The following is an 89,677-nucleotide window of genomic DNA, read 5'->3' as shown; positions in this document are numbered from 1 at the left end:
CAAATGTATGAACTATTTTTTGTTTCTTATATAATTTCTGATATAAAATAACAGCTAAAAGCGGAACAGCCATCGTAAACCCTAAATAGTTACGACCATTTTCTATGTTCAGCAAGATAATATATACAAGCGATGTGAGACAATAAATACATAATGTAGAATGATAAACTATGTTTCTATTAATATTTTTCACCTACCTAAGTATATATAAGTTGTTAATCGAATATCCGATATTTTAATTATATATGAAATGAAAATAGACGGAATGAAAAATTCCATAAAACAACTTTGTATTAAATTAACCGTCTACTCCCATATTTAAAAATTGAACAAGTTGATCATTTAAATAACTTGTACTATAAGAAAAATCATGTTGATACCACTCAATAATGATGCCAATAATCGCATTCGCTTGGTAGGAACAATAAAGTGAATCGTTCACTCCTTCTTTAAGCAAAGCCTCTTTATCTTGAAGTAACAAATGCTTTATTTCCTCAAAAAATAAATAATAGTACATTAAAGGAACCTTTTTGGAAAAAACAATTCTGTAGAATGATTTATATTTTTCGATATGATGAAAAATCCGAATTGTAGAAGGATCTAATTTACTAGTTTTCAATACTGATACGTAGCGATAAGGTTCTTGATAAGAACGTGTCAAATCTGCTGTAATTTCTTTAAAATACTCCTCAAATAAATCTTCTACTTGTTTATAATGCAAGTAAAATGTACCACGATTTATTTTTGCCTTTCTGCAAATTTCCGAGATGGAGATGACTTCTAAAGTTTTTTCATTTAATAATTCTAACAATGCGTTATGTAACGCCTCTTTTGTTTTCACAATACGCATATCTGTACGCATCATTTTTTTCACCTCTTATTGAACACATTTCATACGATTTGTTAATTATTGAACATTTATCGTTTTTTTGCTCATTGTAAGCGTTCTTTTATATTATTATAATTTTTATTGAACAACTGTGCAATAAAAGACAAAGGGGGCCGTTTCAGATGAGATTAAAAGGTAAAGTAGCAATTGTCACTGGTGCTGCGTCAGGCATGGGGAAAGCAATTGCAGAAGGTTATGCAAAAGAAGGAGCAAAAGTCGTTGTATCAGACTTAAACTTAGAAGGGGCTCAACATGTAGTACAAGGAATTAAAGCTACAGGTGCAGAGGCCATTGCTGTTCAAACAAACGTTACCTCCGATGAAGATGTCCAACGTCTTTTCGATGAAACAAAACAAGCTTATGGGAAATTAGATATTCTTGTTAATAATGCAGGTATCATGGATGGAATGGAGCCTGTTGGTGAAGTTTCAGACGAACGCTGGGAGAAGGTTTTCTCTGTGAATACAGTATCTGTAATGAAAACAATGCGTATTGCAGTGAATCTATTCTTGGAACAAGGACACGGTACGATCGTCAATAATATTTCTGCAGGTGGATTATATGGTGCACGTGCTGGTGCCGCTTACACAGCATCTAAACATGCGGTCGTTGGCCTAACAAAAAACACTGCCTTTATGTATGCGAACAACAACATCCGTTGTAACGGTATCGCTCCTGGAGCAGTCATAACAAACATTGCTTCTACAATGACAAATGTGAGCGAATTTGGTGCGAGCCGCCAAGCATTAGGTATGGCAATTAATCCACGTGCTGGACAACCAGAAGAAGTTGCACAACTGGCTATCTTCTTAGGTTCAGACGAAGCTAGTTTCGTAAACGGACAAGTGATTTCTGTAGACGGCGGCTGGACTTCATATTAATTTTAATTCAAGTATATAAAAGTAAATAAATTTTGAAAAAGCAATGCTCCTGTCAACTTGGCAGGAGCATTTTTCGTATAAATAAGCATTTTCATAGATTGGATGACTTTACGCTATAGAGTAATGAATAGACATAAGGAATAGAGGTTTGTTATTAATTGAATGTAAATTATGTTTTGGGAATGTAAAATTTTCCATACCTAATTTTATGGCGTGTTTTTCTAAGTAGAATGAAAATACTAAATGTTTCCGTATATATGTAAACTCTAATTCAAACATCATTAGTTAATTTCCTTAATGTATCTCGATGAATTAGGTTCACTCAGTAATTGCATAGTAAAAAGAAAAGTCCATTCATGTCTAATAAAAACCATTAAAACGGTGGCAAATGGAGAAATATCTAATTCACTATTTTTTAAATGCGGAGGGAATATGAAGCTACTTTTAAAAGAAATAGCAGTGAACAGAAAAATATTCATTATGTTACTTATTGGATTTGTATTAACGATATTGCCGATACTAATAGCTATATCTACTCGTGATTATTATGATGAGAAATTTTATGAGCGTAAAAATGGTTACTTTAAATATTACTATTCTATTCATCTTACGAGTAAAGGGGAATTAAGTTTTAATGAAATTCAAGAGCTAGCACAGGCTAACTTTACAAACGCTAGTGTTATTACAAATGATATTAATAGTAAAATTCCAGATCTAGGTCATGTGACTATGATTGGTCTTATTAATAATAAGAGCTGGTCTCCGCCGTTAGTAAAAGGCTCTCGTATTAAACAGGATGAAGCAAATAGTGTAATTGTGGGAAAGAGTCTTTATAAAGATTCTGAAACAATACAACTATTTAGTAGAGAGTATACAGTTAAAGGAGTGAGTGGAACGAATACTGAATATGAATATAATAATAAAATTTTCGTACCACTAAATGACATGCCAGATGAGATAAAACGACGTATACAAAATGAACAAACATTTCAAATGATAATTAGATCTAACGAAAACCCTGAAAAAGAGATAGATACATTCGTTCAGCAAATTAAACAGAACAACAAAGAGATTAAAGTGGTAAATGAAAACGAGAATTACAAGAACGAAAAAAACTCAAGTCAAGCTATGACAGAGCAGTTAAGTATTCCGTATAGATTGCTCTTCATAGCTTTAATTAACTGTATTATTGTGAGTTATTTTTGGATTTATAAGAAGAGAAAGAGTATATCTTTAAGGAAAGCTTTGGGAGCAAGTAATTTGAATCTTTTTGTTTTTATATTTAGCCAATTATTTATATGTGCACTTGCTGCAGCGATCTGTGCAACATGTATTCAATGGATGTTAAGTGCACTGAGTAAAAGTATTATACATTCTATAGGTTTTCACATTAGTATAGACTTCTTTCATATTGTGATGAGTGTATGTATCGCTCTTTCTATTTCTTTCATCACCTCGGTAATTCCATTCATCCAAATCATTAACATTGAACCTGCTAAAGCCTTAAAGGAGTAAAAAATATGATGAGAATAAAAAGTGCTCTAATAGCCTTGAAAAACAGATTGCTAATCTCGATGTTTCTCCTTTTACAATTTACGTTTGGATTATCAACAATAACTGTTTCAGTCAATATTTTTTACAATTTATACTATCTCACCAATAACTCCAATTCAGTGTTAAATAAGGACATTACATATTTAATTACTTTTGATATGACAACGGATAGATTGAAAGAAGAACAATTTAATAAAGAGCATATAGAAGAGATTTACAATAAAATTCAACAAAATAAAGATGTAATTTCGTATGGTACATACGAAGAGAGAATAATCGAACTAGAATCAAGCAATAGACCATTGAAAGACAGCATGCTTACTGATTTGACAAATAAAACATATCATGAGGAACGTCCAACTATTAGGACAATCATAGTAGATGAAAATTACTATAAATTACTGAACTTACCTATAAAAACTGAAAAAGGATTCTCACATCAAGATTTTCAAAAAAACAGTGGAGAAAAAATGAATGTTTTAGTTGGTTCTTATTTTGAAAAGTACTTTCGCATAGGGGATGCAATCAATAATCAATATACAATTATTGGTTTTTTGCCGGAAAATAAATTCATTGTAAATAATAACGGAGCGAACACATACCTAAAGTTAGAAAAGGCAATGATAATGCCCATGCCGATTGATAGATATGAAAATTATGAATCGATGTTTTTAAGATTACATCAAGGTACGATTCTAACTTTACGAAAAGATGCAGATGTAAAAAAACTACAAGAAACGATTCAACTTAAAGGAAACGACGTTACGTTATACCTGAAAAATTTAGGTGAAGAAATAAATGAAGATGTTACTAGTAGTAGACATTCTGAAATAATTGGACTTATAGTAGGAAGTCTAATTATTTTATTTATAATGGCGGGAATTGTCGTAACAACAATCGTTTCCATAATCATGAGGAAGCGTGAATTTGGTATTAAGATGGTCCTTGGAGAGAGTAAGTATGGGATATTATTTCAAATTGTTTTAGAAAACATATGTATTGCGATAGCTGGCATGGTTATGTCCATGGTGTATTTTCTTTGGAGGTATGGGGCTCATCTACAATTTTCAAAGGACTTAAATGCGGCATCTGTACTAGACTTAAATTTAAACTTACCTATATTATTTTTAGTATTCCTATTCTTACTTCTTATCATCATTGTTTCAAATTTCATTGTCTTCTGGTTTATTAGGAAGCTTGAACCTAAAACATTAATAGGAGGGATGGAATAATGAGTTTAATTGAGCTAAAAGATATTAAAAAGGTGTATAGCAACAAGAATCACAAAACGTTCGCGTTAAACGGTATAAACTTAACGATAAACAAGGGCGAAATTATAGCGGTTATGGGTCGATCAGGTTCAGGAAAAAGTACACTATTAAATGTTATAGGGTTAATTGATATGCCAAATGAGGGGGAATACTCCTTAAATGGTAAAACATTAAGTGAAATAAGAAGGAATAAAGTTCATAAAACAAGAAATGAAATAATCGGGTTTATTTTTCAATACTTTGCGTTGTTAAAAGAACATACTGTACTGGATAATGTAGCACTACCGCTAACATATAGAAAGTTAAAGCAACGGGAAAGAGAAAATAAGGCGAAGTTCTATTTGGAAAAAGTAGGTTTAAAAGAACAAATGCATAAAAAACCCGATGAACTATCAGGTGGTCAGCAACAGCGGGTAGCTATCGCAAGAGCGTTAGTAGGCGAACCAGAATTAATTTTGGCCGATGAACCGACTGGAAATTTAGATAGGAAAACGGGAGAAGAAATTATGAATCTATTATTACAACTAAATGAAGAAGGAAGAACGATTATTATTGTAACGCATGATATTGAAGTAGCTAATCAGTGTAATAGAATTATTGAGTTAGTTGATGGGGAAGTTGTGCGGAGTTAAAGAATTAATGAACAGAATGAGAGTTAGCAATTCAGCTAAGATACATATAAAATACACTTACTTTTTATTTTAGAAACCATGACGATTAACTTTTTAAAATGGTTTCTTTTTAGTATATGGATTTGAAAGTGTAGTGAAAAAATAAATTATTCATCCGTAACTTTCCACAATAGAAAATCGTTAAACAAAAGAATAGATTTTTAATCACGAATGGGGGAAAACCATGAAAATTCTAATACTAGGCGGTACACGATTTTTAGGAAGAGCATTTGTAGATGAGGCTTTACAGAGAGGGCATGAAGTTACATTATTCAACCGTGGAACAAACAAAGAAATTTTTCCTAAAGTAGAGCAGTTAATCGGTGACAGAAATAACGATGTATCAAGTTTAAAAAATCGAAAATGGGATGTTGTCATAGACACGTGTGGATTTTCTCCACATCATATTAGGAATGTTGGAGAAGTACTTAAAGATAATATTGAACACTATATATTTATCTCAAGCATTTCCGTATATAAAGATTGGATCCCTCATCACATAAAAGAAGACTATATATTACAACCCGAACCGACGAGTGATCAGATAAAGGCTGTAGAGAATGGTGAAATATCGCCTTACGAGCATTATGGTGCGCTTAAAGTATTATGTGAAAAAGAGGCAGAGAAGTATTGGCCGGGGCGTGTTTTACACGTAAGAGCGGGACTTCTTTCGGGAGTGTTTGATTATACAGATCGGCTTCCATACTGGATTCAGCGCGTAGCAAAGGGCGGAAAAGTGTTAGTGCCAGGAAGAAAAGACCGTCCAGTACAGTTAGTTGATATAAAAGATGTTGCGAGCTTTGGACTAAAAATGGCAGAAAATAATAAAGTAGGTACATTTAATGTAACGGGTCCGAAAGATGAATTGACGATGGAAGAGTTATTAAATACGTGTAAAGAAGTTACGAATAGCGATGCTGAATTCATTTGGGTAGATGAATCATTTATGAAGGAACATAAAGTGCAGCCTTGGGCAGAGATGCCATTATGGCTTCCCGAAACTTTTGCATTAGAAGGTGAAACAGATCCGTGGAAAGGTGGATTCTCTATTAATATAGAGAGCGCAGTTAAAGAGGGTCTTATTTTTAGAAGATTAGAAGATACTGTTACAGACGTGCATGACTGGATGAAGAGTATGGACGAATGGGAATTAAAAGCAGGTATTTCAGTTGAAAGGGAGAAAGAATTGTTAGAAAAGTGGAATGGATAGTTTTTATAGATAATAGGGATGGAGAGAAATATGATAGATCAATTAAAAAAGGTTAGAAAAAGGACGATAATTTTAACGGTTATAATCCTCTTGCTAACTGTCATTCTCGTAAGAAATAGTACGTGGTATATCTCTCGTTCCTTTTCTTCTGAATTTTTTCAATTGCCGATGCCATTGGATAGTAAAGCAATTAAGGATTATGAGGTGGATGAGAAGAATTGGATTGAATTAGCAAATGGCGGTTATTGGGAAGTAGTAGCGAATCGAGTTATAGAAACGAAGCAATCGAAGGCAGAAGTAATCTCATTCTATCAAAAAATAGGAAAGTTAAAATATCCTAATTCTAACGTGGTCGGTGTAGAAATTCAGATATACTTTTTTGAGGATAGTGTGGAAATAGAAACTGATAAAGGAAATTATTACCGAGATAAAATGGGAGGAATTCGTTATGTAAGTGAATATGATATTAGAGCTATAAAGAAGGAAAAGCAACCTAGTGATCCAGAGACGATAACATATGTGATTCAAGTGCATACCCAATTTGATTATTGGTATAAACTTGATTGAACATGAGGGACTATAGGAAGGATAAAAGGTTATGTGGAAAAATATCATTCGAAGTATTTCTTTAGACTTAAGATTGAAAAATCCAGCTACGAAGGATGAACTTGCTGAAGTACAAAAATATTTGCACGTGGAGTTACCGAATGATTTATCACATTTATTACAGGAAACAAACGGTATAGAAGGTGAATATGGGGACTTTATTTGGGATGCTTCAAGAATTAAAACGGAAAATATGAATATGAGAAATACAGTTGTCTTCAAGGATTTGTACATGCCTTTTGACTGTTTATTATTTTTTGCTGATGGCGGAAATGGTGATTTGTTTGGCTATTCCATTTTGAATGGAATAGTGCAAAGAGATGATATATATGTATGGAATCATGAAAATGATAGTAGGACGTGGGTTGCTCCTTCCTTAAAAACTTTTATGGAGTGGTGGGGGAGTGGAAAGATAACAATTTAAACATAGTATCAAGAAAAAACGCCTTGTTAATAAAAAAACAAGGCGTTTTTCGTATATAAGTCTACCACTCAATCGGATCTTCTCCATACACTTCCCATAACTTAGGAAACATATTTTTCAATCCTTCTTCGTCATCTTCATCCCAGTCTAATTCGATGTCAATATTAGAGGCTCTTTCATTTGAAAGTACATGATAAAGTGTAAAGTATGTATCTTCTTCATTTCCAGTCTTTTCTTCATATACAGTTTGACCATAATATAGAGTAAGTTCTTCTAATTCTAGGATGTCATCTTCACTCATATTGTCTAACACAGGAATTAACAGTTCTGGATCTTCAATACACGCTTCATAAACTTCTTTTCCTTGGAACAATAACCATCCACGGAAGTAATCAAAACAATCATCCGAACAACCGCCTAAAATAATATAAGCTGCTGCCCATAAGCGAGATGTATAGGAATCTTTTAATATGCGATGCATATGTGTGTCAAAAGCTACAATTTCATGTACTGTACGTTTAGCAAGGTGAGAAGTAAGCCATTCTAGTTGTTCTTCTTGGTCTTCACCTTTCGTTTTTGTACGATCAAGTAGTTCCCAAAATTCTTCTTCTGTTATCGTTTTTTCTTTTATATAATCTTCCCCAGGGCACGGGTCTGTATATCCTTTTTTTCGTTTGGAAGCGATTAGTTTGTTAGCTTCTTTTATACATTCTTCTGCTGTTTCAAACTCTTTCGCTTTCACACTACCAGCTGTGCCAATTTTTCCGTAAAACACAACATAGTCTTTTTCTTTCACAACGATTTTCCAAAACTTATTAGATTTTTCAGTTTGCTGGATTAATAACGTTTCCATTCGTACCCCCATATTGCTTTTCTAGTGTGCAATGTGATTGTAACATATGTATATTTACTTGTAATGACAAATCAAGTGTATCGAGTTTTTGAAAAAATCAAAAATCATTGAACGGAATAGAAAAATTTAGTAATCTTATTTATACAGTACATACATAATAGTTTTGAAATAATTCGATATTTAATAGATAGGGGAAAATCGGGATGGATCTTACATTTAAAGTAGAGGAAACATGTTTTAATTACCGCGTCGGAGCAATTTGTAAACAGGATAATAAAATACTCATTCTGCAAGGTGACGGTGAAGATTTTTGGTATGTACCGGGTGGACGAGTGAAAATGTTAGAAAATAGTGAAGATGCGTTAAAACGAGAGCTTGCAGAAGAACTAGCTGTTCCAATTGAAGTAAAGAGGTTAATATGGTCAGTAGAAAATTTCTTTACACTTTCTGAGCGAAAGTTTCATGAAATTAGCTTTTACTATGAAGTAGAGCTGCATGAATTACCCGCGAATGGAGCCGACCACTATATTCTGAATGAAGAGGGTAGAACATATATGTTTAAGTGGGTGCCGGTAGAAGAGTTAGATGCATATAACTTACAGCCAGCGTTTATAAAAGAGAAAGTAAAGGACGTATCAGTTCATACAGAACATATCGTTTTACAAAAGTAAACATGTCCGGAGGGGGAAAACGGTGAAGGGGACTAAAAAAGAGATACATATAGATGATAAAGTAATTCGTTACACACATATCGAAAAAGGTTCTAATACAATTTGTTTTATGTTCTCAGGTTCAGGCTACAATTATGATAAACCGTTATTCTATTATGCAACGATGCTTATGCTTGAAAATAAAATAGATGTAGTACATATTCATTATTCCTACGATGGACAATTAATGGAAAAACCAATGGAAGAAATAACGAAAGTAATGATGGATGATATTAATCCTGTCATTATTGAAGTGCTAAAAAGTGGGCAATATAGCAATTCGATGTTTTTAGGAAAATCACTCGGAACAATCCCAATTGCGAATGATTCAATGAAGAGAGAAGAATACGTACAGTCAAAGATGATATTACTTACACCTTTACTGACGTTTGATGCGATTTTTGATTCCATCTTACATAGTCAACACGAAGGGCTATTAGTTATTGGAGACAAAGATCATCAATACAATGCAAATCAATTGGATCAATTAGAACAATCCAAGTTAAAGATTGAAATTGTCAAAAATGCAAACCATTCTTTAAATGTTGGGGAATTTGAAACAGAAAATTCGATTGAAGCTATAGCGAAAGTAATAGAGAGACTTAAAGAAGTTGTGAGGACAAACTAATTTAAGTTTTCAATACATGCAAAAAGAGGCGCGAATTGCACCTCTTTTTTAATTTAATAAGCCTTCAACACATGAAGTAAATAATCCTTCCGATTTAGCGGATTAAAGTCAACACGTTTTCGAGTAGGGAAGGGAGCCATCAGTTTTGTAAAACCACCTGGCTTTGTTATAAAGATACCTTCTCCTTCAGTAAATGAATGGAGCAGTCGTTTAAAATTCTCTGTTTTCGCAACAGGTAATGATCCTGTTAAATGGTAAGAGTCATTATAGAATATAGGCTCTGCAAAAGTTGCTGGAATGGCAGCTAGTTTATACATTGCGGTACTAATTGCGTGCTCTGGAACAGTTAATTCAAATTCGTTTAATGGTTCATATACACATGTTTCAGCTTGCTTTAAAGCAGCCATTAATACGAGCGGTGTTAAGTTTCTAAAGTCACTCGCTGTTGTAACAGGGCTTGCATAACCAGTATGTGTTAACGTGACGATAATATCAGTAACTTCCCATCCAAATAAACCTTGTTTTAACGTTTGAAATACTGTATCTTCAATCGCTTTATGAAATGCTAAAGGTAGTGATCCAAGTTCAACGCCTAAGTTATACGTAATACCAGAGTTAAGCACACCACGTTCCACTTTGAAGCCGATTGTTGCGTAAAAAGGATTCTCTTTTTCACTCATTACTTCAACGCTATTCCCTATGCCAATTGGTTTTTCAATACATACAACTCGCGTATTTGAAAAAGTAACTTGTAAATTGTATTTTTCATAAAGTGTTGTTTCGATAACTTCTTTTTGCACTTCACCGAAAAGGCGAATGTATAATTCATTATGAACATCGTCTTTCCACACTTTAATGAGTGGATCTTCTTCGCATAGCTCCATAAGTGCAGCGTATAAATCATGAATTTGCTCTTTAGGAACTGCCGCGATTGCTGCTTCCATTTGCGGTTTGGCAAAGTAAATGTCTTTAATATAATCTGTCCGTTCACCGATAATATCACCAATTTTAACATTCGTAAGTCCCCACACTTTGCAAAACTCTCCACTTTGAACAGTAGAAGCTTGAACTGCATTTCCATTATGAAATATGCGCATTTTTTTAATCTTTTCTTTATGTGACAGAGACTCACTGCGCTGAATATCAACATATTTTCTAACGTGTAAACAACCAGAAAAAACTCTTACATAAGCAATCTTTTCCCCAGAAGATTCGCGTTCAATTTTAAAAACAACACCGGATAATGTTTCATCTTGTGCCGATTTAGTAGTTGGAATTAAGGCTGAAATATTTTCAAGTAGTTCAGTTACACCTATACCTGTCATTGCTGAACCAAAAAAGATAGGAAACACATTTGCTTGCTGTATTTGCTTTTCGAGTTCTTTTCTTAATAGTGCGTCCGGTACTATTTCGTTATTTACATATGATGCAAGCAATGATTCCTTATATGGTGCTAATCGTTCAATACAATCGTCATATGACTTATATTCAATAATACGAGCTTCCTTTGTTCCTTCGTTCTCTACAGAGTAGAAGGGGAATGCATCCTTTGAAAGAATTGCTTTTATTTGTTTCACAACTTTTTCAGTATTTGCGCCACTACGGTCTATTTTATTTACAAATAAAACAGTCGGTATGTTTAGTTTCTGTAGTGTTCGCATTAAAATCTTCGTTTGTGCTTGCACACCTTCAACGGCAGATATAACTAAAATGGCACCGTCTAAAACGCGGAATGATCGTTCCACTTCAGCGATAAAATCAGCGTGTCCGGGTGTATCAATGACATTTACTTTTAAATCATCAATAAAGAAAGAAACGACAGATGCTTTAATCGTAATTCCGCGTTGTCTTTCTAATTCCATTGAGTCAGTTTGCGTATTGCCACTATCTACTCGGCCAACTTCTGTAATCACATTCGTTTCATAAAGAATACGCTCAGTCAAACTCGTCTTGCCAGCGTCTACGTGCGCGACAATCCCTATATTTATTGTTGTCATATATAAATATCCTCATTTCATTTTCCATTTTTATTTCCTCATTTCTATTTGTGTATTGCCGCATTACAATCACTCTCCAGTCATTTAAATTAGTACTATTATAATGCAATTAACATTTTTTGTAATGTGACAAAGCGCCTTAATTTGGAAAAATAAAGTGAAACTTTAATCAGTGGGAGTTTTTCAACCCACTGATTATTAGTTGAACCAATCGGGCTTTTACGGGCAGTGGAGCTCCCACCTAACTTCCTTGTTTTCGAAAATTTTGAGAGGGAAGCCTTACTGCCCGTTAAAGCGGGGTAAAAAGAAAACAAAATGCTTGCATTATAAATCGATATAGATTATATTAATTGACATATCAACTATTGATGCATCAAACATTTTTGGTTTGGATGTAAAGGAGGGGTAATTTGACAAGTTCATGCTCAAAAGAAGCAATAATTTTATATAAATTACACTTCCTCAATAAAGAAGTAAGTTCGAAGTTTGAAGGTTGTACGGGTATGAGTCAATCTAGACTAGAGCTTATACTTCAGTTATATGAAGTAGATGAAATTAGTCAAAAAGCACTTCAGCAAGAAGTGAATATTGATAATGCCGCGATTACGAGGCATTTAAAACAGCTGGAAGCAAATGGAATGATTACAAGACGTAAAAATCCAGATGATAACAGAATTACGTTAGTTTCTCTTACAGAAGAGGGGCGAAATAAAATTCAAGTGTATCAAGAGGAAAAAGAGCGTTTCGCTACTTCAGCATTTAAAGGATTAAGTGAAGAAGAGCGTGACAATCTTTTAACGATGTTAGACCGCATTCAAGAAAATATAAAAGAACTTTAAAAAAGGGAGAATACAACTATGACTAACTCAGTAAAAACAAATGATTTTAACGAAATTTTAACAGGACGTCGTTCAATTCGTAAGTACGATCCTTCAGTGAAAATTAGTAAAGAAGAGATGACTGAAATTCTTACAGAAGCAACACTTGCACCATCTTCTGTAAACATGCAACCATGGAGATTCTTAGTTATTGAAAGTGACGAAGCAAAAGCAACACTTGCGCCACTTGCGAAATTCAATCAATCTCAAGTAGAAACATCTTCAGCAATGATCGCTGTATTTGGTGACTTAAACAACTTTGATAACGCAGAAGAAATTTACGGTACAGCAGTAGAGCGCGGTTTAATGCCAGCTGAAGTAAAAGAAGATCAAATGCAAAAACTTTCAGGTTACTTCTCAATGGTTACACCAGAAGTAATGAAAGATACAGTTTTAATTGATGGTGGTCTTGTAGCAATGCAATTTATGCTAGCAGCTCGTGCTCACGGTTATGACACTTGCCCAATTGGTGGATTTGAAAAAGACCAAATCGCAGAAGCATTCGGATTAGATAAAGAACGCCACGTACCAGTTATGTTAATTTCAATCGGAAAAGCTGCTGACAGTGGTTATCCATCAGTACGTCTTCCAATTGAAAAAGTTGCTGAGTGGAAGTAATTTTATACAAATAGAAATAAGTGAGATATGAGAGGGGAAACACCATGATTATTATTCACGCAATATTTCAAGTGAATCCAGAAAAACAACAATCATTTTTAGAACAAATTCAGCCACTCATCCATGGTTCAAGAGAAGAAAGTGGAAATGTATCTTATGACTTATATAAAGATACAGAAAAAGAAAATGTTTATACGATGGTAGAAGTATGGAAAGATGAAGAAGCAGTTGCGAGTCATAATACGAGTGAACACTTCACATCTTTCGTTAGTAAAGCAGCACAATTTTTAACTGCTCCGCTTGATATAAAAGCTTATAATGGAACGTTAGTAAAATAATATGGTGAAAAAGATGATTTTAGCAAAAAGCTGAGGTCATTTTTTTTGTATAAGTAGAATCTAATTTCGGTACAGTTATGTTGAAATAGAAGTTTTGCTCTTATCTTCAATGACAGTGGTGAATTGAATGTTAAATTCGAACATTCAGTTTATTAGGATATTTTTCCATGGTATAATTTTCTAGAAAATAAAAGGTAGAGGGGAGTAAGTGATGGGAGAATTTCAAAGTAATTTGCATACGGCAACGCAACTTGCAACGAAAATGAGAAATGCTTCAGATAGAATGCAAAGTGCTACTAGTCGCACTATAAATAAGACAACGCGTACTACACTATCTGTGAACTTCAAAGCACAAGAAGCAAATCAGCAAAATTTACACATTACGAAACAATTTTGCGCTGCTTTTCAACAGACGATTGATAATATCCATTCCGTAGTAAATGAATTTGAGAAAATGGATAACGGACTTCAAAAGACTTTTCAATAATGTAACAGCCTACGTAAAGGGGAAAAGGTAGGGAGAAAAGATGAGTCAAGAAATTGAAACGAGAATCAGTCAATGTAATCAAAAATTACGAATTATATTTGAAGAACAAAATGAAAACCGAATTGAGCTGCAAAATCAAGAACGAGCTGAGGCTAGTTTTTATGAATGGAAAAATCGAAGCAATCGTTTATTTAACCGAATACTAGAAACTTGGCATGGTGACAAAGAAGTATTTCACCTTTTTACGAATATGCGGCAAGAGATCGGACAGTATGAAAGAAAACTTACATTCGAATTAGAAAACGAAAAAGAGACGTTGCTTAAAGAAAAACGGCATCTCAGTGAGAAAGAAAACGACCTTTCCTATGAACAGCGGCAACTACAAAGGGAGGTCAATACATGAGTTTAAACATGTATTTGGGAGAAGTACAAAGTCAAACTCAAAGTATGAACGCTATATGTAATGCTACGATTCAAAGTATGGAACAAGCTATTCAATCTATTGATGCCTTTGCGGTAGATACAGTATTACAAGGACAAACATACAGTAGTGCAAAAGCCTACCTTGTCCAAACATTTCGGCCATTAGCGCAAGGAATCATATGCTTATGTGAAGAATTAATTCGCCAAAATGAAGCATTCCCAAACGAGTTCCAAGCGAAAGTTGCTTCGACAGATGTGATCGAACAAGAAATAAGAGAACAAATACGGGGAATTAATCAATCGATTACAAGTATAGAAGCAATAGAAGTACTTGCACCAATGCCTGGAGTAGAAGCAATTGTTGCGGTCTTAGTTGCAATGAGAAAAAAACTTGAAGAAAAACTAGAGCGTTTATATGAATTCAATCATACGTCCAGCAACAACTACAGCACCGCCCTCCAATTAGCCGCTAGCATCACAGCCGGACTCGCTGAAGTGCAAAGCGGGAAAGGATTTAGTCCTGTGAGTGGTACGTTTAGTACACAAGGGTTGAATATGGATTGGGTGAGTTCTATTCAGGGGATTATAGAAGAAACAGCCCGAAAAACCGATCAGTCAATTAAGGATATAGAAACAAACAATATAATTGAGGAGAAATCTCCGGTTAGAAATGCTTGGGACGATACGGCAGACAGTATAGTTGGCATGTTTGAAATAGTGAAAAAGATGTGGGAAGCGACTCAAAGAGGATCTGGGAAAGCTATTGGAGATGAAATCGAGTCCGCAGTAGCTTTAAGTAATATGGATATAGGAACTTTTATTAATGTAACCTATGCACTTTTCCATTTGGATGAGACTGCAAAAAATATGTGGCATGCATTTTCAAATAAAATAAAACGAGATATGATAGATGGAGATGCAGAGAGTCGTACAGAATTGACTACTTATGGATTAACGCAAATAGCTACCACATTATTGGGCGATAAGGCACTAAATAAAATCGGTCATATCGCAAAAGGAGCAAAATCATCAAGTGGAATAACTACAATTGCTAATGCAGTAAAACTAGCAAAAGAATTGAAGCCTAAGCTTGAAATGTTACAATCCTTTAAGAGAGATGCTTCCTATGCATTCTCTAGTGTTGGTGGAACTATCGTAACCAAAATACCTCAAGGCGAATTGATAGAAGCTTATTATAAGTTTGCGAAGTCTAAAGGTTATTTTCAAGATGCAAGTGGAAGATGGCATCGATCTGATGGGGAATACGCCTGGAAAAGGCTCCAAAACGGGTAGAGAAGTAATAGAAAGAATGGAAAATGAAATTCCACCAAAAATCCGTACAACACGTGATGGTGAAATAGAATTTATGGCAAGTGATAATAAATGGTATCCTATAGATCAAGCAGATATGGCTCATTTAACTGATGCAGTTTCATGGTGGAACAGTACAGGTAGATATTATGGAGAGAAGTCCCCAGAGGTTAGAGAATGGATGTTAGACTCCAATAATTATGTATTAGATCATTATAGTTTAAATCGATCCGCAGGTGCAAAGTTAAATGAAACCTACTTGCCACCAAATAAATAATTATTGGGAGGAATTTATATTGGAACTCAACGATCAAGCGTATGACCAAATTGTGAAATTATGTAACGAGGGAAATGCTTTTGTTGAAAAAGGAAAAGATGATAAAGCAATAGAGAGCTATATGGCTGCACTGGATTTGGTTCCGTTACCGAAGAACAATTGGGAAACAAGTACATGGATTTATACAGCATTAGGAGATACTTATTTTTTAAATTGTGAGTATGAGAAAGCAAAAAGCAATTTTTATAATGCATTAAACTGTCCGGATGGTATTTCAAATCCATTTATTTTACTGAGACTTGGAGAGAGTTTATTCGAGTGTGAGGAGTTTGATAAAGCTAAGGAGTATCTGTTAAGAGCTTACATTTTAGAAGGCTATAAACTCTTTTTTTAATGAGGATGATAAGTATTTTGAATTGATTAAGGATATGATTTGAGGAGGATAAATATGGCTATTTTACAATCACCTATAAAAGAAGAATTCGAAAGTCTTTTGGAAAAAAGCAATGAACAATTTAATAATGGTTACTATAATGATTCTATTGTGTTATTAGAAGAGGCATGGGATATAATACCTAATCCTAAAGGTATTTATTGTGAAGAGAGTTACCATTTAGTTAAGGATATTATCTCCACTTGTTTTATGGTAAATGATTTAAAAAAAGCAAAGGAGTGGGCAGATAAAATATTTTTAACTGGATTTGCACGTATAGATTCCGGTGATAAGGAATTTATTGCAGGAAAAGTTGCTTTTGAATTAGGTGATTTAGAAACCGCAAAAGAATTTTTTAGCATTGCCAATAAAAAATCAGAAGGTAGATGTTTTGGGAATCCGAAGAATACTAAGTATCTTAAATTTTTAAAAAGTTAAAGGTTTAGCTGAGTAAAAGGAATTTGAAGATAGATTTAGTGAATTGCAAGCAGATATGATATCCATATGTATGGAATCTGTGGAGGATAGAGCCGATAAAGTATATGTTGATACTTCAAGGGAAGACGGTGTAATATCTAGCAGTTTCTTTTATTTGATTAACAATAAGTATTTAGAGTCTCATAAGGTGAAATGATGCGTTGGAGGGTGGGGAGAAAAGATATGATGTGTCTACCTAAAGAGGGTTTATAGTATTAAATATTTATCAGAGTGGAAGCTTCAAAGTTGAATACAAGTATGATTTAGTATACACAAATGATGATATAAAAACGGCTGATGATTTTGCTGATGAGTGGTTTGAGGAAGTGAAAAATAATAAACTTTAAAAAATTTTATAGTAATAGATATATTTAAATTGAATTAATAACTCATGAAAGTTTTAGCATCCATTTGTAGAATAGCATTTGCATACAGGAGTGACAAAGTATTGCTGTAATTAATTTAAAACGTATTATGAAGTGTACAGGAAAATAATAGACTGTCAGAAAGTACGTACTTCATGATGGTTGGACCATCATAGGGTACAATGTGCAATGATAGAATAGAAAAAGAAGTATGAGCTTAGGCGAGATGACATTTTACATGGCGATGAATATAAAACGCATGGAATGGGCATGAAACTAACGAAATCGTACAAACTCGTAAGTTTTAACGTAGTAGTTGTCATGATATATAAAAGGTGCCATACTGTTACTACAAAACTTACAAATTTATGCTACTTAAAAACATATGAACTTAAAGCACTTGATTGTCAATTAAAAGCAACAAGTGCTTTTTTGCGTTTTGGGATAGAAATGAGTAGATACATTATAATTTTATAAGTGTGCTAAGTATTAAATTTTTATAGATTGTAGGAGGTAGTTTAATAAGGTTTAACATGGATTGTTTTTTTATTGTGAGGGTTTAAGATTACAACATAGGGTACAAGGGAGAAGTAAAGAACCTAGATAACGTTCCGCGAATTGATAGAAGCTTATTATAAGTTTGTGAAGTCTAAAGATGGTGGTAAGGGTAAGACTACAGAACCATACGATGTAGTACCGTATAGGCCAAGCAATTCACCACTAGAAAATCATCATGGCGTTATGGATGTTTGGGCTAAACATAATGTCCCCGATTATGTTAGTAGAGGGGCGAATACTCCAACTATAGCCTTAACTCAAGAGCAACACAATGCTACTAAAGCTGTTTATAGACAATGGCTCTTTGATAAAACAGGGAAAAAGGTTGGAGGTAAAGTAGATTGGAAATCTGTTTCACCAAAGGAAATACAAGAATTGACGGAAAAAATGTTTGATGTTGCGAATGTACCACGTTTAGCTAGACAAGAGTATTATAGGGCTTTTAATCAATATAATTTTAGGGAGTAATTCAGATGGGAAATATTAATCAGTTGATTAAAAAAGTAAAATCATTACCTAATTGTCGAGTTCAGGAGCCTACAGAATTACCGATAATTGATAAGAATAAGCATATGCTACCAGGTGATTTAAAAGAATTTTATAGTCTTTGTGGTGGTCTAACTTTATTTGAAAATGAGGAATACCCTATTCATATTGTTACCCCAGAGGAGTTTATTTTGGCTAATCCCGTAATTGTAGGAGAGTTATGTGAAGAAGATATTTCATCAACTTGGTATATTATATGCAATGATGGCAAGGATGAATATCTAACAATAGATCTTAGTGAAGAAAGACTAGGTAAATGTTATGATAGTTTCTTTGATCGGCATGGAATAGTTGGGGAGTCGCAAATTATTGCAACTTCATTCACTGACTTACTTGAAAAACTTATTAAGAATAATGGACAATATTGGTATTGGCTAAAGAGTGAATTTGAATCACTTGGAGATGCTTATGATGATCAAGAGTGAAAAAGAGAATCTTTAAGTGGGATAGGAAAGTGACAGGGCGTTTGAAAATACGTATTCTATGATGGTTGAACCATTATGGAGTACTATGTGCAATTATAGAATAGAAAAAGAAGTACGAGTTTAGGTGAGATGACATTTTACATGGCGGTGAATATAATCACATTGAACGGGCATGAAACTAACGAACTCCTAAGTTTTAACATAGTAGTTGGCACGATATATAAAAGGTATCATACTGTTACTACAAAACATACAAATTTTAGAGTCGTATGACAAGATTGTTAGTTCTGAAGTTTCGCTGAAAGTGTTAGCTAATTCTATTACTAAGATGATTCCTCACGCTAAGGAATGGTTAAAGATACTTCACAAAAGAATATTAAATCATGAACCATCGAGGAATATTTATAAAAAAATCATCCCCACATTAAACAATGATATTCAGAAATATGTTGTTTCTCAATTAACCAGTATCAAAGAAAGAAACCCAAGTCGTTTCGAAGAAAGTGTAAATTCAATATTAGATTTTTTAAAGTAAGTTAAAAACCTTGACTGGCTAAATGCCTTTCAAGGTTTTTTAGTAAACTAAAAGGTTTTACTTTTTGAAAATTTCACATGTAAATCAAAAACTTACAGAATAATAGTTATCTATTAAATGAAACCACAATTCATAAGTGTTGATTTCTTTTTCTACCATTTTAAAACAAATATTATATTACTCCTGAGATGAACGCAAATAGCTACCGCATTTTTGGGCGATAAGGGACTAAATAAAATCGGTCATGTCGCAAAAGGAGCAAAAGCATCAAGTGGAATAAGTACAATTGCTAATGCAGCAAAACTAGCAAAAGAATTGAAGCCAACGCTTGAAATGTTACAATCTTTTAAGAGAGATGCTTCATATGCTTTCTCTAGTGTTGGTGGAACAATCATAACCAAAATACCTCAAGGCGAATTGATAGAAGCTTTTTATAAGTTTGCGAAGTCTAAAGATGGTGGTAAGGGTAAACCCAGCAGTAACAAAAATACAAATGTAGATGATTTTGATGCAAAAATAGCTACAAATAAGCAAAAAGGTAATTATGGTGAAATAAAATCTAGTGACAATTTATTGAATAATCAAAGTTTAAAAGATGCTGGATTTGATTTGAAACTAGTCGGCAAAAGTACACCATCAAGCATAAATGATAAAATAGTAAAAGGGATTGATGGATTATACGAAAATGCAAATCCAAATCCAAATTCAAATATTAAATATGTTATTGATGAAGCGAAGTTTGGTAGTTCAAAATTAGGGAAAACTAAAGATGGACCACAAATGTCAAATGATTGGTTGAACGGTTCTGAAACTGGAAAAAGTAGAATATTGAAAGCTGTTGATGGAGATGAAGTATTAGCTGAAAAGATTGCGAATGCATTGGAAGATAGTGAAGTTGAAAGAGTATTATCAAAAGTCGATAGTAGTGGAAACGTAAAAACATATAGGTTAGATGAAGAAGGAAACAACATTGGAGAATGGCCATAATTTAGAAGCTAGGAGGAATTAAATAGAATGAGAGATCAATTGTGCATAGAAGAAAAATGTAAAAAAGGAATAGAACTCCATAAAAAGTTTATTGAAGATAATAGAGAGGAGATTAGAAGTTTAGAAGAAGATGAAAAGAATGGTATACAAAGAAAGCCTAAAGATAATATAAGTATTATAGAAGGAAGATATTTAAGGAATTTTATACATGAGATGAACGACATTAGAGCAATGTATTCTTTAGGAGAAGACATTAGCACAATGGAAGTATATTTTTATAATGCAATGGATGATTTAGAGCATACAGGGACTAGCAAAGTGGGTTATATATATATGCTTTGGATAATTTCTTTAGGAATTTTGTTAGAAACGGATAAAAAAAATATAGAAAGATTAAAAAAGATAGTTGATAAAAAAAATGTGAATGATGCAGTAATCGATTTCCTCTTATGCGCTAGTGATATCGGATACACAAAAATGACGAATGTTTATTTTAAAGAAAATCCATATGCAAAAACGAGAGAAATTATAGAACTTGCACAAACAGATAAAAAAGAAGCGTCTAAAAGATTGCAAACGTATATGGAGAAAGAATGGTTTAAAGGTCATTATGATTATGAATGGAAAAATGCACATAAAGAACCTGGATATGTAGGGTATTGGAGCTTTGAAACGGCAGCGCTTGCGAAAATTTTGGAACTTGATGATACAAGTTTAAAAGATAATAATCACTATCCGTATGATTTGGCGCATTATAAGAATTCAATGAAATTCAAACACATATCTCTAAGTAAATATAACTATGAGGATGAGACGGAAGAGATAGATGAAATAGTAGAAGGAATTGAAAATAATCCTGCATTGGAAAACATTATTCCGCCAAAATGGCATTCATTGGTCAATGAATTAATACATGATTATAAGAATATGGACGATGGTAGTTTTTATGAAAAATACAAAAAAACGATAGGAATAGGCCAAGTGTGGTTTTTACCACAAGAGTATGAAGAAGAAAATGAGCAAAAAAATCTATTAGGAAGTTTAATTGTGTTTGCCCTTACGGTAAGAGATTATATATTACAATTGGATTATAAAGAGGATTTAGAGGACTACATTGATAATCTTAAAAATTTCTGGAATGTTTCAGAAACAAAGTTAGTTCAATTTATTTTAGAGAATGATCAAAATTATTATGCATGGGTACCGGAAGGAGTAAATATCCCAAATATGTATGAAGTAAAGATAGAGAGTGTCGATGTAGAGGAAGTTCTATAACGAGCAAATTAAAACATTGTGCATCATGAGTAACGCTGAAAAACTAAATTATAAGGAATTTAATGAATAAAGAGATTGAAAATAGTGGTAGTTTGGAGAAGCCAACTGCCACTATTTTTCTGTTTACGAATGGTTCTGTAAATTAAGGAGCGTGTTTAATGAATTCAATCATTCGTCCAGCAACAACTACAGCACCGCCCTCCAATTAGCCGCTAGCATCACAGCCGGACTCGCTGAAGTGCAAAGCGGGAAAGGATTTAGTCCTGTGAGTGGTACGTTTAGTACACAAGGGTTGAATATGGATTGGGTGAGTTCTATTCAGGGGATTATAGAAGAAACAGCCCGAAAAAACGGCCAGTCAATTAGGGATATAGAAACAAATAACATAATTGAGGAGAAATCTCCGGTTAGAAATGCTTGGGACGATGCGGCAGACAGTATAGTTGGCATGTTTGAAACAGTGAAAAAGATGTGGGAAGCTGTTCAAAGAGGCTCTGGGAAAGCTATTGGAGATGAAATCGAGTCCGCAGTAGCTTTAAGTAATATGGATATAGGAACTTTTATTAATGTAACCTATGCACTTTTCCATTTGGATGAAACTGCAAAAAATATGTGGCATGCATTTTCAAATAAAATAAAACGAGATATGATAGATGGAGATGCAGAAAGTCGTACAGAATTGACTACCTATGGATTAACACAAATAGCTACGACATTATTGGGCGATAAGGCACTAAATAAAGTAGGCCATATCGCAAAAGGAGCAAAAGCATCAAGTGGAGTAAGTACATTTGCTAATGCAGTAACACTAGCAAAAGAATTAAAGCCTACGCTTGAAATGTTACAATCATTTAAGAGGGATGCTTCTTATGCATTCTCTAGTGTTGGTGGAACTATTGTAACCAAAATACCTCAAGGCGAATTAATAGAAGCTTATTATAAGTTTGCGAAATCTAAAGATGGTGATAAGGGCACGGATAAAACACTATCTAAAAAGAAATCAATACCCGATTTTGTGAAAAAACAATGGGAAGCAGGAAATAGATTTAATAAGGAAAATCGTCCTCGATATACTTATAATGAAATAGAGTTAGAGGCAAAGGAAAACAATGGGAAGAAATATGTTGTGGATTCTTATATTCCAGGTGAAGAAATTGTCTCGAGGAAATTTACCCAATTGGCTGAAGTAAAAGAAAAGACGGCATTAAGTTATTTAAGTGAGTTTACTAAAAAGTATTCTTCCGGTTCAGAAATTTCTTCAGGTAAATTTAATCCTAATGCTTTAAAAGGTGGTCGACTAGATGGAGAATTAATTTTGGAAGTCCCTGTACAAACAAAACCAGTTCCACAAAAAATTATTGAAGAGGCGAATGAGAAAGGGATTATTATTCGTGATATTAATGGGAAGGTGTATAATTAATGGAAATTTATTATTGTGATAAGTGGTCTAATATAAAGAAGAAGCCTTGGAATATTATTGATGAGAATGCAGCCAAGATACTTCATGGAAATCGACATTCTTATACTGCTGTTCTCAATGATGGAGAGCAGCCAAAGTATTTAGTAAATGTCACTGATAAATGGGTATCGGTAAGTTTTTTGGATGATTTTCTTCGTAAATATTTACACTACGATTTTATTGTTAAAGAAGATAATAGAATATTCCTAAGGACAATAATGTATTGGGAATATGACGGGGATACACAGTTAAAAAGTATGATTTTGGGGTATCAAGAAAATGGTCATATTGCTATGGAGCAAAAAGATTCTAAAACTGGTGAAGTAGAAGAACGAGAGATAAAAGATGATGTATCTAGAAATTGGGATGTATTCCCCGAGTTTGGCCAATACTTATATTTGTGCAAAGAGGAGAGGTAATTCTTTTGAATATAAGAACAATAACTAGGTGAGATGGCTATTAGTGGGCTTAGAATATAAAAAACTGGAATAAACATGAAACTAATGAATTCGTAAGTTTTAAAGATATTGTAAAGTTAATTAAAAATTCCCTAAAATAATGTTACTTAATAAATAGATGAACTTAAAGCACTTGAATGCCGATTAAAGGCAACAAGTGCTTTTTATTTTAAGGTTATAATATTGAGTATGATAAATCATATATCCAAAAATATCAAAACAAAAGTTCCAAATGATGAAGCGCTTCCACAATTCTGTTTCATGATTTGAAGAAGTTTTCAACGACTGGATTATCGTAACAGTTTACGCTACGAGACATGCCAATCAATCAATCAATTGCAAGTATAGAAGCAATAGAAGTACTTGCACCAATGCCTGGAGTAGAAGCAATTGTTGCGGTCTTAGTTGCAATGAGAAAAAAACTTGAAGAAAAACTAGAGCGTTTATATGAATTCAATCATACGTCCAGCAACAACTACAGCACCGCCCTCCAATTAGCAGCTAGCATCACAGCCGGACTCGCTGAAGTGCAAAGCGGGAAAGGATTTAGTCCTGTAAGTGGGACGTTTAGTACACAAGGGTTGAATATGGATTGGGTGAGTTCTATTCAGGGGATTATAGAAGAAACAGCCCGAAAAACCGATCAGTCAATTAAGGATATAGAAACAAATAACATAATTGAGGAGAAATCTCCGGTTAGAAATGCTTGGGACGATACGGCAGACAGTATAGTTGGCGTGTTTGAAACAGTGAAAAAGATGTGGGAAGCTGTTCAAAGAGGCTCTGGGAAAGCTATTGGAGATGAAATCGAGTCCGCAGAAGCTTTAAGTAATATGGACATAGGAACTTTTATTAATGTAACCTATGCACTTTTCCATTTGGATGAAACTGCAAAAAATATGTGGCATGCATTTTCAAATAAAATAAAACGAGATATGATAGATGGAGATGCAGAGAGCCGTACTGAATTGTCTACTTATATATTAACGCAAGTAGCTACCGCATTTTTGGGCGATAAGGGACTAAATAAAATCGGTCATGTCGCAAAAGGAGCAAAAGCATCAAGTGGAATAAGTACAATTGCTAATGCAGTAAAACTAGCAAAAGAATTGAAGCCTAAGCTTGAAATGTTACAATCCTTTAAGAGGGATGTTTCCTATGCATTCTCTAGTGTTGGTGGAACTATCGTAACCAAAATACCTCAAGGCGAATTGATAGAAGCTTATTATAAGTTTGCGAAGTCTAAAGATGGTGGTAAGGGTACGGGTAATAGAGAGGCTGAAGTTCCACCTGCTTTTAGACAAACCGATTTTGCTAGTTCTTATGAAGCAAGGTATAATCAGACACCTTCACCAGTTAATTCGAAGGTTGAATTTGAAGGAATCAGAGGAGAATCTTTAAGTACGCCTAAACCACCACCAGACCCTATATTGAAACGTATATTAGATGAAGCTGGGATTAAAGGTATTCAATATAAAAATGGAGTTCCTGATTTTTCGCCAGTATCAAAGGCGCAGGTAGAAATCAATTACATGGTAGGTGGCACTGCTGGATATGGATCAGCAGCAAGACGTCTTAATTTTACTCAAGCTGATGAAAAATTGGCTGAGCAATTGAATAATTCTCCTGAATTAGCACGTAAGTTTGGGATGGAATCTGGTGGAATTACATGGAAACAAATAGAGAAATATCGACGTGCAAATAAGTTAACTTGGCATGAATTGAATGATGTAAAGATAGTGCAACTTGTACCAACAGAGATCAACAGCAAATTTGGACATCTTGGTGGAGTAGGTGAAATCAATGCAGGAGCGTTTATGCCAAATGGATTTGCTAGTAAACAATAAAGGAGATATATATAATGAAAATAAATGATGCAGTTTTTGGCGAACTTGAGTTTAATAATTATGATTGGATTGGATATAAAAACATTGAGTTTTTTGGGAACGAAGTTAAGGTGGCGTTAATAGTTAGGGGAGAAGATGATGGTCAGTTTGAGGAAGAACAATATATGGCATATAATTTTTTAATAGAAAGATGGCAACAATTACAACAAAGTATTTTGGAGCCTATATTAGATTATTATAAACAAAAAAGATATGAACTTGGTTACGATGTTGAATCTAACGAAAATTATCCTTTAATAGAAACAGTTACTCAAATTCCCGAAAAAATAACATTATCTGGAATTTTCGTTCCGGATAATGACCTTATCGACTTTCTTGATATCGGACTTACGTTTGACTGTACATGGGATATGGAAAATGGATTAGGCCTTTGTCTTGTGAAAGGTGAAGTAACTGAGGTAGGTTATCAGGACGTTGTACTTTAAACTTTGAAGCCTATTTTTATAGAGACAATAAAATTGTTTTTTTAGTCATTCGGAATATATGGGCTGATTGAATTAAGGTATAGTTGAAGTGTACAAAAAAAGAAAAGGTCATTTTGAAGTACGCACTCCATGATGGTTGTACCATCATAGAGTACTACGTGCAATGATAGAATAGAAAAAGAAGTACGAGCTTAGGCGAGATGACATTTTAATGAGTGATGAATAAAACGGCATGGAATGTATATGAAACTAACGAACTCGTACAAACTCGTAAGTTTTAACATAGTATTTGTCATGATGTATAAAAGGTGTCATACTGTTACTACAAAACTTACAAATTTATGCTACTTAAAAACATATGAACTTAAAGCACTTGATTGTCAATTAAAGGCAACAAGTGCTTTTTTGCGTTTTAGGATAGAAATGAGTAGACACATTCATCAATATTCACTTACCAGAATAATAATTCTTTATCACTTATTTATGTTCTAATTTATTTTGCTAGATTTTTGGATCAAGGAAAGAATTTTTCGAAGAAGAAGTTTTTTAGAATTGTATATTTTAATGAACCATGTTATTTAGCTTTAAGTAAGTGAAGAGAAAGTTACAGGTGGAGTAGAGCCAATAAAAGAGACCTCATATTTGAGGTCTCTTTTATTGGCTCTATTAAAGAAATTTTCAATTAAACATTGGTATGAAAACTAACTATTTATGCTTTTGAGTATATGGATGTCGATGTAGAGGAAGTTCTATAACAAGTAAATCAAAAGTGTATAGCATTTATAGAAGCTTTTTATAAGTTTGAGAAGTCTAAAGATGGTGGTAATGGTAAACCCAGCAGTAGCAAAAATACAAATATAGCTGATTTTGATGCAAAAACAGCTACAAATAAGCAAAAAGGTAATTATGGTGAAATAAAATCAAATGACAATTTATTGAATAATCAAAGTTTAAAAGATGCTGGATTTGATTTAAAGCCAGTCGGCAAAAGTGCACCATCAAGCATAAATGATAAAATAGTAAAAGGAATTGATGGATTATACGAAAATACAAATGCAGGATCAAATATTAAATATGTTATTGATGAAGCAAAATTTGGTAGTTCACAATTAGGAAAAACTAAAGATGGACGACAAATGTCGGATGATTGGTTGACAGGTGTGAAGACTGAAAAAAGTAGAATATTGAAAGCTGTTGATGGAGATAAAAGATTAGCAGATAAGATTACGAAAGCGTTGGAGAGAGATAAGGTAGAAAGAGTATTATCAAAAGTCGATAGTAGTGGAAAGGTTAAAACATTTAAGATAGATGCAAAGGGTAACATCGTTGGAGAGTGGCCATAATTTAGAAGCGAGGAGGAATTGAATGGTATGAGAGATTATTTATGTATAGAAGAAAAATGTAGAGAAGGAATTGAATATAATAAAGAGTTTATAGAGGAAAATAGAGAAGATATTAAAAGTTTAGAAGAAGATACTAAAAATGGAATTCAAAGATATTCTAAAGATAATAAGAGTATTATAGAAGGGACCTATCTAGCCAATTTTAGATATGAGATGGAGGATATTAGGGCAAAGTATTCTTTAGGGGAAGACATTAGTGTAATAGAAGAAGATTTTTATAATGCAATTTATGATTTAGAGAATACAGGGAGTAGGGAAATTGGATATTTAAGTCTAATTTGGATGATTTCCTTAGGAATATTATTAGAAACAGATAAAAAGAATATAGAAAGATTAAAAAAGATAGTTGATAAAAAAAATATGAACGACGCAGTAATTGGTTTTCTCTTATGCGCTAGTGATATCGGATACACAAAAATGACGAATAGATATTATAAAGACAATCCATATGCAAAAACGAGAGAAATTATAGAACTTGCACAAATAGATAAAAAAGAAGCATCTAAAAGATTACAAACGTATATGGAGAAAGAATGGTTTAAAGGCCATTATGATTATGAATGGAAAAATGCACATAAAGAACCTGGATATGTAGGGTATTGGAGCTTTGAGACAGCTGCACTAGTAAAGATACTCGAACTTGATGATATAAGTTTAAAAGATAATAATCATTATCCATATGATTTGGCGCATTACAAAAATGAAATGAAATTTAAGCATATAGACCTAAGTGAATATCACTATGAAGATGAGACAGAAGAAATCGAGGATATAGTAGAAGGAATTGAAAATAATCCTGCATTGGAAAACATTATTCCGCCAAAATGGCATTCATTGGTCAATGAATTGATTCATGATTATGAGAATATGGATGATAGTAGTTTTTATGAAAAATACAAAAAAACGATAGGAATAGGTCAAGTGTGGTTCTTACCACAAGAGTATGAAGAAGAAAATGAGCAAAAGGATCTATTAGGAAGTTTAATTGTGTTTGCCCTTACCGTAAGAGATTATATTTTACAATTGGACTATAAAGAGGATTTAGAGGATTACATTGATAATCTTAAAAATTTCTGGAATGTTTCAGAAACAAAGTTAGTTCAATTTATTTTAGAGAATGATCAAAATTATTATGCATGGGTACCAAAAGAAGCAAATATCCCAAATATGTATGAAGTGAAGATAGAGAGTGTCGATGTAGAGGAAGTTCTATAACCAGTACATCAAGAGTGTATAGAATTTAATGAAGTAAGAGGTTATAAATAGTGGTAGTTTGTGGAATCCGACTGTCACTATTTTTGTATTTGCATACGGCTATGTAATTTAAGTAGAGTGTTGAAAATTTTCCGGAAAACGAAAAATCATATAAAGAGCATATTGGTCTTGTGTTTAATACAACTTAGATGGGAAAACTGAATCCTCATAGTTGGTTAAATCTTGATGGGTGGGCTAATAGATAAATAATGGGTTATAAACCTACTGAACTTAAATTTGTAGAGGAGGACTAAAAGATGATTAACTGGAAAGATAAGATAGCAACTTTGGTTTTAGTGAAGCAAGAGTTAATGAAACAAGATGTAGAGCAAATATGGCCACATCACTTTCCTGAAGTAGGAGCAAGCGAAGAGTATGTGTATGCTCTTGAACAAGAATTGGGTTATAAACTTGATTTAATATATCGAGATTTTCTACAACATGCTAATGGTTGGAAAGGTTTTTATCAAACTGTGGACTTATTTAGTATAGAACAACTGAAGAAATCCGCTATAATGGATCACGCTCAAATGTTATTAACAGTAATTGATGACGATGTTTTAAAAGAAAATGGTGTTTTAAGACAGGAGTTATTACCAATAGCGGTCTCTGAATTGGATAAGGACTTATTTGTTTTATGTTTACCAAATTCACGTAGACCAGGTGAGATAATTTGGTTTGCAGGAGAAAAAATAGATAGGTTTGAGAATTTTGAAGAGTATTTCTTGGCAATAGTTGATTACAATAGAGAAGAAATATTGGCTTTAAAAGGTGATCAACTAAAGGGAGAATTGAATTTGGAAATCTCTGTACACAAAAACAGTTCCTCAAAAAATTAGTGACGAGGCTAATGAAAAAGGGTGTGTTATTTGTGATATTAAAGGAAAGTCGTATAAATAATGGAAAATTATTATTGTAATAAGTGGTCTAATTTACAAAAAAGCCTTGGAATAAAATTAATGAGAAGAAAGTAAAAACCTTTTATGAAAATTGTGACCTACATACTGCTGTTTTAAGGAATGGAGAGTAGCAGAGGGATATGTGTGAATAAATTTCGAAATAATTAAATAAATGGAAGGAGAATATAAATATAGTATGAAGCGGTTGATTGAAATAATAAAAACATTACCAAATTGTCGGGTTCATGAGCCTACAAAATTCCCGGAATTTGATAAGGATAAGCATATGCTTCCAAGTGATGTAAAAGAATTTTATAGTCTTTGTGGAGGGCTTATTTTATTTGAAAATGAGGAATACGCTATTCATATTGTGAAGCCAGAGGAGTTTGTTTTAGCTAATCCTATAATTATAGGAGAGTTATGTGCGGAGGATATTTCATCAAATTGGTATATTATAGGTAATGATCGTATGGATGGGTATGTAACGATAGATTTAAGTGAAGAGAGATTAGGTAGATGTTATGATAGTTTCTTCGATCGACACGGTATAGTTGGAGAGTCGAAAATTATCACAAATTCATTTACTGATTTACTTAAAAACCTCATTAACAATCAAGGGCAATATTGGTATTGGCTAAAAACAAATTTTGAATCACTTGGAGATGCTTATGATAAAGGAGAGAAGGTTAAAGATAAACTTTGACGTGATATGAAAGGAAAACGATATTTGAAACGATGTACATATATTGCTATGAGTTTTTATGTGAAGCGAAATGATTACGTGAAGGTAAGGAAAAGGATTTTTATAACGGGAATGTAAATAGAAGCTGCAAAATAAGGGGTAGTAGTTAATGAATAAAGAGGAATTAACAAATTTTATTAAAGAACATGGGGAAATAGACGACTTTACAGGCGGAGTAAATGAAAGTCAAATTTATGTTGTTCAAAATAGGCTAGGTGTAGAATTACCAGATAGCTATAAGTGGTTTTTAAATACATATGGTTCCGGTGGATTATTTGGCGTTGATATTTTAGGAGTTGGTAAGTCGAATATAGCTTCTGTTGTTATTGTAACGGAGAGTTATAGGGATTTAGAAATGAGTGAGAATTTAGTAGTTATTGAAGATGCTGGGGAATATGCGTATTGTTTAGATGTTAGTAATATGGAAAATAATGAGTGTCCAATAATAGCCTGGAATAGACAAGGGAGACTTGATGACTACAATACCGCAAAGAACTTTTATGAATTTTTATCACAAAGGTTAATAGATGCAAAAGAATCATGGGAAGAAGAGTTTTAATATTAGGAATTTTATTCGTGTTAATAGCGAAAGTCATCCTGCTGCTAGGTTTATTTAAGGCGAGTTGAGGAATAGAGATTGAGTGAGGAAATTCAATAGAAGTGGGGAACGTTTATTTGAAAACAATGATTAAAAATATAGGTAATAAAAATATAAAAGCTAAAGTAGAAGAACCTTTAAGTTTTCATGTAGAAACCCTATTTAATTTATTATCTAATGTAGAAGATAAATTAGCAGATGGATTTTCAATACAAGTTGGATGGTCTGTTTATAGTTTATATAAGTATGAAGATTATTATCAAATTATCACCCGGGATTATACTAAAAACCCTTTTAAGGATAAGACAGAAGATTTAACGATTGCATTATGGGTACAACTAGAGCAAGCGCATTGCTTACGTCGATTAAATATAGAGGGAGAATTGATAAAATTTAACGATAAGATTGTGATAGCGAAAAATGTGTTGCAACTAGAAGAGGTTTATTTACAAAGATTTAGCGGGTGTGGTGAAGGTGATTCGGGTTGGTATATAGGTCCTATCAATGAAGAAGCATCAGGAGAACTGGAAACCATATACGCATACGAATTATTAAAAATGAAACCTGCATTTATTCAAGTACTAGCCTTACCGTATGATTATTTAGTAGTTTTTGAGGAAGACAAAATTAAAGCAATTTTAAATGAAAATGATGTTGATATTTGGAGTGAAATAGAAAGGTAATGTATTTATATAAGGTGTCAAATACCCAATATGAAAATTCCGGGAGTCAAGCACTTTATTGTCAACGTACGACAATAGGTGCTTTTTTACGTGCAGTGAAGAAAAATATAAGTTTCCTTTTTACTCTATTTCATCTTTTAATTATATGTTATAATTTGGAAAATAAATATTCTTAATTTTTAAAAAATAAAGATGGTAGTGAAATATATGAACATATTAAAGAAAATCACTAACAATATTTCAAAGGTCATTATAGGAAAAGATGAATCGATTGAACTGGCAGCTATAGCTCTTATAGCAAGAGGACATATTTTATTAGAAGATGTACCCGGGACAGGAAAAACAACTTTAGCGAAAAGCTTAGCTAAAAGTGTGGACGCTAAGTTTCAAAGAATTCAATTCACAGCTGATACTTTGCCAGGCGATGTTATTGGCCTCGAATATTTTGATGTAAAGGAATCGGATTTTAAAACGAGGTTAGGGCCTATTTTTGCAAATATAGTATTAGTTGATGAAATTAATCGAGCTGTACCGAGAACGCAATCTTCGTTACTTGAGGTTATGGAAGAGCGTACTGTTACGATTGCGAAACAGACACATGTATTACCAGAACCTTTTTTAGTTATTGCAACGCAAAATCCTCTTGAATCGGCTGGTACATTTCCGTTGCCAGATGCTCAATTAGACCGATTTTTACTTACTATACGCCAAGGTTATCCTACGAGAGAAGCAGAAAAGGAAATGATGAATCGCTTCCAAACGAATGATCCGTTAGAAACGTTACATTCTATTATTTCAAGTGAAGAAATTATTACGGTGCAAAAACGTGCAAGGGAAGTGTTAGTAGGGAATGATGTGCAAGATTATCTTCTTGAAATTATTGAAGCAACTCGTAAGCATGAGTTAATTGAAATCGGTGTAAGCCCGCGAGGCACATTGGCATTTATGCGGGCAATCCAAGCACGGGCGATATTAAATGAAAGAGATTACTGTACGCCAGATGATATTAAGACGCTTGCTGCAGCAGTTTGTTCTCACCGGTTAACGTTAACGATTGAAGGGGAGATGAAAACGACGAAGGAACAAATCATTAAAGAAATTCTTCATACGATTGGTGTGCCAGTGGAGAATGTACGATGAAACAACAGCTCGTGTATACACCGTTAGCGGAACCCTTTGTAATAGGAGTTGTATCAGTTGTAGCCGTTATTTTATGTATATTCTCAAGTAATCTGCTAATTTTATCCCTCGTATTTTTATATTTAATTTTAATAGGAGCTACGCATGGATACATACGTAAAGTATCTCATGTTCAATGGGAATACAATCAAGGTAATTCGAACGTTTTTATAGGTGAAACGAATACGTGCAAAATAAAAATTTCAAACAACTCGATATTTCCTATGTTCAATATCGTATTTCGATTTAAATGTGAAAATAAGCTAACTTGGAATCATGATGAACTAAATAAAAATCATAGTACTGGTTCAAATTATTATATGAATTTAAATTTAAAAGGAGGAGGGACAGTTTCATTTGATTTGCAAGCTATAGCGTTAAAAAGAGGTATCGCGAAATGGGAAGAAGTTGAAATCGTTATTACTGATCCCTTTGGATTTATAACGAATCATATAACGTATAGTCATGTGGATACACCGTCCTATCTAGTTTTACCAGCTGTCCCAAAAATACAAGTGCCTGAATTACAAGAATGGTCACGCGGATTTCGAAAAGCAATGTCTTCTCCGCTATATGATGAAACGAAAGTAATGGGAGTGAAATCTTATGAAAATGAAGATTTTCGTTCTATCCATTGGGGTGCAACAGCAAAAACAGGGACGATAACCGCGAAAAAATACGAACGAACACAATCTGATAAATATGCGATCTATCTCAATTTACAAAGTAAAAGTGGCGTTTCTTTACGAAATGATATTGAAGAGCTTATTGAATTAACCGCAGGTATATGCAAACAACTGCTCATGCAAGATTGTTCATTTGAATTATGGATTAACAGCGTGAAAGGTAACGGATTGTTGCATATAAAGAATGGGGATAATCGGAACCATTTGCAAAATGTATTAAAGGTACTTGCCTCAATATCGGATCAAGATACGCCTGTATCATCTTCTTATTTTTACACAGCTGGATTTCGTCGAAAGGAATTGGGTGCGGTTCCTTTAATTCTTGGTACTTCTCCAAAGAAATATAGTAGAACGAATAAATGGATTGTAATTAAAGAATAAGAAAGGGCTTATGTCATGATTAATAAAAAGAGGCATATGAAAGTGAAGTTTTGGAGTGTAAGAGCTTTAATCATACTTTTCTTTGCGGTTAGTGCGATATCGTTATCACAAGGTGTGGTGCATGTACAAGACATAGTAAAAGAGCGTTTTTTTAGTGAGAAGAAATCTGAAAAAATTTATAAGGAAACAATAAACAATGAAAATAATGAAGATTATGGCACTGGCAGACCTTTGGAAAATACAAAAGTAGGAGAAAATAGGGATAGGACGCCAACGGGTAAAAAATTTAAAGGTTTTAAAAAGGAAAATTCATGGGGAGACGTATTTTCTTTTCTTTCAAATTCATGGATTACTGTAGTTTTTTATGTAGTTATTGCAGCGGTAATTACATATTTTCTTTATAAATCAGTTAGGAAAAAGTTAATGAAATCAGAAATAGAACAGGAAAAACAATCTGAAACAAAAGAGAATACGGTAAGAACCGTAAAGAATGAAAAATTCATACATCATTCAGAGCAGCCGCTACCTACAGATACGATAAGGAAAAGATTAATCGAATGGGAGAGAACTTTACCATTTCATGAACAGAGAAGGTCCTATGAAACGATGCAACAATGGTTACGAAGAATTTGTAGAACGAGAGATATTATCCCAATATATGAGTCTGTTCGTTATGGGGAAAAGACGTATACAGAGTTAGATGTGGAAAAAACAATGAAGTGGATAGAGGGGGATGGGAAATTGGATTAAGTTAAAATAATTGCAAGAAAGAGATTTAGGAATTACAAGGTGTAATGTTTCATCCATCTTAATTCAATATTCATAGTATGAAAGGTGGAAGACAAAAATATCTGCAGGGGTGAGGTGAATAAAGAATGTTTCGCAATTGTTTTTACAATGAAACGCAAATGCGTCCTTTAGGGGGGCAGGGGCCTGCACAAAGTACTATTCAAGCTGTTCATCATGCTATACAAGCGCAGCAACAAGCATTTCAAGCACAGCAAATGCAGGAAATCCATAATCCATCACAATCGTGTTATTCATTACAGCCTTATTACTCATTACAATCGTATTATCCATCACAGTCCTATTATCCATTACAGTCTTATTATCCAATGTAGGTTAAAAAGGATGGTACGACTTTTTAATCGATTTCGTATGAAACTGTATATGCTTGATAGCGAATGAAAGTAAAACGGAAATATCCTTTTTGTTGGAATTCATTCAAAAATAATTTGAAGAAAGCATTTTTTATTAAGTTTCAGGTCAACAAAAGAGGATTTGCTACGAATAGCAGGTCCTCTTTTTAAATGACAAAGAGTAACTTTGAATATGTTAGGTGAATATTTAGAAGTAATCTATCATAGCGGACCAGTTAAATTAAACGAACTAATTAAACTTTAATAAAATAGTTATTTGAATAGGGGGTACCGCCACATCGCTATCAAGCTAACAAAACAAAATACCCCCCTAAAATAAAAAATACGCTATTCTTTCTGTAGAATCATAGGAAAGGATAACGTATTTTTTGATTTCTTCTATTCAATGTGTACGTTAATATTTACGCATGATGTGATGACTTATATTAACCCTTTATTGCTACTAAGGTAGGAGATATACCAAAAATAGGATTATAAAGTACATTTTTCTTGAGTGGCTCCAAAAGTAAAGAATCGTTGCCGTCCTCCTTAAACGGTTAACTAACCCCAATTTTTTTCTATTTTGACGACATGCTCAACGCTGTGGAAAAATAAGTTTATTTTCTGTTCCTAAAAGCAGCCTTTGTATATTTTCCATATGCCTGAAAATAACCATAAACGCCATTAGGAATGCAAATATATAAAAATATAAGGTATTCCCAAAAACAGGAATAAATGAAATGACCGCAACAAGCAATGTAGCACATATTGTACCTAAAGAGACATAACGGGTTAAAGCTACTATTATCACAAAAAAGCCAAGGCATAAAAGGGCCATAACCCAGTCAACCATAAACAGTACAGCCACTGCTGTAAGTGCTCCCTTGCCTCCTTTAAACCCAAAATATACCGGCCAGTTATGCCCTATAACCGCCCCTGCGCCCGCCGCTAAAAGGCTTACGCAATCTTTAGCCTCTCCCGAATAAAAGTAAACGCTAAGGAACAAGCCTATATAACAGGCAATTACCCCTTTTAATATATCTCCCGCAAGAACAAACACCGCAGCAGATTTCCCAAGTACCCTCAGAGTATTGGTAAGCCCGGCGCTTTTGCTTCCATGGCTTCTTATGTCCTTGCCGTATATTTTCCCTACAATCACCGCTGTATTAAGGCTTCCTAAAAGGTATCCCAAAACTAAGGCCGCAAAAATCTTTAAAATATCAATCATCACTCTTCTCCCTTTACATTATTCTGAATTTCTTTTTTTCTACATCAATACATTAGCATTGTTCTTCTCCAGAAAATTTTTCAATAAACTTCTACTTATTTATTCATGTTAAAAGGGCATCTACAATAAGGACGCTGGGCATGACTGAATAGCCAGAAAAATTACTGGTAAAAAATCCTTCATTAGTTACAACATTTTGGATCTAAACTGCACGCTTTCCTTCTTCTACTTCAATGATCCGATCAATTAATAAAAGGGGATAACGATGGGGAATAATTTCTTCAATTTGTTGAATATTGAGCATGAATGTCTCTCCTTTATACCATAGCTAGATATTTTAGTTAGTTTAATTTCCAGAAATAAAATGTTCGAATATTGACAATAATTAGTACCTAGTACTATTATTTGATTATATAACTGAGTGTGAAAATAGTAAAGGGGGATAAATGTATGCAATCAAAAGCAAGAATTACAGCTATTGGTACCTATGTACCTGAAAAAAAGCTGACCAATGATGATTTAGAAAAATTAGTAGATACAAATGATGCATGGATTGTACAAAGAACTGGGATGAAGGAAAGAAGAATTACTGGTGATAACGAATATGCCTCTACATTAGCTTTTAAAGCTATTGAAAACTTAGTGGAACGTTATCATAAAAGTCTTGTCGACGTGGATTGTATTCTCGTTTCAACAACTACGCCTGACTACACTTTTCCAAGTGTAGCCTGCCAAATACAAGAGTATTTTAATATTCAACATACAGGTGCTGTTGATTTCAATGCGACTTGTGCTGGTTTTACATATGGATTACATCTGGCGAATGGTTTAATTACATCTGGCCTTCATCGTAAGATTTTAATTGTAACGACAGAAACCTTATCTAAGATTACAGACTATACAGATCGAACTACATGTATCTTATTTGGAGATGGAGCCGCAGCTGTTTTAGTAGAGAAAGATGAAGAAGAGTCTAGCTTTATAGCTACCCATATTGGGACAAATGGGGAAGGAGGCATGCATGTATATCGTAAAAATTTATCTACTACCATGTTTGGAAATCCTTTAAGAACACATGGGAAGATAGTTCAAAATGGAAGAGAAGTATATAAGTGGGCAGCACGGACACTACCAATTGGTATTAAAGAATTGTTATGTCAAGCAGAGTTACAACTGGAAGAGGTGAACTGGTTTGTTCCACATAGTGCTAATTTACGAATGATTGAATCTATATGTGAAAAATCAGGTTTCCCGCTGGATAAAACGTTAACAAGTGTAACATACATGGGAAATACTTCTTCTGTCTCCATTCCATTAGCATTAGACATAGGTATGAATGAAGGAAAGGTGAAAAAAGGGGACACTCTCTTACTCTATGGGTTTGGAGGAGGTCTTACACACGCTGGACATATCATTAAATGGCATTTAACAAAGGAATAGGAGATGAAATATCCAATAGTAACATAAACGTATTTTATTACATTAAAAATCTTTATAGGGATTCTGTTCCATCGCTATAAAGCTAAGTTTTTGCACTACCTCTAAAGCAAAAAAGGCGTTATTCTTTCTGTAGAATCATAGGAAAGGATGGCGTTTTTTGTATGTCTATTTCTGTATCGGATGAATTACAACTATTTGCTCAAGAGATTCAAAACTTTTTATCTCCAAATTTCTTACGAGATCTTGCTAGAAATGTTGGTTTTGTACAAAGAACCAGTAAGTACCAAGCAAAAGATTTAGTCGCTTTATGTGTATGGATCAGTCAAAATGTCGCTAAAACCTCTTTAACTCATTTATGTAGCTGTTTAGAAGCATCAACGATTTAATGCCACAGCCGTGCAATTTCTACAACAAGTGTTAGCCGAACTTCTCAATCAAAAGTTATCTTCAACTAAGATGCTCACTTCTCCATACGCTTCTATTTTCAAGCGTATTCGTATCCTAGATTCAACTGCCTTTCAACTTCCCGATGTATTTTCATCTGTTTATCCAGGTGCAGGAGGATGCAGTCATACAGCTGGGATGAAGATTCAGCTTGAGTATGATTTATTAAGTGGGCAGTTCCTACATATTCATACAGGCCCAGGTAAACAACATGATCGAACCTATGGTTCTCTATGTGCCCCAACTGTGACAGCGAATGATTTATTTATCCGTGATTTAGGTTATTTTCACTTGAAAGATCTTCAACATATACAAGATAAAAAGGCATATTATATCTCACGTATCAAATCGAATACACGTATTTATCAAAAAAATCCTAACCCTGATTATTTTCAAGATGGCAGAATCAAGAAAGGTACAGAGTATATACAGATAGATATGGAAACGTTAATGAACTCTTTTCAACCAGGACAAACATGTGAAATATTCAACGCTTATGTAGGAATGAATGATAAAGTCTCAACTCGTGTGATTGTTCATCGACTAACCAAAGAACAACAACAAAAACGATTACAAGATCAAGCTGTAAGAGAAAAAAAGAAAGGAATGAAGTATTCTTCTCGTAGTAAACGACTCAGTGGTATCAATGTATATATGACAAACACCCCTACAGATATTGTCCCGATGGGACAGGTACATGACTGGTATTCTTTGCGTTGGCAAATCGAAATTTTATTTAAAACGTGGAAGTCATTCTTTCAAATCCATCATTGTAAAAAGATAAAACCAGAACGATTGGAGTGCCATTTATATGGTCAATTGATTGCCATTCTACTCTGTTCTTCTATCATGTTCCAAATGCGCCAATTGCTCCTCATGAAGAAAAAACGAGAGCTTAGTGAGTATAAAGCAATATATATGATTAAAGACTATTTTCTTCTTCTATTCCAAACTATTCAAAAAGACACCCAAGAGCTATCAAAGGTGTTACTTCGCCTGTTCAATCTCCTACAGCAAAACGGGCGGAAATCTCATCGATATGAGAAAAAAACCGTCTTTGATATATTAGGTGTCGTTTACAATTGTACCATGTCTGATAATCAAGCCGCTTAATTCAAAAAGTGAAACCCATTAGGGTTTATTTCGTATGCAAATTTTTAAATTACCTACACTTGCCCTTTAGAAAAAAACAATCTCGCCTAAAATTGACTTTGCATAAGCTTAGCTTGATAGCGATGGGGTACCGCCAGCATTTCGGAAAAAACCCACGCTAAGCAAATTTCGACAGAAAAAGAGCCGGGTTTTACCCCGTTAAGAGTAAACCGGATCTTTTTTATGTAATCGTTAATTAAAATAATTTCATATTTATGAAATTATTTTATAATACATTGCATATTATACTAATATATATTATATTATTCATGAATATGAAATTCGAGGTGAATTGATGAATATTGGAATGGAAATAAAGAAATTGAGAACTGAAAAAGGAATTACGTTAAAAGAGTTAAGTGAAAAAAGCGAACTATCTGTTGGATTTCTATCCCAATTAGAAAGGGGGCTTACTACCATAGCAGTTGATTCACTTGAAAAACTAGCTGATATTTTTGAAGTACATTTAACACATTTTTTTGATTATCCACTTAAAAGGAAAGATATGGTTTTAAGAAGTTATGAACAAGAAATAATGGATTCAGTAGAAGGTGGTTTTATTAAGTATAGTTTAAGTACAAATTTAGAAAATAAACAACTTGTTCCAAGGCTTATAGAAATACTTCCTCAAAAGAAAGATGAAGAAATATTATCCTATAAGCATGAGGGAGAAGAGTTCTTTTATGTTTTAGAGGGTATATTAACAGTTTACATAAATGGCAAGAGGCATGAAGTGTATCCTGGTGACAGTGTTCATATGGACTCAAATATTGCCCACAATTGGGCTAATTATACAAACAAAAAGGTCAAGCTCATAGCTGTTAATACTCCTAATTATATCTACAATAGTGGGTTTTATACTACAGATGCTGATTAGTAAAGACATTATATAAAGTTAATAGAAAGTGATAATAACAATGGATAAATTTGTATTATATCTAATCGGTTCTTTTTTTGTAATCGGAGCTATTGATTATATTACCGGAAATCATTTGAAACTGGGTGAAAAATTTGAGGAAGGCATAAAGACCATGGGAGCTTTAGGGCTTGGCATGATAGGAATACTTTCTTTAGCCCCTATATTTACAAATTTTTTATCCTCTGAGATTATTCCAATCTGTAGAGTTTTTCATCTAGATCCTTCTATCGTTCCTGCAGCATTTTTAGCTGTAGATATGGGGGGATATCAAATGGCTGAAAAGCTAGCATTGACAAAGGAAATGGGGGCATTCTCAGGAATCATCATCGCATCTACTTTAGGAGCCACAATTAGTTTTTCAATACCTGTCGCGTTAGGGATGCTTTCTAAAGAGGATGAAAAATATTTTTCCAAGGGTGTGCTGGTTGGAATTATTACTATACCAATAGGATGTCTTGCAGCGGGCTTATGGCAAAAAATAAATATCAATATATTAGTATGGAATCTGGTACCTATATTTGTTTTTACCATTATTTTAGGGGCAGGATTATTAAAAGCTCCTCATGTTTTTATAAAAGTTTTTAATGTATTTGGAAAGCTTATAATGAGTTTGAGTACTGTTGGATTACTTTTACAAGGTATAGATGTGATATTTGGTGTAAGGCTTGTCTCAGGATTAGCACCACTATCTGAATCTACTGTTATAGTAGGCAAGATCGCATTTGTTTTAGGTGGAGCATATCCTATGCTAGCACTTATTAATCGAATTTTTAAAAATAGTTTTAAAGAAATAGGGGAGAAATTTGGGGTTAATTCAGTGTCAGTAGCAGGCATTCTAGGAAATTTGGCTAGTAATCTGTTGATATTTGGAACATATAAGGAAATGAATCCTAAAGGAAAGGTGGTATGTACTGCCTTTGGAGTAAGTGGATCATTTGTATTTGGTGGTCAATTTGGATTTGTGTCAGGAGTAGCCCCAGAAATGTTAGGAGCGTTTATAATATCAAAGCTTACAGCCGGAATAATTAGTATAGTACTAGCCGTATGGCTGTATGATCGTGAAAGTAAAGAATTTAGTCTTAAGGAAAATGGAGGTATTAGTAATGAATATCAGAGATAGGGTCGAAAAGTTAAGACAGCTAATGAAAGAAAATCAAATGGATGCTTATATAATTCCCAGTTTTGATGCACATCAGAGTGAATATGTAGCAGAACATTGGAAATGTAGACAATGGATATCAGGATTTACAGGGTCTGCAGGTACTGTAGTTATTACATTAAAGGATGCTGGGTTATGGACAGATGGCAGATACTATATTCAAGCTGAAAAGCAGCTTGAGAGCTCAGGAATCAGATTATTTAGAATGGTGGATCCAGGGTTACCACTTTATACAGAATGGCTAGCAGATGTTCTTAAAGAAGGAAGCATTGTAGGCTTTGATGGAAATGTTTTTTCAATTAATATGGTTAAAAAGATGGAAAAAGATCTAAAAGCAAAGAAAATCGTATTAAAAATGAATCAAGATTTAATTGGTGATCTGTGGGAGGGTAGGCCAGAGATTCCTAAAGGACCAATTTTTACTCATGACGTAAAATATGCAGGCAAATCACGAGTAGAAAAATTAAATGAAGTAAGAGCAGAAATGAAAAATAAAGGAGCAAATTATTATATTTTAACTTCACTTGATGAAATTGCATGGCTTTTGAATATAAGAGGGGACGATGTGCCTAACAATCCAGTTGTAATAGCTAATGTAATCGTAGCAGAACAAAAATGTTATTTATTTATTGATTCTTGCAAGGTTCCCTCTTTGGTTAAATTAGAACTGGAGGCTGAAGGAATCGAGTTAAAAGCGAATCATGAAATACAAACATTCTTGGAAAATCTTTCAAGCGAAGATGCCATTATTTTAGATACGAATAAAACTAATATCAGATTATATAATTCCATTAACAGTAATACAAAGAAAATTGAAAGTCCTAACATCACGACTAATTTAAAAGCTATTAAAAATGAAGTTGAGATAAAAAATTTAAAATGGTGTGAAATAAAAGATGGTTTAGCCATGGTAAAATTTATAAAATGGCTAAAAAACTTTGTAGATAAAGAAGAGATTACAGAGATTACTGCAGAAGAAAGATTAGAAGATTTCAGAAGGGGGCAGGAAGGATTTGTTGGACCTAGCTTTGATACGATATCAGGTTATAAAGAACATGCTGCGATGATGCATTATAAAGCTAATAAAGAAACGCAATATACTCTTAAGAATGAAGGTCTTTTTTTAATTGATTCAGGCGGACAGTATTATGATGGAACAACAGATATTACACGAACGATTGTTTTAGGAAAACTTACCGATGAACAAAAAAGAGATTTTACTTTGGTGTTAAAAGGATTTATTGCATTAAGCTCAGTAAAATATTTATATGGAGCAACAGGCTCTAACTTAGATGTTTTAGCAAGACAACCAATTTGGCAGTATGGTTTGGACTATAAATGCGGGACAGGACATGGAGTAGGTTTTTTCTTGAATATTCATGAAGGGCCACAAAGCATAAGGAATAATAATAATGTTATATTGGAAAAAGGCATGATTATTACGAATGAACCAGGAATATACCTAGAAGGTAAATATGGCATAAGAATTGAAAATATGATGTTAGTTGTAGAGGACGAGAAAACAGAGTTTGGTCAATTTATGAAGTTTGAAGCAATCACGTATTGCCCTATTGATTTAGCCGGTATCAATAAGGATATGTTAACAGAGAGCGAAGAGCAATGGTTAAACAATTATCATCAAGAGGTATACATAAAGCTCGCTCCTTATTTAAATGAAGAAGAAAAAGTGTGGCTAAGGGAAGAGACTCGAGAAATATAAATAGGTTTGCCGAATACAAGTAATATTTATTGCCTAAAAAAACAGTGAAATTTACCAACCTTTATGCAGATCTAATCATTGATTTCAGAGAAAAAGAAGCAATTCGAAAATAGAAAAAATTCATAGATGTGCCACGAAGAACCGTATCATAATGTTATTCCATTATAGGGCGCGATTGTTGAAGAACACAGCTATAAAATTATCAATCTTTTTTATAAAAAATGTGTACTGATTCACAAGAGAAGAATCCATTTTGATCAATCTTGAACGGATCCCTGTCAAGTAGACAGTGGAAATAATAAAAATACTTTAAGTGTTTCATTAAAAAAATGTTTTATACTATAGAATAAAGTATTAGACTGTTAAAAAATAGTTGTAGACTGAAAAGGTGTTTTCCATACGTGAAAACACCTTTTGTTTTTCCATAAATCCCGTTACCGGAAGTTAGTTATTTAAGGTTGATTCCAAATAATAGACATTGCTATATAGAATAATATGATTAGGCCAATTACAGAACTCGATCCATAAAGTGAAAATTTTCCCCATCTATTCTTTCGACTGATTACAGATAAAATTAGAGATAAAACGAGTGTGACACCAATAGTACTCATAAGTATGGTGTCACTTATAATAGTGTTTCCAGTAAAGATATATAATCCAAAAGTAATGACTCCAATCAGAAATACTATAAACGCAAATAAGCCCATACTGTCCTCTTGATTATTCAAGTTTCTCCCCCTCATTAGAAAACATTACCACGAAAACAAGTTTAATATGCTTATGTATTGGTTTTTTATCTTGTATATCCTATACAGAGTTAGTTGACATAGGAGCACATTATCAGTAGTAACCAAATCCCAGAAATCCATTCATACTCTAGCTTTCCGTTCCCTTTCTGTATGCAAGATTTCATACATTCCTGTCACAACAGCATTGGGCAGTTCAAACCGTTCTCGTAGCCTACGCATGAAATCCTGTATAATCTTAGCGTATAAAATCCGCGTTTTGCGGTCAGTACCCCATAAAGAAAAGACACCCTAAGGTGCCTTTTCTTTATTTTTATAGCAATAGAGGATTTTTATTAGTAGGGGTCCCGCCAACTAATTGACATAAAACCCTCTTATCAGTAGTTAGTCTGCCTAAGTTCAAATGAGAATAAGCTCTTTTATTTTCTTTAAGCATAACATGTAAAAGAATATGAAATATTTATAAAAAGTAGGTGCAAACATGACATTAGATTCTCACCGTATTATAGGTTTCCCAGGAATGGGTATGGGTGGTTTCCCAGGAACAGGTATGGGTGGTTTCCCAGGAACAGGTATGGGTGGTTTCCCAGGAACAGGTATGGATGGTTTCCCAGGAACAGGTATGGGTGGTTTCCCAGGAACAGGTATGGGTGGTTTCCCAGGAACCGGTATGGGTGGTTTCCCAGGAACAGGTATGGGTGGTTTCCCAGGAACAGGTATGGGTGGTTTCCCAGGAACCGGTATGGGTGGTTTCCCAGGAACCGGTATGGGTGGTTTCCCAGGAACAGGTATGGGTGGTTTCCCAGGAACCGGTATGGGTGGTTTCCCAGGAACAGGTATGGGTGGTTTCCCAGGAACAGGTATGGGCGGTTTCCCAGGAACCGGTATGGGTGGTTTCCCAGGAATGGGTATGGGTGGTTTCCCAGGAATGGGTATGGGTGGTTTCCCAGGAATGGGTATGGGTGGTTTCCCAGGAATGGGTATGGGCGGTTTCCCAGGAACAGGTATGGGTGGTTTCCTAGGAACAGGTATGGGTGGTTTCCCAGGAACAGGTATGGGCGGTTTCCCAGGAATGGGTATGGGTGGTTTCCCTAGAATAGATATACCAGTTATCCATAACCTTAATTTCTAATACTTTATATTCGAATGTGGATGATAATAGATAAGATTAACCCTTGAATTACCTGTTAAAGTCATCTTATCTATTACCATCTATTAACTTGTACCAACTTTCTTACATAACATCATTTATTCATAAAAACTTATTAAATTCTCTACAGCAATTTAATTAATTTATACAAACTATATTTTTACGTTTTTTAAAGATTAAAGAGCCGCGTTACTCTTAATAGGGTAACGCGGCTCTTTTCTTATCCAAATTTACTTAGCGTGGTTTTTTCCGAAATGCTGGCGGGACCCCATGCCCATCAACTTAAGAATTTAGAATTCCCCCCAAAAATTATGAGTTTTTTGTTACAAGTTATCACAAAATTTCGTTTTTGGGGTAGTTTTATTTTCTTAGCTTGATTGCGATGAGCGGTACCCCATAAAGGCCCCTGATACATAATTGATGTTCTGCCATTTGTAGAAAACAATCCACTTATACCATTTTAACAAGAAGCAATATCTCGTCCATGTTGTAATATTGGCTTACGTTAAGCTTGTGAAAAAATCATATTCATGTATAATACAATTGATGTATGATACATTAGTTGTAGGAGGGTGACCTTTTTGAAAAGAGAAGATGCCTTAAAACTAAGAACAGATATTAAGAAAATGATTATAATAACTGGGGTTTTTGAATCTCAAAATTTGCCCAATGGACCATTTGAAAAACCTTTACCAACTTCTCAAATGATGGCGTTAGAGGAACTAGAGGTGGAAAAATTAACTGTTTGGCAACTATCCAATAAACTTAGATTAGAGACTTCAACTGTAAGTAGATTGGTAGATAAGTTAGTAAAAAAGGGGCTTATTTATCGTGAAGTAAATGAAAAAAATAGAAGAGAACTTTTTCTGCACCTCACAGAAAAAGGTCACATAACTGTTAATTGCTTAAGAGAGCAATCCATTACATTTTATCAAAGTATTCTCAATAATTTATCAGAATCAGAACAAAAAATAGTTGTGGATGGTTTTGAATTATTTATTGATTCTATTTCTAAGCCTTTTGATTAGAGTGAGGTAAATCATAACATTTGGAGGATAAAATGAGTTTGGATTTTGAACGTCCTATTATTGAATTAAAAGAGAAATTTGATGAATTAAAGAAAATTATGAAAGAAAATAATGTAGATTTATCGTCAGAAATTCATGTATTAGAAAAACGTTTAAATAAAATGCAAGATAAAATTTATTCTAATATTACACCTTTTCAACGAGTTCAAATTGCAAGGCTACGTAACCGGCCCACGACATTGGACTATATAGCTTTATTGTTTACAAACTTTCTCGAACTTCATGGTGATCGATTATATGGTGATGATAAAGCAATGATAGGTGGTATTGCAAAATTTAAAGGGATGCCCGTTACGGTTATTGGTCATCAAAGAGGTAGAAATACAAAGGAAAGTATAGAAAGAAATTTTGGAATGGCACATCCAGAAGGTTATAGAAAAGCGCTAAGACTTATGAAACAAGCTGATAAATTTAATCGCCCTATTATTACATTTATTGATACAATAGGCGCCTATCCAGGGAAAGGGTCTGAAGAACGTGGAATTTCTGAAGCGATAGCTCGAAATCTATTTGAAATGGCTACACTTAAAGTGCCAATTGTTTGTATTGTAATTGGAGAGGCATCAAGTGGTGGAGCTCTTGGCATTAGTGTCGGTAACCATATCCATATGTTAGAGTATTCATGGTACTCGGTAATTTCGCCAGAAGGAGCAGCATCTATCCTATGGAAGGACGCTAAGTATGCTCCAGAAGCTGCTGAACATATGAAAATTTCAGCAAAAGATTTAAAACATTTAGGAATTATTGATGAAATCATTCCTGAAATTAAAGGTGGAGCACAAAATGATATAAAATCACAGGCAAAAATGATTGAATCTGTAATCGAATCATCTCTAAAAAAATTGATACTATTATCCTCGGAAGAGCTTATACAACAGCGATATGAAAAGTATAGACAAATAGAGAATTATAAATGAAAATATTTAAAGTCCGTATTACATTTCGGAGGATTCTTGCAAAAAATTCTAAATATTTTGTAAGTAACCTCTTAAACTGGGGTATGCTGATACTATTACTCTACAAAAGATGTGTGATCGGTATGGAAAAGGAAAATTTGTTCAAATGGAAGCATTATCAGCAAGATATTATTTTGTTAACTGTACGTTGGTACGGTACAACTTAATTTTTCGTGATTTAGTAGAAATGATGAGGAACCAGGATTATCCTACCATTATGCTAGAAATATATATGTTATATTTTCTTTTCCACTACCTTTGCACCAGAACCAAAAAATACGCTATTCTTTCTGTAGAATCATAGGAAAGGATGGCGTTTTTGTATGTATCTATCAATTTCTGACGAATTACAATTATTTGCTGAAGAATTATATGAACATCTTACCCCTTCATTTTTGGAAAATCTCGCTAGAGAGCTAGGTTTTGTAAAACGAAAACGTAAATTTTCAGGGTATGATTTAGCTACTATATGTGTCTGGATTAGTCAACGAGTAGCGAGTGATTCATTAGTCCGATTGTGTAGTCAGCTACATGCATCAACAGGAATTCTTATGAGTCCTGAAGGACTAAATAAGCGTTTTAATAAAAAGGCAGTGTTCTTTTTGAAACATATTTTCTCCACATTATTAAAAAATAAAGTTTGTGGAAAGTCAGCAATTCCAAGTGTTTCACTTACCTATTTTCAGCGAATTCGTATTTTAGATGCAACCATTTTTCACGTACCAAAACACTTGGCCAATGTATATCCTGGATCAGGTGGTTGTGCACAAACAGCGGGTATAAAAATCCAGTTAGAATATGATTTACATAGTGGTCAGTTTTTAAATTTCCAAGTGGAACCAGGGAAAAATAATGATAAAACCTTTGGAACAGAGTGTTTATCAACATTACGCCCTGGTGACCTATGTATTCGGGATTTAGGCTATTATTCACTGGATGATTTAGATCAAATGGATCAACGTGGTGTGTACTATATATCGCGACTCAAATTAAACAATAGGGTATATGTCAAAAATGAATTTCCTGAATACTTTCGAAACGGAACAATAAAAAAACAATCTCAGTACATCAAAGTTGATTTAGAGCACATCATGGATACCTTAAAACCAGGACAGTCCTATGAAATAAAAGAAGCTTATATTGGAAAGGATAAAAAACTATTTACTCGGGTGATTATGTATCGATTAACAGAAAAACAACTTCGTGAGCGTATGAAAAAACAAGTGTACACAGAAAGTAAAAAAGGGATTACATATTCGGAAAAAAGCAAACGATTAGCTGGCATGAACCTATATGTTACCAATACACCTTGGGAGATTGCTCCGATGGAACAAATCCATAATTTTTACTCTCTCCGCTGGCAAATTGAAATCATTTTTAAAACTTGGAAATCCTTATTTCAAATTCATCATTGGCAACATATTAAACAAGAGCGATTAGAATGCCATGTTTATGGAAAACTCATTGCCATTTTTCTATGTTCTTCTACTATGTTTAAGATGCGACAATTAATTTTACAAAAGAAGAAACAAGAATTAAGTGAATATAAAGCAATTGGAATGATTCAAGATCACTTATCGAGTTTGTATCAAGCCATACAACAAAACATCCAAGAAATAACAAAGATCCTAATCAGCCTGTTCCACCTCCTACAGAAGAACGGAAGAAAATCTCATCGATATGAGAAGAAGACTGTTTTTGATATTATGGGTGTTGTTTATGAGTATAATGGGTTGAAAAAACAAAAGAAAGTTGCATAATTTAAAAAAGGAAACCCGTTAGGGTTTATTTGGTATGCATATTATTAAGAGTATGCTTCTATTTTAGGAATGCTTTACCTCCACAAAATGAAAGTACACTTTGTTTTCATTTTTAAGTTGATGGGCATGTGGCGGGACCCCAATAGGAAAAGGGAAAAGAATTAAGTTTACTCGTTCTTAAGAGTTTTCTCTTTGAAATTTACTTTTTGTTTGTTGTTCTATATACGTCTGAAATTGGTAAGTCCACGCCATGTAAATCTTGATTAATGCCTTTCTTTTTAACATTGGTGTTGTCTGGATTATGTGCCTCTTGAGATGTTTCTTCCATCTGTTCTTGAGCTTTACTAGGAGTATTTAGAGCATCTGATGATACGTGGTCAAGTTGTTGACTTAATAGATTTTTTTCATCCATGTTATGTAGCTCCTTTGTGAATTTAGATATAAAAACAATGTAATTATAAATAGTTACTTAGATATTTTGTATCTTTGAATGGAATCATATGCAGAAATTATATTGAGAAATTAACTAATTATAAAAATTATTAGTTCTTAATAAAATCGTAATCTTGTGAGAAAGGGAGATGAAATTTTGGACGGACTTCAAAATTTTAATTTGGTGGGCGTGGGGTACCGCCTTATAGCCATCAAATTAAGAAAAAAATTAATTCCTCCTACAACAAAAACGCTATTCTTTTTCATTGCGGATATTGTATTTCTTTAACCGACGGATCAGTGAAGTTTGGGTAATTCCAAGAAATTTTGCAGTTTTACGTGTAGTTGTATTTTCCTTAATTGCCTGTTCAATAATTGTTTTTTCCATATTTTCGATAATCTCGCTTAAATTGTTGCCTTTTTTCAGAGATTGTAAAGCTTCTTCTTTCATGCTTACTGAGAGAAAGCGCTCTGGTAAATCATGAACCGAGATTTCTTCCTTTTTAGCCATAATAACGAGCTGTTCAACAGTGTTTTCCAACTCGCGTATATTTCCCGGCCACTGATAACGTTGTAAAACACCTATCGTTTGTTTTGAGAAGGTACGTGTTTGGTTGAATATTTGGTTATACTTTTGCAAATAGAAATGGATTAGCGGAAAAATATCTTCATGTCGCTCGCGTAGCGGTGGAATGTTTACTGGTAAAACATGAAGGCGATAATATAGGTCGGCCCGGAATTTTCCCTCTTTTACCATTTCCTCGATTTTGCGGTTTGTTGCTGCAATGATGCGAATATTAGCCTTTACTAACTGTGAACCGCCAATAGGCATATAGGTTTTGTCCTGTAGTAATTGAAGGAGCTTTGGCTGCAGATGTAGCGGAAGTTCACTAATTTCATCCAAAAAAAGCGTGCCTTTTTCGGCTGTTTTAACGAGCCCTGTTTTCCCTTTTGGATTAGCACCTGTAAAGGCTCCCTTATGGTAGCCGAACAATTCAGATTCGAGAAGTGAATCGGGAATTGCTGCACAATTTAAGTGAACAAAGGGTTGACTGTTTCGTTCGCTCAATTCATGAATACGCTTTGCAACTACGTTTTTTCCAACTCCTGTTTCTCCGTTAATAAGCACAGTTGAATCAACACTTGCCACTCTTTCCATAATTTCAGCAAGCAAATTATGTACTTTGCTATGTCCGATAAAGGACTGTTCTTCCTTTATTAGAATATACCGGGTATTCATTTTTTTTATTTCTAGTAAATACCGCTTCAATACGGGGGCTAATTCTTCCCATTCTAGTTTAGAAACATTATCCATCCAATTGCTTATATCATGACCATGTGCTACAAAATAAACAGGGTTTTCCTGCTCATCCAAAATAATGTCCCCTGTTACTGTCATCTTATTACCACCAGTAATTTCTTGCACAGTGGTTACAGTACTTCCATTTTGTAAAGCCATTTCGATTACGGACGGAGTGAACGCACCCTCTTTTTTCAGAACGAAAATATTCCTGCCAATCAAATCTTCCTTGCTTTTGTTAAAAAGCTTACAACACGCTTGGTTTACCCACATAATCGTTCCATTTTTGTCTACAATATTCATCCCACTTTCAAGACTATCAAGAATCTGCAAGAGATATTTGCTTTCAATTTGGACAGGAATGTCGGACATGGCTTAAATCCTCCTATGAATGCATCTATGTTGAACCGCAAGTGGTTCAAAGTAGATGGAAATTAGTGAACAGAATGAACCATTTATGAATCTATTGAAACGAATTTAATTCATTATATCTCACAATTGCTAGATTTAAATAGATTTTTTGTAATTTTCCGTCTACTTTTAATATTTTTGTTCCAAATTGATGGCATGATTTTTGCAATATAAAAGTGTACAGTGCGGAATGATTAATTTATAGAGGGAGGTATTTAAAGAAATATTTTCTATTTACCAAGGATTTTTCATTTTATCGGAATGGAAGAGGATCGTCATTTTTACTAACAGAGAAAAAAGCTTATGCTAGGAATGTCATTTGTTGAAAGCGCTTTAAAGGTGCGTGATTCTAATTAATAGAATGATAGGTAAAAATTACTTGAAATATATTTATTTTGATTTTCTGGTATATAAGTCACGGTTATGAAGACTAAAAGGTGATCTGCACTCGTTTTCTCACTTTGTTTTCACTTGGTTGGGGCAGGAAAAAGATCTAATCGGATTCTCTCTCCTACCTAAAAAGAAAGGTTTTATGTCAGTTTTTCAATTTGTACTTATATAAAAAGGATGGTGTTTGTATGAAAGCAAATCTAGTATTTATCAATGGTGAAGTTATTACATCAGACAGACAAAACTCAATAGTGGAATCTGTAGCAATAAAGGATAATCGAATAATTGGGATCGGTTCAAATTTAGAAATGAATAAATTTATTGGAGAGAAGACGGAAGTCATTGACTTAGCAGGGAAATCTCTTCTTCCTGGATTTATTGATGCACACATACACTTGGTTTTATATGGGGTTTTTCAGTTGAATATCAGTTGTAAAGAAAGTCACATCGACTCTGTTGCAGATGTGCTGAATGAGCTTAAGCAAAAAGCGTTGGAAACTCCAGAAGGTGAGTGGATAAGAGCTTGGGGGTTTAATGAAACGACCATAAAGGAGAAAAGGTATCCAACGATTGCAGAGCTAGATGCCATTTCAACGGAGCATCCAATCATCATTTCTCGTACGTGCGGACATATCTGTATCGTAAATACAGCAGCACTAGAGAAGGCTGGAATTGACGAAAATACACCGAATCCTCAAGGTGGAGTAATTGAAAAGGATGAGAGGGGAGAAATTACAGGGAAATTATTTGAGGCTGCAAATATGAAGATGAATGATGTAGCAAGCTATACAGATGCTGAACTTATGAAAGCTGTTAAAATCGCGTCGGATCATTTCATTTCAGGGGGTATCACGAGTATTCATGAAGCAGCTACTTTTGATTCTAATTGTTATCGTTTGTTACAAACAGCTATAAAAACTAAAGACATCGGCGTTCGGGTATATGCAATAATTGGTACCATAAATGAATCCGATAAATTTGTAAATAAAATGATGAATGCAGGGATAGTAACCGGTACAGGGGATGAGAAATTTAGGGTTGGGCCGGCTAAAATATTTTTAGATGGAAGTAGCTCTGGTCCAACGATTGCAACTCGAGAACCCTACTCCAGTGATCCTAACAATTTCGGGATTCTTTATTATAGTGAGGAAGAAATATATAAAGTTTTAGGTGAAGCACATAAAAAAGGATATCAAATTACAGTACATGCTCAAGGTGATAAAGCCATTGAAATGTATTTAAATTGCGTAGAAAGAGCGTTAAAAGAAGCACCAAGGAAAAATCATCGTCATCGAATCGAGCATGCAGGAGTTTCAACCCCAGATTTACAAGAAAGAATGAAACAACTGGAAGTCATCCCTATTCCAAATCCACCATTTCCATATGAATATGGCGAGATATATGCTCACAATTATGGTGAACGTGTGAATTATATGTACGCTGCTCGTGACTATATAGATAAAGGTATTATTGCAGCAGGTAGTTCAGATGCACCGGTTACGGATTATAATCCTTTATTAGGAATTCATACTGCAGTTAATAGAAAAAGCCAATTTGGAGTCGAAATTGGCACGAATCAATCCATTAGTGTACTAGAAGCGATTAAACTTTACACATGGAATGGCGCTTATGCAAGTTTTGAAGAGGATATAAAAGGTAGCTTAGAAGTAGGGAAATTAGCTGATTTAGTTATTTTAAGTGAAAGTATTTTAAAGGCTGAACCAGACCGTATTAAGGATTTGAAAGTGGAGACAACGATTATTGATGGAGAAATTGTCTATCAAAAAGAGAATGATTTAATGATGAAAAATTAGATTTAGGCAAAAGAGGGGGCAATTATAGTACTTCGCATTATTTTATACATCAATTAAAAAACGAAATAGCCCCTCTTATTAGATGGGAGAGAGTATCTGGCTATGCATAAAAGTGGTCAGATCCTTTTTTGTAAAAATAGACAGAAAATTAAAAATTTTAAAAGTTAACAATTCCTTTTATGATAGCGGTTCTTAATCCATAAAAATTCAAACCATGAAATAGGAGGTCGAGCATATTTTGAAATATATTAAACTCTTACTCTTAATCCCTTTTATAGGGTGTGTTGGATTCTTGCCATTTGCAAATAGAATTGAGCCTTACGTATTAGGAATGCCTTTTCTTTTATTTTGGATTGTATTTTGGATGGTACTTTCCTCAATTATTTTAACCATTGTTTATAAGCTTGATCCCGATAATAAAGGGAGTGAGACAGAATGAATATATCATTATTTATTATTTTTATTTTCTTAATCCTATCTCTTTGTTTAGGGATAGCAGCAAGAAAAGGAAAAAAGATGAATTTGCAGAAATTTTCAGTTGGTGACAGAGGTTTTGGAACCTTGTTCGTATTCCTATTAATAGCTGGAGAGGTTTATACGACTTTTACTTTTCTAGGGGGAAGTGGTTGGGCGTATTCCAAAGGTGCTGCTGCATATTATGTACCCACGTATATATTTTTAGCATATATAATATCTTATTGGATTGCCCCTAAAATTTGGAGATACGGTAAAGAACATGGTATTATTTCACAACCTGACTATTTTGCATCTAAATACGATAGTCGTGCAATGGGGGTTATAGTAGCTATTGTGGGAAGTTTAGCCCTTATACCATATATTTGTATACAAATGAAAGGGTTAGGGATCATTGTTTCAGAGGCTTCTTTTGGAGCTATTTCACCAATAGTTGCAAGTATTATAGGCGCAATAGTTATTACAACATATGTAATAATCTCGGGTATTCATGGCTCAGCTTGGACAGCTGTGATTAAAGATATTATGATTTTGGGAGTAGTTATTTTTTTAGGCCTATACATCCCTATCCACTATTTTGGAGGAATTGAGCAAATGTTTAAGTCTGTTGAGGCTGTTAAACCTGAAGTGTTAACGTTAGCCGATCAGGGACTAAGTGTACCGTGGTTTATCTCTACTATCCTTTTAAATGCAATATCTTTCTATTTATTACCGACTTCTTTCTCTGTGGTTTTCTCAGCAAATGGTGAAAAAGCACTTCGTAAAAATGCAATTACCCTACCTTTATACACTATATTATTACTGTTTGTTTTCTTTATTGGCTTTTCAGCTATTGTAAAAATCCCTGGTTTACAAGGAGCTGATGGAGATCTTTCTCTTTTAAGATTATCTATTCAAACATTTGATCCTTGGGTCATTGGAATAGTTGGAGCAGCTGGTTTACTAACGGCTTTAGTACCAGCATCCGTTATGTTAATGTCTGCATCTGTTGGCTTAACAAAAGGGATTTACAATGTTATTTTTCCAAAAGCTACCGAAAAACAACAATTAGTAGCCTCAAAATTGTTCATCATTATCCTTTCTTTGACTGCTTTAATTTTCACAGTGTTTGGCGGGACAGCACTTGCAATGTTAAATATCATGTCATACAGTCTTATCGCACAATTGGCACCTGCATTATTCCTTAGTTTTTCCAAAAAAAATTATATTAATAAATATGGTGCAATGACTGGAATTATTACAGGAGTGCTCCTTGTATTGTATGCTACGATTTTTAATATAAAAGTCGCAACCTTTTTTCCAACAGTCCCACACACTATTAACGACATTAGTACAGGATCAATAGTATTATTTATTAATATCGTAATAACTATTATTGTAAGCTTAGCTTCAAAAAACATACCGGTTCAAAAGGGGGCTACCACATCAACATTAAGCTAAAATAATTTTATATCTATATAACGAGAAAAATGTTATTTTTTTTGAAAATTCACAGAAAGGATGACGTTTTTTATGAATTTTTCGATTCAAAATGAAATTTGAAAAAGATCAAAACTACCTGTTCTCTACGGTTTATTGGAGGCAGGTAGTTTTATTTTTCTCGAATTTACATAGTTGTAATAGATAGTTGAACTATTGTGAAAAGAGGGGGATGAATCGAATAGAATTATTCCTTATTTTGATCACTCATATTCACTTCTCTAATTTCAGGAGTAAGCGAATATGATACGGTCACAGTGAAATTACATTCTAAAGATGATCGGGAAAGTGTTGGGAAAGAAGCAGTACACGTATAAATGAAATTAAATCGCCTAAATTTGAACATAAATTCAAAGCTCCAGAGGATGGAAACGAGTTTATGGGGGATTTAGACGAGTCTACGAATATGATAAAAATGGTCTTTGGCGGAATTGCTGGAATTTCGTTATTAGTTGGTGGCATCGGTGTTATGAATATAATGCTTGTATCTGTAACAGAACGTACTCGTGAAATTGGCATCCGAAAAGCGCTTGGTGCAACGCGTAGTAAAGTATTAATGCAGTTTCTTATTGAATCTTGCATTTTAACAGCACTAGGTGGCTTAATTGGATTTATGCTTGGCGTATTCTTTGCGTGGTTAATTGTGATATTCGCAGAATAGCCATTTATTGTTTCAGTAAATTTAGGACTGATTTCGGTTGGAATATCTATGTTTATCGGTATTGTATTTGGTATACTACCGGCAAATAAAGCAGCAAAATTAGATCCGATTGAATGTTTGCGATATGAATAAGAAGGGAAGAGAATATAACTTTTGTTATGTTCTCTTTTTATGTTCATACAAAACTCTTTCTCAGCTTATCGTATCCAAATTTGAACGTAAGCATTTCGTAAGGAATGGATAAGAAAAAAGAGAGATTTATCATATAGGATTAGAGTATAACTTGATGTGAAGGGGGAAGAAATTAACTTAAATAATCAATTAGATAATGGAGTATTGCAAGAAATAGTAGTGATTTTTTGGCACAACATGTATGTCAAAAAGTGAAAGTTACAGGTTGTTAGGAACGAAATTATCAGTACTTAAAATAGAGGCATTATATTGTTAGTGAAGAAAAGGGTTGTACGAATGAATCATCAATACGATATTAATAGAGGAGAGAGAGCCTTATGAAAAAATGTAATTCAATAAAGTTAGCAAGTTTGTCAGTTCTATTAGCAGGTACTACTCTATTCACACCAGGTTTTACTGTGAAAGCAGAGTCAGTACAAAATATATCAAGTCCGTCACAATCACATGATCAAAAGAATCGGAATGGCTGGAAACAAGTAATGCAGGAATCAGTACAGCTTGGAACACCAGGGGTATTAGCTAAGACGTTTAACAACGGAAAAACTAGTAGCTATGCTGCTGGCGTGGCGGATTTAAGTACAAAGAAACCAATGAAATCGGATTATCGTTTTCGGATTGGTAGCGTGACGAAGACGTTTACTGCCACGACTGTTCTTCAATTAGTAGGAGAAAATCGTATACAACTTGACGATCCAATTGAAAAGTGGCTACCGGGTCTCATTCAAGGAAATGGGTATGATGGCAATCAAATTACGATACGTCAACTTTTGAATCATACGAGTGGTATAGCTGAATATTTAAAGTCAAAAGACGCTGACATAATGAATTCGAAAAAAACGTATACAGCAGAAGAAATAGTGAAAATGGGGCTTTCTCTACCACCTGATTTTTCGCCAGGTAAGGGGTGGTCGTATTCAAACACAGGATACGTAATATTGGGAATGCTTATTGAAAAAATAACTGGAAATAGTTATGCAGAAGAAATTGAAAAGCGAATTATTGAACCTTTGGATCTGTCAAATACGTTTTTACCAGGGAATTCAACCGTTATCCCAGGAAAGAATCATGCTCGAGGGTATATGAAAATTGACGGAACAAGCGAGTTGAAAGACATAACGTATTATAATCCGAGTTTAGCTAATTCAGCTGGAGATATGATTTCTAATGCGGACGATTTAAATACGTTCTTTTCATCTCTACTCGGTGGTAAGTTACTGAAGGAGAATCAATTAAAAGAAATGCTTACTACAGTTCCTACAGAAGGAGAAGGCGTTGGTGATGGATATGGTCTTGGAATCTATGAGACTAAACTTCCAAACGGTGTTTCAATTTGGGGTCACGGAGGGGCAATTCCTGGGTTCACAACTTTTGTTGGGGGAGTAATTGGGGGCAAACATACATTGGCTGTCAGTATTAACTCTTTAGGTGCGATTGATATTATTACGCAGTTTAATAAAATGATGAAAATTGAATTTAATAAATAGAAAAAAGAAAATGAATTGGATTCTGCTATTGTTGTATATAAAAGAGGTGCTTTTTAAATTTTGTAACTATGGACAGTATTAGCATCTATGATATGGCATCAAGTGTATTTCAAAGTGAAAATCAATCTTATTGCTTAGTATAAAAATAAAAAGGATGTCAGTTGCATGACATCCTTTTTATTTTGGAGCAAAGAGGTATACCTTTAATTCTGAAAATTGTTATTTTTACAACCATTCCATATAATAAAGGTTATAGGGATTTATACAGGGGAGTTATGAATGGAGAATACTTTAGTTGATTAACTATTTCTCGTTTTAACCAATATAACAATTAATAGATTTGGAGTTGAGTACATTGGGACAAAATCATTATAAATGGAGTAATAAGCAATTACGAGAACATGTTGAAGTACTAGATGGCACGAGAAGTCCGCACATTTTATTAAAGAATGCAACGTATTTAAATTCATACTTACGTGAATGGACGATAGCGAATATTTGGGTATATGATGATCGAATTGTATACGTAGGAGAAAAACTGCCAGAGCGATTAACTGATTGTGAAGTTATTGATTGCGAAGGGAAATATGTAGTTCCTAGTTACATAGAACCGCATGCACATCCATATCAATTATATAATCCAGAGACTTTAGCAAATTATGCAATGCAATTTGGGACAACTACTTTTATTAATGATAATTTAACTTTATTTTTCACATTACAACGTGAAGTAGCGTTTCGTTTGTTAGATGAATTTAAAAAGATTCCAGCAAGTATGTATTGGTGGTGTCGTTTTGATGGACAGACTGAGTTGCAAAATGGGGAATCCTTGTTTAATAGTGAAGAAATAATGAAATGGCTTAACCATGAAGATGTTCTTCAGGGCGGCGAGTTAACTGCATGGCCCAAATTATTAAATGGTGATGAGGAAATGTTAAATTGGGTACAGGAAACAAAGTGGTTACAGAAGAAAGTAGAAGGTCATTTTCCAGGTGCGTCTGAAACAACGTTAGCGAAGTTAAAGTTATTAGGTACGGATTGTGATCATGAGGCGATGACAGGACAAGAAGCTTTAACTCGGCTTATGCAAGGTTACACTGTTTCTCTTAGAAACTCTTCAATTAGGCCTGATTTAGAAGTTTTACTGAAAGAACTACTGGAATTAGGTGTTAAGCAATTTGATAGATTCATTTTCACAACAGATGGTTCACATCCGTCATTTTATGAAAACGGAATGACAAATAGATTGATAGAAATAGCGATTAAGCAAGGAATACCAGTAATTGATGCTTATAATATGGCAAGCTATAATATTGCTCGTTATTATAATATGGAACATTTACACGGCTCGATTGCGACAGGAAGAATTGCAAATATTAATATTTTGGAAAGTAAAGAAAACCCGGTGCCGATTAGTGTAATTGCAAAGGGACGATGGGTGAAGCGTAACGGAGTAAACAAAAATGAAGCATTACGTATAGAATGGGATGAATTTCAAGTAACCCCTCTACAACTAGACTGGTCTTTAAAGAAAGAAGATATGATTTTTTCTGAAACAACAGGTATAAAATTATTAAATGATGTTATTTCAAAACCATATGTAACTGAAATCGACTTAAACGGTGAGGAACTTTCTATTGAGCATGATGAATGTTTCCTTATGATGATTGCTCGTGATGGCACTTGGCGAGTGAATACAGTTGTGAAAGGTTTTGCGAAAGAATTAGGAGGTCTTGCAAGTTCTTATTCTGGTACAGGTGACATCATTCTTATTGGAAAAAGTAAAGAAGATATGCTTACAGCTTTTCATAGAGTAAAAGAGCTAGGTGGCGGTATGGTAATAGCGGAAAGAAATGAAGTGTTACACGAAATTGCATTACCGTTGCTCGGGATTATGTCCGATTTGAAAATGAGCGAATTAATACATAAAGAGAAAAAAATGGTGAAATTACTACAAGAGCGAGGATATGCCTATAACGATCCGGCATTTACGATTTTATTCTTTTCTGCGACGCACTTGCCTTTTATACGGGTAACGCCTATAGGATTATATGATGTAAAAAGTAGTAAAGTACTTGCTTCACCGGTAAATCTAATAAAGCAATATTAAAAGGAAATGTCCTATAAAAAGTCTATTTTATAGGACATTTCTCATTTATAGCATAAGAATATCTTAAGCCTCAAATAATATAGTATCTACATTATTTGAGGTGATACGTAAATATGAAAAAACTATTGTATATTTTAAGCGTATTTGTTTTATGTGTATCTATTCAACATGTTGTACATTCCCAATCAGATGCACCAAGCTTATCTTCGGATTGTCTCGAAGAAAGAAAAACTCGAGATGAAAAGTATGTCAAGAATATAATGAAGGACATTCAATCCACGTTTAATTTAAATTTTGATGAAAATAGCTTTTGGGAAGTAAGTAAAAAAGATTTAGAAGCTGCACACTTCATGTATGGTGGCCGGGTTGATGATACTTATTATAATTCGTTAACTAAAGTTTTTGAAAGTGGTGGATATAGAGGAGAGCCTAGCTTATTTGTGAGGGCGCAAGAAGCATTTGTACTTTATAAAGAAATAGACGATACAAATGTAATAAAACATCTTGAACTTGAAAAAGGGGAATGGGTTGTTACCGAAACGAAAAAGAAGCAAGGGAAAATGGTGGAATACAAACCGTTACAATGTGAAAAGGATTATCTGAAAAAGAGAAATAAGTATCATAATATGAACTGATGTAACAAAATGCTAATTAACGTTGTTTTTATCAACAGATAGCTTGTTATCTATATAAAATAGGAAAAGGTAAGTAAACATAATCCTTTTGTAATATGTTTATTTACCTTTTTGAATGGGGTTAGTTGAAAACTATTTGCTGGCTAATGCAAAAATAATTTCCAACGAATCCTTCATCGTAAAAAGAGGAGTTTGTGTCAAAATATTTATACATTGCTGAAACATCTATGTATATTTTATTCTACAGTATTAATAAAAGAATGTTGGCTATTCATAAGAAATAGCATTGGCACAGTTTTTGCTTGTATTAAATTTAAGGAAGGGGAATTGTATGTAAGGAATCTGTATTCGTAATAGTATAAAACAAGCTACTATTGCATCATTGATCATACTTGTATTTATAGCGGAACTGTAAATACATACAAATAAGTATGTTCTGATTTTAAAATTCAGAATTTTCTTTAAAATTATAAGGGGGCAATGGTATGGTTAAATATTCGAAAATTTCTAAGTTGATTCTTGGTGTTGGACTAGTGACAATATCATGCAATGGTTTACAAATTCAAGCAGAGACAAAAGAAAAAAATGTGAAGAACGTATTACAAATGGAGCCGGTAGGAATACAAAAATCCGTTGATGAGTTGGCGCACTCTTCAGCAGTACAAGAAAATGCATCTTTTACAAAACGGTTAAAGTTATCGGATTTATCGCAGCGTCCGCTAGCACCAAACGAGGATGTTAAACCGTTAGCTGAAGAAAAAAAGTATTCGATGGCTGAGTTAAATCAATTAAGTAACAAACAATTAACTGATCTTCTTGTGACAATTAATTGGTATCAAATTCCGGAATTATTTCAGTTTAATAGTGATAGTCTCAAATTCTATCAAGATGATAGCCGAATGCAAGCGATTATTAATAAACTAGCAGAACAAGGACAAGCTTATACGAAAGATGATTCAAAAGGGATTGAAACATTAGTAGAAGCTCTACGTGCAGCATTTTATTTAGGTTTTTACCATGATGAATTAAGCAAACTAAATGAGCGTAGCTACCATGATAAATGTTTACCGGCTTTAAAAACAATTGCAAAAAATCCGAATTTCAAACTTGGTACATCAGAACAAAATAAAGTTATTTCATCATATGGAAAATTAATTGGAAATGCATCGGCTGATGTTGAAACGGTTTTATATGCAGGTGAAATTTTTAAACAATATAACGATAATCTTGCAACTTTCATTGAAGACCGAACGAAAGGAGACGCTATTTATGAGTTGATGAAGGGAATTGACTTTGATATTCAGACGGATATGTACACGACTGAAAAAGAGCCAAAAGATACGATGTGGTATCGAAATATTGATAACTTTATTAATGAAGTAAGTCGTTTCGCACTAATTGGTACTGTAACAAATAAAAACGGATGGTTAATTAATAACGGAATTTACTATGCTGGTCGATTAGGAAAGCTTCATAGTACGCCAACAAAAGGACAACAAGTTGTTACAGATGCAATGCGAATTTATCCATTTTTAGGAGAGCAATATTTTGTTGCAGCAGAACAAATTACTACAAATTATGGAGGATTAGATGCGAACGGAAAAACTGTGAATTTAGATCAAATTCGAGAAGAGGGTAAAAAGAAATATTTACCGAAAACGTATACGTTTGATGATGGAGCAATTGTCTTTAAAGCTGGGGATAAAGTTAGTGAAGAGAAAATTAAGCGTCTATACTGGGCGGCAAAAGAAGTTCGTTCTCAATTTTATCGTACAGTTGGTAGTGATAAACCACTTGAAAGTGGACATGTTGATGACGTGTTAACAATGGTTATTTATAATAGTCCAGATGAATATCAATTTAACCGTCAATTGTATGGATATGAAACGAATAATGGTGGAATGTACATTGAAGGAACGGGAACTTTCTTTACATATGAACGTACACCACAGCAAAGTATTTATAGTTTGGAAGAATTGTTCCGCCATGAATTTACACACTACTTACAGGGAAGATACGAGGTTCAGGGATTATGGGGCCAAGGGGAAATGTATCAAAATGAACGTTTAACATGGTTTGAAGAAGGGAATGCAGAGTTCTTTGCAGGTGCAACGCGATTAGATAGTGTAGTACCGCGAAAAAGTATAATTGGTGGATTATCTAATGATCCTGCAAAACGTTACACAGCAGCACAAACATTAAATGCGAAATATGGAACGTTTGATTTTTATAACTATTCGTTTGCATTGCAATCATATATGTATAATAACCGTCCTGAAATGTTCGATAAAGTGCATGATTTAATTCGTGCTAATGATGTTTCAAGTTACGATGCATACCGTTCTACATTAAGCAAAGATAATAAATTAAATGAAGAATATCAATCTTATATGCAAACGCTTATTGATAATCGTGATAAGTATACAATTCCACAAGTATCAGATGATTACTTAGCGCAGCATGATCCAAAATCGCTTTCGGACGTTACTTCAGATATCACTAATGAAGCAAAGTTAAAAGATGTGAAAGTAACAAAGAATAAATCACAATTCTTTAATACATTTACACTACAGGGGACATATACTGGAAGTGCGGCAAAAGGAGAGATTGAGGATTGGAAAGTAATGAATCAAGCAACAAATGATATGTTGAAACGTCTTTCAGGAAAAGAGTGGACTGGATATAAAACATTGACTGCTTATTTTGTAAATTACCGTGTTAATAATGCTGGACAATTTGAATATGATGTTGTGTTTAGCGGAGTGAATACAGAAGAAGGTACGGCTGTAGAAAAAGAACCGAATAATTCATTTGAAACAGCGAATCCACTATCTTTGAACATTTTGTTAAGAGGAAACTTAAGCGATCAAGATCAGGGGGATAAATTTGTTATTGATGTAAAGGATCAAAAAGATTTACAGATTTCTGTTACGAACGAACAAAACCTTGGACTGAACTGGGTATTATATTCTGAATCAGATCTAAATAATTATGTAGCTTATGCAACAAAACGTGATGGAAACAAATTGCTTGGAAATTATAATGCGAAGCCAGGGAAATATTACTTAAGTGTATATAAGTATGGCGGTGGAACAGGGAATTATACAGTGCAAGTAAAATAATTTACTATAGTTTGTTTTGAAAGGCTACTTATTGCATTTTTTAGCTAAGTAAAGTAGTTAATGTTAAACATTAAACTACTTCAATATACCCCTGTTCTAATTATAGAACAGGGGTATATTGGCTTTATATTTTTAAATTAAATAACCTCATTGGATTTTGACAAGAAAATAATTAATATAGATTTGAATTCTCATTCGTAAAGCATGTTTTAATCTTCTTAATGCTCTTTCATTTTTGTCTCAATGCTTGTTTTCAAATCAGTTGATACTTGATCGAAATACCCCAAAACTATCTTCTTAATATCATTGGATATAACTTTCAAATCATTAGCTAAATTTTCAGCAAGATGTTCTTTTTCAATGTGTGATAACTTCGCATAAAATTCACCAGCCTGCCCAAAATCATCTTGCTTAGTTATAGAAGCTCTTTCAAGTTTCCCTTCGACATATCTTCCGTCACCGCTTGTAATTTGATTAGCAGGTGTCCAATCTTGCTGCTGGTTAATCGCTAATTTACGAAATTCTGGTCCAATTCTTCGTCTTTGAGAATCGCTATAAATATTAGCACGGCCCTGTAGCATTTTATCATCAGATAGTTCTGCTCCATCCAGTAAATTAGAAGGAGAGAAGGACACTTTTTCGACTTGTTCCATATAATTTTCAGGATTTTTATTTAATACCATTTTACCGACTGGTATAAGCGGATACGCCTTTTCGTCCCATACTTTTGTATCATCTAAAGGATCATAAGAAAGATGTGCTTCATCTTTTGGATCCATGAGCTGGACATATAAACCATATTCCACTGGTTTACCAGCCTCAATTGCATCGTATAAATCTTTCCCGCTATAATCAGGATTTTTGGCAGCTAGTTTATTTGCTTCCTCACTAGTAATGGATTGTACACCTTCAAATGGATACCAATGATACTTTACATACTTTCGATAACCTTGAGCATTTCTCCAAACATATGTATTTACACTATGTCCTGGGATGTGGCGAAGACTTTTTGCCGTACCAGCATCAGAGTATAAACGGACAACAAAATGAATGGATTCGGGTGCTCTAGCGACAAAACTCCAAAATCTATTAGGATCTAGTAAGTTATTTTTAGGTGAAGGCAATAACGCGTTAATAGTTTCAGGGAAACGCATCGGATCACGAACAGAAAAGACAGGAATGTGATTACATAAAAGGTCAAAAACGCCATCATTTGTATAAAATTTTGTAGCAAAACCGCGTACATTTCTAGAAGTATCAGGTGTTCCTTTCGTACTAACAGCTAATGAAAATCGTACCATAACAGGAACTTTCGCATTAGAATTTTGTAAAAAACTTAGTTTAGTATGTTCTGACATCGGATATATTGTTTGGAAATAACCGAATGCACCGTAACCTTTTACATGAACAGGTCTTTCTAAAATTTTTTCATGAATAAATTCTTGTAACGCCTCGTGCAGTACATTATCTTGCTTTAAAATAGGTCCACGTGAACCAACTGTTTGAGAGTGAAGTTTAGCTGGTTCATTAAGTTCTCGATTGCTATTTAAGTCTTCTCCTAATAAAGATTGCCTCTGTTTATCATGTTTTTCATTCATCGACATAGCCTCCAAAATTTTTTCGTTGATTGTTACTAAATATGATTCTTTAGCCTTGATTATGTATTACATACGAAGTTCAAATTAGTAACATACCGCTAGATGAAAAAAAGGCACATACAGTGGACCTGTTGAAATAGAAGAAATTATGGAAAAATGAATATCGGAAAGAGAAATAACACGTTTTGGTAAAAAGGTGGAAAACCCACTATTAAAATTTCAATCTTAAAAATTAATTGATAAATAACTTTATAGATAATGAACATTAAAAAATAGTAAAAATAAATAGGAGGAATTGAACATGTCGGATTGGTTTCAATTAGATAAAGAATATATGATGCCTACGTATTGTCGCACGGAGGTTGCAATAGAAAGAGGGGAAGGTTGTAAACTGTATGATGTGGAGGGTAAAGAGTATTTAGATATGTTTTCTGGTGTAGGGGTAAACGTATTAGGATACAATCATCCTAAAATTGTACAAACGACAATGGAGCAAGTTACGAAGTCGTTGCATCTGCCATTTCATTTTTTAAACCCAGTTGCGATTGAGTATGCAAAGAAATTAGTTGATTACTCTTTAAAAAATGGAAAAGTCTTTTTTACAAACTCTGGTACAGAAGCGACAGAAACAACGTTAAAATTAATAGATAAATATAGATCTATTACGAATGAAGAACGTGATGGAGTCGTTGTACTGAAAGGTAGTTTCCACGGACGAACATTAGGAGCTCTTCACTTTACAAGACAAGAAAGTATATATCAAAACTTCCCTAAAACATCTATTCCTGTATATGAAGTGGAGCGTGAAAATATAAAGGAATTAGAAGATACAATTGTTAATGAACATCCCATTGCAATTATGCTAGAGCCTGTTTTAGGAAGTGGTGGGATCTATCCTTTATCAAGTGAATATTTAGAAGGGATTCAGCTCCTGTGTGAAAAGTATAATGTACTCCTCATAGTCGATGAAGTACAAAGTGGTATGGGTAGAACTGGAAAACTATTTGCTTATCAAAATTTTAATATTACACCAGATATTATTCAAATTGGTAAAGGGGCAGGGGGCGGGATACCGCTTGGAGGAATCATTGTAGGTGAAAAGTTATGTGATGTATTTTCACCAGGAGATCACGGAACAACATTTGCTCATTCATCAATGGGAACAGCTTTAGGTTTAACGGTATTAACAACATTAATTGATGATGGTTTAATGCAAGAAGCTTATGAAACGTCACTATATTTAAATGATAAACTGCAAGAAATTCAGAAAAAAAATTCTTATTATATTCAGGAAGTACGTCATGCTGGGATGATGTTTGGAATTAGTATGAATGATACAAATGAAAACGTAAAGAAATTACAGCTAGAATTAATGGAGAAAGGGATGTTAGTCGATGTTACACAAGGGAATATCATCCGTTTACTTCCACCGTATATAATTACGAAAGAGGAAATTGATGCATTTATTAATGAATTTATATTCGCTATTCATAGTGTGGCAGCTATAGCAAGTGTTTAAGAATTTTGATGAAAATACAAATATAAAAAGTACCTTATTTATAATTCGTACAGGAAGAAAATAGGGACAAAAAATAAATTTATATATTAAAATAAGAAGCTGACAAAGGCACTCATACAGCGCTTTTTCAGCTTTTTAAAATACTTAATTACTTAACCTAGAAAGAATCTAATTGGACAAATACTTAATTATGTGAAACAATAATAACAGATAAGGAGACGTTGCTTTTCCTTAAGTGCTTCGTATTGAATTTATTCTAGTAAGAGAAGGTGTGCTGAAAGAAGTTAAATTAAATAAGGGGCTGTTTGACTATATGCAACAAAATAATGATTTAAATTTTGAACCTCAAGACGTTAATATTGTCAATCCTAAACAAGCTAGGAAAGCAGTTGTTGCTACTGGCATTGGGAATGCAATGGAGTGGTTTGACTTCGGATTATATGCTTATTTAGCGGTTATTTTAAGTCAATTATTCTTCTCGGGTGTGAATGATAGTGGTTTGCAACTTGTACTTACATTTGGTACATTTGCGGCGGCCTTTCTCGTTCGACCAATTGGAGGTATTTTCTTTGGTAGAATAGGAGACAAGTATGGCCGAAAGATTGTTTTAAGTACAACTATTATTTTAATGGCACTTTCTACATTATTCATCGCATTACTACCAACCTATGAACAAATTGGTGTATGGGCACCAATACTACTTTTAGTTGCTCGAATGATTCAAGGCTTCTCTACAGGCGGCGAATATTCAGGAGCAATGGTTTATATCGCAGAATCTTCTCCAGATAAAAAGCGTGGTATACTCGGTAGTGGTCTTGAAATTGGAACACTCTCAGGTTACATTGCTGCCTCGGTAATTGTTACCATTTTAACGTTATTATTAACAGATGAGCAAATGCTCAGCTGGGGATGGCGTATTCCTTTCTTAATTGCTGCACCAATTGGTTTGGTCGGTTTATATTTACGACGTCATTTAGATGAATCTCCAATCTTTCAAGAGATGGAAAAAGCACAAGAGGAATCTGAAGACAACGAACAATTTTCATTTATGGATATATTAAAATATCACAAAAAAGACTTCTTATTAAGCACAGTAATTGTTGCCTTCTTTAACATTACAAACTATATGATCCTTTCGTATATTCCTTCTTATTTAACACAAGTACTAAAAGTCAAAGAAACAACGGGCTTATTAATTATTTCAATTACGATGGCACTTATGATTCCACTGGCACTTTATTTCGGTAAATTAAGTGATAAAGTAGGTAATAAACGCGTAGTACAAATTGGTTTACTTGGTTTAGCATTATGTTCAATTCCAGCATTTTTATTAATTGGTAACGGACATATTGTAGCCATGTTTGCGGGTATTTTCGTCTTAGGTTTCTTCCTTAGTGTTTATGAAGGAACATTGCCTTCGTTATTACCAGCACTCTTTTTCACCGATGTACGTTATCGTGCACTTTCTATCTCCTTTAATATTTCTGTATCCATATTCGGTGGTACAACGCCGCTTGTATGTTCATACTTAGTTCATGCGACTGGTAATCCACTGGCACCAGCATTTTATTTAACAGGTGTAAGTGTAATTGGATTAGTTGTATTTAGTGTACTGTTTGTTACAACATCAGGACGTGCATTAAAAGGATCTTATCCTACCGTAGAATCGAAGAAAGAAGCACATCAAATCGCTAAAGAGGATCCTGAAGAAACACTTTGGTGGCATGAAGAATCTTTAGAAATTGAAGCAGGGAAAAAAGCATAAATTTTGAAAAGCAACGTGGACTTTTATACAAAAAGACTCCTAGTTTAATAGGAGTCTTTTTGTATACATTATTTTCTCTTCTTCTTCAAACTCTTCTGATAAGTATAAAGCTTATGAACCTCTTCCTTAAATTCATGCAAAAGCACAGCATTTTCACTGTTTGAATAACGTACTGCATTATAAGCATCTATAATAATATGACTCTGAATATTTACCTCTTCTTCACGATTTATTCTTTCCAACCAAGCTTCAACAGTTTCTCCTCGTTCACGATTTAAAGGAGAGGATAGCTTACTCTCGAGTTTGAAAATTTCTTTTCGAATTTCGTTATGTGGTGGTTTATTTCGCTTCATGCGTTTTTGGCTAATTCCTTCTTTATCAGTAATGATTGTAGATTCGAAGACTGGCATGTTTGCTAAGCTTAAATATTTTCGTTTTTTTACTATTTTCCAAACGACGTAAATAGCGATGGCTGTACAGACTATTATTGTAACGCTATTTATGAGAGTTGGATCAAAAGTACGTTGCCCCAATTCCTCCTTAATTGTAGGATCTTTTAGATTCCCTTTATTCGACCAAAAATCATCTGTTTCTTTTAATGCAGCTGCCGAAAATAACGGATTGATAGCGTATCCGAATCCTAACGCAACTACTTGAACGATATAAGAAAAAATAAGACGAATATAAGGGAATACCGGAATAAGTAAAGCACTAATTGTTCCAATAGCAATAATAGAAGAAAAACGTAATAGCTGTTGATTACGATTTGAACCTGTTAACCAAAATGTAATCATGATGTGTAAAACTAATAGTAACAATTTCCATACTGGAGGAAACGGCGCATAAAATATAGCTGTAACGACAAACCATACAATACCGCCTAACGATTTTTGAACCGGATATCCAGGTCCGACCGCGTGTACGATAAAGAAGAAAAGTGGTAACATAATTGTGCCAAAAAGAGAAAAAGGTAGAATGAAAGAACAACCGACTATTTGAGCAACTAACAGTATTACAAATCCTGTTGTTTTTTTCTTCATTAATTTATGAATAAGAAGTACTCCTACATAACCGGTCGCTAAAAATATAGCAATACCAACTATTTCGTTTCTTTCCGTTAATAACGAAAGGAGGAGCAGCAGAATAAAGTCATTAACGTGATAGAGCCAAGTTTTCAACTGCTTCCACCATCCCTTCATTATTTATGAGAAATGTAGGTTGCGTTAGAAGAGGGAGCTCATTCTTCTGTATACCGATGTAAATCATCGTAGACGAGCGTTCTCTTTTTCTCGTTACATAGTGAAGAAATCCTTGTTTCGGAAGAAGCGTACTATCATCTGAAATACGTGCCAATTCCTCTAGTGCCTTCCCGTAATGCGCTTGTCCTTCGTTTAATGGTAAATGCAAAGGGCCACCTTCTGCTAATATACTAATAAATAACTCAAACGGAATTTGATGCTTCGTTGCGTATTGGCAAATGTATGTGGTAAATGAAATAAGGTCTTCTACATTCTCTTTCCAACCAAACCCACGATCAGCAGCTAAAGAAAGACAAATCGTCCAACTATAATTTTTTACAGGTTCATATTGCTTCGCTTGTAACGCCTGCATTTTAGCAGATGCTTTCCAATGAATAGAGCGGAAAGATTCACGTTCATATCGTTTAACACCGATAATGGATGTTTCATCATTGTAAAAAGAGAAATTCGTTCGATACGAACCTGTTAATAGTTGCTGAAGTTCTTGTAAACCGGCTACTTCTTTAGGAGTAGGGTATACAATAATTTCAGTCTTTAATTTATCGAAAACAGGTAAATGGACAGTTAATAAATGAAAAGGGTCTTTTAAAACACATTCAAATTGTTCAATTTGAAAGACACCACGCTTCGTTGCGGTTAATGTTAAATCCCATTTTTGTGCTGAATGAGCAGGTTGTGAAAATGGGAAAGAAAATAACGTTTTTGATATTTGTTCAATCCCTTGATCTTTATGCGGTATAAGGGACGAATTTAAATGAAAGTAACAAACACCGTTAACGAGTGGTATATTTGCCCCATTTTTTAAATGAATAAAAAACTGTCCGGATTCATCAGGGAAAAGCCGAGTTGTTTGTTTTTCATTTATAACTTGAAATCTTTTCTCTATGTAAGCGACATATTTATAAATGAAAATCGCAAATAAATAGTAGAAGAAAAAGAGAAACATAATAATTCGTTGCGGTAGAAAAAACGTAAATAGTAAAGCGATGGGCACAGTTAATTGAATAATGTGGATTTGAAAAAATAAAGGTACAGTTACAACGCGCTGTCCATTCATGCTTGCTCAATCTCCACGGGTACGTCAACTTCTTTTAAAATCCTTTGCATTAATTCGTTTTTTGTCGTACGTAATGCACCTTCCATTGATAAGACGATACGGTGATTCCAAACAGAAGGAACTAAAAATTGTATATCTTCAGGTGTACAATATTCTCTGCCGCGTAAAAAGGCTAATGCTTGAACAGCACGTACTAAAGCTAATGTAGCGCGTGGGCTTACACCATTGGCAATGTAATCATGATTTCTTGTAGCGTGAGCAAGTTTAATTATGTAATGTTCTAACGGTTCGGATACGAAAATGGCTTTTACTCGTTTCTGTGCTTCTAAAATTTCTTCTAAAGAGATGACAGATGTGACGCTTTCTAAAGGTGCATTGTTACGAAAACGACGCATCATTTTTAGCTCATCTTCAGGAGACGGATAACCAATTGAAATCGTCATTAAAAAGCGATCAAGCTGTGCATCTGGAAGAGGGAAAGTTCCTTGTGATTCAATCGGATTTTGCGTCGCAATAACAAAAAACGGTTTTGGAAGAGGAGTAGACTGTTTTTCAAGCGTTACTTGTCGTTCTTCCATCGCTTCTAACAAACTAGATTGTGTTCTCGGCATCGCGCGGTTAATTTCATCTGCAAGTAGTATATTTGTCATGACTGGTCCAAGTCTTAACTCGAATTCACTCGTTTTTGGATTGAAGTATTCAATACCTGTTACATCACTCGGAAGTACATCAGGGGTAAATTGAACGCGAGAAAAATTACCACCAATGCTTTTAGAAATTGTTTTTGCTAGTAATGTTTTCCCGGTGCCAGGAACGTCTTCAAGCAGTACATGTCCATCAGCAAGTAATGAAACGAGGAGTAAATCAATTACATTTTCCTTACCGACAAAAACAGACCCTATATTTTCTTTTAATTTATTTATCATATGTAACATTCCTTCCATAATAAAAGAGTTAGTATTTCTATATTTTAACAAATTATTCAGAAAATTGGTATGATTTTTTAATCCGAAGAAATGGATATTTAATTTTAAATTCTATTTGCATATTTTGGAATGTGATTATATAATATCGGTATACGATGTATCGTTAGTCGATATATCATGAAGCGATGTATCGGAGGTAGTTATAATGAATGCGAAAGCGCAAAAATACATTCCATTAACTGAGGCGACGTATTACATATTATTGTCACTAGTTAAGCCAATGCATGGTTATGGAATTATGCAAATGGTAGAAGAGATGACAAATGGGGAAGTAAAGCTAGGTCCTGGTACTTTATATGGGAATACGACGAAGTTATTAAAAGAAAAGTTAATTGTTGAAGTTGCCTCAACAGACAGAAAGAAGTGCTATGAGCTAACACCGTTTGGGAGAGAAGTACTGGAACTGGAGTACAATAGATTACAGCGATCTGTAAGAAATGGAAATAGTATATTAGGGGAGTGAATGAAAGATGAAGACAAAAAAGGTATTCAAATTTTTCATGGCATGGAGTTTAGAGAAAGAAGAAGCTTTTTTACGGAAAATGCATCAAAAAGGCTGGGCGTTACAAAGGTATAATTTGATGTATACGTTTAAGAAAACAGAACCAAAAGATGTAATATATAAAGCGGATTTTAGATTGGTTTACAGGGATTCAAAAGAAAAACAACAAGAGTACTTTGAAATATATGAAATGTCTGGTTGGAAACGTGTCACAAGTTTTACAAGATGGAATTATTTTTGTAAGGAAGTAGAGGAGGGAATTGAGTTACCTGACATATATTCAGAGAAGGACACGAAGGTGCAAAAAATGAAGGAGTTATTACAATTTTTCGCATTGATTTCAATAACTATATTACCCTCAATGTATAGCGTATTTTTAAATTCAACAGAATCAAGAGTGCCAATTTGGGCAAAAGTTATGACAGGGCTTGTAGGTTGTATGTATGCTTATTTCTTTATGAGGCTCTTATGGAAAATTAAGAAATTGAAAAGCGAAATATTATAATAAAGATTGGATTTTAAAAGAAGATGATTTACCGGAATCATCTTCTTTAATTTTTATGTGATTCTATTTTGTTCACTCTTTTTTACATAATAAAAGACTATATATTTAAGGCATAGAACTAACAGTTACAAAGATAATACTAGTAATAATACCTAAAAAAATCATAAATGATGAAGAAACGATTAATAATAATGAACTACTGATTAATACTATTTTATTAGATTTTTGATGTTTAAAGTGGTAATAAAGTAAAAAGCTGCAAACAGTAGAAATAATCCATATAGCTAGACCGTAAGGAGTCGAGATCTTCTTCCAATCGAAGATCCAAAAGTAAAAATGACTATGTGACAAGTTAATAGTAGAAATGTAGATGGAATCATTAACTTTTTATTTAAAATCATTTGTTTCACCTCTTTTATGTAAATATTACCAGAAGGGTGTGGAGTTTCAAATATAATAAGGAAGTGAATAAGGTTTTCACTTAAAGAAATTACAAGGTGAGTAGCATTTGTTCCTAAATCAATTTCCATTTGCATGGGAATTTAAATGGAAAAAGAACCATATAAAATTATGAAGGGGGGAAAGTCATAAAATGCAGAGAATGAACAATTATTTTCGTGCTCGTGCGAGTATGGTATACATGATGACTAATAATGAAGTAATGAATCACATTGTTGCTTTTCATATGGATACGAATGGAATGCTCACCTTTTTAGGTTCTTACCGAACTTATGGAAGAGGTACTGGTATAAAGGAAGTTTCTACAGAAACGGCAAACGATGGTATAGATCCTCTAGCATCACAAGGTTCTCTGACATTGTCCCGTGATGGTCGTTTCCTATTTGCAGTTAACGCAGGCAGTCATAGTATCAGTAGTTTTATCATAGCAGATAACGGGGTGCCGATTTTCGTGGATGTAAAGCCATCAGGAGGTGCTCAGCCCAATAGCATTGGTGTGTATGATAATCTTCTCTACGTCTCCAATGTAGGTAATGCTGCAAACAATTTTGCATCAAATATTACTGGATTTCACATAGATGATAAGGGAAACCTTACACATATTCCAGGATCCACTCATGCTCTCAGTACCTTTAATGCTCAGCCTGCACAAGTTCTCTTCACCCCGGATGGTAGTAAAATCGTTGTCTCCGAGCTTACATCAAACCATCTCAGTGTCTTCCATATAAATACAGATGGTACGGTTACAGGACCAATTGTTAATGATTCTTACGGTAAAGGCCCATTGGGTGCTTACTTTCTATCGTCCGGAATTCTCTTAGTTACAGAAGCAGTTTCAAATGCGTTGTCATCTTATTCATTGAGAAATGACGGTACTCTTCATGTAATCAGCGGCTCTGTACAAAACGGATATAAAACTGCTTGTTGGGTTATAACAACGAAGGATGAACGTTTTGCCTATACTACGAACACTTTAAGTGGCACCATATCCACCTATCAGATCGCCCCCAATGGAGTACTGTCAGTAGTAAGGCATATTACTAGTACACCGCCGGGGACAGCACCAGGTCTTCCGATGGATGTTGGAGTGAGTAAAGATGGACGAAATTTTTACACCCTTAACGGAAATCAGGGGACAGTGTCAGCATTTAATATTCAAAGTGATGGTAGTCTAGTAAGGTTGCAGGTTGTTGCTTCATCCAATTTTCCTTACTTTGGGTCGCAAGGCTTAGCTGTTCTTTAACTCTATTGGGTCCACTATAATCGTGTGAAATTGAAAAATATATGACGGTGTATGAATAGTAGACATGTAGATGAATTAGGAACCTTTGATTAAACAGCAATTGTCCACCTTACTTACGTAAAACGGAAAAACCCCCCTATAGAAAACTGATAGGGGGTAGGGAAAATGTTTAAGAGAAAGACTGATTTTGAGCAGGTTTAATAAATTGTTCAGGGTTTTCAACGAGTCCACATACAGCGCATTGGACTCGGTAAGTAGGTCCTTGATAAGCCATATGAAAAGCGTTCATCGTTTCATTTGTGTATTCTTCTTCTACTTGACCAGTTTGTGGATTTAATTTTACTGGTTTTACTTGTTGCTCAAGAATATTAAAGCGAGTTCGGTTCGTTTTACAACTTGGACATAGCATTGGTTCCATATGTATACACCTCCATTTGTAGCATTTCTTAAGCGCTATGATTTTATGCAAGTAAAAAAACTTTCTCAATATAAATAGGTGTTTAATGTATTTAAAATTCAGAAAAAATAAAATATAATGAATGTAAGAACTGGTTATGTCCAAACCAAATCTCCTGTTTTATGCCAATAAGCTGGGGGCCGAGAAATCGGCCTCATTTTTTTGCGCTCGTCTCTATAAGGTACAAGGTTTTTAAAAACATTTGTCGAATTTTTAGAGGTGAAGGTAAAGGGGGAATAGTTATGAACTTAAAAATGAAATACATTATTTTATATGTAGAAAAGTTTGAGGAATGTTTAAGGTTCTATAAAGATATTTTACAGTTACCTATAAAAGCTGAACACGGTACATATATCGAATTTGAAACAGGGGCAACAATTTTAGCGATGAATACACGAGAGGATGTTAAGAAGTTAACGGGACTACCTCTTACAGAAGGTGTACTACAATCTTCCCATTTTGAGTTAGGGTTTGTTGTAGATGATGTTAAGGAAACGATTGAGAAATTAAAAGAACAAGGGGTTAAAGTTCTAGTTGAGCCAATCGTAAAACCGTGGGGACAAACAATTGCTTACATTGCTGATCCAGACGGTAATTATATTGAAATTTGTAGTTCATTAGAATAGAAGGAGAAAAAGAGGATGGGGTTTCCAAAATTAGAAACAGAACGTTTACTATTAAGAGAACTTACACTATTAGATGCAGAAGCGATGTTCCATTATTTTTCAAAAGAATCCGTTATTCGTTATTTTGGAATGGACTCTTTCGAAAATGTTGAGCAAGCGAAAACGACTATTCAAACGTTTAGAAAGCGTAATGAAGAGGGAAGTGTATTTCGCTGGGGAATAGAGAAGAAAGGCACAGATCAATTAATTGGTACGTGTGGATTTCATTTAATTAACAATCATCATAAACGAGCTGAAATTGGTTATGAGCTAGATGATACATATTGGGGACAAGGATACGCAACCGAAGCACTGCAAGCAATGCTAGCTTACGGATTTGAAACGTTGCACTTTATAAGAATTGCAGCTGTCGTATATATAGAAAATGAAGCTTCCCGTAATTTATTAAAAAAAGCCGGATTTCAAGAAGAAGGATTACTTCGAAAATATATGATTCAAAATGATGTTGCTCATGACACGGTCGTTTATTCATTATTAAAAGAAGATTGGCAAAAGTAATGAGCACAAGTGAAATAATGAAAGTTATTAAGGAGCATAAAGATGAGCGATTTATATTAGGTATAGATGGTCTAAGTCGTTCGGGTAAAACAACTTTGGTTAAAGAGTTGGAAGCAGATATGAAGCAAAGTGGAATCCCGTTTCATATTTTTCATATTGACGATCACATTACCGAGCGTAACAAGCGATATAGTACTGGATTTGCAGAATGGTATGAGTACTACAACCTTCAATGGGATATAGAGTGGTTGCAGCGAAACTTTTTTGGGAAGTTACAAAGCGATATACAAATACAATTGCCTTTCTATCATGATGAAACAGACATATGTGAAATGAAAGAAATACAGCTTCCTTTAGTAGGTGTAATAATTGTTGAAGGTGTTTTTCTGCAGCGAAAAGAATGGAGAGATTTCTTTCATTATATGGTGTATTTGGATTGTTCAAGAGAGACAAGGTTTCTACGTGAAAGTCCAGAAACGCAGAAGAACCTTTCCAAATTTCAAAGTAGGTATTGGAAAGCTGAGGAGCATTATTTGGAAGCGGAATTGCCAAGGGAGAGAGCGGATTTAGTAATTACAAAATAGAAGGTGGATAAAACGAATTTTTTTAGGTAGTTATTGATAGAGATAGGGAGCTTTCTTTATAAATAGTTTGAATAACCCTCTACCTTTTTTCGAGAAGTAGAGGTTATTTTCTATGTTTTATAAAGAAATATAGCGGTTTAATTCTTTCAATTATATAGAAGGAGATTGCTATAACAATTTGAATTATATAGTCATAGATAAATTTACAGATGAAAGGTTGAGCTTTTGAGCTTTTTCAAGTAAGTGAAAGATTTTTACAAAGAGAGTGATAATATGAGTATTTTCATTTTAGAAGATGATGTCATACAAGCGCAGCAAATGAAGCGGTTAGTTGAAGAGATTTGTGAGAAATATATGTTGCCGTACGATTTTATCGAAGTAACTAGTAAAAGTGAAAACATTATTAAAAACATTCCACGGGCGACTTATGTACCAATTTATTTTTTAGATATTGAGATAAAAAGAGAAGAACGTAAAGGGTTGCAAGTAGCGCAAGAAATTCGTAAATATGATACGCAAGGGATTATTGTGTTTGTAACGACGCATTCAGAATTTGCACCGATCTCGTATCAATACATGGTATCAGCTTTAACATTTATTGATAAAGGTTTGCCTTATGAAGAACGATATCAAGTATTTGAGCAATGTTTGCTTCAATATGAGGCACGCAATAAGACTACTATTCCTAAGGATGATTTTATTGTTGAAAATAGTAAAGCTACTGTGCGACTGCCATTTCATGCAGTCGAATATATTATGACCGATGATCCACATCGTTTAGCTTTAGTGACGTTAGATCGTATCGTTTATTTTTATGGAACATTAAAAGAGATTGAAATAGTAGATGAACGGTTATTTCGTTGTCATCAATCATATGTCGTGAATATTACACAAATGTCTTCTTATGATACAACGCAGAAGATGATGATATTAAAAAGTGGGAAACGAATTCCAGTATCGCGGCGTTTAGTTAGTAAAGTACGTACAATGTTAAAGGGTGAGATGTAATGTATATTTATGATGTGTTTGCACTGTTGCTCACTAGTATGAGTCATACCTTCTTATACATTCAATTAATCCGGTACAATAGATTGTCATATAGAATGTTAGCGTCTTTAAGTGTTGTATTTATTATTTTACTTGTAATTGTCGTAACAGTAACGAGATATCCAGAGCTTAATAGTACAATTGTGTTATTTCTAATAAGTTTAGGAATGATGCAAAATGAATTGAACTTTATGCGGAATTTATATTTTGCGCTTGTTAGCATGGTTATTATTACGCTTGTGAAAATGCTATTTCTCGAAGTGGGTATGAAACTATTTATGTTAACACCATTTGATTTCTATTTATGGACAGCGAGTATAATTCATCTTATCGTGTCGCTCATAACTTTTATAGGTATTGTATTAGCTCGTAAACGAATTCAAGGTATCGCTCAGTACATAGTAGGAAGTCCACTATATTATGTTACTTATATTTTGTTAATTATCGGGTTTATTATTGAATTAATTTTAACGAGTCCATCCACTGATTTTTTAGCAAAGTTAAATCAGCAATATGGTGAATTGAGTTTTATTTCAGCAATTATATTGTTCTTAGTATTACTACTTATTGTATTACTGAGTTCGCATTTGGCGAAAGCGAAGTTGGTAGAAGAACATGAAACAAGGTTAGATAAAGAATTACTCGATTATGTTGAGAAATTAGAATCGATGCATGATGAATTGGCCAGTTTCCGCCACGATTATATTAATGTGTTACTTGCGTTAGAAGCGGGAATACGTACAAAAAATGTGAATGAAATCGAGCAAGTTTATTATGAGGTTATTACTCCTACTTTAAAATTAATCAATGATCATGAACTCGATATTGCGAAATTATCTCGTATACATATACCTGAAGTGAAAAGTGTATTAAGAGCAAAAGTGGGTACTGCCCAGCAACAACAAATAAAAGTAATGCTTGATATTCCGGAAAAAATAGCGAAGGTTTCGATGCCTATAGTTCCTTTTATTCGTATCATTTCAGTCTTATTAGATAATGCAACTGAAGAAGCGGTACATAGTGAGGAAAAGGTACTGCAAATTGCCTTTTTTGAAATGGATGCAGAGCAATATTTTGTTGTTCGTAATAGCTCCAAGTATAAAGAGATTGATTTACAAAAAATTTATGAGAAGAACTATTCGAGGAAAGAAGAGGGCAGAGGATATGGGTTATTCTCATTAAAACGTATTATAAATAAAACGAATAATGCAACGCTAGAAACGACTTATATGAGTCCTCATTTCACGCAAACTTTCATACTAAAAAAACAGATAACCATTTATGATGGAAATCAAACCGAATAAGAAATAACTACATACTTTCTTCAATCGTTTTTATACACTTCAAGTAAGAGGTGAAACGAGATGAATGGTCTTATTTTTACAGCGTTTATAAGTATAGGGTTACCACTTGTTGCACTTTTATATGCTTTTTGGAAGAAACGCTATATCCCGTATATGCTAGGCGTATTGGCATTTGTTGTATCACAAATTTTAATCCGTATACCAATACTGAATTATTTAAATGGAAATAGCACAGCTTTTTCAATGTTTAGTGTCATGCAGCCTATATTATTTGCGATTATGCTTAGTTTTTCAGCTGGTATTTTTGAAGAGATAGCTCGTTTTATTGCAATGCGCTATTTTATGAAACAACGAGATTGGCAGTCAGGATTTTTATTCGGAGTAGGGCACGGTGGTATTGAAGCTGTGTTGATAGTCGGTATTCCAGTAGTATCTCTATTATTATCGCAAACAGTTAGCGGAAATACGGATAGTTATTTTATCGGTGGAGTGGAACGTATCTTTGCGATGTTAATCCATGTCGGTCTGTCATTCATTGTATTGCAAGCAGTTGTCCAAAAGAAATTTCGTTATGTTGTATATGCAATTTTCATCCATGGGACTGTAAATGCACTAGCAGGCATCATACCGCTATACGTACCAGCAAATAGGGCTATATTTACTGTAGAAGTTACAATAGCAATTTGTGCGTTACTTGTATTTAGTTATAGTTTCATCTTAAAAAGAAAGGGTGTATTAAAATGAAAAGAATGTTACTCATTATTATAAGTGCTATTGCGGCGTTCGCACTTGCAGCATGTACTGGTAATAAAGTAGATGAAAGTACTTCAAAAAAGTTTATTCCGAAAGCGGAAGAAATTGTAACGTTACTAAATGAATCTAAGTATAAAGAAGTGCATGAAAAATTTGATAGCAAGATGAAAACTGCATTATCAGAGGAGAAAATGAAAGATCTTACTCCTGTAATTGCAAAAGCTGGTACATTCGAAAAGATTGAAAAAAAGTCGATTGAAGAAAAAGATGGTTTATATACAGTTGTTCTTGTAGCAAAATATAGTAAAGAACAACGTACCTTTATCGTAACTTATAATGATAAAGAAGAAATAGCAGGTTTATATATTAAATAAAAAACAGATAAAGTGGGAGTGTCCACTTTATCTGTTTTTTTATTTTAACCAAATTATGGTTATTTTTGCTAAAATGAGTTCATAGCCATATAGAAGGGGGGAATTATGAAAACAGAAATATTTTCCAAAAAGAAGTACAGCATAATAAGCTATGTATCTTTACTCATCGGAATTATGTGTTTTTTATTCGTTTTTATAACTCCGACGAGAATAGCGAATGCGGGTAATATAGTCGGAGATTATATTACGATTGCTCTGACAGGCGTAGGTATCATAATTTCAATAATCACAATGACGAAAAAAACAGAGAAGAAGGCAATTGCAATTATCTCATTAATACTTTCCTCATCGTTCTTTATTTTTTGGATTATCGCGATTATCTTATTGTTTACTGGCCAAATAAATTTTGCGCCGTAATGAGCAATAAAAAGAGTCCTTCATATAAGAAGGACTCTTTTTATTCGGTATCTTCAGGTTGATATTCTAAAATATCCCCAGGTTGGCATTCTAATGCTTTACAAATAGCATCTAAAGTTGAAATTCTAATTGCTTTTGCTTTTCCATTTTTTAATATAGAAAGGTTAGCCATTGTAATTCCAACCTTCTCTGAAAGTTCAGTTACGCTCATTTTTCTTTTCGCTAGCATTACATCAATATTAATTATTATTGCCATGTTATTCACCTCAGACCGTTAAATCATTTTCTGATTTTATATCTATCGCATCTTTTAAAAGTCTTTGGAGAACGGCAGCAAAGACTGCGATAACCATTGAAGCAAAGATTAGGAGCATGCCAAGTATAATAATACCAGGTGCATCATCTCTTTCCGCCACAAGATAGAAGAGTGGCATACCTACCACATATAAAATACTGATTGTTACTGCGCAGTTTTTTATCTTTTTTAAAGCTCTAACAGATAATTTCGAGAAAGCGTTACCCTTGTCGATGAAGCTTACAAGTTTAAAAGCTTGATACAGAGCGAAATAAAAAGGTACCACCGTTGCATACAGATTGATTAAAATAAGATATTTTATATATGCAATATCGGGATACAATTCCGCTGCATAATTCCCTATGTTAGGAACTAAAAATATACACAAAGCAAGAACAGGGATTCCAATCAGAATAATAGCTGTCTTTAAAAAGAGTGTTGATCTTTGTTTCATATAAAGCACCTCATTTATTAATTATCTATTTAATCTAACATGAAATTTATCGTTTAACAATAAATTTTTATTTATTATAATCGTGTTTTTATTGTTAAGTAAATTTGAATTTTAGATGAAAATAAAAAGTACTGCTCTTTATAAAAAAGGGTGCCAAACAAATAGACTTCTTGTAATAAAAAAGTATGGTGAATATGGTGATATATACCATTGTTCCTTTGACGAAATATAGTACAGATAATCGTTCCTTCTTTCTGTAAATGATGTTATGTTAAAAGTAACGTATAATAAGAGTTTTTAGAAAATCAATATTTTTCGTAATTTGAAGAGGTGTTAATGAAATGAAATCGTACACGCAATTTGAACGAAGAAAACACATACTAGATGAGTTAGAAAAGTACAACCGAGTTATGGTGAATGATTTAGCGAAGGTACTAAATGTTACAACAGAAACGATACGAAGAGATTTAGATATGTTGCACAAGGAAGGGCAGCTTACGAAAATACATGGTGGTGCAATTAAGAAGAAAGATCAAACACTAGAATTCCATTTTGATAAACGTCGATCTGAGAATATTGAAGAAAAACGAAAAATTGCAATGGAAGCAAGTAAAATCGTAGAAGATAATGATATTATCGCAATTGAAATTGGGACAACCACAATGCAAATTTTAGATTATATATACGATAAAAAGAATTTGACAATTTTAACAAACTCGATACCAGCTGTAAATAAAATTATTGAGCTGAAAGACCAGTATGATTCCTTTGATTGTAGGTTAATAGTCATAGGGGGAATATTGAATACGAATTCCTTAGCATTGTCTGGAGAAATGACATTAAACTATCTGGATCATTTCACTGTTAATAAATTATTTGCTTCTTGTGATGGTATTTCATTAGAAAAAGAACTGACATGTTCGTATATTGAAGATGCACAAATATATAAGCAGTTAAAGAATAATGCAAAACAAGTTGTAATGATGGCTGATGAATCGAAGTTTAATTTGACAAAGTTTTATAAAAGCGGGAGTTTTAGTGATATTGATGCGTTATATACGAATGCGAAGCTCGATGAATCGTGGCAAAATATGCTAACAAGTAATGGGGTTGAAGTAATAACAGTATAGAAAAGCTAAAAGAAGACTATTTCTTAGTAAGTTGAGAAATAGTCTTCTTTTATTGTTTATATGTTGTTTTGTTTTGTTAATTTGTTGTTTTTACAATTAGTTAACAAATAAACAACATTGTGTTAATAATGAACTCGTACAATATGAATTAGGAGGTGGCAAGAATGCAAATAAAACTATCAAAAGCTGTGTTCTTTTTACTACCAGTTGGAATACCTCTAATATTGTTTTGGATTATTCCGAATTTCATTAGTTTAGGTATTAGTTTTACTGATTGGGATTTTATGACGAATGATTTTAACTTTGTTGGTTTAGAAAACTATTTTAATTTATTTACACAAGATTCTTTTATGCAAGCATTGCTCAATACGTTTTATTTCGGAATTGGAACAGTGATTCCAACGATTGCATTGGGCTTAGGTTTCGCATTATTCTTCCGAAAAAAATTTAAAGGTTCTGCATTGTACCAATTAATGATCTTTTCACCTTGGGTAACGCCAACAATAGCTGTATCCATTGTGTGGTCACTTTTATATGAACCTCAATTTGGAGTTATTAATAAAGTTCTAAACTTTTTCGGGATACCAGGTTTGGACTGGCTTCAAAGTAGTCAAACAGCGATGTTAGCAGTCATTATTATGACGGTTTGGAAATTAGTTGGTTGGACGATGATCTTCTATATCGGTGCATTAGAAAAAGTTCCAGATAGTTTATATGAAGCAGCTAGTATTGATGGGGCAAATTCATGGCAGAAATTCCGATATGTAACACTGCCGATGGTTTCATCAACAACTTTCTTCTTAGTTGTCGTTAATACAATTTCTTCGGTGCAGGCTTACGATCAAATAAAAATTTTAACACAAGGTGGGCCTAGTGGTTCAACGCGTACGTTACTGTATTTATTCTTCCAACAAGGGTTTGAACAGTTTGATATGGGATCTGCAACAGCAATCGCATTTATCATACTAATCATTACAATTTTACTATCTGTTATTAACAAAATAATAGGTGATAAGTGGGTGAACTATTAAGGTGAATAATATGAAAAAAGGTCCATTAATCGTAAAGCATCTCTTTTTAGCATTAGCAAGTATACTATTTGTTTTTCCATTCATATGGATGGTACTTGGTTCGTTTAAAACATCTAGTGAAGTATTACAAGGAGGTTTTTGGCCTAAAGAATTTCACTGGGAAAATTATCGGCAAGTATTAGACATACTACCATTTAACACATATTTATTTAATAGTTTTTATACATCTTTCATCATTACTATATATGTGCTTGTTTCGTCTGCACTGTTTGCTTACATGTTAGCATTTTACAAGTTTAAAGGTAAAAATATTACATTTAGTGTCGTGATGGCAACCTATATGATTCCTGGAGCTGTTTCGTATGTTCCTGTATATGTAATGTTAGGGAAGTTTGGTTTGCTTGATTCACATTTTGGATACATGATTTCTATGGCTGTTAGCGTATTCGGCATTTTCTATTTGAAACAAACGTTCCACAAAGTTGGTTTTGAAATAGTAGAAGCAGCCAAAATTGATGGAGCGAGTGATTGGCGAATTCTTTGGAAGATTATTTTTCCAATGACACGATCATCATTTGTAACTCTAGGATTGGTCACATTTATTGGTAATTATAATAATTACGTCTGGCCAGCTCTTATATTGAAAGATAATACGCAAAAGTTAATTACGAATGGAATTGCTGATTATTTCATTAATAGTTCTTTAGGACGAGATTGGTCACACATTATGGTTGCAAGTACAATCGCAACGGTGCCGCTCTTAATCGTATTTTTAATTCTACAAAAATGGTTCTTATCTGGTGTTACTGATTCAGGAATAAAGGGGTAATTAAATATTAAAGGAGATATGTGGGATGAAAAAACTATTCATGCTTCTAACAGTTATAACATTGTTTGTTAGTGCACTTGCGGGTTGTTCAGGTGGAAAAGGGAGTACGGTTAAAGCGAGTAAAGAAGGGGAGAAGGTTGTTGTTCCATTCATTAATGGAGTAGGGGGCTCTCTTGCAGATCGTGTAGATAAGATTGTGGAAGAATACAATAAAAGTCAGGACAAATATGTAGTGAAAACGACAAAAGCGGGTAGCTACGATGAGTCATATCAAAAGCTACAAAGTGGATTTGCAGCGAATAACCAAGAAGCAATTGCATTACTAGGTTCAGATGTCATTCAAGAATATGCTAAAAAACAGTTAATCGTACCTATAGATGAATATGTTAAAAATGATACTAATTTCAAAAAAGAAGATTATGGGAAAGGGTTTATGGAGCAAGCAACAATTGACGGAAAGTTATATGGAATTCCGTTTTACGGTACAACACAAATCTTTTATTACAATAAAAAAGCATTAGCGGAAAATGGCTTTACAAAAGAGGATTTAAAGACGTGGGAAGGTGTAGAAAAGGTAGCAAAAACAGTCGCAAAACGTGGTGAAAACGGAAATGTTTCATATGCTGGCTGGATGCCAATGTGGGGGACGTCAAACTTAATTGATGCAGTTCGCAGTGCTGGCGGTAATGTATTAAGTGAAGATGGTAAAAAAGTATTAATTAACGATGACACTTGGGTTTCGGTATGGGAGAAATTCCGCACATGGCTTCATGAAGATAAAATTATGAAAATACATTCAGGTGGTACTGGATGGGAATATTGGGATAAAACAGTAATTGATTTAGTAGAAGGCAGAACATTAGGGTTTACAGGATCATCTGGTGACCAAGGATTTGTTTTCAAATCATTAGGTAAAGGAATGACTGAAGAAGAACGTCTTAACACGTTTGACGCATTGCCACAACCAGCTTGGGGTAATAATAAACCAGCGCCAAAATTAGAAACATATTTATTCACATTAACGAGAAATATTGATCCAGAAGTAGCAAAAGGTGCATATGACTTTATGAAATTTGCGACAAGTACGGAGAAAACGGCTGAATGGTCAATGGCAACAGGCTATATTCCTGTTCGTAACAATGTAACAGAGTACGGTCCATATGCTGAATTTGTTAAAAAACAACCACAAGCATTAGTTCCGTTAGAACAAGCCAACAATAATGGAGTGGAACCATTTGTAGATCCAACGGGCGGAAAAATCAATGACGCTTTAAATGTAGCAAAAGATAAAGTAGAGATTGAAGGGGTTCCAGCAAAGAAAGCATTAGATGAAGCAGCTAAAGTTGCGCAAGAAGAATTAGATAAAGTTCTGAAAAAGAAGAAATAAACCTGTTGTAGTACGAACGTGAGGTGCTTTTGAACGAAGGAAGTGCCTCTAAAATTCACTTGAAAAGGTGTGAGAACTATGATCGAAATAACAAGTACGATAACACTCTCTCCATTCGTAAAAAATAAACACTGTTTCCAAATGGATGAAACTGATATTACAAACTTTACATTAACAATTGATCAAGGGGATAGCCGAAAAATTCCGCTTTTACTAATCTTAAGAGATCCTAACGGTTATGTACGTATACAATATCAAACTCCAATTGTAAATGAAAAACTAGTCGTTTCGAAAGATCCAAAGTTTTGTTCTGCTGGTTGTATTGGAGGAGACATACAGTCAGGTAATTGGGAATTAGAAGTCGTATATATCCCTCATTGTGCAAAGAAAGTAGTGAAATTTACTGGGGAAAAAGTTGACTATACAGTAAGTATAGAAGTGAATGATCAGTTGGAGCGAAAGTATAATAGAGAGCATTTTTGTAAGGGCAATGTTTTTATCGATGAAGACCGTTTTAATAAGGTAGTAAATGAAGAACATCGCTGGTACAAAGGGGATTTTCATGAACATACAGATTTAACAGATGGCGAGATAGATGATGAACTTGGAATGGAAGTATGTGAAAAACAAGAATTAGATTTTTTATATGCGACGGAGCACAATATTGTTATGCCATCATATCAAAAAGGAAACACATTAATTATACCATCTATGGAACTTACAACTCCTTATGGTCATTACAACATATTTGGCATAAGAGAATTTGTTGATTTTACAGAGTATGTAGATGAATCATTTAGTGCTGAAAAAATGAATGCACTATTTTCACTCATGAAAGAAAAAGGTTATTTATTGAGTGTGAATCATCCATTTATGAAGCCTTGGGCGAACCAAATTAATATTAATTTAGAAAATGTTCATACGATGGAAATTATGTGTGATCCAACTTATAAAAAAAGTAAATCATCTACTTTAGAAGCTTTACGTTGTTTCGATCAAATGTGGTCAAATGGTCTTAAAATTTGGGGAATAGGAGGAAGTGATTCTCATTTACATCCATCTAAAACATTCCCAGGATCAAAAGACCCATCCATTTACGGTGATCCAGGAACATATGTATTATGTAACGGTTTATCTATTAAAAACTTGAAATTTGCGATTCAAAAAGGAAGAATTTATTTCTCTCGATTTAGAAAACTAGCGATAGATATTCAAAACGAAGGTGAAACGATTGCTGTCGGAGATGAGGCTAAAGGAAATATTATTTATAACGTTCAAGCAGATAAACCGTGTGAGTGGAGATTACTTATAAATGGAAGAATGATTGAAAAAGAATACGGAAGCGATGTAACCTTTGCATTCACTTTAAATGAAGGGGCGTACGCTAGAGTTGAGGGATGGGAAGAGGACGAATTAGTAGCATTTATTAATCCTATTCATAATAAAGTTCAGAATAAAAATATAAAAACATGGAATGAAGTTATAGGGGGAATAAAAGGTGAATAAAGCGATTATTTTTGATAAAGATGGAACATTAATACAGTTAGATTCAGTTTGGTACAAAATTGTGCATCGTGTGTTAGATGATATATTTCAAACGTATCCAAATGAAAAAAGTAAACGAGATGACTACTTAACGATTATTGGTATGAATGATAACGATTTTGAGAGTACGAGTTTACTAGCTTGTCGCACAAATTACTTTATTGCGGCTGCATGGTATTCGTTATTAGAAAATCAATATGTGGATAAAGAGAATTTTATTCAAAATGTATGTCTTCTATTCAAAAAGTACTCTACAGCAGATGATCTTGTATTTACAGAAGTGGAAGGTGCAAAGGAAACGTTACGATATTTAAAAGACAATGAATATATTATTGGGGTTGTTACGGCAGACGATGTTGATGCAGCTATTCATTCTCTGAAAATGACTGAGTTATATGATTATGTAGATTTTTTAGGTGCAGATGATGGTGTGAATAGAACAAAACCTGAAAGTGACTTTTATCATATGTTTAAAGAGAAATTTTCACTAACTGAAGAAGATGTGCTTATGGTAGGTGATACATTAACAGACGTTACATTTGCGAGAAATAGTAACATTAAAGTAGTGGGCGTTTTATCGGGTGCGAGCAGGAAGGAAGATTTAGAAGGAAAAGCGGATTATATTTTAGACAGTATGAAGGATATTTCGAAAATTTTATAAATATTTTACTGAATGTTTTAAATATAACATATAAATATAGCTCGAATTCTAGGAGGATACTATGGCTCAACTATCATTCAAAAACATTTACAAAAAATATGATCATGATGTGACAATCGTAAAAGATTTTAACCTAGAAGTAAATGATGGAGAATTTATCGTTTTGGTTGGCCCTTCAGGGTGTGGGAAATCTACAACATTACGTATGATTGCAGGACTTGAGGAGATTTCAGAGGGCGACTTTTATATTGATGGAAAGCGTGTAAATGATGTTACACCGAAAGATAGAGATATTGCAATGGTATTTCAAAACTATGCGCTTTATCCGCATATGAGTGTGTATGAAAACATGGCGTTTGGATTAAAACTACGAAAATATAGTAAAGAAGAAATTGACCAGCGTGTGCAACATGCAGCAAAAATTCTTGGACTTGAGCAGTATTTAAGCCGAAAGCCAAAAGCACTTTCAGGTGGGCAACGTCAGCGTGTTGCCTTAGGCCGAGCGATTGTTCGAAATGCAAAGGTATTTTTAATGGACGAGCCTTTATCAAACTTAGATGCGAAGTTGCGTGTTCAAATGCGTGCTGAGATTACAAAATTACACAAGCAGCTGCAAACGACATCTGTATATGTCACGCATGATCAAATTGAAGCTATGACGATGGCGACGCGCTTAGTTGTACTAAAAGATGGGATTATACAGCAAGTCGGTACACCGAAAGAAGTGTATGATAATCCAGAGAATGTATTTGTCGGCGGATTCATTGGCTCTCCTGGAATGAATTTTTTCAAAGGAGTATTAACAGATAATGCAGTTATGATTGATAAGTGGAAAATTGAAGTGCCAGAAGAGAAGATGAAAGGCTTGCGAAATAAGGGCTATACGAATAAAGAAATCATAATAGGAATACGTCCAGAAGACTTTTATTATGGAAAAGAAATCGAGGATTTACCATATAACGCAAAAGTAACGGTATGTATTGATGTAGCAGAATTAATGGGGGCAGAAACATATCTATATTCTAACATTAATGGACAATCCTTTGTTGCACGTGTGGACACATCTTTAGATGTGCAAAGTCAATCAAATATAGAGCTCGGTTTAAACATGGACAAAGTTCATTACTTTGATTCAGAAACTGAGAAACGAATTGTTTTATAGATAATAATTAATATGATTATACCTTTAGAATTTCTTAAACTACTACAAATAAATGAATAGTAAAAAGCCGATTATCCTTTAGATTACAGGAAATCGGCTTTTTTATATAAAAAATCGCTTAGCGTACGAAAATCGCTTTTTGTTGGCAATGCCCTGTCACAATCAAGCTGAGAAAAACAAATAATCCAAAACGAGAAAATTCTTAAGTTGATGGATGTGTGATGCTACTCCTATGTTAAGGTTCGATTCATTTGAAACAGCAACCTCTATATTGAGTGGTGTTAAAGCGACGTATATGATAAAAAAGATGTATCGCTTGTAAAAAAAATGCATCACCTTGAATGAGCTAATACGACAAGAATTCGTATCGGGCCTAATTAGGGAATGCAGTACAGATCAGTATATAGTATACAAGCATTCCCTTTCTATAAATACGGTATGTTTTTAATATAATTAAAAGAAAATTTTTGTGTTCTTTAATATGATTTGACATAATACCAGTTTTGTTCTATTTCTGTGATTTCTTTATATTCATTATTAAAGTCGTATTTGTTTGGTCTAGTATTATTTGGTGTGTAAATAAATCCTGAAAAATTATCTAATATACCACGATAAGTAAAAAAGAAAACAGAAGTACCATTTTTATTTTGTTGAATAATTACATCCCCACCGTTTTTGGAAGTGGATGCAAACTGTTTAGGTAAATGAATTTGTCTACTATCATAATGAACATTAGGAGTTAACTCTTTATGTTCTATAAGTGCTATAACTTTTTCACGGTCTTCTTTATAGATAATAAAATCTAAATTTATATAAATCTCATTAAATGGTATACATATCCAAGTAATTACTATGATTAGTTGAATAATTAATGGTTTCCAATTTTTGTGTTTGATGAGATGTATGATTGTGAAAATTAATATTAAGAAAAACAATCCATGAACTATTATTGAAAGAAATGGCATAATAAATGGGGTAAGGAATTAAACTAAATACCATTTTAAAAAATGATAAAGTATAAGAGCGATACCGCTTATTAATGTAATTTTGGTTAAATTCTTATT

81 protein-coding genes and 13 pseudogenes are annotated in these 89,677 nt (G+C 33.8%); 76 read left to right on the top strand and 18 right to left on the bottom strand.

The features are described 5' to 3' along the window. Positions 1-193: pseudogene (locus JTF23_RS27950) on the bottom strand (CPBP family intramembrane glutamic endopeptidase); the annotation flags it as partial. Positions 194-298: 105 nt separating this feature from the next. Next, a complete protein-coding gene (locus tag JTF23_RS20400; RefSeq protein WP_131232734.1) occupies positions 299-865 on the bottom strand; it encodes a TetR/AcrR family transcriptional regulator in 567 nt (188 codons plus the stop codon). Positions 866-1,011: 146 nt separating this feature from the next. On the opposite strand from JTF23_RS20400, the gene JTF23_RS20395 reads away from it, so the two are divergent. From JTF23_RS20395 to JTF23_RS20365, 7 genes are all read left to right on the top strand, one after another. After that, entirely contained in the window at positions 1,012-1,770 is a 759-nt protein-coding gene (locus tag JTF23_RS20395; protein ID WP_002200050.1) for an SDR family oxidoreductase, read from the top strand. Between the two features lie 432 nt (positions 1,771-2,202). Beyond that, positions 2,203-3,285: an FtsX-like permease family protein gene (locus JTF23_RS20390; RefSeq protein WP_204209497.1), complete on the top strand. Its 1,083-nt coding sequence runs from the start codon at positions 2,203-2,205 to the stop codon at positions 3,283-3,285. A gap of 8 nt (positions 3,286-3,293) precedes the next feature. Beyond that, entirely contained in the window at positions 3,294-4,556 is a 1,263-nt protein-coding gene (locus JTF23_RS20385) for an ABC transporter permease (RefSeq protein WP_204209500.1), read from the top strand. After that, complete coding sequence (locus JTF23_RS20380) at positions 4,556-5,227, top strand: ABC transporter ATP-binding protein (RefSeq protein WP_070170338.1); 672 nt, start codon at positions 4,556-4,558, stop codon at positions 5,225-5,227. The genes JTF23_RS20385 and JTF23_RS20380 overlap by 1 nt, the downstream gene beginning before the upstream one ends. A 223-nt stretch (positions 5,228-5,450) precedes the next feature. Then, positions 5,451-6,476 (top strand): SDR family oxidoreductase, encoded by a 1,026-nt coding sequence (locus tag JTF23_RS20375; protein WP_204209496.1) that lies wholly within the window; start codon positions 5,451-5,453, stop codon positions 6,474-6,476. A gap of 30 nt (positions 6,477-6,506) precedes the next feature. Beyond that, complete coding sequence (locus tag JTF23_RS20370; protein WP_016105273.1) at positions 6,507-7,043, top strand: hypothetical protein; 537 nt, start codon at positions 6,507-6,509, stop codon at positions 7,041-7,043. 31 nt (positions 7,044-7,074) lie between these two features. Continuing rightward, complete coding sequence (locus JTF23_RS20365; RefSeq protein ID WP_204209495.1) at positions 7,075-7,506, top strand: SMI1/KNR4 family protein; 432 nt, start codon at positions 7,075-7,077, stop codon at positions 7,504-7,506. 61 nt (positions 7,507-7,567) lie between these two features. Here JTF23_RS20365 and JTF23_RS20360 read toward each other — a convergent pair whose 3' ends face one another. Next, positions 7,568-8,359 (bottom strand): DUF4240 domain-containing protein, encoded by a 792-nt coding sequence (locus JTF23_RS20360; RefSeq protein ID WP_204209494.1) that lies wholly within the window; start codon positions 8,357-8,359, stop codon positions 7,568-7,570. Positions 8,360-8,562: 203 nt separating this feature from the next. Here JTF23_RS20360 and JTF23_RS20355 point away from each other — a divergent pair, with 203 nt between their 5' ends. Then, entirely contained in the window at positions 8,563-9,030 is a 468-nt protein-coding gene (locus JTF23_RS20355) for an NUDIX hydrolase (RefSeq protein ID WP_002110576.1), read from the top strand. Between the two features lie 22 nt (positions 9,031-9,052). After that, entirely contained in the window at positions 9,053-9,697 is a 645-nt protein-coding gene (locus JTF23_RS20350) for an alpha/beta hydrolase (RefSeq protein WP_204209493.1), read from the top strand. A gap of 53 nt (positions 9,698-9,750) precedes the next feature. Here the strand turns inward: JTF23_RS20350 and JTF23_RS20345 are convergent, their stop codons facing one another. After that, on the bottom strand, positions 9,751-11,694 hold the full coding sequence (locus JTF23_RS20345; RefSeq protein ID WP_204209492.1) for an elongation factor G: 1,944 nt from the start codon (positions 11,692-11,694) through the stop codon (positions 9,751-9,753). Between the two features lie 410 nt (positions 11,695-12,104). Between JTF23_RS20345 and JTF23_RS20340 the strand changes: the two genes are divergently transcribed. The 29 genes and pseudogenes from JTF23_RS20340 (at position 12,105) to JTF23_RS20200 (ending at position 34,822) form a co-directional block, all read left to right on the top strand. After that, positions 12,105-12,533 (top strand): MarR family winged helix-turn-helix transcriptional regulator, encoded by a 429-nt coding sequence (locus JTF23_RS20340; protein WP_000204168.1) that lies wholly within the window; start codon positions 12,105-12,107, stop codon positions 12,531-12,533. 18 nt (positions 12,534-12,551) lie between these two features. Continuing rightward, a complete protein-coding gene (locus JTF23_RS20335; RefSeq protein ID WP_002110573.1) occupies positions 12,552-13,190 on the top strand; it encodes a nitroreductase family protein in 639 nt (212 codons plus the stop codon). Positions 13,191-13,234: 44 nt separating this feature from the next. Then, positions 13,235-13,528: a putative quinol monooxygenase gene (locus JTF23_RS20330; RefSeq protein WP_002200057.1), complete on the top strand. Its 294-nt coding sequence runs from the start codon at positions 13,235-13,237 to the stop codon at positions 13,526-13,528. Positions 13,529-13,739: 211 nt separating this feature from the next. Further along, the gene (locus tag JTF23_RS20325; protein ID WP_204209491.1) at positions 13,740-14,015 is read left to right on the top strand and encodes a TIGR04197 family type VII secretion effector; all 276 of its coding nucleotides are present in this window, start codon (positions 13,740-13,742) and stop codon (positions 14,013-14,015) included. Positions 14,016-14,055: 40 nt separating this feature from the next. After that, positions 14,056-14,418, top strand: a complete 363-nt coding sequence (locus tag JTF23_RS20320) for a DUF3958 family protein (protein ID WP_204209490.1) — start codon at positions 14,056-14,058, stop codon at positions 14,416-14,418. Continuing rightward, positions 14,415-15,653, top strand: a pseudogene (locus JTF23_RS20315) (LXG domain-containing protein); the annotation flags it as partial. The gene JTF23_RS20320 and the pseudogene JTF23_RS20315, both read left to right, overlap by 4 nt. Before the next feature lie 40 nt (positions 15,654-15,693). Beyond that, a complete protein-coding gene (locus tag JTF23_RS28370; protein ID WP_252188035.1) occupies positions 15,694-16,026 on the top strand; it encodes a GH-E family nuclease in 333 nt (110 codons plus the stop codon). 19 nt (positions 16,027-16,045) lie between these two features. Then, positions 16,046-16,463: pseudogene (locus tag JTF23_RS20305) on the top strand (tetratricopeptide repeat protein). An 11-nt stretch (positions 16,464-16,474) separates the two neighbouring features. Next, positions 16,475-16,897, top strand: a complete 423-nt coding sequence (locus JTF23_RS20300; RefSeq protein ID WP_002110566.1) for a hypothetical protein — start codon at positions 16,475-16,477, stop codon at positions 16,895-16,897. 55 nt (positions 16,898-16,952) lie between these two features. Next, positions 16,953-17,283: pseudogene (locus JTF23_RS20295) on the top strand (DUF600 domain-containing protein). 696 nt (positions 17,284-17,979) lie between these two features. After that, positions 17,980-18,327 (top strand): annotated as a pseudogene (locus tag JTF23_RS20290) (sugar-binding protein); the annotation flags it as partial. A 5-nt stretch (positions 18,328-18,332) separates the two neighbouring features. Then, entirely contained in the window at positions 18,333-18,830 is a 498-nt protein-coding gene (locus tag JTF23_RS20285; protein ID WP_002110562.1) for an SMI1/KNR4 family protein, read from the top strand. A 208-nt stretch (positions 18,831-19,038) separates the two neighbouring features. Then, positions 19,039-19,365 carry an Imm30 family immunity protein gene (locus JTF23_RS28150; protein ID WP_080013706.1) on the top strand — a complete coding sequence of 109 codons (327 nt, stop codon included), beginning with the start codon at positions 19,039-19,041 and terminating at the stop codon, positions 19,363-19,365. A 213-nt stretch (positions 19,366-19,578) separates the two neighbouring features. Continuing rightward, the gene (locus JTF23_RS20275; protein WP_204209489.1) at positions 19,579-20,352 is read left to right on the top strand and encodes a hypothetical protein; all 774 of its coding nucleotides are present in this window, start codon (positions 19,579-19,581) and stop codon (positions 20,350-20,352) included. 27 nt (positions 20,353-20,379) lie between these two features. Next, the gene (locus tag JTF23_RS20270; protein WP_204209488.1) at positions 20,380-21,627 is read left to right on the top strand and encodes a PoNi-like cognate immunity protein; all 1,248 of its coding nucleotides are present in this window, start codon (positions 20,380-20,382) and stop codon (positions 21,625-21,627) included. Positions 21,628-21,787: 160 nt separating this feature from the next. Further along, a pseudogene (locus JTF23_RS27945) lies at positions 21,788-23,047 on the top strand (cytoplasmic protein); the annotation flags it as partial. Continuing rightward, positions 23,047-23,505 carry a hypothetical protein gene (locus tag JTF23_RS20260; RefSeq protein WP_002110549.1) on the top strand — a complete coding sequence of 153 codons (459 nt, stop codon included), beginning with the start codon at positions 23,047-23,049 and terminating at the stop codon, positions 23,503-23,505. The pseudogene JTF23_RS27945 and the gene JTF23_RS20260, both read left to right, overlap by 1 nt. 356 nt (positions 23,506-23,861) lie before the next feature. Then, positions 23,862-25,391 (top strand): HNH endonuclease, encoded by a 1,530-nt coding sequence (locus JTF23_RS20255; protein WP_252188034.1) that lies wholly within the window; start codon positions 23,862-23,864, stop codon positions 25,389-25,391. A gap of 14 nt (positions 25,392-25,405) precedes the next feature. Then, complete coding sequence (locus JTF23_RS20250; protein WP_070139574.1) at positions 25,406-25,876, top strand: DUF6985 domain-containing protein; 471 nt, start codon at positions 25,406-25,408, stop codon at positions 25,874-25,876. Positions 25,877-26,658: 782 nt separating this feature from the next. Next, a pseudogene (locus JTF23_RS20245) lies at positions 26,659-27,219 on the top strand (cytoplasmic protein); the annotation flags it as partial. Between the two features lie 27 nt (positions 27,220-27,246). Beyond that, positions 27,247-28,494: a PoNi-like cognate immunity protein gene (locus JTF23_RS20240; RefSeq protein WP_204209487.1), complete on the top strand. Its 1,248-nt coding sequence runs from the start codon at positions 27,247-27,249 to the stop codon at positions 28,492-28,494. A 296-nt stretch (positions 28,495-28,790) separates the two neighbouring features. Beyond that, positions 28,791-29,372 carry an SMI1/KNR4 family protein gene (locus JTF23_RS20235; RefSeq protein ID WP_016105237.1) on the top strand — a complete coding sequence of 194 codons (582 nt, stop codon included), beginning with the start codon at positions 28,791-28,793 and terminating at the stop codon, positions 29,370-29,372. Between the two features lie 256 nt (positions 29,373-29,628). Beyond that, positions 29,629-30,135 (top strand): SMI1/KNR4 family protein, encoded by a 507-nt coding sequence (locus JTF23_RS20230; RefSeq protein ID WP_204209486.1) that lies wholly within the window; start codon positions 29,629-29,631, stop codon positions 30,133-30,135. Positions 30,136-30,283: 148 nt separating this feature from the next. Beyond that, positions 30,284-30,733: an SMI1/KNR4 family protein gene (locus tag JTF23_RS20225; RefSeq protein WP_204209485.1), complete on the top strand. Its 450-nt coding sequence runs from the start codon at positions 30,284-30,286 to the stop codon at positions 30,731-30,733. A gap of 116 nt (positions 30,734-30,849) precedes the next feature. Continuing rightward, positions 30,850-31,455: an immunity protein Imm33 domain-containing protein gene (locus tag JTF23_RS20220; RefSeq protein ID WP_204209484.1), complete on the top strand. Its 606-nt coding sequence runs from the start codon at positions 30,850-30,852 to the stop codon at positions 31,453-31,455. A 207-nt stretch (positions 31,456-31,662) separates the two neighbouring features. After that, the gene (locus JTF23_RS20215; protein WP_131230459.1) at positions 31,663-32,595 is read left to right on the top strand and encodes an AAA family ATPase; all 933 of its coding nucleotides are present in this window, start codon (positions 31,663-31,665) and stop codon (positions 32,593-32,595) included. Further along, positions 32,592-33,701 (top strand): DUF58 domain-containing protein, encoded by a 1,110-nt coding sequence (locus tag JTF23_RS20210; RefSeq protein WP_204209483.1) that lies wholly within the window; start codon positions 32,592-32,594, stop codon positions 33,699-33,701. The genes JTF23_RS20215 and JTF23_RS20210 overlap by 4 nt, the downstream gene beginning before the upstream one ends. A gap of 15 nt (positions 33,702-33,716) precedes the next feature. After that, complete coding sequence (locus tag JTF23_RS20205; RefSeq protein ID WP_204209482.1) at positions 33,717-34,451, top strand: signal peptidase II; 735 nt, start codon at positions 33,717-33,719, stop codon at positions 34,449-34,451. 125 nt (positions 34,452-34,576) lie between these two features. Continuing rightward, positions 34,577-34,822, top strand: a complete 246-nt coding sequence (locus tag JTF23_RS20200) for a hypothetical protein (protein WP_204209481.1) — start codon at positions 34,577-34,579, stop codon at positions 34,820-34,822. 613 nt (positions 34,823-35,435) lie between these two features. On the opposite strand, the gene plsY is transcribed toward JTF23_RS20200, so the two are convergent. Then, positions 35,436-36,068 (bottom strand): glycerol-3-phosphate 1-O-acyltransferase PlsY, encoded by a 633-nt coding sequence (gene plsY / locus JTF23_RS20195; RefSeq protein WP_098135982.1) that lies wholly within the window; start codon positions 36,066-36,068, stop codon positions 35,436-35,438. A 112-nt stretch (positions 36,069-36,180) separates the two neighbouring features. Next, positions 36,181-36,372 (bottom strand): annotated as a pseudogene (locus JTF23_RS20190) (hotdog family protein); the annotation flags it as partial. Positions 36,373-36,518: 146 nt separating this feature from the next. Between JTF23_RS20190 and JTF23_RS20185 the strand changes: the two are divergent. From JTF23_RS20185 to JTF23_RS20165, 5 genes and pseudogenes are all read left to right on the top strand, one after another. Then, a complete protein-coding gene (locus JTF23_RS20185; RefSeq protein ID WP_061689711.1) occupies positions 36,519-37,508 on the top strand; it encodes a ketoacyl-ACP synthase III in 990 nt (329 codons plus the stop codon). Positions 37,509-37,669: 161 nt separating this feature from the next. Next, positions 37,670-39,065: pseudogene (locus JTF23_RS20180) on the top strand (IS4 family transposase). Between the two features lie 334 nt (positions 39,066-39,399). Continuing rightward, the gene (locus tag JTF23_RS20175; RefSeq protein ID WP_128280414.1) at positions 39,400-39,981 is read left to right on the top strand and encodes a helix-turn-helix domain-containing protein; all 582 of its coding nucleotides are present in this window, start codon (positions 39,400-39,402) and stop codon (positions 39,979-39,981) included. A 40-nt stretch (positions 39,982-40,021) separates the two neighbouring features. Then, positions 40,022-41,143, top strand: a complete 1,122-nt coding sequence (eutH, locus tag JTF23_RS20170; protein WP_204209480.1) for an ethanolamine utilization protein EutH — start codon at positions 40,022-40,024, stop codon at positions 41,141-41,143. Further along, positions 41,127-42,902, top strand: a complete 1,776-nt coding sequence (locus JTF23_RS20165; RefSeq protein WP_204209479.1) for an aminopeptidase P family protein — start codon at positions 41,127-41,129, stop codon at positions 42,900-42,902. The genes eutH and JTF23_RS20165 overlap by 17 nt, the downstream gene beginning before the upstream one ends. A gap of 452 nt (positions 42,903-43,354) precedes the next feature. Here the strand turns inward: JTF23_RS20165 and JTF23_RS20160 are convergent, their stop codons facing one another. Continuing rightward, on the bottom strand, positions 43,355-43,630 hold the full coding sequence (locus JTF23_RS20160; protein ID WP_234842429.1) for a hypothetical protein: 276 nt from the start codon (positions 43,628-43,630) through the stop codon (positions 43,355-43,357). 499 nt (positions 43,631-44,129) lie between these two features. Here JTF23_RS20160 and JTF23_RS20155 point away from each other — a divergent pair, with 499 nt between their 5' ends. The 5 genes and pseudogenes from JTF23_RS20155 to JTF23_RS20135 all read left to right on the top strand — a co-directional run bounded on the left by JTF23_RS20155 (position 44,130) and on the right by JTF23_RS20135 (position 48,602). Continuing rightward, a complete protein-coding gene (locus JTF23_RS20155) occupies positions 44,130-44,780 on the top strand; it encodes a hypothetical protein (protein ID WP_252188032.1) in 651 nt (216 codons plus the stop codon). Between the two features lie 599 nt (positions 44,781-45,379). Then, positions 45,380-45,826, top strand: a complete 447-nt coding sequence (locus JTF23_RS20150; protein ID WP_000817662.1) for a MarR family winged helix-turn-helix transcriptional regulator — start codon at positions 45,380-45,382, stop codon at positions 45,824-45,826. A gap of 32 nt (positions 45,827-45,858) precedes the next feature. Next, positions 45,859-46,803, top strand: a complete 945-nt coding sequence (locus tag JTF23_RS20145) for an acetyl-CoA carboxylase carboxyltransferase subunit alpha (protein ID WP_204209478.1) — start codon at positions 45,859-45,861, stop codon at positions 46,801-46,803. 122 nt (positions 46,804-46,925) lie between these two features. After that, positions 46,926-47,044: pseudogene (locus tag JTF23_RS20140) on the top strand (IS6 family transposase); the annotation flags it as partial. Between the two features lie 121 nt (positions 47,045-47,165). Continuing rightward, complete coding sequence (locus JTF23_RS20135; protein ID WP_204209477.1) at positions 47,166-48,602, top strand: IS4 family transposase; 1,437 nt, start codon at positions 47,166-47,168, stop codon at positions 48,600-48,602. Between the two features lie 199 nt (positions 48,603-48,801). Here the strand turns inward: JTF23_RS20135 and JTF23_RS20130 are convergent, their stop codons facing one another. Both JTF23_RS20130 and JTF23_RS20125 read right to left on the bottom strand, forming a co-directional pair. Next, positions 48,802-49,014 (bottom strand): hypothetical protein, encoded by a 213-nt coding sequence (locus JTF23_RS20130; protein WP_204209476.1) that lies wholly within the window; start codon positions 49,012-49,014, stop codon positions 48,802-48,804. 273 nt (positions 49,015-49,287) lie between these two features. Continuing rightward, complete coding sequence (locus JTF23_RS20125) at positions 49,288-50,706, bottom strand: sigma-54 interaction domain-containing protein (RefSeq protein ID WP_204209475.1); 1,419 nt, start codon at positions 50,704-50,706, stop codon at positions 49,288-49,290. A gap of 617 nt (positions 50,707-51,323) precedes the next feature. Here JTF23_RS20125 and JTF23_RS20120 point away from each other — a divergent pair. From JTF23_RS20120 to colA, 8 genes and pseudogenes are all read left to right on the top strand, one after another. After that, positions 51,324-52,949 (top strand): amidohydrolase, encoded by a 1,626-nt coding sequence (locus JTF23_RS20120; protein WP_204209474.1) that lies wholly within the window; start codon positions 51,324-51,326, stop codon positions 52,947-52,949. 238 nt (positions 52,950-53,187) lie between these two features. Beyond that, positions 53,188-53,388 carry a DUF3311 domain-containing protein gene (locus JTF23_RS20115; protein WP_016105227.1) on the top strand — a complete coding sequence of 67 codons (201 nt, stop codon included), beginning with the start codon at positions 53,188-53,190 and terminating at the stop codon, positions 53,386-53,388. Then, positions 53,385-54,863 (top strand): sodium:solute symporter family protein, encoded by a 1,479-nt coding sequence (locus JTF23_RS20110; RefSeq protein WP_204209473.1) that lies wholly within the window; start codon positions 53,385-53,387, stop codon positions 54,861-54,863. The genes JTF23_RS20115 and JTF23_RS20110 overlap by 4 nt, the downstream gene beginning before the upstream one ends. 463 nt (positions 54,864-55,326) lie before the next feature. After that, positions 55,327-55,695 (top strand): annotated as a pseudogene (locus JTF23_RS28365) (ABC transporter permease); the annotation flags it as partial. A gap of 377 nt (positions 55,696-56,072) precedes the next feature. Beyond that, positions 56,073-57,239: a serine hydrolase domain-containing protein gene (locus JTF23_RS20100; protein WP_002161328.1), complete on the top strand. Its 1,167-nt coding sequence runs from the start codon at positions 56,073-56,075 to the stop codon at positions 57,237-57,239. Positions 57,240-57,594: 355 nt separating this feature from the next. Beyond that, positions 57,595-59,349 carry an adenine deaminase C-terminal domain-containing protein gene (locus JTF23_RS20095; protein WP_204209472.1) on the top strand — a complete coding sequence of 585 codons (1,755 nt, stop codon included), beginning with the start codon at positions 57,595-57,597 and terminating at the stop codon, positions 59,347-59,349. 113 nt (positions 59,350-59,462) lie between these two features. After that, the gene (locus JTF23_RS20090; protein ID WP_204209471.1) at positions 59,463-59,984 is read left to right on the top strand and encodes a hypothetical protein; all 522 of its coding nucleotides are present in this window, start codon (positions 59,463-59,465) and stop codon (positions 59,982-59,984) included. 485 nt (positions 59,985-60,469) lie between these two features. Then, on the top strand, positions 60,470-63,106 hold the full coding sequence (gene colA, locus JTF23_RS20085) for a collagenase (RefSeq protein ID WP_204209470.1): 2,637 nt from the start codon (positions 60,470-60,472) through the stop codon (positions 63,104-63,106). Between the two features lie 218 nt (positions 63,107-63,324). Here colA and JTF23_RS20080 read toward each other — a convergent pair whose 3' ends face one another. Continuing rightward, positions 63,325-64,704, bottom strand: a complete 1,380-nt coding sequence (locus JTF23_RS20080; RefSeq protein ID WP_204209469.1) for a catalase — start codon at positions 64,702-64,704, stop codon at positions 63,325-63,327. A gap of 301 nt (positions 64,705-65,005) precedes the next feature. Between JTF23_RS20080 and JTF23_RS20075 the strand changes: the two genes are divergently transcribed. Beyond that, positions 65,006-66,223 (top strand): aspartate aminotransferase family protein, encoded by a 1,218-nt coding sequence (locus tag JTF23_RS20075; protein ID WP_204209468.1) that lies wholly within the window; start codon positions 65,006-65,008, stop codon positions 66,221-66,223. A gap of 313 nt (positions 66,224-66,536) precedes the next feature. Further along, the gene (locus tag JTF23_RS20070; protein WP_033718123.1) at positions 66,537-67,988 is read left to right on the top strand and encodes an MFS transporter; all 1,452 of its coding nucleotides are present in this window, start codon (positions 66,537-66,539) and stop codon (positions 67,986-67,988) included. Between the two features lie 68 nt (positions 67,989-68,056). Here JTF23_RS20070 and JTF23_RS20065 read toward each other — a convergent pair whose 3' ends face one another. Genes JTF23_RS20065 through JTF23_RS20055 form a run of 3 tightly spaced genes read right to left on the bottom strand, consistent with a single transcriptional unit; the run spans position 68,057 to position 71,230 of the window. After that, a complete protein-coding gene (locus JTF23_RS20065; RefSeq protein ID WP_204209467.1) occupies positions 68,057-69,166 on the bottom strand; it encodes a DUF4018 domain-containing protein in 1,110 nt (369 codons plus the stop codon). After that, positions 69,141-70,304, bottom strand: coding sequence for a DUF58 domain-containing protein (locus JTF23_RS20060; RefSeq protein ID WP_204209466.1), 1,164 nt, complete (start codon positions 70,302-70,304; stop codon positions 69,141-69,143). Before JTF23_RS20060 ends, JTF23_RS20065 begins: the two co-directional genes overlap by 26 nt. After that, a complete protein-coding gene (locus JTF23_RS20055) occupies positions 70,301-71,230 on the bottom strand; it encodes an AAA family ATPase (RefSeq protein ID WP_204209465.1) in 930 nt (309 codons plus the stop codon). The genes JTF23_RS20060 and JTF23_RS20055 overlap by 4 nt, the downstream gene beginning before the upstream one ends. 205 nt (positions 71,231-71,435) lie before the next feature. On the opposite strand from JTF23_RS20055, the gene JTF23_RS20050 reads away from it, so the two are divergent. Both JTF23_RS20050 and JTF23_RS20045 read left to right on the top strand, forming a co-directional pair. Next, positions 71,436-71,753, top strand: a complete 318-nt coding sequence (locus tag JTF23_RS20050) for a PadR family transcriptional regulator (RefSeq protein ID WP_000991891.1) — start codon at positions 71,436-71,438, stop codon at positions 71,751-71,753. A 7-nt stretch (positions 71,754-71,760) separates the two neighbouring features. Next, positions 71,761-72,297 (top strand): DUF2812 domain-containing protein, encoded by a 537-nt coding sequence (locus JTF23_RS20045; protein ID WP_016105215.1) that lies wholly within the window; start codon positions 71,761-71,763, stop codon positions 72,295-72,297. 105 nt (positions 72,298-72,402) lie between these two features. Here the strand turns inward: JTF23_RS20045 and JTF23_RS27940 are convergent. Next, a pseudogene (locus tag JTF23_RS27940) lies at positions 72,403-72,698 on the bottom strand (hypothetical protein). 191 nt (positions 72,699-72,889) lie between these two features. On the opposite strand from JTF23_RS27940, the gene JTF23_RS20040 reads away from it, so the two are divergent. Beyond that, positions 72,890-73,999 carry a lactonase family protein gene (locus JTF23_RS20040; protein ID WP_204209464.1) on the top strand — a complete coding sequence of 370 codons (1,110 nt, stop codon included), beginning with the start codon at positions 72,890-72,892 and terminating at the stop codon, positions 73,997-73,999. A 169-nt stretch (positions 74,000-74,168) separates the two neighbouring features. Here the strand turns inward: JTF23_RS20040 and JTF23_RS20035 are convergent, their stop codons facing one another. Then, positions 74,169-74,417: a hypothetical protein gene (locus JTF23_RS20035; RefSeq protein ID WP_000433610.1), complete on the bottom strand. Its 249-nt coding sequence runs from the start codon at positions 74,415-74,417 to the stop codon at positions 74,169-74,171. 281 nt (positions 74,418-74,698) lie between these two features. Between JTF23_RS20035 and JTF23_RS20030 the strand changes: the two genes are divergently transcribed. The 8 genes from JTF23_RS20030 to JTF23_RS19995 all read left to right on the top strand — a co-directional run bounded on the left by JTF23_RS20030 (position 74,699) and on the right by JTF23_RS19995 (position 80,119). Next, a complete protein-coding gene (locus JTF23_RS20030) occupies positions 74,699-75,082 on the top strand; it encodes a VOC family protein (RefSeq protein ID WP_204209463.1) in 384 nt (127 codons plus the stop codon). 15 nt (positions 75,083-75,097) lie between these two features. Continuing rightward, entirely contained in the window at positions 75,098-75,640 is a 543-nt protein-coding gene (locus tag JTF23_RS20025) for a GNAT family N-acetyltransferase (protein WP_078174264.1), read from the top strand. Next, complete coding sequence (locus tag JTF23_RS20020) at positions 75,640-76,224, top strand: kinase (protein WP_078174265.1); 585 nt, start codon at positions 75,640-75,642, stop codon at positions 76,222-76,224. Before JTF23_RS20025 ends, JTF23_RS20020 begins: the two co-directional genes overlap by 1 nt. Before the next feature lie 273 nt (positions 76,225-76,497). Continuing rightward, complete coding sequence (locus tag JTF23_RS20015; protein ID WP_098988845.1) at positions 76,498-77,232, top strand: response regulator transcription factor; 735 nt, start codon at positions 76,498-76,500, stop codon at positions 77,230-77,232. Then, positions 77,232-78,575 (top strand): GHKL domain-containing protein, encoded by a 1,344-nt coding sequence (locus tag JTF23_RS20010; protein WP_204209462.1) that lies wholly within the window; start codon positions 77,232-77,234, stop codon positions 78,573-78,575. The genes JTF23_RS20015 and JTF23_RS20010 overlap by 1 nt, the downstream gene beginning before the upstream one ends. 60 nt (positions 78,576-78,635) lie before the next feature. Beyond that, complete coding sequence (locus JTF23_RS20005; protein ID WP_002200092.1) at positions 78,636-79,319, top strand: YhfC family glutamic-type intramembrane protease; 684 nt, start codon at positions 78,636-78,638, stop codon at positions 79,317-79,319. Then, positions 79,316-79,702 (top strand): DUF3887 domain-containing protein, encoded by a 387-nt coding sequence (locus tag JTF23_RS20000; protein ID WP_002200093.1) that lies wholly within the window; start codon positions 79,316-79,318, stop codon positions 79,700-79,702. Before JTF23_RS20005 ends, JTF23_RS20000 begins: the two co-directional genes overlap by 4 nt. A gap of 105 nt (positions 79,703-79,807) precedes the next feature. Beyond that, complete coding sequence (locus tag JTF23_RS19995; protein ID WP_002200094.1) at positions 79,808-80,119, top strand: hypothetical protein; 312 nt, start codon at positions 79,808-79,810, stop codon at positions 80,117-80,119. A gap of 40 nt (positions 80,120-80,159) precedes the next feature. On the opposite strand, the gene JTF23_RS19990 is transcribed toward JTF23_RS19995, so the two are convergent. Continuing rightward, the gene (locus JTF23_RS19990) at positions 80,160-80,375 is read right to left on the bottom strand and encodes a helix-turn-helix domain-containing protein (protein WP_000974613.1); all 216 of its coding nucleotides are present in this window, start codon (positions 80,373-80,375) and stop codon (positions 80,160-80,162) included. 10 nt (positions 80,376-80,385) lie between these two features. Next, positions 80,386-80,868 carry a DUF2975 domain-containing protein gene (locus JTF23_RS19985; protein ID WP_002110518.1) on the bottom strand — a complete coding sequence of 161 codons (483 nt, stop codon included), beginning with the start codon at positions 80,866-80,868 and terminating at the stop codon, positions 80,386-80,388. 341 nt (positions 80,869-81,209) lie between these two features. Here JTF23_RS19985 and JTF23_RS19980 point away from each other — a divergent pair, with 341 nt between their 5' ends. From JTF23_RS19980 to JTF23_RS19950, 7 genes are all read left to right on the top strand, one after another. Next, positions 81,210-81,998, top strand: a complete 789-nt coding sequence (locus JTF23_RS19980; RefSeq protein ID WP_078182216.1) for a DeoR/GlpR family DNA-binding transcription regulator — start codon at positions 81,210-81,212, stop codon at positions 81,996-81,998. A 164-nt stretch (positions 81,999-82,162) separates the two neighbouring features. Then, positions 82,163-83,029, top strand: a complete 867-nt coding sequence (locus JTF23_RS19975) for a carbohydrate ABC transporter permease (protein WP_078182215.1) — start codon at positions 82,163-82,165, stop codon at positions 83,027-83,029. A gap of 10 nt (positions 83,030-83,039) precedes the next feature. Next, positions 83,040-83,858, top strand: a complete 819-nt coding sequence (locus tag JTF23_RS19970) for a carbohydrate ABC transporter permease (protein ID WP_098988850.1) — start codon at positions 83,040-83,042, stop codon at positions 83,856-83,858. 25 nt (positions 83,859-83,883) lie between these two features. Then, a complete protein-coding gene (locus JTF23_RS19965) occupies positions 83,884-85,245 on the top strand; it encodes an extracellular solute-binding protein (RefSeq protein ID WP_204209461.1) in 1,362 nt (453 codons plus the stop codon). A gap of 78 nt (positions 85,246-85,323) precedes the next feature. Further along, positions 85,324-86,751: a CehA/McbA family metallohydrolase gene (locus JTF23_RS19960; protein ID WP_204209460.1), complete on the top strand. Its 1,428-nt coding sequence runs from the start codon at positions 85,324-85,326 to the stop codon at positions 86,749-86,751. Beyond that, complete coding sequence (locus JTF23_RS19955; protein ID WP_078182212.1) at positions 86,744-87,451, top strand: HAD family hydrolase; 708 nt, start codon at positions 86,744-86,746, stop codon at positions 87,449-87,451. The genes JTF23_RS19960 and JTF23_RS19955 overlap by 8 nt, the downstream gene beginning before the upstream one ends. A gap of 61 nt (positions 87,452-87,512) precedes the next feature. Continuing rightward, complete coding sequence (locus tag JTF23_RS19950) at positions 87,513-88,613, top strand: ABC transporter ATP-binding protein (protein ID WP_070128538.1); 1,101 nt, start codon at positions 87,513-87,515, stop codon at positions 88,611-88,613. 476 nt (positions 88,614-89,089) lie between these two features. Here JTF23_RS19950 and JTF23_RS19945 read toward each other — a convergent pair. Further along, positions 89,090-89,677 (bottom strand): annotated as a pseudogene (locus tag JTF23_RS19945) (hypothetical protein); the annotation flags it as partial.

Origin of the sequence: Bacillus sp. RIT 809 (assembly GCF_016892495.1) — a bacterium.
GTDB lineage: Bacteria > Bacillota > Bacilli > Bacillales > Bacillaceae_G > Bacillus_A > Bacillus_A cereus_U.
The sequence above is the reverse complement of the archived record's forward strand: the minus strand, read 5'-3'. Positions and strand labels throughout refer to the sequence as shown.

What these genes read in the sequence shown, in the direction of transcription:
- JTF23_RS20400 (WP_131232734.1), bottom strand. Translation starts at nt 865, where the DNA reads ATGATGCGTACAGATATGCGTATTGTGAAAACAAAAGAGGCGTTACAT.
- JTF23_RS20395 (WP_002200050.1), top strand. Translation starts at nt 1,012, where the DNA reads ATGAGATTAAAAGGTAAAGTAGCAATTGTCACTGGTGCTGCGTCAGGC.
- JTF23_RS20390 (WP_204209497.1), top strand. Translation starts at nt 2,203, where the DNA reads ATGAAGCTACTTTTAAAAGAAATAGCAGTGAACAGAAAAATATTCATT.
- JTF23_RS20385 (WP_204209500.1), top strand. Translation starts at nt 3,294, where the DNA reads ATGAGAATAAAAAGTGCTCTAATAGCCTTGAAAAACAGATTGCTAATC.
- JTF23_RS20380 (WP_070170338.1), top strand. Translation starts at nt 4,556, where the DNA reads ATGAGTTTAATTGAGCTAAAAGATATTAAAAAGGTGTATAGCAACAAG.
- JTF23_RS20375 (WP_204209496.1), top strand. Translation starts at nt 5,451, where the DNA reads ATGAAAATTCTAATACTAGGCGGTACACGATTTTTAGGAAGAGCATTT.
- JTF23_RS20370 (WP_016105273.1), top strand. Translation starts at nt 6,507, where the DNA reads ATGATAGATCAATTAAAAAAGGTTAGAAAAAGGACGATAATTTTAACG.
- JTF23_RS20365 (WP_204209495.1), top strand. Translation starts at nt 7,075, where the DNA reads ATGTGGAAAAATATCATTCGAAGTATTTCTTTAGACTTAAGATTGAAA.
- JTF23_RS20360 (WP_204209494.1), bottom strand. Translation starts at nt 8,359, where the DNA reads ATGGAAACGTTATTAATCCAGCAAACTGAAAAATCTAATAAGTTTTGG.
- JTF23_RS20355 (WP_002110576.1), top strand. Translation starts at nt 8,563, where the DNA reads ATGGATCTTACATTTAAAGTAGAGGAAACATGTTTTAATTACCGCGTC.
- JTF23_RS20345 (WP_204209492.1), bottom strand. Translation starts at nt 11,694, where the DNA reads ATGACAACAATAAATATAGGGATTGTCGCGCACGTAGACGCTGGCAAG.
- JTF23_RS20335 (WP_002110573.1), top strand. Translation starts at nt 12,552, where the DNA reads ATGACTAACTCAGTAAAAACAAATGATTTTAACGAAATTTTAACAGGA.
- JTF23_RS20330 (WP_002200057.1), top strand. Translation starts at nt 13,235, where the DNA reads ATGATTATTATTCACGCAATATTTCAAGTGAATCCAGAAAAACAACAA.
- JTF23_RS20325 (WP_204209491.1), top strand. Translation starts at nt 13,740, where the DNA reads ATGGGAGAATTTCAAAGTAATTTGCATACGGCAACGCAACTTGCAACG.
- JTF23_RS20320 (WP_204209490.1), top strand. Translation starts at nt 14,056, where the DNA reads ATGAGTCAAGAAATTGAAACGAGAATCAGTCAATGTAATCAAAAATTA.
- JTF23_RS28370 (WP_252188035.1), top strand. Translation starts at nt 15,694, where the DNA reads ATGGGGAATACGCCTGGAAAAGGCTCCAAAACGGGTAGAGAAGTAATA.
- JTF23_RS20300 (WP_002110566.1), top strand. Translation starts at nt 16,475, where the DNA reads ATGGCTATTTTACAATCACCTATAAAAGAAGAATTCGAAAGTCTTTTG.
- JTF23_RS20285 (WP_002110562.1), top strand. Translation starts at nt 18,333, where the DNA reads ATGGGAAATATTAATCAGTTGATTAAAAAAGTAAAATCATTACCTAAT.
- JTF23_RS20270 (WP_204209488.1), top strand. Translation starts at nt 20,380, where the DNA reads ATGAGAGATCAATTGTGCATAGAAGAAAAATGTAAAAAAGGAATAGAA.
- JTF23_RS20260 (WP_002110549.1), top strand. Translation starts at nt 23,047, where the DNA reads ATGGAAATTTATTATTGTGATAAGTGGTCTAATATAAAGAAGAAGCCT.
- JTF23_RS20255 (WP_252188034.1), top strand. Translation starts at nt 23,862, where the DNA reads ATGCCAATCAATCAATCAATTGCAAGTATAGAAGCAATAGAAGTACTT.
- JTF23_RS20250 (WP_070139574.1), top strand. Translation starts at nt 25,406, where the DNA reads ATGAAAATAAATGATGCAGTTTTTGGCGAACTTGAGTTTAATAATTAT.
- JTF23_RS20240 (WP_204209487.1), top strand. Translation starts at nt 27,247, where the DNA reads ATGAGAGATTATTTATGTATAGAAGAAAAATGTAGAGAAGGAATTGAA.
- JTF23_RS20235 (WP_016105237.1), top strand. Translation starts at nt 28,791, where the DNA reads ATGATTAACTGGAAAGATAAGATAGCAACTTTGGTTTTAGTGAAGCAA.
- JTF23_RS20230 (WP_204209486.1), top strand. Translation starts at nt 29,629, where the DNA reads ATGAAGCGGTTGATTGAAATAATAAAAACATTACCAAATTGTCGGGTT.
- JTF23_RS20225 (WP_204209485.1), top strand. Translation starts at nt 30,284, where the DNA reads ATGAATAAAGAGGAATTAACAAATTTTATTAAAGAACATGGGGAAATA.
- JTF23_RS20215 (WP_131230459.1), top strand. Translation starts at nt 31,663, where the DNA reads ATGAACATATTAAAGAAAATCACTAACAATATTTCAAAGGTCATTATA.
- JTF23_RS20210 (WP_204209483.1), top strand. Translation starts at nt 32,592, where the DNA reads ATGAAACAACAGCTCGTGTATACACCGTTAGCGGAACCCTTTGTAATA.
- JTF23_RS20205 (WP_204209482.1), top strand. Translation starts at nt 33,717, where the DNA reads ATGATTAATAAAAAGAGGCATATGAAAGTGAAGTTTTGGAGTGTAAGA.
- JTF23_RS20200 (WP_204209481.1), top strand. Translation starts at nt 34,577, where the DNA reads ATGTTTCGCAATTGTTTTTACAATGAAACGCAAATGCGTCCTTTAGGG.
- plsY (WP_098135982.1), bottom strand. Translation starts at nt 36,068, where the DNA reads ATGATTGATATTTTAAAGATTTTTGCGGCCTTAGTTTTGGGATACCTT.
- JTF23_RS20185 (WP_061689711.1), top strand. Translation starts at nt 36,519, where the DNA reads ATGCAATCAAAAGCAAGAATTACAGCTATTGGTACCTATGTACCTGAA.
- JTF23_RS20175 (WP_128280414.1), top strand. Translation starts at nt 39,400, where the DNA reads ATGAATATTGGAATGGAAATAAAGAAATTGAGAACTGAAAAAGGAATT.
- eutH (WP_204209480.1), top strand. Translation starts at nt 40,022, where the DNA reads ATGGATAAATTTGTATTATATCTAATCGGTTCTTTTTTTGTAATCGGA.
- JTF23_RS20165 (WP_204209479.1), top strand. Translation starts at nt 41,127, where the DNA reads ATGAATATCAGAGATAGGGTCGAAAAGTTAAGACAGCTAATGAAAGAA.
- JTF23_RS20155 (WP_252188032.1), top strand. Translation starts at nt 44,130, where the DNA reads ATGACATTAGATTCTCACCGTATTATAGGTTTCCCAGGAATGGGTATG.
- JTF23_RS20145 (WP_204209478.1), top strand. Translation starts at nt 45,859, where the DNA reads ATGAGTTTGGATTTTGAACGTCCTATTATTGAATTAAAAGAGAAATTT.
- JTF23_RS20135 (WP_204209477.1), top strand. Translation starts at nt 47,166, where the DNA reads ATGTATCTATCAATTTCTGACGAATTACAATTATTTGCTGAAGAATTA.
- JTF23_RS20130 (WP_204209476.1), bottom strand. Translation starts at nt 49,014, where the DNA reads ATGGATGAAAAAAATCTATTAAGTCAACAACTTGACCACGTATCATCA.
- JTF23_RS20125 (WP_204209475.1), bottom strand. Translation starts at nt 50,706, where the DNA reads ATGTCCGACATTCCTGTCCAAATTGAAAGCAAATATCTCTTGCAGATT.
- JTF23_RS20120 (WP_204209474.1), top strand. Translation starts at nt 51,324, where the DNA reads ATGAAAGCAAATCTAGTATTTATCAATGGTGAAGTTATTACATCAGAC.
- JTF23_RS20110 (WP_204209473.1), top strand. Translation starts at nt 53,385, where the DNA reads ATGAATATATCATTATTTATTATTTTTATTTTCTTAATCCTATCTCTT.
- JTF23_RS20100 (WP_002161328.1), top strand. Translation starts at nt 56,073, where the DNA reads ATGAAAAAATGTAATTCAATAAAGTTAGCAAGTTTGTCAGTTCTATTA.
- JTF23_RS20090 (WP_204209471.1), top strand. Translation starts at nt 59,463, where the DNA reads ATGAAAAAACTATTGTATATTTTAAGCGTATTTGTTTTATGTGTATCT.
- colA (WP_204209470.1), top strand. Translation starts at nt 60,470, where the DNA reads ATGGTTAAATATTCGAAAATTTCTAAGTTGATTCTTGGTGTTGGACTA.
- JTF23_RS20080 (WP_204209469.1), bottom strand. Translation starts at nt 64,704, where the DNA reads ATGAATGAAAAACATGATAAACAGAGGCAATCTTTATTAGGAGAAGAC.
- JTF23_RS20075 (WP_204209468.1), top strand. Translation starts at nt 65,006, where the DNA reads ATGTCGGATTGGTTTCAATTAGATAAAGAATATATGATGCCTACGTAT.
- JTF23_RS20070 (WP_033718123.1), top strand. Translation starts at nt 66,537, where the DNA reads ATGCAACAAAATAATGATTTAAATTTTGAACCTCAAGACGTTAATATT.
- JTF23_RS20060 (WP_204209466.1), bottom strand. Translation starts at nt 70,304, where the DNA reads ATGAATGGACAGCGCGTTGTAACTGTACCTTTATTTTTTCAAATCCAC.
- JTF23_RS20055 (WP_204209465.1), bottom strand. Translation starts at nt 71,230, where the DNA reads ATGATAAATAAATTAAAAGAAAATATAGGGTCTGTTTTTGTCGGTAAG.
- JTF23_RS20050 (WP_000991891.1), top strand. Translation starts at nt 71,436, where the DNA reads ATGAATGCGAAAGCGCAAAAATACATTCCATTAACTGAGGCGACGTAT.
- JTF23_RS20045 (WP_016105215.1), top strand. Translation starts at nt 71,761, where the DNA reads ATGAAGACAAAAAAGGTATTCAAATTTTTCATGGCATGGAGTTTAGAG.
- JTF23_RS20040 (WP_204209464.1), top strand. Translation starts at nt 72,890, where the DNA reads ATGCAGAGAATGAACAATTATTTTCGTGCTCGTGCGAGTATGGTATAC.
- JTF23_RS20035 (WP_000433610.1), bottom strand. Translation starts at nt 74,417, where the DNA reads ATGGAACCAATGCTATGTCCAAGTTGTAAAACGAACCGAACTCGCTTT.
- JTF23_RS20030 (WP_204209463.1), top strand. Translation starts at nt 74,699, where the DNA reads ATGAACTTAAAAATGAAATACATTATTTTATATGTAGAAAAGTTTGAG.
- JTF23_RS20025 (WP_078174264.1), top strand. Translation starts at nt 75,098, where the DNA reads ATGGGGTTTCCAAAATTAGAAACAGAACGTTTACTATTAAGAGAACTT.
- JTF23_RS20020 (WP_078174265.1), top strand. Translation starts at nt 75,640, where the DNA reads ATGAGCACAAGTGAAATAATGAAAGTTATTAAGGAGCATAAAGATGAG.
- JTF23_RS20015 (WP_098988845.1), top strand. Translation starts at nt 76,498, where the DNA reads ATGAGTATTTTCATTTTAGAAGATGATGTCATACAAGCGCAGCAAATG.
- JTF23_RS20010 (WP_204209462.1), top strand. Translation starts at nt 77,232, where the DNA reads ATGTATATTTATGATGTGTTTGCACTGTTGCTCACTAGTATGAGTCAT.
- JTF23_RS20005 (WP_002200092.1), top strand. Translation starts at nt 78,636, where the DNA reads ATGAATGGTCTTATTTTTACAGCGTTTATAAGTATAGGGTTACCACTT.
- JTF23_RS20000 (WP_002200093.1), top strand. Translation starts at nt 79,316, where the DNA reads ATGAAAAGAATGTTACTCATTATTATAAGTGCTATTGCGGCGTTCGCA.
- JTF23_RS19995 (WP_002200094.1), top strand. Translation starts at nt 79,808, where the DNA reads ATGAAAACAGAAATATTTTCCAAAAAGAAGTACAGCATAATAAGCTAT.
- JTF23_RS19990 (WP_000974613.1), bottom strand. Translation starts at nt 80,375, where the DNA reads ATGGCAATAATAATTAATATTGATGTAATGCTAGCGAAAAGAAAAATG.
- JTF23_RS19985 (WP_002110518.1), bottom strand. Translation starts at nt 80,868, where the DNA reads ATGAAACAAAGATCAACACTCTTTTTAAAGACAGCTATTATTCTGATT.
- JTF23_RS19980 (WP_078182216.1), top strand. Translation starts at nt 81,210, where the DNA reads ATGAAATCGTACACGCAATTTGAACGAAGAAAACACATACTAGATGAG.
- JTF23_RS19975 (WP_078182215.1), top strand. Translation starts at nt 82,163, where the DNA reads ATGCAAATAAAACTATCAAAAGCTGTGTTCTTTTTACTACCAGTTGGA.
- JTF23_RS19970 (WP_098988850.1), top strand. Translation starts at nt 83,040, where the DNA reads ATGAAAAAAGGTCCATTAATCGTAAAGCATCTCTTTTTAGCATTAGCA.
- JTF23_RS19965 (WP_204209461.1), top strand. Translation starts at nt 83,884, where the DNA reads ATGAAAAAACTATTCATGCTTCTAACAGTTATAACATTGTTTGTTAGT.
- JTF23_RS19960 (WP_204209460.1), top strand. Translation starts at nt 85,324, where the DNA reads ATGATCGAAATAACAAGTACGATAACACTCTCTCCATTCGTAAAAAAT.
- JTF23_RS19950 (WP_070128538.1), top strand. Translation starts at nt 87,513, where the DNA reads ATGGCTCAACTATCATTCAAAAACATTTACAAAAAATATGATCATGAT.